Below are 115,343 nucleotides of genomic sequence, written 5' to 3'. Positions count from 1 at the left end.
ACCGCGAGCGGCTGGCCGCGTTCGAGGCCGCGCTGGACAAGGCCCGCGCGGTCAACGAGGTGGAACGCCGCGCCGCGTCCCCCGACCCCGCCGAGCTGCTGCTCACCGCGACCGGGCCGCGGCGGCGGCTGTGGGAGCGGCGCAGCCACGACCCGGACGCGCTGCGGCTGCGCATCGGGCTGGCCGACCTGCCCGCGGAGATCGAGTTCGTGCCCGAGCGGGGGGCCTCGCCCGACATGGCGCTCCCCGAGGCGCCGCTGTCCGGGGCCGTGCCGGTGTCGCTGGCGATGCGGCGGCTCGGCGTCGCGGGCATGACCGGGCCGCGGGACGTCGCGCTCGGCGTGGCCCGGTCGCTGCTCGGCGCCGCGGTCACGCTGCACAGCCCGCGCGACCTGGCCGTGGTGGTGCTGTCGGCGAACGCCGACGGGGCCGCCAGGTGGAACTGGACGCGCTGGCTGCCGCACTGCGCGCCGCGGGACGCCGACTGCGTGGCGCTGGTCGGCGCCGACCCCGAGGCGGCGGCGCAGCGGGTGGCCGAGCTGGCCGCGCTGATCTCCGCCCGGCTCGGGGACGACGAAGGGCACGGGCTCGGCGCGCTCGCCTCCATCAAGGGCTGGGGTCGGTCGTCGCGGCCCGAGGACGAGCCGCTGTTCGCCTCCTACGACGACCGGCCGTACGACGTGCTGGTGATCCTGGACGGCGCGCAGGTGCTGCGGGCGCTGCCCGGCATGCCGCAGGTGCTGCGGCAGGGACCCAGGGCCGGGGTTTACACCCTCGCCATCGACGAGGACCAGCGGCTGCTGCCCGAGGAGTGCGCCACCGTGGTCGACTGCGCGGCCGACGGGTTCCTGCGGCTGCGCGGCGGCGGGCTCGACACCCTCGGCGACATCCTGGCCGACCGGGTGACCACCGCGTGGTGCGAGCGGCTGGCCAGGTCCCTGGCCCCGTTGCGCGACGTGAGCAGGGACGACGCCGGGGCCGCGCTGCCCGGGTCCGTCCGGCTGCTCGACCTGCTGCAGCTCGCGCCCACCGGGCGGGCCGTCGCGGCGCGGTGGCGGGCCGGCGGGCGTACCACCGAGGTGCCGATCGGGATGGGCGCGGACGGGCCCTTCCAGGTGGACCTCAGCGCCGACGGGCCGCACGCGCTGGTCGCGGGCACGACCGGGGCGGGCAAGTCCGAGCTGCTGCAGACGCTCATCTGCTCGCTCGCCGTGGCCAACCGGCCGGACGAGATGACGTTCGTGCTGATCGACTACAAGGGCGGGGCGGCGTTCAAGGAGTGCGTGCGGCTGCCGCACACCGTCGGCATGGTGAGCGACCTGGACGAGCATCTGACGCAGCGGGCCCTGGCGTCGCTGGCCGCCGAGATCCGGCGCAGGGAGCGGCTGCTGCTGGCCGCGGGGGCCAAGGACATCGACGACTACCAGCAGCTGCGGGACCAGGGGCCGGGGTCCCGGGGCGGGCGGGCCCACGCCGGGACGGTTCCGGCGCCGCGAGGCACGGCCGTGCGGGAGCCGGGCGGGGCGACGGCCGCGTTGCCCCGGCTCGTGCTGATCATCGACGAGTTCGCGGCCATGGTGTCCGAACTGCCGGACTTCATGGACGGGCTGGTGGACATCGCGCGGCGGGGACGGTCGCTCGGCATCCACCTGATCCTCGCCACGCAGCGGCCCGGGGGCGTGGTGACGGCCGACATCCAGGCCAACACCTCGCTGCGCATCGCGCTGCGGGTCACCGAGCCGTCGGAGTCGGCGGACATCATCTCCGGGCCCGAGGCGGCGCACATCTCCAAGTCCACGCCCGGACGCTGCTACGTCCGCTCCGGGGTCGGGGCGGCCGAGGCGGTGCAGACGGCGCGGATCGGCGGACGGGTGCCCGACGCCGGGCGCGGTGCGCCCGGACCGCGGGTCGTGGAGGTGGGGTGGCGCGACCTCGGGCACCCGCTGCAGGCGGCCACGGCGGGCGGCGGGACCGGGGGGCTGACCTCGGGGCCCGCCAGCGACCTCGCGGTGCTGGTGGACGCGGTCGTGGAGGCCACCCGGATGCTGGGCGTGCAGGAACAGCCCAGCCCGTGGCTGCCGCCGCTGCCCACCGGCATCGTGCTGGAGCCCCCCGTCCGGCCCTCTGGCCGGCCCTCTCCGGCGCTCTCCGGGGACGGGTACGCGACGGGTGAGGAGGAGGTGCCGCCGCTGCCGTTCGGGATCACCGACCTGCCGTGGGCGCAGGGGCGGCGGTCGCTGGTGCTGGACCCGGCGCACGGTGGGCACCTGCTGATCGCGGGGACGGCCCGGACGGGGCGGTCCACGGCGCTGCGGACCATCGCGGGGTCGATCGCGGCGCACGCCTCGCCGCGCGACGTGCACGTGCACGCCATCGACTGCGGGTCCGGGGCGCTGCTGCCCCTGGTGGCGCTGCCGCACTGCGGGGCCGTGGTGACGCGCGACCAGCTCGACCGGGTGGAACGGCTGCTCACCCGGCTGCGGGCCGAGATCGGGCGCAGGCAGCAGGTGCTCGCCGAGGCCGGGTACGCGTCGCTGGCCGAGGCGCGGGCCGCCGGGCGGCGCGACCCCGGGGGGACGGCGCCGCGCATGCCGTGGCTGGTGCTGCTGCTGGACCGGTGGGAGGGGTTCGCCGCCGCGTTCGAGGGCTACGACTACGGACGGCTGCTGGAGGCGCTGATGCAGCTCCTGCGGGAAGGGCCGGCCGTGGGGCTGCGGGCCGTGGTGACCGCCGACCGGTCGGGGCTGCTCGGCCAGATCTCCACGCTTTTCGAGGACCGGCTGATCATGCGGCTGGCCGATCCCGCCGACTACGGGCTGGCCGGGCTGCCCGCGCGGGGGCTGCCGTCCGTGATGCCTCCCGGGCGGGCGGTGTCGGTCGGCGAGCAGGGGGTCGTGGAGAGCCAGATCGCGCTGCTGTCCGAGGACCCGTCCGGGCCCGCGCAGGTCGCGGAGCTTCAGGCGCTGGCCAGGGCCGCCGCCGAACGCCACGCCGCTCCCCGCGGGCTGCTCCGCGTGGACGCCCTGCCCATGCGGGTCACCGCCGCGCAGACCCTCGACCTCGCGCCCGGCTTCAGCCCGCCGTCGCCGCTGTGGGCCCTGCTCGGCGCCGGGGGCGACTCCCTCGCTCCCCTCGGGGTCGACCTGCTCGGCCAGGGGCCCGCCGCCGTGGTCGCCGGGCCCGCCCGGTCCGGCCGTTCCTCCGCCCTGCTGACCGCCGCCCGGTCCCTGCTCGACCGCGGCACCCCCGTCGTCGTCGTAGCACCCCGCCGGACGCCGCTGCGTGACCTCGCCGACGCTCCCGGCGTCCTCGCCGTCCTCGGCCCCGACGGAGACCTCTCCGCCGCCGTCGCCGCCCACGACCGCTACGTCGTCATCGTCGACGACGCCGAGCTCATCTCCCCCGACTCCCCCCTCGGCCAGTCCCTCGAGACCACCCTCCGCACCGCCCGCGACGCCGACCACGCCCTCCTGATCGCCGGCACCACCGGCGACCTCGCCACCGCCTACCGAGGCTTCACCGCCGAAGCCCGCAAAACCCGCACCGGCCTACTCCTCTCCATCCAAAGCCCCGCCGACGGCGACCTCTTCACCATCCGCCTCCCCCGAGGCACCGTAGGCGGCCCCCCCGGCCGCGGCCTATTGGTAATCTCCGGCACCCCCACCCCCATCCAAACCGCCCTAACCCCCTAACCCTCCACACCCCAGCACCCTCCACGCCCAAGCCCTCTCCACCCAAACCCTCTCCACCCAAACCCTCTCCACCCAAACCCTCTCCACCCCCAGGCGCCCTCCCCATCCACGCCCACGCCGGTGCCGGTACCCCCCCACCCCTTCCACGCCCCCAGACGCCATCCGTGCGGCTCCCTCTTAACGGCGCCGGAGCGGCGGGACGTGGTACGGCGAACCCGGCGCCGCTGTACGGCGAGAAACCCGCCACGGGTCACCGCTCCAGGAATAGCTGACGTCAAGGGACCAAAGGACATCAAACCCGCTCCGGCCAGGGTGGATGGACCCACCCGTTGTCGATTACCACCATGCCGACCACAGCCCACCCGATCCACGGCGTCCCCCATCACCGCACGTAGACGTGACCTGGACCCCACCCCCGAGGGCGGGCGCCCTCTGTCGATCACCACCATGCCAACCACAGCCCACCCGATCCACGGGTGTTCCATCACCGCAACGCGGACGTGACCTGGACGCCACCCCGCAGGGGCGGGCGCCCTCGCGATCTACTTCTCACCCGTCGCGTCATCCGGCCAAGGCCGACGGCCGGGATGCGGTGTGGCGCCTCCGGCGGCGCTGGAACTCTGTCGCCACCGCTTGACCGCCCGGCGAGGTTCGTCCTACCGGCGGCGGGACGGTGCGGCGAACCCGGTGCCGCCGTACGGCGAGAACCCGCCACGGGCCTCCAGACCAGGGATAGCCGACGTCAGGGAACGACGACGTTAAAACCATCTCCGGCTGGGGTGGACGGACCCACCCGTTGTCTATTACCACCATGCCGACCACGGCCCACCCGATCCACGGCGTGTCCATCACCGCACGTGGACGTGACCTGGACGCCACCCCCGCGAGGGCGGACGCCCTCTGTCGATCACCACCATGCCAACCACAGCCCACCCGATCCACGGCGTCCCCATCACCACACGTGGACGTGACCTGGACGCCACCCCGCAGCGGCGGGCGCCCTCTGTCGATCACCACCATGCCAACCACAGCCCACCCGATCCACGGGTAATCCATCACCGCACGTGGACACACCCCGCGACGGATGGGTGCTCGGGGGCCCGGTGACGCCCCGAAAGCCCTGTCGGTGACGTCCCGTCAGGTGGTGTGATTTCCCGTGGTTGTGATCATGAATGCGCCGCCCTCGGTGCCAAGCGGCGAGCCATCGACACGCTTCACGAAGATCCCCAGGAGGTACACCACTTCAGGGGACGTCACCGCCCTGTCTCCCATGGCTCGGCCACCCCACCGCCCGTGAGGTCCGTCTTAACGGCGCCGCTCGCGGGGTGGTGTCCACGTGCGGTGATGGATACGCCGTGAATCGGGTGGGCTGTGATCGGCATGGTGGGTGTCGACAACGGGTGGGTCCATCCACCCCAGCCGGAGATGGTTTGGACGTTTTTGATCCCTTGATGTCAGTTATCTCTGGTCTCGGTGACCCGTGGCGGGTTCTCGCCGTATCAGGGTGCCGCCGGGACCACCGGGACGCCTGCCGGGCGGCGGGACATAGTGCGGCGAACCCGGCGCCACCGGACGGCGGTTGACCTAATCCCTCTTCCGTTACCCGCACGGGGTGTCCTCCCCGAACGGACATCACCTCGGCGGTCGCCCTGGTCGGCGCCGCGACGGCGAAACGCGGTACGGCGAACCCGGCTCCGCCGTACGTCCCCGGCGGCGCCCTAGTGATCCCGGCGGGCGTCCCTGCGGTGAAAGCTTCACCTACGAGCGCGGGTGCCCCTGCGGTCGATCTCCGTCCCCGCCAGGGCCATCCAGCCATGACTCAGTGGCCAGGATGTCCCGAGATGCAGTCGGCGGAGTGAGAGGCGGAAGGTCGCTTGGTGGTCAGCCGCAGTCCTGGCCGCCGTCGTCGGGGCGGAAGCATTCGATGGGGCCGCCGAAGGTTGAGGTGATTTTGAAGGACATGCCGGGGAGGAGGGGGACGACGGCTACAGCGGCGCCTTCTACGGTGACGCCGCGCTGGTCGCCTTTCTCCCAGGCGCGGACGCCTACGCCTTGGAGCATCTTGGGGCCTACGGCGCGGACGATGGACCGGGCCTTGGCTTCGGCGGCGCTCTGCCAGCCGCTGCTGTCGGCTCCGGCGGCGCGGGCGATCCGGGCGCCTTCGCGGGCGGCGGCGTCCGCGACCTGCCTGCCGTGGAACACCAGGGCCAGCTGGACCACCAGCAGGATCACGATGAGCACGACGGGCATGATCATCGCCAGCTCGATGGCGGACGCCCCGCGATCAGAGGACGCGCCGGCCCGGCCGGAGGCGCGGGAGCGGGCGATCGGGAACACCCTGCGTTCGGCGGGAGCGCCGCGACCAGCAGGTACCCCACCTACCGCGGGCGGCCCACCCGTAATGGACACCCCACCCTCAACGGACACCCCCTTGTCCGCGGACATCCCACCCTCAGCGGACAATCCAAAGTCAGCGAGCACCCCACCGCCGGTCAGCGGGCCACCGTCAACGAACAACTCGCCCTTGGCGGACGTCCCGCCCCCAGCGGACACCCCACCGCCGGGTAGCGGGGCGCCGTCAACGGACGCCCCACCGTGAACGGACAACGCCCCCTTAGCGGACGTCCCACCCTCAGCGGACACCCCACCGCCGGGTAGCGGGGCGCCGTCAACGGACGCCCCACCGTGAACGGACAACGCCCCCCTAGCGGACGTCCCACCCTCAGCGGACACCCCGCCACCGGGTAGCGGGCCGCCGTCAACGGACGTCCCGCCGTCAACGGACGCACCGTCGGCGGTGGGTGTCCCACGCTGAGAGGGCGGCTCGTCGGCGGTTGGTGCGTCACGATTCGTAGGGCCGTGTTGGGAGCAGGGCCTCGGCGTGGGGAGGGTGGGGTGGGGGCGCCGGCCGGGTGGGGGGCCCGGCCGGGTGGGGGTGGGGGGCATGGGGAACGGGGCTAGCGGGTTGCGGACTCGATGTTGCCGCGGTAGGTGGTGATTATGCGGGAGGCTTCGGCGAGTTCTTCGGACATGCGCTGGAAAGCCTGCCGGTAGTTCTGCCAGGCGCCGCTGAAGCGGACGGCGCCGGGGCCGGTCCAGGCGGTGCCGACCTTGGCCGCTTCGCGGTCCAGGGCCGCCATGGTCTGGCGCACCTGCTCTGCCTGCTGGGTGAACTGGGCGGCCATGTTCTGCATCTCGGCGGGGTCGCCCCCGAGCAAACTCTGGCTCATGCCGGTCTCCTTCCGGATGGTCTGCATGACAGGGGGTAGCCAAACGCACTCACCTTAGACGTCAAGGCGGCCCCTCGCACGGGTTATGCCCACTGGTTATCGAGCGTGATCGCCCCACCCGGACCCCGTCCGAATGCAATCAGGGAACGAAACGTCCGGGTAAGTGCTCGCGGCCGATCAGAGGGCGCCTAAACTCCTGGGAGGCCCACCGGGCCTTTTCACAGGGAAAGGGACGACCTCGGTGCAGAAGGTCCTGATCGCCAATCGCGGCGAGATAGCGGTGCGGATCGCCCGCGCATGCAAGGACGCCGGCCTCGCCGGCGTCGCGGTGTACGCCGAGCAAGACCTCGACGCGCTGCATGTGCGCATGGCGGACGAGGCGTACGCCCTTGGCGGCCAGTCGCCCGCCGAGACATACCTGGACATCGGCAAGTTGCTCCGCATCGCCGCAGAGGCGGACGCGGACGCGGTCCACCCGGGGTACGGCTTCCTCGCGGAGAACGCCGACTTCGCCCAGGCGGTCATCGACGCCGGGCTCACCTGGATCGGGCCGCCACCGGCCGCGATCACGGCGCTCGGCGACAAGGTGGCGGCGCGCCACATCGCCCAGCGTGTCGGAGCGCCGCTGGTCGCGGGCACCGCCGACCCGGTGTCGGGTGTGGACGAGGTCGTCGCGTTCGCGGCGGAGCACGGCCTGCCCGTGGCGATCAAGGCCGCGTTCGGCGGCGGCGGGCGGGGGCTCAAGGTGGCCCGCACGATGGAGGAGATCCCCGACCTGTACGAGTCGGCGGTGCGCGAGGCCGTCACCGCGTTCGGCCGGGGCGAGTGCTTCGTCGAGCGCTACCTCGACCGGCCCCGGCACGTCGAGACGCAGTGCCTGGCCGACGCGCACGGCAACGTCGTGGTGGTCTCCACCCGCGACTGCTCGTTGCAGCGGCGGCACCAGAAGCTCGTCGAGGAGGCCCCCGCGCCGTTCCTCACCCCCGAGCAGCGCGACGTGCTGTACACCTCGTCCAAGGCCATCCTGCGCGAGGCCGGGTACGTCGGCGCGGGCACCTGCGAGTTCCTGATCGGCCAGGACGGCACCGTGTCGTTCCTGGAGGTCAACACCCGTCTGCAGGTCGAGCACCCGGTCAGCGAAGAGGTCACCGGCATCGACCTCGTGCGCGAGATGTTCCGCATCGCGGGCGGCGAGGCGATCGGCTACGACGACCCCGAGGTGCGCGGGCACTCCATCGAGTTCCGGATCAACGCCGAGGACGCGGGGCGCAACTTCCTGCCCGCGCCGGGCACCCTGTCCGCCATGCGCGTGCCCTCTGGGCCGGGCGTGCGGCTGGACGCGGGCTACGAGGCGGGCATGACCGTACCGCAGTCCTTCGACTCCCTGGTGGCCAAGCTCGTCGTGACCGGCCGCACCCGCACCGAGGCGCTGGAGCGGTCGCGCCGCGCCCTGGACGAGTTCGTCATCGAGGGCATGCCCACCGTCCTGCCGTTCCACCGGGCCGTGGTGACCGACTCGGCGTTCACGGCCGAGCCGTTCACCGTCCACACCCGGTGGATCGAGACCGAGTTCAAGGGCGGCATCGAGCCGTACGCCGGCGAGGCCGCGACGGGCGAGGAGCCGGCCGAGCGCGAGCGGGTGGTCGTGGAGGTCGGCGGCAAGCGGCTGGAGGTCGTGCTGCCAGCCGGGGCCGCGACCGCGCGCCGCGGCACCGAGGCCAAGAAGCCGGCCCGCCGGGCCGGGGGCCGGGGCACCGCCGCGGCGGCGAGCGGGGACGCGCTCGTCAGCCCGATGCAGGGCACGATCGTCAAGGTCGCGGTGGCGGACGGCGACGCCGTGGCCGCCGGGGACACGATCGTGGTGCTGGAGGCCATGAAGATGGAGCAGCCGCTCACGGCCCACAAGGGGGGCACCGTCACCGGGCTGGCCGCCACCGTGGGGCAGACCGTCACGGCGGGTGCGGCCATCTGCGAAATAAAGGACGCCTGATCCACTCCCGGCCGGGAATCGGTCCGGATGAAGATACGGTGGCTTTCGAGGAACCCTGAGGACCCGCCGTTCGTCCTGTAGGGCGAAGGAGGCATACAGCCGTGACCAAAATCATGACGCGCCGTGCCGCAGCCACCGTCGTGGCGATGCTGGCCGGCTTGTTGGCGTTGCTGGCGTCGCCGACGGCCGCGCTGGCGGCGGCGCCGCCCGATCCGGCCACCGTGGTGGCCGCCTGGAAGAGCAGCGACCCCCTCTACGTGGGCCCCGGGGTGACGCTCTCCTCGGACGACCTCGGCAAGATCAGGGACGCGCTGGAAGGCGCGAGCAGCAAGATCTACGTCGCGGCGCTCGCCGACGGCTCGATCCCGGACAACGCCGCGGCGGGGCCGTACCTCACCGCGCTCGGCCGGGAGCTCAGCGCGGCGGGCCGATCGCGGGCCACGGTGGCGCTGCTGGACGGCAACAGCCTGTTCGCCGGGTCGAGCGCCATCCGTAAGACCGGCCTGGCCGGGCAGCTGGCCGAGGCGTCGGTCGCCAACAACCAGGACCTGACCACCGGCATGCAGGACTTCGTGAACCGCGTCGACAAGGCCGTCAAGGGTGACACCCGGGGCGCGCTCGAGACCGGCAGCGCGGCAGGTGGCGGCGGCGGTGGCGGGGTGCTGATCGGCATCCTGGTGCTGGCGCTGGCCGGTGGGCTCGGCATCTTCTTCTACGCTCGCAAGAAGAAGCGCCAGCGGGAGGCGCGGGAGGCCGCCGAGCTGGCCGCCGTCCGGCAGACCGTGGAGGAGGACGTCACCAAGTTCGGTGAAGAGATCACCGCGCTGGACCTCGACGTCAAGTTCGCCGAGAACCCCGCCAAGGGGCAGGACGACTGGCGCAACGCCCTCGACGCCTACGAGCGGGCCAAGAACGAGCTGGCGGCCGTCAAGCGCGCCGACCAGCTGCGCGGCGTCACCTCCATCCTCGAAGAGGGTCGGTACGCCCTGGCGTGCGTCAAGGCCCGGGTGAGCAACGAGCCGGTGCCCGAGCGGCGCGCCCCCTGCTTCTTCAACCCGCAGCACGGCCCGTCCGTCCGCGACGTCGCCTGGGCGCCGCCCGGCGGGGCCCCGCGCAACGTCCCGGCGTGCGCCATGGACGCCCAGCGCGTCGACCAGGGCTTCGACCCGCAGATGCGCGAGGTCATGGTGGACGGCCAGCGCCGCCCGTACTGGGACGCCGGCCCCGCCTACGCCCCTTACGCGTCTGGCTACTACGGCGGCTTCGGCGGCGACCTGATGACCGGCATGCTCATCGGCACCCTCCTCGGCAGCTCCTTCGGTGGCTTCGGCTACGGCGGCTACGGCGCGGGCTACGCCGAGGGCGCGAGCGACTTCGGCGGTGGCGGCGGCGGCGACTGGGGTGGCGGAGGCGACTTCGGCGGTGGCGGCGACTTCGGTGGCGGCGACTTCGGCGGCGGAGGCGACTGGTAACCCTCCCAAGGTCACGGCTCACCTCAAAAGCCCCGGCTCCCCGCCGGGGCTTTTGCCTTCCCGGGTGGGGAAAGTGATCCGCAAGGTGGGTGCAACCTCTCGTATATCAGGGGGTGTCAGACTGGCCCGAGTTCTTAGGAGGCTGCTTTGCGGGTGATTTCCCTGGTATTGGCGGGGGTTGTCGGGTTAGGGGTGGCCGCGGTGCCTTTGGCGGCGGAGGCCGCCGGTGCCGGGGTGGAGCGGGTGGGGGCGCCCTGCCGGCCGGGGTCGGGGCTCAAGTTGCGGGGGAAGGACTTCACGGGCGGGGCGGCCATTCCCCAGGATCTGCGGTGCGCGGATCTCACGGGGGCCCGGTTCGACGAGGTCGATCTGATTCAGAAGGATCTGACGGGGGCGCTGCTCAGGGACGCTTCGTTCAAGGAGGCGGATCTCACGCAGGCCCGGCTGGAGTACGCCGATCTTCGGGGAGCCAATTTCTCGGACGCCGATCTCGGGCAGATGCATGCCAAGCATGCCGATCTGCGGGGGGCGGTGCTCGAAGGGGCGGAGGGGTCGCAGGCCGAGTTCCCGCACGCGGATCTGACGGGGGCGGTGCTGCGGCGGGCCGAGCTCACGCAGGCCGACTTCACGGACGCGACGCTGGTCAAGGCGGATCTCACCGAGGCCAAGCTCGGGCAGGCGGACGCGCGTAAGGCGGACTTCACGGGGGCGAAGCTGCCGGAGGCCGAGCTGGGACAGGCGCACCTGGAGTTCGCGGTGCTGAAGAACACCGACCTCACCGAGGCGGAGTTCACGCAGGCGGAGATGAAGGGCGCCGACCTGCACGGCGCCAAGGTGGAGCAGGCGTCCTTCACCCAGGCCGACGACCTGGACCTCACCGGGGCGCTCGGCACGCCGGAGGACGTGCCCGACGACGCGAAGGGCAGCACGTCCGACCTGCCCGAGGAGACGGACGAGTCGAGCGACCCCGCGCAGAGCACCGGCGACGGCTCCCATCGCGGCGGGCCGAACATCGGGATCATGCTGGCGGTGCTCAGCGGCGTGGGCCTGTTGCTGACGCTGGTCTTCTGGGGCACGACACACCGCCGAAGGCTGGAGAAGTCGGCGCGGTTCGCCGCCGCCCGCAGGTCCGCCGAGGAGGACGTGACCCGGCTCGGTGAGGCGATCGACGCCCTGGACTTCGACTATCAGATCCACCACGCGACCGACGGCGGCAGCGGCGACCAGGACTGGCGCGCCGCGCTGGACGCCTACGAGGCGGCCCGCCACGGCCTCTCGGTGGCCCGCTCGATGCCGGAGCTGGCCCCGGTGGCGCACGCCGTCCACCACGGCCACCAGGCCCTCGGCCGGATGCGCGCCCGCCTGCGGTGAGCGGCGGTCAGATCACCGTGGCGGTCGGCAGCATGAGACGGCGGGCCGCCTCGGTGATGGAGCCGGACAGGGACGGGTAGACCGCGAAGGTGTGGGCGAGCTGGTCCACGGTGAGCCGGTGCTGGACGGCGAGGGACAGCGCGAGGATCAGCTCGGACGCCCGCGGGGCGACGATCACGCCGCCGAGGATGATGCCGGTGTGCGGGCGGCAGAACAGCTTCACGAAGCCGTCGTGGAAGCCCTGCATCTTGGCCCGCGCGTTGGTGGCGAGCGGCAGCTTGACGACGTTCGCCTCCACCTCCCCGGCCTCGACCTGCCGCTGCGCGACACCCACGGCGGCGATCTCGGGGTCGGTGAAGATGGTGGACGCCACTGTGGCCAGCCGCAGCGGCTGGACGGCCTCCCCCAGCGCGTGCCACACGGCGATCCGGCCCTGCATGGCCGCCACCGACGCGAGCATCAGCACCCCCGTGCAGTCGCCGGCCGCGTAGACGCCGGTCGCCGAGGTGCGGGACACCTTGTCGACCTGGACGAACCCGCCCCGGTCCAGCGTCACCCCCGCCTCCTCCAGCCCGATGCCCGAGGTGTTGGGCACCATGCCGACGGTCATGAGGCAGTGGCTGCCCTCGGCCGTCCGCCCGTCCTCCAGCGTGACCACGACCCCGTCGGCGGTGCGCTTGACCGACGACGCCCGGGAGCGGCCCATGACGTTCATGCCGCGGCGGCGGTAGACGTTCTCCAGCACCTCGGCGGCGTCGGCGTCCTCGTTGGGCATCATGCGGTCCCGGGAGGACACCAGCGTGACCTCCGAGCCGAGCGAGCGGTACGCGCCGGCGAACTCGGCGCCGGTGACGCCGGACCCGACGACGATCAGGTGTTCGGGCAGCTCGTCCAGGTCGTACAGCTGGCGCCAGGTGAGCACGCGCTCGCCGTCCGGCTCGGCGCCGGGCAGCACGCGGGGGGTCGCGCCGGTGGCGACGATCACGACGTCGGCCTGGATGGCGCGGTCGCCGGCCTTGACGACGCGGGGGTCCACCAGGCGCCCCGGGGCGTTGACGATCTCGACGCCCTCGGCGACCAGGCGGGCCGCGATGTCGGCGGACTGCGCGCGGGCGAGTTCTTTCACGCGTTTGTTCACGAGCGGCATATCGGCCAGCGCGCCGCCCACGTCGCCGTCCGGCCCGCCGGTGAAATGCACGCCCAGCGAGGAGGCGTCCAGCAATGCCTGTTTGCGGACGGAAGTGGCGATCATGGTTTTGGACGGCACGCAGTCGGTGAGCACGCAGGCGCCCCCCGGGCCCTCGCGTTCGACCACGGTGACCTCGCCCCCGAGCTGAGCCGCGACCAGTGCCGCCTCGTATCCACCGGGTCCGCCGCCAATGATCACAATCTTCGTCACATACCCCATTGTCCCGCATGCCGTCAGGTGCCTGGCGAGGTATGGCCGATGAGAAGCAGAGCAGACCGGTAAAAGCTCGAATTTTGCCGAAAAAACCCCTACAAATCCCCGGGTTTGCGCCGCGATCGCGGGAAGATCGACACGCCTGGCGCGCATGTCGTGACCTCCTGATCAACCGTCAGGCGGATCTTGGATTACTCTAGTGTGCCGTGCCGGTTTACGCCGCCTATGGCAGCAACATGGACCCGAAGCAGATGGCCCAGCGGGCCCCTCACTCGCCCATGCGCGGGACGGGCTGGTTGCAGGGCTGGCGCCTGACCTTCGGCGGGGAGGACGTCGGCTGGGAGGGCGCGCTCGCCACCATCGCCGAGGACTCCGAGGAGCACGTCTTCGTCGTCCTCTACGACGTCCCCGAATGGGACGAGGCCACCCTCGACCAGTGGGAGGGCGCCGTCCTCGGCCTCTACCACAAGGTCAAACTCCGCGTGGCCACCCTGGACGGCGAGGTGGTCGCCTGGTTCTACGTCCTGGACGACTACGAGGGCGGCCTCCCTTCCGCCCGCTACCTCGGCATACTGGCCGACGCCGCCGAGAAGGCAGGCGCCCCGGACGACTACGTCCGCGACCTACGCGGCCGCCCGTGCACATCCATCGGCGAATGATCCGTTTCTGCTGAATAATGCGGGAATGATCCGGCGCAAGGCCCTCGCTGCCGTGGTGCTGCTTCTGGTCGTGTCGATCAGCGGGTGCGGCGACCCGTTCGGGGCCCTCACGGGGAAGACGTTCTACACGGTCAGAAGCGGGAGCATGGAGCCGACGCTGAAAGAGGGCGCCTCGGTGCGGGTCGCCCTCACGGACGTCTACCAGCCGAAGGTGGGGGACGTCGTCGTCGTGAGCACCCCTGAGTCGTGGGGCTGGGACGGGAGACCCATCTTCAGCAGGGTGCTCGGCGTCCCCGGCGGGACGGTCCGGTGCTGCGACGACCACGGCGTGCTGCTGGTGAACGGGAAGCCGCTCGACGAGCCGTACCTCCATCCGGATCCGGAGTTCCGGATGTTCGGCACGGTGGCCGTCCCGGTGGGCCGCATCTGGGTCATGGGCGACAATCGGAACCAGGCCGTCGACTCCCGTTACTACCACCGCGAGCTGGGGGACGGCACCGTCCCCGTGGCGAACGTGATCGGCGTCCTCGATCAAGAGTGAGTCGTCGTCCACAGGCGCGGGTGGTCGTGAGCCGATCGTTAAGTGCGGGTTGTAGCCTCGGTTGCCGTGAGTACAGACGCGTATGAGGTGGCGGCGGAGGCGGCCGGGAGGCTTCGGGAGCTGACCGGGGTCGAGGCGTTCGATGTGGCGCTGGTGCTGGGGTCGGGGTGGGTGCCGGCGGCGGATGCCATCGGGCGGACCATCAGCGAGCATTCGGTGACCGATTTGCCGGGGTTCGCCGCGCCGGCGGTGGCGGGGCACTCGGGGCGGGTGCGGGCGGTGGAGACCGCGGCGGGGCGGCACGCGCTCATCTTCATGGGGCGGACGCACCTGTACGAGGGCCGCGGGGTGGAGCCGGTCGTGCACGGGGTGCGGACGGCGGTGGCGGCCGGGGCGTCGACGGTGGTACTGACCAACGCGGCCGGGGGGCTGCGGCCGGAGACGCAGAAGGTCGGGGAGCCGGTGCTGATCGGTGACCACATCAACCTGACCGGGGCCAACCCGATCACCGGGGCCACGTTCATCGACCTCACCGAGGTGTACTCCCGGCGGCTGCGCGACCTCGCCCGCGAGGTGGACCCCTCGCTGGCCGAGGGGGTGTACGTCGCGTTCCGCGGGCCGACGTACGAGACGCCCGCCGAGATCCGCATGCTGCGCACGCTGGGCGGCGACCTGGTGGGCATGTCCACCGTGCTGGAGGCCATCGCGGCGCGCGAGGCCGGGGCCGAGGTGCTCGGCGTCTCGCTGGTGACCAACCCCGGCGCGGGGCTGGTGGGCGAGCCGCTGAACCACGAGGAGGTCCTGGCGGTGGGCCGGTCGACGGCGGCGCGCATGGGCGTCCTGCTCGGGAAGGTCGTCGGCAAGCTGTGACGACGGTGGAGACGCTGCGGGAGCGGGCCGAGGCGTGGCTGGGCCAGGACCCCGACCCGGTCACCCGGGAGGAACTCCGGGAGATCCTGGCCGGCCGGGACGAGGCGGCGCTGGCCGACCGGTTCGGCGCCAAGCTGGAGTTCGGGACGGCCGGGCTGCGCGGGGAGCTCGGCGCCGGGCCGAACCGGATGAACCGCGTGACGGTGATGCGGGCCGCGGCGGGGCTGGCGGCCCGGCTCGGGGCCGGGCGGCATGTGGTGATCGGGTATGACGCGCGGCACATGTCCGCGACGTTCGCCCGGGACTCGGCCGCGGTGCTGACCGGGGCGGGGCTGCGGGTGTCGCTGATGGCGGAGCACTGGCCGACACCGGTGCTGGCGTTCGCGGTGCGGCGGCTCGGGGCCGACGCGGGGGTCATGGTGACGGCGTCGCACAACCCGCCCAGGGACAACGGCTACAAGGTCTACTGGGGAGACGGGGCGCAGATCGTGCCACCGCTGGACCAGGAGATCTCGGCGGCCATCGACGCGGTGGGGCCGGTGGACCGGCTGCCCCTCGGCGAGGGCTGGGAGACGCTGACCGACGCGGCGATCGTGGAGCCGTATCTCGGCGCGGTGACGTCGCTGCCACTCGGGTCCGCCCGGGATCTGACAGTGGTCTACACGCCGATGCACGGCGTGGGCGGGGCCCTGCTGCTGCGGGCCTTCACGGCGGCGGGGTTCGCCGAGCCGTCCCCGGTGGCCGAGCAGTTCACGCCGGACCCGGACTTCCCCACGGTGGCGTTCCCCAACCCCGAGGAGCCGGGGGCGATGGATCTGGCGCTGGACCTCGCCGCGCGCGCCGGGGCCGACCTGATCATCGCCAACGACCCCGACGCCGACCGGTGCGCGGTGGGCGTGCCGCTGGGGGACGGCTTCCGCATGCTCACCGGGGACGAGGTGGGCGGGCTGCTCGGCGAGTACGTCATCACCCGGACCACGGCACCCGGCCGGCTGGTGGCCGCGTCCATCGTGTCGTCGTCCCTGCTCGGCAAGATCGCCGTCGACCACGGCGTCCGGCACGCCGAGACGCTCACCGGCTTCAAGTGGATCGTGAAGGCCGGGGAGGGCCTCGTCTTCGGCTACGAGGAGGCACTCGGCTACAGCGTTGGCTCCGACGAGGGGCTGCCCGTCCGCGACAAGGACGGCATCGGCGCGGCCCTCATGGTCGCGGCGCTGGCGGCGTCCGCCAAGCGGGAGGGCCGGACACTGTCCGACCTGCTCGACGACCAGGCCGTCCGCTACGGCCTGCACGCCACCGCGCAGCTGTCGGTGCGCGTCGCCGACCTCTCCCTCATCACCGGCGCCATGTCCCGCCTGCGCGCCACTCCCCCGATGGAACTGGCCGGCCGTGCCGTCCTGTCCGCCGACGACCTCAGCACAGGTCTGGACGGCCTCCCGCCCACCGACGGCCTCCGCTACCGGCTCTCCGGCGACGCCCGCGTCATCATCCGCCCGTCCGGCACCGAGCCGAAGCTGAAGTGCTACCTGGAGGTCGTCGTCCCGGTCCCCGCCCGCGAGGCAGTCCCGAGCGCCCGTGACCAGGCCGCCCACGACCTCGGCACCCTGAAGGACGCCCTGGCGACGCTCCTGGCCCTCTGACCGCCCCGGGAGGTCAGGCGGTGATGAGGGCCGCGATCACCAGGACCAGGGCGGCTGCCAGGGCACCCAGGGCCGACGGGGACCATGTGGCGGTCATCGGGGCGCGGTCGCCGGGGACGCGGGACTTCTTGGTGGCGGTCTCCGTCAGCTGCTGGGCGACCCAGTCGGCGTGGGTCCGGCCGGTGAAGGCGCGGGCGGCGGTCTGCTCGGCCTTGGGCAGGACGGGCTGGGTCTGGTAGCGGCCGGACGTGGCGGGGACGGCGGTGCCCCGGCGGGTGGCTTTGGCGCGTTCCCGGGCGGAGGCCTGGGGGGTCCAGCAGCGGATCGACTCGTCGCCGGAGTCGATGATGATGGCGTGGGAGACGTGGATGTTGTCCACGGCCTTCCAGGGGATGAAGACGTTGCGGAGCGGGTTGCGGACCAGGATGCCGTCCTCGCGCGGGAGGATGCCGGGGCGCAGGCAGCCGATGAAGACGGCGGCGGTGAGGACGGCGAGGACCGCGCCCGCGACCAGCGCGGACGGGATGCGGCCGTTGAGGACAAGGTCGACGGCGTTGAAGGCGGCGAAGGCCACCCACAACCAGCCGAGGACCCACGCCGTCGTGGATCTGAAGATCTGTGGCTTCACGGCTCGCTCACCGACACCTCTCCGTTACGCGGGGCGTTCACCACGCTAACGCCTTGCTCCCGATGCTCAAGCCTGCCACTTGAGCTGCGCGAAGCCGGGCTTGATGACGCCGTTGATCAGGGCGAGTCGCTCGTCGAACGGCAGGAACGCGGACTTCATGGCATTGACCGTGAACCACTGCAGATCGTCCCACCCGTACCCGAACGCGTCGACCAGCCCGGCGAACTCCCTGGACACACTGGTGTCACTCATCAGCCGGTTGTCGGTGTTGACGGTGACGCGGAAGTACAGCCGCCGCAGCAGCCCGATCGGGTGCTCCGCCAGCGAGGTCGCCGCGCCGGTCTGCAGGTTGGACGTCGGGCACATCTCCAGCGGGATCCGCATGTCCCGCACGTACGCGGCGAGCCGCCCGAGCTTGGCCGTGCCGTCCGAGGCGACCTGGATGTCGTCGATGATGCGCACCCCGTGCCCGAGGCGGTCGGCGCCGCACCACTGGATGGCCTGCCAGATGGACGGCAGCCCGAAGCCCTCGCCGGCGTGGATGGTGAAGTGGGAGTTCTCCCGCTGGAGGTACTCGAACGCGTCCAGGTGCCGGGTGGGAGGGTACCCGGCCTCGGCGCCCGCGATGTCGAACCCGGCCACCCCCACGTCGCGGTACCGCACGGCGAGCTCGGCGATCTCCATGGACCTGGCCTGGTGGCGCATCGCGGTGAGCAGGCTGCTCACCCGGATCCCGCGTCCCTCCGACCCCTGCCGAAAGCCGTCGAGCACGGCCTGCACCACCTGGTCGAGGCTGAGCCCCCCCGAGGTGTGCAGCTCGGGCGCGTACCGCACCTCGGCGTACACGACGCCGTCGTCCGCGAGGTCCTCGGCGCACTCGGCCGCGACCCGCACCAGCGCCTCGCGGGTCTGCATGACCCCGACGGTGTGCGCGAACGTTTCGAGGTACCGCTCCAGGGACCCGGAGTCGGACGCCTCACGGAACCACGCGCCGAGCGCGGCGACGTCCGTCGTGGGCAGTTTGTCGTATCCGGTCTCCCGGGCGAGGTCGACGATCGTTTCCGGACGCAGGCCACCGTCGAGATGGTCGTGCAGGAGTACTTTCGGGGCCTTGCGGATCTCGGCGAGGGTGGGCTGCTGTGTCATCGCAACATCGTACGGACTCCGGGAGCCCCCGCGCCGCACGGCGTCCCCGTCAGGCGCGCTGGTGCGCGATGTCGATGACCAGCCGCGTCGGATCCTTCTGCTCGAACACCCGGAACCCGGCCCGGTGCCGCAGCGCGATGGCGACGGTGACGACCGCCTCGAAGTCCCCCACGGGCACGACGCTGCGCACGTTGGCGAGCTCGGAGTTCAGCACCGGCGTCCGCCCGAGCGTGGGCTTCCCGCTCTCGGTGTGCGCGTTGGCGGGCGTGATGGTGACCTGCAGGAACGCACCGCCCTTGAGCGGCACGACCTCCCCGGACCCGTCCTGGACGACCTGCCGCACCCAGTCGACGGTGTATCCGGTCCGCGCCCCCTTCAGGTCGATGACCACGCGGTCGAAGCCCCCGCCGTCGTGCGCGGCCGACCGCAGGCCGGTGACCAGGGGAGGGTTCTCCGGAGTCCGGCTCACCTTGACCTGCTTGGTCCCCGTGGGCGCGGGCAGCCCGGTGACGGTGGAGGAGGGGGTCGTCGACCCGGACGGCGTCGCCGGGATCGTGCTGGCCGACACGGTGGGCTCCGAAGTGGGACTCGGCGCCTCCGGCGACGGCGCGACGGTCACCGTCGCGGTCGCCGTCGCCTCGGGCGACCCGGGACCACCACCACCGCAGCCGGCGAGGAACACAAGGGGGACAAGAGCGACGACAGCGAGCCTGTTCATGGGAACCTCGGCTTCCTCGGCGGGGTGCCACCTACTCGTTTGATGCGGAGCATGCCTCAGAGGTTCACCGGGAAACCCGACCGGACGGAAACCTATCGCCGAGGTCCGTCGGGGACGCTCAGGAACCCGGCCTGTCGCCCTCCATCGCCGAGCGTAGTACGCCGACCATCATGGCCAGCTCGGTCAGCAGGCCCGACACGGTGGTGCGGTCGCCGCCGTTGATCGACACCATGCGGAGTTCCTCGGGTTTGGGGAGCTTCGACATGATCTCGGGGAGTGAGTGGATCAGTTTGGCCTGGAGGCTGGCGGGGGTCTGCTGGTTGTCGATGTCGGCGCGCATGCGTGCGCGTTCCACGTCGAGGAGGGCGCGCTCGTGGTCCGCCAGGGAGCGGGAGCGGGCCTGCTCCAGCTGGCCGTCGAGTTCCAGGCGCTTGAGTTCCTGCTCGCGTTCGATGCGGAGCCGGCCGGTCTCGGCCTCCTCGGCGTGGCGCTCGCGTTCCATGCGGAGCGCGTGGCGGGTGGTCTCGGTCTCCAGCTCGGCCACCGCTCTGGAGTCGTCGTGCTCGCGCTGGGTGCGGCGCAGGCGCTCGGCGACCTCGGTGTCGAACTGCCAGGCGTCGTTGCGGGAGCGCAGCTCGGCGAGTTCGCGCTCGTACTCCAGGCGCTGGGTCTCCTTGAGACGCTCGGCCGCCATCTCGCGCTGGGCGACCGCCTCTTCGGCCCGCAACTCGGCCAGCCGGGCGATCTGGCCCTGCTCGGCGCGGTAGGGCTTCTGCAGGTTCTCCCAGAGGCGGGACGAGCTGACGACGGCCTCTTTGATCTGGACGGTGACGATGCGCAGGCCGAGGCCCTGGTCGCTGTCGTCCTCGCCCTCGGCCACCGCGCGCAGGCGGGCGGTGAGCTCCTCGATGATGGGCTGCTTGTCGCTCAGCACATCGCGGACGCTCATGGTGGAGACCTTGTCCTTGATGGCCGCCTCCGCCTGCTCCCGCAGCTGGAGGTTGACGAGCCGCATCGGGTCCTCAGCGTCGCCGAAGTCCAGTTTGCGGTAGGCGATGGGGAAGGAGTGGATGATCCACTGCACGTAGCCCTGCACCAGCACGCCCTGAAGCTCGGCGCAGACGCAGTACGCGTTGATCAGGATGGTCTGGGTGGCGCCCGGCACCACCAGGAACGAGTCGGTGGAGGGGGTGTAGCGGAACGACACGCCGAGGCCGATGTGCAGGGGCTTCTCCCGGCCGCGCCGGGTGTGCACCACGAAGGCGTTCGGCGGGACGAGTACGTTCTTCCAGCGCCAGAAGCCGGTGATCCGTACGTCCACCGGCCCCGGCGTGGACTTCTCGTGGGCCGCTCCGCCGGGGGCCCGCTCGCGCCTGGCCGGTGGGCCCGCCGCGGGCGCCGGCGCTCCGGGGGCGGCGCGGCGTGCCCGGAGGTCGTCCTCGAGCACCGCCTGCTGCGCGACGACCCGCTGCAGATAGGTGTTGCCTTGGTCAGTGGTGCTCATCGTCCCCTCCGGCCCCACCTCGCGACTGCGGACGAGTCTCGCGTACGCCGCCGAACCACCGCAACCGGATTGCCACGCATGGTGAAGCCCCCTGGCGTCCCACACGCCAGGGGGCTTCGAACGGGTCGGACGGTCAGCTGGTCAGATGGTCTCCAGCACCTCTCTGGCCTCCTGGGGCGCCGGTGCCGCCGCCGGGGCGGTGGAGCGGGCCCGGATGAGGCCGGTGACGGCGATGCCGAGGCCGACGAGGGCCACGGCGGCGCAGACGGCGAACGACGAGCGGATGGTGTCCATGGTGACCGCGCCCCCGTGGGCGGTCGCCACGGCGGCCACGACGGCGAGGACGAGTGCCCCGCCCACCTGGCCGGAGGTGTTGAGGAGGCCGGAGGCCAGTCCCTGCTCGTCGTCGGCGACCCCCGCGGTGGCCTGGATGTTGAGGGACGGGAAGGACAGGCCGAAGGCAATGCCCAGCAGGGCCATGCCGGGGATGACCAGGGTGAGGGACGGGTCGGGGCCGGCGCCGAGGAAGACGCCGTAGCCGGCGGCCAGGCTGAGGGAGCCGATGGCGATCAGGCGGGCGGTGCCGAAGCGGTCGGCGAGGTCGCCCATCTTGGTGGAGGTGAGGGCGACGATCAGGCCCGCGGGCAGGAAGGCCAGGGCGGTGTGGAGGGCGGACCAGCCGAGGAGGTTCTGGAAGTACTGCATGGCGACGAACTGGAAGCCGACGTAGGAGCCGAACAGCACGACAAGGCCCAGGTTGGCGCGGACCAGCGGGGCGGAGCGCAGGATGCCGAAGCGGACCAGCGGGTGCTTGACCCGCAGTTCGACGGCGACGAACACGGCGAGCAGCGCGGCGGCTCCGGCGAGCCCGGCGAGCGTGGGGACCGAGACCCAGCCCGCTTCGGGGGCGCGCACGACGGCGAACACCAGCAGCAGCATGCCGAACGTGATGGTGGCGGCGCCGACCAGGTCGTATCCGCCGGTGGCGCGCTCCTCACCCGAGTGGCGCGGCAGCAGCGAGAAGCCCGCGGCGAGGGCGAGGAGGGCGACCGGGACCGGCATCAGGAAGGTCCAGCGCCAGCCGATCTCGGTGAGGAGGCCGGACAGCACGAGGCCGAGGGAGAAGCCGCTGGCGCCGCAGGCGGTGAAGATGCTGAGGGCGCGGTTGCGCGCGGGGCCCTCGGCGAACGTCGTGGTGATGATGGACAGGGCGGCGGGCGCGGTGAAGGCGGCGCTGATGCCCTTGACGAACCTGGCCACGATGAGCAGGCCGCCGTCGTCGACCACTCCGCCGAGCAGGGAGGCGACCGCGAAGACGCCGAGCGCGACGAGGAAGACCCGGCGGCGGCCGAGCAGGTCGGCGGTGCGTCCGCCGAGCAGCAGCAGGCCGCCGTAGCCGAGCACGTAGCCGCTGACGACCCACTGGAGCGTCGAGGTGGTCAGGCCGAGGTCGGCCTGGATGGACGGCAGCGCCACTCCCACCATCGAGACATCGAGCGCGTCTAGGAAGATCACAGCGCAGAGCACGGTGAGCGCGCCCCACAGGCGCGCGTCCCAGCGTTCGGCGTGAGATGAGAGGTTCATGGGGTGGGACATTACATGCACATGCATTCAATGCACAAGCAATTAATGCTGGTGCATCCAATGCGCACGCATGGTATAGTCCGGCCATGGACGACGACGTCGATGTGGTGGAGTCCTGGCGCCATCTGCTGGCCAGGCATGCCACGACCTGGTGTGCCCTTGATCGGGAACTCGGCGAGAAGCACGGCCTCGGCGTGAGCGACTTCGAGGTCCTGGACCACATGTGCGAGTCCGAGCACGGCAAATACCGCGTCCAGGAGCTGGCCGACACGGTTCACCTCAGCCAGAGCGCGCTGTCCCGGCTGATCTCCCGCCTGGAGAAGGCGGGCCTCGTCTGCCGGGACCACTGCATGGAGGACCGCCGGGGCGTCTTCGTCCGCATCACCGACGAGGGCCGCGCGCGCCGCGCGGAAGCCCTCCCCACCCACCGCGCCGTGCTGCGCTCGGTGGCGCCCGTCCCCCGCTGACCGCGCCGGACCCGCCCCGACGTCAGGCCGTGATGCGGTCGACGATCAGGGGAAGCAGGGACGGGTCGGCGGCGTCGCCCACCTCGTACGCGCCCTCCAGCGTCTCCAGTGCGCGGGCGAACTTACCCGGGTCCTCGGTGTGCAGGGTCAGCAGCGGCTGCCCCTGCTCGACGCGGTCGCCGGGCTTGGCGTGCAGCGTGATGCCGGCCGAGGCGGAGACCGAGTCCTCCTTGCGGGCCCGGCCCGCGCCGAGGCGCCACGCGGCCACCCCCACCTTGTACGCGTCCAGGCGGGACAGCACACCCGAGGCTGGCGCCGTGACCTGAGCGGACTCCGGGGCCTGCGGCAGCGGGGCGTCCGGGTCGCCGCCCTGGGCGGAGATCATGCGGCGCCAGGCGTCCATCGCCGAGCCGTCCTTCAGGGCGTCGGCGGGGTCCTTGCCGGTGACGCCGGCGGCGGCCAGCATCTCCCTGGCCAGGCGCACGGTCAGCTCCACGATGTCGGACGGGCCGCCGCCGGACAGGACCTCCACGGACTCCTCGACCTCCAGGGCGTGGCCCACGGCGAGGCCGAGGGGGCGGTCCATGGCGGTGAGCAGGGCGACCGTGGTGACGCCGTGGTCGGTGCCGAGGTCCACCATCGTGCGGGCCAGCTCGCGGGCGTCGTCCACGTTCTTCATGAAGGCCCCGGAGCCGACCTTCACGTCCAGCACCAGCGCCCCGGTGCCCTCGGCGATCTTCTTGGACATGATGGACGAGGCGATCAGCGGGATCGACTCCACGGTGCCGGTCACGTCGCGCAGCGCGTACAGCTTCTTGTCCGCGGGCGCGAGGCCGTCCCCGGCCGCGCAGACCACCGCGCCGGCCGACCGCAGCACGTCCAGCATCTCGTCGTTGGACAGCGACGCCCGCCAGCCGGGGATGGACTCCAGCTTGTCCAGCGTGCCGCCGGTGTGCCCGAGCCCGCGCCCGGACAGCTGCGGCACGTACGCCCCGCACGCCGCCACCAGGGGCGCCAGCGGCAGGGTGATCTTGTCGCCGACGCCTCCGGTGGAGTGCTTGTCGGTGGTCGGCCGGTCCAGCCCGGACCAGTCCATCCGCGACCCGGACCTGATCATCGCCTCGGTCCACTGGCCGATCTCGCGGCGGCTCATCCCGTTGAGCAGGATCGCCATGGCGAGCGACGCCATCTGCTCGTCGGCGATCACTCCCCGGGTGTAGGCGTCCACCACCCACGAGATCTGCTCGGCGGACAGCTCGTGGCGATCCCGCTTGGTGGTGATGACGTCGATCGCGTCCATAAGGTGTTCAGGCTCCGGGTCTGGGATGAGAGGTGTTCAGGCGCCGCGGGACAGGTCGTCCGGGCCGAAGGCGAACGGCAGGAGGTCCGCCATCCGCCACGGCCCCTCGGGCGTCTCCACGAGCAGGTCGGGCCCGCCGTGCTCGTACAGCAGCTGACGGCAGCGCCCGCACGGCATCAGCAGGTCGCCGTGGCCGTCCACGCAGGTGAACGCCACCAGCCGCCCGCCGCCCGAGGCGTGCAGCGCCGACACGAGGCCGCACTCGGCGCACAGCGACAGGCCGTATGAGGCGTTCTCGACATTGCACCCGGTGACGACGCGCCCGTCCTCCACCAGGGCGGCGGCGCCGACCGGGAACTTGGAGTACGGGGCGTACGCGTGCCCCATCGCCTGGGCGGCGAGGTCGCGCAGCGCGTCCCAGTCGACGGTCACTTGGCCTGTCCCTTCCGGTACGGCAGACCGTCCGCGGCGGGCATGCGCAGGCTCTGCGAGGCCAGCGACAACACCAGCAGCGTGGTCAGGTGCGGGGTGAACGACGTGAACTGCTCGGCCACGGTGTCGGTCACCGAGAACACGGCGAACACCGCGACCGCGAACACGCCGCTGATCAGGGCCGCGCGGCCCCGCCGCTGCTTGACCAGCTGGTAGACGGCGAACGCGGCGAGCAGCATCGCGACCACCAGCAACAGCGCGTGCACCGAGGTGCCGCCCTGGCGCAGCTGGAGGGCGTCGGTGTAGCCGAACAGCAGCGCCCCGCCGGCCAGCCCGCCGGGCCGCCAGTTGCCGAAGATCATGGCGGCGAGACCGATGAAGCCGCGGCCGCCGGTCTGGCCCTCGCGGTAGATGCCGGAGGCCACGATGGACAGGAACGCCCCGCCGAGCCCGGCGAGCGCGCCGGACATCAGCACCGCGACGTACTTGTAGTAGTAGACGTTGACGCCCAGCGACTCGGCCGCCACCGGCCGCTCGCCGCACGAGCGCAGCCGCAGCCCGAAGGGCGTGCGCCACAGCACGTAGAAGCTGACCGGCACCAGCACGAGCGCGAGCAGGGTGAACAGGGACACGTTCTGGGTGATGCCCCGCAGCACGCCCGCCAGATCGGACACCAGGAACAAGTGGGCCCGTTCGACGCTCTGCAGGCCGTCCCCGATGCCCGGCACGCTGACGCTGCCGATCGGCGGGATGCGCGGCGACTGGGTCTCGCCGCCGCCCTGCATGCCGGTGAACACCAGCTTGGAGAGGTACTGCGTGGCGCCGAGGCCGAGGATGTTGATGGCGACGCCGGAGATGATGTGGTCGACGCCGAAGGTGACGGTGACCACGGCGTGCAGCAGGCCGCCGAGCGCCCCGCCGATCGCTCCCGCGATCACCCCGGCCCACGGGTTGCCGAAGACCAGGCCGCCCCAGGCGCCGCACCACGTGCCGAGGATCATCATGCCCTCGAGGCCGATGTTGACCACGCCGGCCCGCTCGGACCACAGGCCGCCGAGGGCGGCGAGGCCGATGGGCACGGCGAGGCCGAGCGCGGCGCCGACGGTGCCCGCGGAGGTGATGTCGTTGGCGCCGGTGACCACGCGGGCCACCGACATCATGATCAGCAGGCCGAGCACCCCGAGCAGGGCGACCTGCCAGCTCAGCCGGAACCGCCGGGCGGGCGGCGCCGCGGGGGGCGCGGCGGTGATCTCCGAGACGGCGGTCACGCGACGGCTCCTTCCGCGGGGGCGCCCGTGCCCGCCGACAGCTGGCGGCTCACCCGGCGCTGCTCGGCCGACATGCGGTACCTGTGGACCAGCTCGTAGGCGATGATGACCGAGAGCACGATGGTGCCCTGCATGATGATCACGGTCTCCTTGGGGATGCCTTCGAGGTCGAGGATGTCCGAGGAGTTGTCCAGGTAGCTCCACAGCAGCGCGCCGATCGCGATGCCGAAGGGGTTGTTGCGGCCGAGCAGGGCGATCGCGATGCCGGTGAAGCCGAGGCCGGTCGGGAAGTCCAGGCTGTAGGAGTAGGACGCGCCGAGCAGCTGCGGCATGCCGACCAGACCGGCCACGGCACCCGAGATGACCATCGTCAGCAGGACCATCCGCTTGACGTTGACGCCGCTCGCCACGGCCGCCGACTCCGAGGCGCCGGTGGCCCGCAGGTCGAAGCCGAACCTCGTCCAGTTGAACAGCACGTGGTAGGCGATGCCCAGCAGGGCGGCCACCACGATGAAGCCGAAGACCTTGGCCTGGGTGCCGGGGACCAGCGCGAACCCGGGGAACTGGCCGGACGCCGGGATCGGCTTGGTGCCGATGTTGTTGCTGCCGGAGACGGCGACGGCCAGGCGGTCGGTGGTGAGCAGCCAGGCGCCGAAGCCGGTCGCGATGGCGTTCAGCATGATCGTGGAGATGACCTCGCTGACGCCCCGGGTGACCTTGAGGATGCCCGCGATGGACGCCCACAGGCCGCCGACGGCCACCGCCACCAGGACGGTGACGAGGACGTGCAGCACCGGGGGCAGCACCAGCGCGCCGCCGACGGCCGCCGCGAGCAGCGCGGCCAGGCGGTACTGGCCGTCGACGCCGATGTTGAAGAGGTTCATCCGGAACCCGATCGCCACGGCCAGGGCGGAGATGTAGTACGTGGTCGCCAGGTTGACGATGTTCACGACGGTGCGGGGCTGGGAGCCGTAGTCGAGCAGGAGCGCCAGGGTGTGCAGCGGCGGGTTGCCGGTGACCACCAGGATGGCCGAGGTCACCAGGGCGGCGAACAAGATGGCCAGCACCGGCGCGGCCAGGGCCAGCAGCCCGCCGAGCCGTACCCGCCCGAGCAGCCGGTCGGTGAACGAGGAACTCATTTACCCTCCCCGGCCGGGGTGGGGCCGGCCCGTCCTGCCGATGGTGGATCGTCCGGGTCGTCCCCGCGTCCGCCCGCGGCGACGGCCTGGTCGTCCGGGGCCGCCTCGGAGTCCGAGGTCGCCTGCGCGGTCGCCGCGGCGTCCGGAGTCTCGCCGCCGTCCGCGGCGGGGTCCGGCGTGCCGGTGGCGGGAGCGGCGTCCGGGCCGCCCGCGCCGGTCATGGCCGAGCCGAGCAGCTCGGGTGTCACGCCCGCGGGGTCCACGTCCGCGACCACCTGGCCGCGCAGCAGGACCTTCAGCGAGTCCGACAGGCCGATGAGCTCGTCCAGGTCCGCCGAGATCAGCAGCACCGCGAGGCCCGCCGCGCGGGCGGCCCTCAGGTGGTCCCAGATGGCCGCCTGCGCGCCCACGTCGACGCCGCGGGTGGGGTGGGAGGCGATGAGCACCACCGGGTCGCCGCTCATCTCCCGGCCGACGATGAGCTTCTGCTGGTTGCCGCCGGACAGCGCCGCCGCGTCCACGTCGATGCCGGGGGTGCGCACGTCGTAGGCGTCGACGATGCGCTGGGTGTCGGCCCTGGCCCCGGCGCGGTCGATCCACGGGCCGCGTACGTTGGGCCTGCGGGTCTGGTGGCCGAGGATGCGGTTCTCCCACAGCGGGGAGTTCAGCAGCAGGCCGTGCCGCTGGCGGTCCTCGGGGATGTACCCGATGCCGCCCTCGCGCCTGCGCAGGGTGGGCCAGTGGGACATGTCGGTGCCGTCGAGCGTGATGACGCCCTCGGCGGGGCGCATGCCCATGATGGCCTCGACCAGCTCGGCCTGCCCGTTGCCCTCGACGCCCGCGATGCCGAGCACCTCGCCCTTGTGGATGTCGAACGACACGTCGCGCACGACCGGCCGCCCGTCGCCGCCGCGCACCGTCAGGCCGCGCACCGACAGCGCCACCACGTCGGTGACGGTGGACTCGCGGGTCTCCGGGCTCGGCAGCTCGCTGCCGACCATCAGCTCGGCGAGCCGCCGGGCGGTGACGTCCTTCGGCAGGACGCTCGCCACGGTGGTGCCGCGCCGGATGACCGTGATGGCGTCGGCGACCGACAGCACCTCGTCGAGCTTGTGGGAGATGAAGATGATGGTGAGGCCCTCGCGCACCAGGCCGCGCAGGTTGTCGAACAGCTCGTCGACCTCCTGGGGCACCAGCACGGCGGTGGGCTCGTCCAGGATGAGGATGCGCGCGCCGCGGTAGAGCACCTTGAGGATCTCTACGCGCTGCCGGGCGCCGACGCCGATGTCCTCCACCAGCGTGTCGGGGGACACGCCGAGGCCGTAGGCGTCCGAGATCTCCTTGATTTTTTTGCGGGCCGCGCCGAAGTCGATGCCGGCGCCCCTGCGCGGCTCGCTGCCAAGGATGATGTTCTCGAGAACGGTGAGGTTGTCGGCGAGCATGAAGTGCTGGTGGACCATGCCGATCCCGGCGGCGATGGCATCGGCCGGCGAGCGGAAGGTCACCGGCTTGCCGCCGACCCGGATCACCCCCTCGTCGGGGTGCTGCATGCCGTACAAGATCTTCATGAGCGTCGATTTGCCCGCGCCGTTCTCACCCACGATGGCGTGCACGTGGCCACGCCGCACGCTCAGGCGGATGTCACGGTTGGCGACGACGCCGGGGAACCGCTTGGTGATGCCCTCCAGCTCGACAGCGGGCGGGTCTTCGGCGGGATCCGGGGGTGTCGGAGTGCTGATGGCGGCCTCCTTGCGTGCGGACGGCCTCGGTGGCGGACTGAGCGGCTTGTGCTGGACGCGGCGACGCGCCCGGCTCCGGAGGCCGCGCGGCGGGCGGCCAGGGGCGGGCGCGGGGACGGGCCGCGTGGGGGTGTGGGCGGAAACCTGAGAGTAGTCCAAGGGGCCCGGTGGCACGCCTCCGGGCCCCTGAACATTACTTACGGCATCCGCCGGTCATCTGCCCGGCGAACGGAACTATTCGGCGGGAACGGTGATCTTGCCGGAGACGATGTCCTGCTTGTACTCGTCGAGCTTGTTCTTGATGTCGTCGACCTGGCCACCGGTGGTGGAGAAGTCGACGCCGCCCGCCTTGAGGTCGTAGATCGTCTGACCGGCCTTGACGGTGTTGTCGGTGTAGCTCTTGAGGAAGTCGAACACCGCGACGTCGACCTTCTTGAGCATGGAGGTCATGATGACGCCCCGGACGGCCTCGTCCGCGGTGAGGGCCTGGTCGGAGTCGACGCCGATGGCCATGGCGCCCGCCGCCTTGGCCGCCTCGAACACGCCGCCGCCGGAGCCGCCCGCCGCCTGGTAGACCACGTCGGCGCCGGAGTCGAACATGCCCTCGGCCGCCGTCTTGCCCTTGGCCGGGTCGTTGAAGCCGCCGAAGTCCGGGGGCTGGGTGAGGTACTTGACGTCGATCTTGATGTCGGGCTTCACGGCCTGGGCGCCCTTGGTGTAGCCGACCTCGAACTTCTTGATCAGCGGGACCTGCACGCCGCCGACGAAGCCGATGTGGTCCTTCTTGCTCTTCAGGGCCGCCGCGGCGCCCACCAGGAAGGAGCCCTCGTTCTCGGCGAACAGGAGGTTGGAGATGTTCGGGCCCTCGGCCGCGTCGTCGATGATCGCGAACTTGGTGTCGGGGAACTCGGTCGCGACCTTCTTGATCGCCTCGGAGTACGCGAAGCCGACCGCGATGACCGGGTTGAAGCCGCTCTGCGCCAGCAGGCGGAGGCGCTGCTCCTTCTGGGCACCGGTCTCGCCGGCGCCGGCCTCCAGTTCCTTGATCTCGCCGAGCTTCAGTTCGGTATTGGCCTTGTCCAGACCGGCCGCCGCGGCGTCGTTGAACGACTGGTCACCGCGCCCGCCGATGTCGTACGCGAGGCCGACCTTGGGACCCGCCGGAGCCGAGGAGGCCGCGGACGCCTCGGGTGACGCCGCGTCCTGACCGGTGCTACCGCCGCCTCCACACGCCGCCAGTGCCATGAGCATGGCACCGACCGCGGTCGTGGCGGCCAGCTTGCTTGCGTTGATGCGAAGCAAGGTGACTCCTTCCGTGCATTCGCCGTCCAACTTGTGTGCACGCGCGACGTAACGCACGGCAACCCTGCACGGAAGATAGTTGTTTGGCCAGGGTTGGCCAAACCGGCGCCCGGGTCCGAAATAGGTCCGTTATGCAGCTCAGGCCGCCCTGTGACCTGGGAAACCGCACCGGCGGACGGGCGGGGCCGCTCGTCGCGGCATGCCGCCGGAGCCCGTGGCGGGAGCGTGCCAACGCCCGTCCCGCCGGAATCGCCGGACCGGCCGTGGCCGGCCCGGCGTCCCTCAGGCGGTGATGGGCTCGACCGCGGCCGGGTCGGCGGAGGTGCGACGGCCCTCCCACAGCGCGGTCAGCGCCGTGGCGGACATCACACTCACACCGGCGCCGACGCAGCGTTCGTCCACGTCGAAGGTGCCCTGGTGGATGTCGAAGCGCCCGGTGTCCCCGGGGGTGCGCACGCCGAGCCGGGCGTACGCGCCGGGCACCGACTCGAGGTACCAGCCGAAGTCCTCGCCGCCGAGGGACTGCGGGGTCGGCACCACGGAGTTCGGGCCGAGCACCTCGCCCGCGGCGTCGCTGAGCATCTGGACGCTGGTCTCCTCGTTGATGGTGGGAGGCACGCCGCGGATGTAGTTCATCTCGGCCTCCACGCCGTAGGCGACGGCGACGGCGTCCAGCAGGGACTTGAACAGGTCGGGCGCCTCGTGCCACGCCTGCTCGTCCAGGGTGCGGATCGTGCCCTCGGCCAGGCCGTCGTCGGGGATCGCGTTGGCGACCGACCCGGCCTGGACCCGGCCCCACACCAGCGACAACGAGTGGCGCGGGTCGACCCGGCGGCTCAGCGCGGCCGGCAGCTCGGTGACGATCTTGGCGAGCGCGAAGACGAGGTCGGCGGTGAGGTGGGGGCGGGCGGTGTGCCCGCCGGGGCCGCCCAGCCGGACGCTGACCTTGTCGCAGGCCCCGGTGATGGGCCCGACCCGCAGCCCCACCTGGCCCACGTCGATGCGGGGGTCGCAGTGGAGGCCGAAGATGCGGTCCACCCCGCTGATGCCGCCCGCCTCAAGCACCTTGAGCGCGCCCCCCGGCACGACCTCCTCGGCGGGCTGGAAGATCAGCCGGACCCGGCCGGGCAGCAGCCCGGCCGCGGCCTGCTCGGCGAGGAACATGCCGGTGCCGAGGATGATCGCGGTGTGCACGTCGTGACCGCACGCGTGGCAGACGCCGGGGACCGTGGAGCGGTACGGCACGTCCTTCTCGTCCAGCAGCGGCAGCGCGTCGATGTCGGCGCGCAGCGCCACGGTCGGGCCGTCGCCGCTGCCGATGTCGCAGATCAGGCCGGTGCCGCGCGGCAGCGGGACCGGGGTGAGCCCGGCCTGCTGCAGGCGCGTGGCGATGCGCTCGGTGGTGCGGTGCTCCACGAAGCCGAGCTCGGGGTGGGCGTGCAGGTCGCGCCGGAACTCGATGAGATCCCGGTCGTTCGCGCTCAGGAACGCGCTCAGTTGTCCCCGTAGATCACGTGCCTGCATGTCCAATCGCCCCGTTCGATGTCCTCAGATCGGTGGTCACAAAGCGGTCCTCCACCAGCTCGGTGATCGTCGCGTCCACGACGTCGTCGAGAGTGCCGCCTCCGGTAATGATCGCGCGCTGCCGCTCGCAGGAGTTGCCGTGCTCGACGACCTCGCCCACCACGGCGAGCTCGTCGGAGCAGCCGAGTCGCTCGGCCATCGGGGCCAGCTCCCGGCACAGTTCGTACAGCATGTCGCGCATCGGCGCGGTCGAGCCGTGGTCGTCGGTGATGACGTCGGCGTCCAGGCCGTACCGCGTGGCGCGCCATTTGTTGTCCCGTACCACCCACGGCGCGGGGTGCGGGAGCCGGTAACCGCGGTCGAGCTGCTGGTCGAACTGCTGCACCAGGCACTGCGACAACGCCGTCACCATGCCGACCTCCCGAGGGGTCGGTATGCCGTCGAACATGCGAATCTCAATCGTGCCGAAGTCCGGATGTGGGCGGATATCCCACCACACTTCTTTTATGCTCTTGATGGTCCCCGCGCGCTTGAGGGTGTCCATGTACTCCTCGAACCCCGCCCAATCCGCCAGCATCTGTGGAGGCCCGGCCGTGGGCAGAGCGCCGAAAACGATGGCCCGGCTGGAGGCGAGCCCGGTGTCTTGGCCGCCCCAGTACGGGCTGGAGGCCGTCAGCGCGAGGAAATGCGGCAGGTAGGCCGCAAGTGCGTTGACGATGGGGATGACTTTATCCCTTTCCCGCACCCCCACGTGGACATGTACGCCAAATGTTTGGATCCGCCACGCCAGCCACTGCATCTCTTCGACCAGCTCGGTGTACCGCTGGACCGGCGCGTAGACCGCCTCCCGCCAGTCGCTGATGGCGTGGGTGCCGGTGCAGGCCAGCGCGATGCCGAGCGGCGTCACGGCCTCTTCCAGGCGGCCGATGGTGCGCTTGAGGTCCCCCACGGCCTCGGCGACGGTGTGGCTGACGTCGGTGATGACCTCGAGCTGGGACTGCATCAGCTCGTGCATCACCTTGGGCCGGGGTGTCTCGCTGAGGTCGGGAACGGCCTCCAGAACGGCTTTCGCGTCCTGGCGGAGGCGGCGGGTGTGCGTGTCGACTAGTTGGAGCTCCCATTCGACGCCCAATGTGGGGCCGCGTGAAGGGTTGAACTGGATCGCCACAGCACTCCTCCAACCGCGATGCTCTAAGGCCGAGTTTCCGCTCCACCACGAAATCGGCCAACCCGTACGGCCCCCTCAGTGATGCCGTCTCCGCCATCAACGCACATACCGTTAAAGGGGAGATTGGGCCTCACAACTTCACGGCGGACCGTAAAACGGTCGTTTACCGTCTCTGCCCACGACCGGGGGCTCGTATGCGGCCTGCCGCCCGGCGGACCGCCAGGCACGCCAGCCGAGGACGCCGAGCACGCCGGCGAGGATCAGGTTGACCGCGATGAGCACGCCGTGGACCACGTAGAAGGCCGTCGGGTGGCCGTCGGCGAGGTTGAAGCCGAGGTTGATCCACTCGAAGACCATGAAGGCGGCCAGCACCAGGAGGAACCCGGCGACGCGTCGTGTCATCCTCACCCGTTCCATGCTACCGCCGAGGTTACCGACCAGCACATTCACGATCTTTGTCGTGTCTTGCCCCAGATGAAAACCGACAAAGTTACGCTGAGTTCTCTATGGGGATGAAACACGTGTCACTCATCAGCGCGCTCGCGGTCGCGGGGAGCCTGACCTTCGTCACGCCCGCCACGGGCCCGGCCGCCGCGGCGGCCGACGACAACGCGCCGATCGGCGGGACGCTGCTCGCCGGGCGCGGCGTCGTGGTGGACCCGGCGGCCAAGCGCCTGCCCAAGACCGAGGCGTCGGCCTTCGTGGTGGCCGACGCCGACACCGGCGAGGTGCTGGCCGCCAAGAACCCGCACGGGCGCTTCCTGCCCGCCAGCACGCTGAAGGCGCTGACCGCCCTCACGCTGATCCCCAAGCTGGACAAGAAGAAGATGATCAAGCCGAGCCAGGACGCCTGCAACGTCGAGGGCAGCGCCGTCGGGCTCACCCCGCACAAGATCTACACGGTGGAGGACCTGTTCCGGGCGCTGATGATGGTGTCGGGCAACGACGCCGCCGTGGCGCTCGCCGAGGCCAACGGCGGCCTGGCCAAGACCCTCGCCGACATGAACACCGAGGCCAAGCGGCTACAGGCGCTGGACACCGTCGCCAAGACCCCCAACGGCCTGGACAAACCCGGGCAGAGCAGCTCGGCGTACGACCTGGCGCTGATCGGCCGTGCCGGGCTCGCCGACCCCGCCTTCCGCAAGTACGTCGGGACGAAGGTGGCGAACTTCCCGGCACCCAAGGGCGACCACTACCAGATCGCCAACCACAACCGGCTGCTCGGCCGCTATCCGGGCATGATCGGCGTGAAGAACGGCTGGACCAGTAAGGCGCTCGGCAGCTTCGTGGGCGCCGCGAAACGGGACGGGCACACGATCATCGTCACGGTGATGCGGCACGAGGGCTCGTTCTGGCCGGAGGTCCAGGACCTGCTCGACTGGGGCTTCGCAGCGCGCGGCAAGACCACCCCGGTCGGCACGCTGGTCGGCCCGGCGCCGACCCCCACGCCGACCCCTCCGGCCGCCCCGCCGAAGGCCGCCCCGGCCGTCTCCAAGCCCGCGGACGCCGCGGGCGGCTCCCCGGTCACCGGGCCCGCCGGCGTGACGGTGCTGGCCGTCGCCGCCCTCGGCGGCCTGGCCTGGCTGGGGTACGGCATGCGGCGGCGCCGCGCGCGGCGGGACTGAGCGGCGCGCCTTCCCGGCACGCGCCGGGCACCGGCGACGGCGGCGAGGCGCGGAGCCGTGCGTGCGTCACACGTGGGCGCTGACGGGGACCGGCGTGGGTTCGGGGGGCGGCGAGCCGCCCGCGGTGGCCGTCCACGCCGTCACGTAGAGCGTCCAGCGGGCCGACAGGTTGATCCACACCAGCAGGCCGACCACGACGGCGAACGTGCCGTAGATGGGGTTGTTGAGCGTGTGGGACAGCAGCAGCGCGGCGAGCTGCTTGAGCACCTCGAAACCGATCGCGCCGACCACCGCGCCCTTCAGCACGGTGCGCCACGGCCCCCAGAGCTTGCCCAGCCAGCCGAGGATCACCAGGAACACCAGCGTGTCCGCGCCGAGGCCGATCAGCAGGGCGGCGGCGCGGACCAGCCCGGTAGCCAGCAGCGAATCGTGCATGCCGAGCCACCCGAGCACCGTGCCGGTGGCCGAGACGGCGAACCCGCCCGCCATCGCCGAGAGGATAAGGGTCACCCCGACCAGCAGCAGGGCCACCAGATCCCGCAGCCTGCCGACGATCACGTTCACCGGCGGCTCGCCGGACATGGTCATGTCGTGCAGCGCCTCGCGCAGCGCGTCCAGGGCGCCGAGGCCGGCGTACAGCAGGCCGATCAGGCCGATCAGTCCCGCGCCGACCCGGGCGTCGGCGAGCTGGTCGACCCGCAACGAGTCGGCCAGGCCGGGCAGCTGCTGGTTGAGCGCCGCGATCAGCGTGGTCCTGGCGTCCTCCCACACCGTGATGACGTAGCCGAACAACGAGAACGCGAGCGCGAGCAGCGGGAAGAACGACAGGAAGGCGAAGTAGGTCACCGCACCCGCCAGCCGGTCACCCCGCTGACTCTGATAACGCTGGACGGTGCGCAGCAGGTGGTCGAACCAGCTCCACCGCACGCGGTACGACTCGGTCCTGCCCCGGCCCCACGCCTTGACGGCCTCGATCCGCCGCATCACCGAGGCCCACAGACTTCCCATCCCGACCCCCTACCCGCCAGGCGAAAGAAACGCCTGGTGCGGCGGTGCCTACCACCCGCGGGCCCCGGCAAACCTCCGCCCCGGCGGGAGGGTCGACGCGGGTGGTCAGCTCTTGGGGAGGAAGCCGACGCGCTCGCGGACCGCGCGCATGGTCTCGCCCGCGACCTCGCCGGCGCGCCGGGCGCCGACCGCGAGCAGGCGGTCCAGCTCGGTCTCGTTGGCCAGGAGCTTCTCGGTGCGCTCGCGGATGGGGGCGAAGGCGTCCACGACCACCTGGGCGACCTCCTTCTTGAACGAGCCGTAGCCCTGACCGGCGAACCGGGCCTCCAGGTCGGCCACCGGCGTGCCGGTGATCGCCGAGTGGATGCGCAGGAGGTTGGTCACGCCGGGTTTGTTCTCGGGGTCGGCGACGACCTCGGAGCCGGTGTCGGTGACCGCGCGCATGACCTTCTTGGTCAGGACGCGGGGGTCCTCGAGGAGCTCCAGCAGGCCCTGCGGGCTGGAGGAGGACTTGGACATCTTGGCCATGGGGTCCTGGAGGTCGGTGATCTTCTCGACCTCCTTGGGGGTGAACGCCGACGGCACGGTGAACGTCTCGCCGTACCTGCTGTTGAACCGCTGGGCCAGGTCGCGGGTGAGCTCGAGGTGCTGCTTCTGGTCGGCGCCCACCGGCACCTGGTGGGCCTGGTACATCAGGATGTCGGCCGCCTGGAGCACCGGGTAGGTGAACAGGCCCACCCCGGCCGAGCTCTCGCCGTACCGCGCCGACTTGTCCTTGAACTGCGTCATGCGGGCGGCCTCGCCCATGCCGGTGTTGCACATGAGGATCCACGCGAGCTCGCTGTGCTCGCGGATGTGGCTCTGCACGAAGAGCGTGCTGCGCTCGGGGTCGAGACCGGCCGCGAACAGCTGGGCGGCGGTCATGCGGGTGCGCAGGCGCAGCTCGGCGGGCGCGGGGTGCACGGTGATCGCGTGGAGGTCGGCGATGAAGTAGAACGCGTCGTGCGTCTCCTGCATGTCGACCCACTGGCGGACGGCGCCCAGGTAGTTGCCCAGGTGGAGCGAGTCGCCGGTGGGCTGGATGCCGGAGAGAACACGAGGTCTGGCCATAGCACACAATTGTGTCAGGACTCCGGACCCGATGGCGACTCGGTTACCTCGCTGAGGGGGGTCGTCCTGATCACCCGTACCCGCGCGACCCGCCGCCCGTCCAGCTCGGTCACCACCAGCGAGTACCCCGGCCCGCGCGCCTCCTCCCCCACCTCGGGCAGGTGGCCGAGCCGGGCCATCATGTAGCCGCCGAGCGTCTCGTACGGCCCGTCCTCCAGCCGGATGCCGGTCTCGTCGGCGAAGTCGTCGAGGTTGACCAGCCCCTCGATCTCCATCTCGCCCGACACCATGCGCACGGCCTGGCCCTCGGCGTCGTACTCGTCGCGGATGTCCCCGGTGAGCTGCTCCACCAGGTCCTCCATGGTGACGATCCCGGCGGTGCCGCCGAACTCGTCCACCACGATGGCCAGGTGCTGCCCGTCGTTGCGCATCTCGGTGAGGGTGGCGAGCACCCGCTTGGAGGCGGGCAGCAGCTTGAGCGGCCTGATGGCGACCAGCTCGCCGATCGGCTCCATGCGGCCGGTGAGCACCGGGTCCAGCAGGTCGCGCACGTGCACGAAGCCCACGATGTCGTCGTAGGACCCCCGGTACACCGGGAAGCGGGAGTGCGGCATGGTGGCGGCCAGGATCGCCGCCTCGGCCAGCGGGGTGTCCAGGGCCATGAACTCCACCTCGGTGCGCGGCAGCATGACCTCCCGCAGGTGCCGCTTGCCCGCCGCGAAGACCTCGTCGATGAGGTCGCGCTCGTCGGCGGTCAGCTCCTCGTGGCCGACCACCATGTCGCGCAGCTCCTCGGTGGTCACCGCGGCGCGGTCCTCCTCGGGGTTGCCGCCGAGCAGGCGCACCACGCCGTCGGTCGACTTGGACAGCACCCAGATGAGCGGCCGCGACAGGGTGGCCAGCCAGTCGAGGAACGGCGCGACCATCAGCGAGAGCCCCTCGGCGCGCTGCCGGGCCAGCCGCTTTGGCGCCAGCTCGCCGAGCACCAGGGTGACGTACGAGATGGCCAGGGTGACGATCAGCAGCGCCAGCGGCCCCGCGGCGCCGCGCGGCACCCATGTGCCGGCGAGGACGGGTTCGAGCTGCCCGGCGAGGGTGTCGGCGCCGACCGCCGCCGAGGCCGCGGTGGCGACGGTGACGCCGATCTGCACGGCGGACAGGAAGCGGTTGGGGTCACGGGCCAGGCGGGCGACGCGTTCGCCCCGCCTGCTCTCCTCGGCGAGCCGGCGGATCTGGCTCTCGCGCAGGGAGACCAGCGCCATCTCCGCGGCGGCGAAGAAGCCGCCGATCAGGACGAAGGCGAGGACGAGGGCGATGTTCGCCGCGAGGCTCTGCACGGATCCGAGGTCCGTTCATGATTCGGTTCACATGATGATTGCGACAGAGTACCCGTTGTCCCACGGCGCATCCCCGGACGGAGCCGCGTAAGCTGGGCGTCGGCAGCTCGAACAGGAACCAACACATTCCAATACTTTCGAACACGACTCAGGCGAGGAGCGGGCGCGTGAAACTGCTGGTCACCGGAGGAGCCGGATATGTCGGGAGCGCGGTGGCGGCCCGCCTGGCGGACACCGGGCACGAGGTCACCGTCCTGGACGACCTCTCCACCGGCCACGCCGACGCCGTGCCGCCCGGGGCCGAGTTCGTCCAGGCCCCGATCACCGAGGCCGGGCCGGTGCTCGAGCAGGGCTTCGACGGCGTGCTCCACTTCGCGGCCAAGTCCCTGGTCGGCGAGTCGGTGGCCGACCCGGGCCTGTACTGGTCGGCCAACCTCGGGGGGACACTGGCGCTGCTGGAGGCCATGCGCCGGGCCGGCGTGCCGCGCATCGTCTTCTCCTCCACCGCCGCCACCTACGGCGAGCCGGAGCGCACCCCCATCCAGGAGGACGCCCCCACCCGGCCCACCAACCCCTACGGCGCCTCCAAGCTCGCCGTGGACACCGCGCTCACCGCGTACGCGGGACTGCACGGCATCGGCGCGGTCAGCCTGCGCTACTTCAACGTCGCGGGCGCGCACACCGCCGCCGGCGGCCAGGTGTACGGCGAGCGCCACGCGGTCGAGACCCATCTGATCCCGAACATCCTCGCGGTCGCGCTCGGGCGGCGCCCCTCGGTGGACGTGTACGGCACCGACTACCCCACGCCCGACGGCACCTGCGTGCGGGACTACATCCACCTCACCGACCTCGCCGACGCCCACCTGCTCGCCCTGGACGCGTGCCGGCCGGGCTCCCACGAGATCTACAACCTGGGCAGCGGCACGGGGTTCTCGGTGCACGAGGTGGTCTCGGCGTGCCGGGAGGTCACCGGTCACCCGATCCCGGCGAACGTCCGCGAGCGCCGCCCCGGCGACCCGGCGGTGCTGGTGGCATCCTCGGACCGCATCCAGCGCGAGCTGGGCTGGAAGCCGGTGCGCACCGACCTGTACACCATCATCGGCGACGCCTGGGCGGCCGTCACCGCGTGACGGGTGTGACGCCTGGGTTAAGAAACAAAGTCACGTTCTGCGAAATCAGGATCTCTCTGCGTCATCTGTGGTGTGATCTCCCTCGTGCTCAAAGCAGGAGTCGTCCCGTCGTTCTTGGTGAAACTCGCATGCGCCGGGCTGATCGTGCTCGCCGCCATGCTCTCGGCGGCGGGCGCGGTCTTCGCCACCACCCGGTCCACCCACGTCACCCCCGGCAGTGACTGCACCTCACCGCCTCACCCTTCCGCCTGACCTCCGGCCCGGGGTGGTGGGCCAGCCGGGCCGGGGCGACCCTGGTGACCAGCTCAGCGCGGTTGTCGCCCTCGTCGCCGTCCGTCACCTCCGAGGTCAGGCGGGCGGCGGCGCGCAGCGGGCCCCGCGTGCCCGCGCGGACCTTGCCGAACACCGTCAGCGCGCCGGACCCGCCGGACGGGATGTCCGCGGACGACGGGCACACCACCTCGTTGCGCGCCGCCCCCGGGTGGCAGGCGGCCACGTCGACGTGCACGATGTCCACCTCCTCCGGCAGGTGCACCGTCAGCACGGGCAGCACGGCGTCGCCCGGCCCGGCGTTGCGCACCCGCACCCGGTAGGACAGCCACTGGCCGGGCTGGGCGACCTGCGGGGCGACGCTGAGGCGGACCGACAGGTCGGCGCCTCCCGTGCGCCACGGAGGCGGCGGCGCCGCGACGGCCGCCGCGGGCGTGGCCGCGGCGAAGGACAAGACGAGACCGGCGGTGATGCCCGCCGTGAAAACACCCATTGATGTACGACCCCCATGCGTTCACACCAATTGAACGCTGTACGGGTCCCCCGGCACCCGTCCCGACACGCGAAGCCGCTCCCGGCGAATCCCACGCGGGGGTAAAGATCGCGTGTGGCACCGGAGCGGCGGGTCAGCGGCAGGCGGCGCCGTTCGGCATCCGCAGCTCCGGGCGGAACTCCACCCGGTCGAAATGCCGCCTGAGCAGCGCCGCCACCGTGCCGTCCTCGTACATCTGGGCGATGGCGCCGCGGATGGCACGGCAGGTGCGCACGTCGCCCTTCTTCACCGCCACGCCGTACCGCTCGTCGCTCAGCTTGGCGCCGAGCACCTTGTACCGGATGCTGTCGCGCTGGGCGAACCCGGCGAGCAGCAGGTCGTCGCCGGGGATGGCGTCCACCACGCCCTGGTGGAGCAGCGCCATGCAGTCGGCGTAGGTGAAGGCGGGCACCAGCTGCACCTTCACCTTGCCCTGCACGATGCCGACCGAGGCGTTGGAGGCGGGCGAGCACATCTTGCGGCCCGACAGGTCGGCCAGCCGCGTGATGGGGTCGCCCGCGCGGACCAGCACGTCCACGTGCGCGGTGTAGTACGGCCCGGCGAAGGTCACCGGGTCGTCGTTGATGGAGTAGGTGGCGATCACGAGATCGGCCTTGCCGGAGTCCAGCAGGCCGATGCGCTCGTCCCTGCTGGACGCGCGGAAGGTGACGCCGTTCGCCGGGACGCCGAGCTGCTTGGCGATGTAGGTGCCGACGTCCACCTCGAAGCCCCGCCAGTTCCCCGAGCTGTTGAGCGCGATCCCGGGCACCAGGTCGCGCATCGCGATGGTCAGCTTGCGGGTGGCCGCCGCCTTGTCCGCCACCGAGTCGAACGAAGTAGGCGTCGGGCTGCTCGGCGGGGTGGTCGTCACGACGGGCGGGGTGGGGGTCGGCGTGCCCATGGCGCCGTACGGCCCCCACTGCCAGGCCGCCAGGGCGCCGCCGGTGGCCAGCACCAGAAGGGCCGCCGCCACGGCGGCCCACCGGCGCCGCCGCCGCGGCCGGTTCCCCGGCGCGACGGCCGTCCCCGGCGGCGGGGGTGCGGCCGTCACCCGCGCCGCGACCTCCAGGCCCTCGGTGAGCAACGCGGTCGGCGCGGCGGCGGCCCGGGAGCCGCGGCCGAGCAGGCGCAGCAGAATCTCGTCGGCGGTCGGCCGCTCGGCGGGCTGTTTGGTCAGGCTGGCCCGCACCACGCCGCGCAGCGGCTCGGGCAGGCCACTGAGGTCGGCGTCGTCGTTGAGCACGCGGTTGAGCACCGCCGCGATGGAGTTGCCGGCGAACGGCACGGTGCCGGTGGCGGCGAACGCCAGTGTGGATCCCCAGGCGAACACGTCGGCGGGCGGGCCGACCTCGGCGCCGGAGATCTGCTCGGGGGCCATGTAGGCGGGCGTGCCCACCGCCCTGCTGGTGATCGTGCCGGTGGAGTCGAGGATGCGCGCGATGCCGAAGTCGACCACGCGGGGCCCGTCCGCCGCCATCAGCACGTTGTCGGGCTTGAAGTCGCGGTGCACGATCCCGGCGTGGTGGATCGCGGTGAGGGCGGTCGCCATGCCGACCGCCAGCCGCTCCAGGGCGCTCCCGGTGAGCGGGCCGCCCGCCTCCACGGCCTCACGCAGGGAACGTCCCTCGATGTACTCGCTGGCGATGTAGGGGATGTCGCCGTCCAGGTCGGCGTGCACCACCTTGGCCGTGCAGAACGAGGAGACCCGCTCGGCCGCCTTCAGCTCACGCGCGAAGCGCGACCGGGCCGTGACGTCCCCGGTGAACTTGACATGCAGCAGCTTGACCGCGACCCGCTGCCCGGCGGCGTCGCGGCCGAGATAGACGACCCCCTGACCGCCCTCCCCGATGCGCCCGGTGAGTTTGTAAGGGCCAAGCTGCTGGGGATCGCCCCGCCCCAGCGGCTCCAGCTCCGGCATCCGCGTCCCTTGCGTCTTACGTCAAGCACTCGACAGCAGAACTTTACGGTGCCTTTGCGCTTTCCCAGCCGGACGAGACCACGCCGTGACCTCCGTTTCCCCGGCGGGCAAGGGCCTGCGGGCACCAAGTGGCCGGAGTCAGCCGCCGTCGCCGCCCCCGCCGCCGTCACCGGAGCCGCCGTCCCAGCCCCCGGCGGAGGCCGCGCCGTAGCCGATCCCGGAGTCGATCGAGTGGTCGAGAGGCCCGGACGGGGAACGCCATCTGCGGGACCGTCTCGTCCCGGTGTCGGCGCGCTCCTGGATGGCGAAGCTGTTGCGCAGCCGCACGTCACCGATGCCCGTCATGCCGACGACGGCGACATTCCGCAAGGAGCCGCCGTCGCGGATCTCGCCGTCCAGGGCACGCAACGCCTTGCGCCCGCGCAGGGACGGCGTGCCCTTGCGGCGCGTCACCAGCCCGCGCTCGCGCAGCGCGTCACCGACCGCGTCGACGGCCAACGAGCTCGCCACCGTCGCCACCGCGTACCCGAGATGCCGTCCCCCCTCGGGAACACAGCTGAGAACGGCGGCCTCCACCGCGTCGCGGGACTCGGGCCGCAGGATCATCACCCGGTGCATCCCCGGCTGAACCTCGGCCCGCCCGTCCTCGCAGAGCCCCACCAGCGCCACCATCGCGACGCGCCGCGCCCCTCCGCACAAGTACGCGGTCTCGTATAAGTCAAGATCACCACGAGCGTCCATGGCCGCCTCTCATCCAGAGTGATGGCCCGATTATGCGCTGTAGCCAACGGTGTGTCAGCCCGCCCCCGGCATGGTTCCGGCCTCTACCCGGCGGACGACACCGCAGGTAGAGGCCGGAATCAACTAGGCCGACATCTTCTTCTTCAGGGTGTGGTCTCCAGAGCACACTACCTACGACATTCCCCGATTGCTCGTGATGACTACGCCCCCGGCGCATCGGCTCTGGTCGCCACTTGTCATTGTTGGTCGCTTCCGCACGGCCCACAGACGGCCCCGCCCGGCCTTAGTTCCCGATGGACGCTTCGTCGCTCAGAAGGTCGCACAGTTGAAGTGCTCCGAAAGCAGTACGCCAAGATGCCTTAGCGCGGTCGACAACTCTTTCCAATGATCCCAAACTGCCAGCCGGGCAGTACTTATTGGAGCGAATCATGTCCTACTTCAGCGAGGAAGTTTCACATTTTTCAACTATCGCAAAAACCACATAACCACCAAATCCACACCAAACCCACAAATCCGGACAACGACATATTGATCATCCTGGTCCGCCTGTTGACGTCGACAAAAGATCGCCATAGCATTCTCTGAATAGAACGGGCCAACCAAATGTATCACCATCAATGATACTTCATTTGGCGCAAGGGCTGTGCAGAGATTTAGCGAGATGGGTAGTCGTCGATGAATCCAGCTAGAGACTACGATAATGCCGTATCAATCTCACTGTTCGCGGAATTTTCCGGAGTGATGACTGGATTCGCCTTCACGGCACTAGTACTTATCATTACCCTGTATAACAATAATGACAAAGAGCGTCGCGAGCGCGATGCTGTCGCATCACTCTTTTTAGTGGCATTTATAACATTTGTTCTATCGACACTAATGCATGCTGCTGTAGGTGGCGAACAGACAGCCAGCCACCGCGCCGGATCGGAAACCATCCTTGCAGATTTGGGATTATGTACCGCATTTATACATCTCTTTTTTGGACTACTCTATCTCACAAGCGTCATGAAGATGCAACATTCGGCCAGTCTTCTCAGAGTCGTTGTCGTGGTACTCATTCCCGTGCTGGGATATGGGTATGTTTTTGGTGACGTAGTTCGCACAGCCCCCGAATTCTCTCCTCTTTTTATAGTCAATTCAGTTGTGCTATTAATCATAATAACTTTACCATATGCACTAGTCCGCAACTACCGTAGGGACCGACGCTCGCCACTGTTGAAATTGCTTAACGCGAGTTCCTTTACGTTTGTATCCCTCTGCACCACCCTGCTGGTGACAGCACAAACGCAACCGGCAAGCTATTCGACACCGGTTATGTTGATGGTGTCGCTGATACTAGCCTTCGATGCGGTATTGCTCGTGTTTTGCGTCATGGCGTTTCACTTGATGTTCGCAGGTCGCCGCGAAAACGAGCAACCCTCACTACATGGATGACTAATCCCATCCCATCAACGTCTACACCTGGCATGTGCGACCGCATCTACATGAATTGTAGTATCGCGCACGTGCTGAACACCCCCGGTGCCGCCGGGATCGTCAACAGCTCGATTGAGTTCGCGCTGGGCCTGACCGCCGACCTGTTCGACGCGCAGCCATGGGAACGGCCGCGAGAACGGGCGGGTGGTGAGGGTTGCGGTCGGGTGCGTCGGTGGCCGGCCCTGCTCACCTTGACGCGGGTCTTTGAGGGAGGCTAACCGTGAGCCGCATCCTGGACGCGTTTTTCGACCCCACCGGCACCCGGTACGGCGTCCCGACCTGGCCGTGGTGGATGGCCCCGCCGCACCTGCTCACCCGCCTGAGGTGGGGGCCTTCTCGCGTGGGCGAGTGGCTGTGGAAGGCAGACGGAACGGGGTTGAACGGATGGCAGGGTGTGTGAGGCGCCGTACGCCCCGCTACGGTCGCTACGTTGCAGGTCAGCGAGGGCTACACCCCTCTACTGGGGGCGCTACGTGTGTAGTGGCCCCCGTCTACATCCGTCGGGGGGCAGGCCGCGTTCGGGCCGGTAGAGGGGCCCCCTCTACCGGTCAGACGGTGATGAGGACTTCGGGCGGGATGGCGCCCTCGATGTCGCGTAAGTAGTAGCCCGCGAGAGCAGTTCCCCCCTACTCACGCCTCTAGGTCTAGAGACACCTCCCTCTAGACCTAGAGGCCCCACTAGACCCCTATTTGCTGATCTACCAGCAACCTAGTAGCTAGAGCGTCACCTTGGGGGAAACCCGAAACTGGCCTGGCGGACCCAGCGTGGCAACGGCCATCGTCCTGCTAGTCCCCTGTCCGCCACCATCGCTCCTGGTTTAGATCAGCTATCCGCCGGATCTCTCTCGGGACACGGGCGCGCCGGGTGGCTAAGCCCGAGGTCCGCTGTGTCTGCACCGGCACTGACGCGCCCCCTCTGTGCTAACTACACTGGTGCGCACCACCAAGAAGCCTGAGGGAGCACCCGCAGCTATGGGAGAAGTAACAGAACGCGTAGAACGCTCAATTCGAGAGCTGATTGCATCCGGAGAACTCGAACCGTCGGGACGATTGCCTTCCGAGCGGATACTCGCGGAACAACTTAGCGCGGGCCGTACGACGATTCGGCTCATACTGACGAAACTAGTCGCCGAAGGATCCGTTCGCAGCGAACACGGTCGCGGATATTTCGTAAATATCGAGGATGATGAGACTCAATGACGCGTCTCCTCATTCTCGGAGGAACTTCTTTCCTCGGCTACACGCTAGCATCTGAAGCTCTCACGCAAGGGTGGGATGTAACGACCTTCAATCGTGGTCGTACGGGTCATGACGTGACGGGCGTAAAGGTAATTCGCGGCGACAGATATATATCAAACGATATAACGCGACTGGCAAAGTCCGGCTTGTGGGATGCCGTAGCTGACATGTCGGGCTACGTGCCGCGGAACGTTCTTGATGTCGCCCGCACGCTTCGTCCTGCCACAGGTCGATACCTATTCATGTCTACAGTGAGTGTTTATGCCGACTGGCCAATCAAGCCACTCACTGAAGCTTCCAAACTCCTGGAATGTCCTCCCGACGCCGATGACAGCTACGGCGAAGACATCGAAGATGGGCCGACAAAGTACGGTTATCAGAAGTCCGGCTGCGAGGCGGCTGTTCAACTGACCTTTGGCGCTGACTATTCGACTGTGCTTCGTCCTGGCGTTGTCCTGGGACCACGTGAGAATGTGGGGAGGCTTCCTTGGTGGCTTCGCCGAGTCTCACGAGGGGGCCACATACTGTCCCCTGGAACGCCTGAACGATCTATCCAACCTGTAGACGTTCGAGATGTTGCGCTGTTCGCTCTCGATTGTGTAACCGACAACACCTCTGGAGCATTTAATGTCACGGCTCCTATAGGCGCTGCAACGTTCGGGGGGTTGCTAGATGATTGCGCGAGTACTACGGGCAGCGATCCTCAGTTCGTGTGGGTGCCTGATGATGTACTTATCAGAGCCGGAGTGCGCCAGTGGTCCGAACTGCCGCTCTGGCGAAGTTACCCAGGCGTCTGGCAGGTGAATTCTGGACTCGCGTATGCACGAGGCCTCACTTGCCGACCCTTGAGTGAGACTGTCCGCGATACATGGGAATGGTTGCTAGCATCTCCCGCTCCGAAAGATAATGAGCGATCTGGGGAAATAGGTCTCAACCCGACACGCGAACAGGATCTTCTCCGATCCTTGACTATGTAGCATCGTCCGCGACCTCGGGTCTAGTCGCCGTATCCACAAGCCAATCTGCGATCCGGTCAGCCAGGTCCCTTGTACCGGCATCGCTTCGCCAATGAGAGGCTTTCAAGAGAGACTGCACTCTGCCGATACGCCCCGACAGAGATGCATTACGAAATGCCGACGGCAACGCGAAAACCGAAACCAGTTCCTCCTCCGCTGCGTCTCGGTCCCTCATCAGAAGATGTGCCGCTGCCAAGTCAATCCGAGCACCGGTTACTGGCGAGAAAGGGCGCCTCAACTCTGGCACTTCAGCATAGGCATCGAGAGCTAGCTGTGCGTGGTCTGCTGCCCGCTCACCATCTCCAAGGTGTAGCCACGCGGCCGCTGCACACGCCGCTGCACGGGCATCGTCAAAGGTGAACTCTCCGCGAATATCATCGTGGAGTTCGTCCGAGCGTCCTGCCGCTGTCTCACGATCCCGCCGGGCCGCTGTTAGCACCTTGCCGGCTGCCACGGAATCACCTTGTACCGCGTAGGCACGGCTAGCGATGTAGCGAAGTCGATGCCGTGACGCCCCTTCAGGAGCGACTAAAAGGCCGCGAGTGATGAAATCCAGGGAGCGTTCGGGTTCATCACGCCAAAACGCTAGCGTGCCCTGTAAACCAAGTGTCCATGCTTGCAGAGACCCGTGCTGAGCGAGATCGGCGTAAGTTGTGGCCGATCGCGCCAGCGTTGCCGCAGCTTGCCAATTTCCGAGATCGAAGGCGATGGACGCCATTAAGGCATTGGTCTTACCCAGCACAAAGTAAAGATCCATCAATTCGGAAGGCCGTCGCGTTCGCTCAACGAAAGATCGAGCGAGATCACGCGTAGCGCGTGCTTCCGCGAAGACGGCCATGGGTGCCCGAGACGAGTAAGCACGAGCGACACTGACAACCTGGTCGTGAAGGTCTTCAATGGAGTCGGCATCGCAATGCGCAGCCCTAAGTGCCGCATCCTGCGCCGACTCCTGGGCCGCTGCCAACATCACCTCTCGCGGTTGGGGGCGCGCGCCGAATGATCGGCTCTCGCCCGCTTCCATCAGCAGTGCGAATCGCGCCTTCGCCGTCTCTGCCGCCTGTTCAAGCGTGAGGTCCAAGACTTGCTGCATGGATGGCTGAGGAACGATGTCCGGCTCTGCATCCCACTTGGCCACCGTCCGAACTCCGATGCCCAGATGATGCGCGAATGCTTCGACGCTCAAGCGTAAGGCGGAGCGGAGAATGCCGGCCTTACGGCCTGTCCAAAGATCGATAACCAATTGCGTGCTCGCCCCCATGCCAGCCATCCGGGTACCGCCGCATAGGTAGTGCATCACGGATGCATGCTCGTTGCACTGCTTATGCATCGCTCTAAGCCGCTCGTGGACGTTCACTTGAGTACGCGAGCAGCACAACCATCGCGAAGCGCTTGACACTGGTGCGCACCAGTTGTGTACTACTGGTGCGCACCAGTTGAGCGAGCACACAAGGAAGGCCCCGGTGGGCGGCAACCCACCGAGGCCGGAACATCGATCAGTAGGAGCCTCTCGATGTACTACAACGTTACCCCCCGTGAGTTCGAATCCACCCCGGTCACTGGCGCACTCAGCGCGGACGCGCCAAGCGTGTCTGTGACGGTGCGTCTGGAGTTGACACAGGAGGAGGCCGCCGGGGTGCTGGTGGGTCTGTCGCTGCTGTCCCGCTACGAGGGCGACCCGCGAATCACCCCGGCCGACACGCGACGGATGCTCACTCAGGTCATCACCGATGTCACGCTGCACACCATCCGACAGGCGGCCCGCTATGCCGCTGAGGCGGAAGAGATTTGCCCAGAGGACGCCGGATGGCACCGCTGGTGCCGCCGCCTCATCGCGCCTTTGGCGTCGCGGCAAGCCACCAAGACCGCCCGCACTCTGACGGGGACGGCGGTGGCCTGATGAACACGCTCTCCGTCTCCGATCACGCCCCCACCTTTCAGGGCTTGACACCCGAACAGGCCGCCTTGACCCTGACGGCCTTCTCTGTCCGCTTCATCCGCTCCTGGAGGGAGAACACCCTCCCGACCCCCATTGAGGTCAGCAGCGAGCTGGCCGAGATCCTCGCGGATAACCCGATAAGCGACATCTACCAGGCCATGGCCATGCTCCTTGCCGAGGACGGCGGATGCCACCCCGACGACAAGGCCCACTTCCAGTGGTGCAGTCGGGCCGTAGCTGCCGCTTTGGCCGGTACGGCGCGATGAGCGTCCGTCCGAACTCCGACAAGCGGCAGCGGTACCGCCGTCAGCTGGCGGCCCGCGATGGCGCTGCGTGCTTCTACTGCGGCCACCGGTTCCGTGACCTCTCGACGGCCACGATTGATCACCTGGTGCCCGTCTACTACGGCGGGACCTGGGCGCGGGCCAATCTGGTGCTGGCATGCTTCGCCTGCAACCAGGCCAAGGGACACCGACTGCCGACCGAGTTCCTGTGCTCGCGCGGGTACCGGCCGGGGCTGCGGCCCCGTCGCGCGGCCGTGGTGAGCGCGTACGTCCGGCGCGTACTGACCCGCACCCGCCCGTACGGCGTCCGGGCAGATGTCCGTACGAACCGGTCGCGCCGGTACGGGCCGATCCGTGCGGCCCTGCGCGTCGTCCCCGTGCTGCTGGCGCTGGGGTGGATGGTGACCCATGGCTGAGCCCACCTACGACCCCTACGGCGTGGTGCTGGTGGTCATGAAGGACGCCCGTACCGGGGTGAAGTCCCGGTTCGAGGGTCACCAGATGGCCAGCGCCGTCCGCGTCGCCTGTGATCTGCTGATCGCGTTTGACGTCACCCCTGTCCTCACCGCCGACTACCCCAACGAGCCGGGGAGCGCCACACCCCTTACCGGTCCTACGTACGGCGGAAACACGGCGGTGGAGGGCGCCTCCGCGACCCATCGCGGCTCGGCGGACAGCCGGTGTACTCCGGGTGTACTGAATCACGCCGTTCGCGCTGTACGTAGGGGCAGTACCCCCCTACCGGCGGAGGGTGTCCGGTGACCGCCGCGCCGTCTGCTGTGGGCGTGCTGGTGCGGCTGCTGGCCGACCTGGATGGCCAGCGTCGCCGCGAGCGGCAGGCGTACGCCGAGGGCTATCGCGACGGGCACCGGTCGGGGTGGGACGTCGGCTACGCGCACGCCTGCCACGAGATGGCCACCGAGTGGGCCAAGCTGCGTCGGGTCGTGCGCGGTACCGCCGCGGGCCCGTCTCATGCCGAGTTGGAGCACCGGCGTTGGCAGGGCAGGCGTGCCGACTTCGGCAGGCCTCGTCCGGGCGACCACCCCGGCGGTCCGGTCCAGTGGGGGGTCCGTCCGCCCACCGTGCCTGTCCGCCCGCTCAGGGCCGACCACCCACCCCACACGCCGGACCGGCGGTCGGCCTGACCGGACGGTCCGCCCCCGGACCACCGGACGGACCGTCCGGCGTCCGGTCTCCTCCCACACCACCAAACCCGCCTGTACCGCCGCCATCCGCGCGTACCCCATGGGCGGGCGGACCGCAGATTCACGCAGGAAGGACGCGTCTTGTCCCACCCCGCAACCGTTCCCGTCAACGGGCACGGCCCCGAGGGTGCCGACCGCATCTTGAAGGTGATCGGCGCCGAAGACCAGATACGGGCCTTTCAGCAGGCTGAGGAGATGTCCGGTCGCCGGATCGTGCTCACGCCCGCCTCAGCGGTCCGCATGCGTGCGGTCCACTGGCTGTGGGATGAGCGTGTGCCCTCCGGCGCCATCACGGTCATCCCCGGCCGGGAAGGCATCGGTAAGTCGCTCATGCTGGCCTGGCTGACCGCCCGGCTCACCCGTGGCCAGCTGCCCGGTATCCACCTGGGCACGCCGCGCCCGGTCATCTACGCCGCCACCGAGGACTCCTGGGGACACACCATCGCCCCCCGGCTGCACGCCGCCGGCGCCGACCTGGACATGGTGTTCCGCGTTGAGGTCGAACGCGACGGCGCCCTAGACCAGCTCACCTTGCCCCGCGACTGTGAAGCCCTGGCCTACGAGATCGAACGCATGGGCGTGGCGATGCTCGCGGCCGATCCGTTGCTGTCGCTGATCGCCTCTGGCATCAACACCCACCAGGACCGTGAGCTGCGCACCGCCCTGGAACCGCTCGCCCGGCTGGCCGACCGGTCCGCCTGCGCGGTGGTCGGTCTCGCCCACTTCAACAAGTCCGCCAACACCGACGCCCTCAACCTCATCACCGGCTCACGAGCCTTCTCCGCGGTGGCACGCGCGGTGCTGGCCATCGCCCGCGACCCGCACGCCGATGACGGCTCGTGCGTCCTGAGCCAGGCCAAGAACAACCTCGGTCGCCTGGACGTGCCGTCCCTGCGGTACGTGGTGCGCACCGCCCAGGTACCCACCGACGAGGACGAACCGGCCATGGTCGGCAGGCTCGACTTCATCGGCGAGTCTGACCGCAGCGTGGACGACATCCTCTCCGAATCCGCCGGTGACCCGCACGAGAGCGCCGAACGCGCCGAAGCCGCCTCCTGGCTGACCAGCTACATCACCAGCCAGCCCAACCAGGAAGCCGCCGCCGAACAGGTGTTCCGCTCAGGCACCGCCGCCGGGTTCTCCCGCGATCAGCTCAAGCGCGCCAAGCCCAAAGCCCGCGTCACCTCCCGCAAGTCCGACTTCGGGGGCGGCTGGGTCTGGGCACTGCCCACCCCCCAAGGGAGCGAAGAGCGCGAAGGGAGCAAAGGGAGCAGCCCCTAGGACCGTGCTCCCTTAGCGCTCCCTTGGCGCCCGATCCGCTCCGCGTCGCATCCACCGCCCCGAAGGGAGCGCCAAGGGAGCGGCCCGCCTACCCCTGCGCGGTTCGCTCCCTTCGCTCCCTTCGCTCCCTTGGGCTCCCCCATCAACGACCTCAGCCTGTCTGGAGACCTCCCATGGCCACCCCCGCCGTCACCGCCCTAGCCGACCAGATCGGGGCCGCCGTCACCGACGCCGTGCGCCTGCACACCCAGATCGGCCACCACCAGGGCATCACGCCCCACCAGCTGTCCACCCCCCACCCCTGGCTCACCAGACAGGTTCACACCCTGGTGGACACCCTCCGCACCGGAAACGGCCGCCTGTGCCCGCACATCGGCCCCGCGCCCCTGGTGCTATACGGCGCCGCGTGGGCCCCCGGACACCTGGTCTGCCCCCGCTGCATCGCCGCCCTGCGCCCCGACGACACCGAGGACAGCACCTGCGACCGCTGCCGCCGCCCCGCCACTCCGATCTACGCAGGCATGGCACAAAGCGGCCTACTGCTCCTGGCCTACGGCCTCTGCCGTCGCTGCGCACGCCGCACCGGCCTTGGCCCCACCAACCTCACCCACACCCGCTCAACCGATAGCAGCACCCCCAACTACCGATAGCACCACCGATATCACCCACAGCCCAGGTCGCGCCCTACCCGCGACCGGTCGCGGCACCGCAACCCGCCCCGCGACCACCGCTAACCACACTGACCAGCCTCTACACCCAAAGGTCGCGGGTCGCGGCCCCCGCCTCGACACCCCCGCATACCGCCCGTAGAGACACAGGCACCCCTCGACGGCCGCAACCGCAACCTGCTCTTGGTGGCCTACCGGCCCGCCCGCCTAGGCCACCAAGAGGGGGAACCCCAACCCCCCGCTGCAACGAGCCACGAACGTAACACGCCGTAGTCAAACCGGCCCCGGCCACCCCACCGCTCAGGTGCTAGCGCTAGCACCCTCCCCCGCTAGCGCTAGCACCCCTGCTAGCACCCCATCCACTGATCTACCAGCCAGCTAGCAGCTAGCACCCCGCCAGCGAAAACCCGCGAAAACCGCCGTACACGCCCACCCACCCCTCCCACGCCGCCCGCTAGCACCTACCCGAACTCCCACCACACCCCGTAAACCAAGCGGCCCCGGACCCACCGACCAAAGCGAATGCCGGGGCCGCACCCCATGAAGGAGGCACACCCATCATGGCCACGCCACTGGCCACCGACCAGACCCCCGCCAAATGCCTGCATGTCGTCCAGGCGGACCGCTCGACCCTCGCCCCTGGGGCCACCAACCCTGACTACATCGCCGAAGGGGGCGCCTGATGTTCTCCGTACCCGATCGCGATCCATTCGAGTGGCTCACGATTCCGGAAATCCTCACTGACCTTCAGGTTCTGCTGTCCGATTGGCAGGAGTGGGAAGCCGCTGGCGAAACCCCTGCGGGGGTTATCTGGCCGGACGGCCAGGTTCGCATCAGCGTCCTTAGCTACGCCCGCTGGCTCGACTCGTTGGCCATCAGCGAGGACGACGCCCCGCCTAGTCCCGATCAGATCCGCATCACCATCCTCGATGCCCTGAAGATCGCAGCCGACCGAGGGCTCAGCCACACCGAACTGTGCGACATGTTCGCCCACTACGGCGTGAAGGTGTCCCCGGACACGGTCACGACTGCCCTCAACGACCTCACCCGCGTAGGCGCCTGCCATCCCCACACCATCGACCACGCCGGACGGCCGGTCGTCCGCTACCGCTTCGGAGGGGCCCGATGACCGAACGACGTATGCGCGCCGCCGGCGCCCTTCGCGCGGTGCCGACTGCAAGCGCCCCCACACCGCCCACCTTCCTCACGCCCGAGCAGCTTGCCGACATCTTTAGCGTTCCTTTAGAGACCGTCTACCAGTGGCGGCGTAAGCGCACCGGCCCGCCGGGCTTCAGGGTTGGTCGCCACCTACGCTACGACCTCGCGGTGGTTCTCGCATGGGTTGCTGAGCAGACCCAAGACAGCGGAGCCGCTTGAATGGCTGGCCACATTCAAGACCGTTGGTACAAGACCGAGACCGGAGCAGACGGCAAGCCCAAGCGTGTGCGCACCGACAGGTCCGGGAAGGGCATGCGCTACCGCGCCCGTTGGGTCGGGCCGGACGGCACCGAGAGAAGTCAGTCCTTCCCGGACCGGCAGAAGCGTCAAGCTGAGGAATGGCTTGCGGGGGTTGCCGCTGACATGTCCCGTGGGCATTACATCGACCCCCGAGCAGCCAGGGTGACCTTTCGTCAGTTCGCCGAGAAGTTCCTTGCGGAGCGGGGCGGAGACCCGAACACGCGGGCGTCGATGGGGTCGCAGCTACGCCTTCACGCCTTCCCATACATCGGCCTCCGGCCCCTCGGGTCGTTCCAGCCCGGACACATCCGGGCATGGGTGACGCATCTCGAAGAGAACGGCGTCCGTGGGTCATACGCCAAGACCATCTACGCGAACGTGCGCGCCGTACTGAACGCCGCCGTGGACGATGGCCATCTAGCCCGGAACCCGTGCTCGGCTCGATCGGTGAAAGCCCCAACCGTTGAGACGAAGCGCGTCGTGGCGTGGCCTGCCACGCGGGTTTTCGCGGTCCGTGCGGCGCTCCATGAGCGATTTCAGGCCATGGTGGACCTCGGGGCCGGGTGCGGTCTACGTCAGGGCGAAATCTTCGCCGTGGACGTCGATGAGCTCGATTTCGCGTCGGAGATGCTGCATGTCGTTCAGCAGCTCAAGTACAGCGAATACAGGCTGGTCTTCGCCCCTCCCAAGGGAGGCAAGCTCCGCGATGTTCCCCTCTCGGGACCTGTCGCAGACGCGATCCAGGCACACATGAAGCGCTTCCCTCCGGTGGAGATCACTCTTCCCTGGGGGACGCCGAAGGGGCCGCTGGTCACCAAACGCCTGATCTTCACGCAGGAGGGCGGCGACGTGGTTCGGCGTCCGAGCTTCAACAACGTCCACTGGAAAACCGCACTCGTATCAGCCGTGGTCATCCCAGAGCGCAGACGCGGGGAGCCACACGCCGCCGCGCGGGAACACGGGATGCACGCGCTTCGCCACTTCTTCGCGTCGGTCCTCCTGGACGCCGGCGAGAACATCAAGGCGGTGAGCGAGTATCTCGGGCACCATGACCCGGGGTTCACCCTGCGCACCTACACCCATCTCATGCCGAACAGTCAGGAGCGCACGCGGAAGGCCGTCGCGGCCGTGTTCGGGGCCGTACAGGAGACCTGACGGCCCGCAGACGGCCCAGAGAGACAATCTGGCCTCTACCTGACGGCGATGCCGCAGGTAGAGGCCAGGATCGTCTAGGCGGACATCTTCTTCTTCAGGTTCTCGTCCAGGGCGGCGAGGAAGTCCTGGGTGGTCAGCCACTCGGCGTCGCCGCCGACGATCAGGGCGAGGTCCTTGGTCATCTGGCCGGACTCGACCGTCTCGACGCAGACCTTCTCCAGGGTGTCGGCGAAGGCCGTCACCTCGGGCTGGCCGTCCAGCTTGCCGCGGTGGGCGAGGCCGCGGGTCCACGCGAAGATCGAGGCGATCGGGTTGGTGGAGGTGGGCTTGCCCTGCTGGTGCTGGCGGTAGTGGCGGGTGACCGTGCCGTGCGCGGCCTCGGCCTCGACCGTGCGGCCGTCGGGCGACATGAGCACCGAGGTCATCAGGCCGAGGGAGCCGAAGCCCTGGGCCACGGTGTCGGACTGGACGTCGCCGTCGTAGTTCTTGCAGGCCCAGACGTAGCCGCCCTCCCACTTCATCGCCTGGGCGACCATGTCGTCGATCAGGCGGTGCTCGTAGGTGATGCCGGCGGCCTCGAAGTCGGCCTTGAACTCGCTCTCGAACACCTCGGCGAAGATGTCCTTGAAGCGGCCGTCGTAGGCCTTGAGGATGGTGTTCTTCGTCGAGAGGTACACCGGGTACTTGCGGTCCAGGCCGTACCGCATGGAGGCCCGCGCGAAGTCGCGGATCGACTCGTCCAGGTTGTACATCGCCAGGGCGACGCCGCTGCCGGGGAAGTCGAAGACGTCCACCTCGATGGGGGCCGAGCCGTCCTTGGGGGTGAAGGTCAGGGTCAGCGTGCCCTCGCCCGGGATCTTGAGGTCCGTGGCGCGGTACTGGTCGCCGAACGCGTGACGGCCGATCACGATGGGCTTGGTCCAGCCGGGCACCAGCCGCGGCACGTTGGACATGATGATCGGCTCACGGAAGACCACGCCGCCGAGGATGTTGCGGATCGTGCCGTTGGGCGACCGCCACATCTTCTTGAGACCGAACTCCTCCACCCGCGCCTCGTCGGGGGTGATCGTGGCGCATTTCACCCCGACGCCGTACTGCTTGATGGCGTTGGCGGCGTCGACCGTCACCTGGTCGTCGGTGGCGTCACGGTGCTCGATCCCGAGGTCGTAGTACTTCAGGTCGACGTCGAGGTAGGGCAGGATCAACTGGTCCTTGATGAACTTCCAGATGATCCGGGTCATCTCGTCGCCGTCGAGTTCGACGACAGGACCCGCTACCTTGATCTTGGGCATGCTTGGGGTTCCCCTTCACAACAGAGCAAAACAGTCCTTCTTGCGGAAATCGGTGGCGATTGAGGCTATCGGATGGCTATATCCGACCTTTCGCTACCCAAAGATCCGCGGCACGGTCAAGCTGACGGCGACCAGCGCCATCACGACGCCCAGAAGCCCGTAAGTGACGAGATCCGTGCCCCTGCGCCGGACGGTGAGCAGGCTCTCCGGGCGATCCGGAAGGATCACCCGGAGCGCGGCACCCGCCAGCACCGCGAAGGCCACGATCATGGAGCCCGCCCATGCGGACAGGCCCAGCGCGATCAGCCCGAGGCCGGCGACCGCACCTCCGAGTACCAGGAAGTACGGTCCCCACGCCCTACCGCTCGTCAATCGGCGTCCACTTCTGATCGCGCTCCCCGATGTATTCGCTGTCGGGACGGATCAGCCGGTTGTCGGCGTGCTGCTCGATCACGTGCGCGGTCCAGCCGGCCATCCTGCTGACCGAGAAGACCGGAGTGAACAGATCCGTCGGAATGCCAAGGTAGTGGTAGACCGTCGCGGCGTAGAAGTCGACGTTCGGGTAGAGACCCTTCTCCGCCAGAACGACCTCCTCCATCTCCTTCGACATCCGATAGTAGGTGTCGTCTCCGGACGCTTCGGCCAGTTCCCTGGACATCTTGCGCAGGTGGGTCGCGCGCGGGTCCTCGGTCTTGTAGACCCGGTGGCCGAAGCCCATGATCTTTTCACCCGCGGCCAGCTTGTCGCGGACGGCCTGGGCCACCCCGTCGGACGGGATGCTCTCCAGGGTGCGCATGACCTGCTCGTTCGCGCCGCCGTGCAGGGGGCCCTTGAGGGTGCCGATCGCCGCGACGATGGCCGAGTGCATGTCCGACAGCGTCGCCGCGCACACCCGGGCCGCGAACGTGGAGGCGTTCATGGTGTGGTCGGCGTGCAGGGTCAGGCAGGCGTCGAAGATGTCGACCTCGCGCTGACCGGGGACGCGGCCGGTGATCTGGAGCAGGAAGTTCGCCGCGATGCTCAGCTCGGGGTCCGGCTCGCGCGGGGTGGCGCCGGTGCGGGCGGCGTGGAACCGCGCGACGAGCACGGGTTGCTGCGCGGTCAGCCTGGCCGCTTTTCGGCGGTTGGCGTCGATCTCGGTGGAATCCTTGTCCGGATCCTCCGCGCCTGCCAGCGAGACCATGCTGCGCAGGGCCTCCATCGGGGCCTGCTTCTCCGCGATCTCGTCGATGTTGGCCTCGACCAGCGCGCCCAGGGTGCGGCCTCGGACGAGTTCCGCCCCGTACTCGGCGAGCTGTCGTCGCGTGGGGAGGGTGCCGTGCTGGAGCAGGTGCGCGGTCTCTTCGAAGCCGGTGCGGCCGGCTAGGTCGTGGATGTCGTAGCCGCGGTAGAAGAGGCGACCTGCTCGGCCGTCGATGTCGCTGAGCGCTGTTGACGCGGCGACGACATCGGCGAGCCCTTTGGTGGGGTTGTCCGCCATGTGTTGTTTCCTCCGCTTATCTTCGGTGGAAGTCTACCTGTGAGCAGGCAAAACCGTCCGCAGAGGTCCAGACCAATTTCTGCAGTGATTCTCGTTATGGCAAAGGAGATTCCCGTACCCCTCGTTTGGGTAAGCCGGAGCTGTAGCGGAAGTAACGGCGGGCTACCTGGGGAGGAACTGCCGTGGAGGGGCCGTTCATACGCGTCGAGGAGACCGGCGAGGTCATCCCCTTGCGCCCGGAGATCACCACGATCGGCCGGGGCCGGGGAGTGGACGTCAGGCTGGCCGATCCCAGCGTGTCTCGTCTGCACGCCGAGTTCGTCCGTCGCGGACCATACCTATATGTCGTCGACCTAGGGCTGTCGCGCAACGGCACCCGGGTGAACGGCAGGCCGATCGCCCGGAGAGTCCTGGACGACGGCGACGTCGTGAGCTTCGGTGCCGCGCGGTGCCGGGTCGGCGGCGTCCCTCGGGAGGACTTCACACCCGAGGTGGAGCTGCGCCGCGCCGCCGCTCCCGAGCTGACCAGAAGAGAGGTCGACGTCCTGACCTCCCTGTGCCGCCCAGCCCTGTCCGACGAGGCGTTCGTCGCCCCCGCGACGGCCCGCGAGATCGCCGACGACCTGGTGGTGACGGAAGCAGCCGTGAAACAACACCTGCTCCGCCTCTACCAGAAGTTCCGCATCCCGGAGGGCATCAACCGCCGCACCCGTCTCGCCAACGAGGTCGTCGCCCTGGGCCTGGTCCGCCCCACCCCCGTGGTACCCCCGCAACGCACCTCGGGCCCCGGGGAGTCCCCTCCACAGACAGCAGGCCGCCGCGCCTCGTGACCCCCGCCCGCGACCACGCCCGCGCGCCCTGACGACGACACACCGCGTGTCCGATCGGCTCCGGAGCGGGACAATCGGCCGGTGAGCGCGGCAGGCGGTTGCTACTGTGAGCGCATGACGGTCTTGGTTCGGAGCGACGCCATGACAGACAGCGATTCCCAGCTTCCCGAGTGGCTGATCCCCCCGGCAGGGGGCTTCACCGCGGATGACCTCGATCACTTTCCGCAATTGCCTGCGCACACAGAGTTGCTGGATGGAAGCTTGGTGTTCGTGAGCCCCCAAGCCTCCTTCCACCCGCTGATGGTGTCCCTCCTCGAACACGGCTTGCGGAGCAGCGCCCCGGACGACGTGCGGGTACGGCGGGAGATGAGCGTGGTGCTCGGTCGCAGGCAACGCCCGGAGCCGGACATCATCGTCATCCGCGACACCGCCGATCTTGGACCCGACACCACGGCGTACCAGGCCGCCGACGTGCTGCTGGCCGTCGAGGTCGTCAGCCCCGACTCGGAGATCCGCGACCGCGAACGCAAGCCCCAGCTCTACGCCCAGGCCGGCATTCCGCACTTCTGGCGCATCGAGCGGGAAGCGGAGCCGACGGCGTACATCCACGCGCGCGACCCCAGGACCGGCGAGTACACGATCATCGACGTCCACCGCGGCGCCTTCAAGGTCGACGTCCCGTTCCCCGTCGAGATCGACCTCAACGAGATCCACAAACTCTGACGTTTCGTCACCCCTGCTCACCAGGCTTTGGATACGCCGGAATAGCGCGGAAAGCCCGGCGATGGCACCGGCGTCAATACTTCACCTCGGCAATTCGGACCGGCAGGTGACGCATTTCTGTCTCCTTGTCAAGGGAAACACCTTTACAGCATCGGTAACACAGCTGTCACAGCGAGGGGTTGACCGTGGGCAGGGGGAGGTGGATAACTGAGCGGGGGTCAGCTAGCCGTTCCTTTGGAGCTGTGGATGAGTGTGCCCTCGCCAGCATTGGTCGGACGGGCTGCTGAGTTACGGACATTGATCGAAGCGGTGACGCGACCGCCGGCGGTGGTGCTGGTGGAGGGGGAAGCGGGGATCGGGAAGACGCGACTGGTCCGGGCGGCGCTGGGGAGGCTTCCGTCCGGGGACCGGGGCGTGTTGCTCGGGTACTGCCATCCGATTCGTGAGCCGTTTCCTTATGGGCCGGTTTTCGAGGCGTTGCGGGATGTCGAGGGGCGGTTGCCGCCGACACGGGAGCTGAATCCGGTCACGGGGGCGTTGCGAGGGCATCTGCCGGAGATCGCGCACGCCTTGCCGCCGTCGCCGGAGCCGCTGGACGATCCGCGGGCCGAACGGCACCGGGTGTTCCGGGCGATCCGGGCGCTGCTGGCGTCGGTCGGGCCCGCGGTGCTCGTCATCGAGGACCTGCACTGGGCCGACGACGGGACGCGGGACCTGCTGCGGTTCCTGACGGGACGGCCGCCGGAGGGGCTGGCGGTGGTCGCCACGTACCGGCGGGAGACTCACGGGGCGGCGCGGTCGCCGCTCGGGCGTGCCTACCTGCACCAGCCGGACACCACCTACGTGGTGGTGCCGCTGGCGCCGCTGGACGCCGGGGACGTGGGGAGCCTCGCCGGGGCGCTCCTGGATCGCTCCGACCTGCCGTCCTCGTTCGTCAGCCGGCTGCACGAGCGCACGGCGGGCATCCCGTTCGTGGTCGAGGAGGTGCTGCGGTCCCTGCCGGACGCCGAGGGGCCGGACGCGCTGGACCGGGCCGGGGTGCCGCTGCTGCTGCGTGAGGCGATGGCCGAGCGCATGGCGGGCCTGTCCCCCGCGGCGGTGGGCGCGGTGCAGGCCATGGCGGTGTTGCGGGTCCCGGCGGGCGAGCAGCTCATCACCGCCGTCGGCGGCGACCCGGCGGGGCTCGGCGAGGCACTGCGCGCCGGGGTGCTGCACGAGCAGGCCGACGGGCGGTACGGCTTCCGGCACATCCTGGCCCAGAAGGCGGTGTACGACGCCATCCCCGGCCCCGACCGCCGTTCCGCGCACGACCGCGCGATGATCGCGCTGGAGGCGATGGACTCGCCGCCGCTGGTGCAACTCGCCTTCCACGCCCGGCGCGCCGGGGACACCGCCGCCTGGCTGCGGCACGGCACCGCCGCCGCGCAGCGGGCCGCGACGCTCGGCGACACGGCCCTCGCCATCGAGGTCGTCGAGGGCATGCTGGAGGACGCCGACCTGCCGGCCACCCACCGGGGGCCGCTCGCCCTGATGCTGAGCCGCTTCGCCGCCACCGGCCTGTCCCACCAGCGGGTGGTGCGATTGCTGCGGCACGTGCTGCGCGACGACTTCCTGTCCCCCGGCGCCCGCGGCGAGGTACGGCTCAACCTCGGCGTCGTGCTGTCCAACCAGGCGGGCGACACCGCCGCCGGACGGTCGGAGATCCTGGCCGCGCTCGCCGAGCTGAGCGACCGGCCGACGCTGGCCGCCCGCGGCTGGGCCAGCCTCGCCATGCCCGGCTGGGGCACCGACCCGCTGTCCATGCACCAGGAATGGATGGCCCGCGCCGAGTCGCTGGTCGCCACCGCCGACGACCCGGCGCTGGCCGCCGCGGTCCGGGCCAACCGGGCGTCCCTGGAGATGATGATCGGCTCGCCGGACGCGTTCGCGGTGGCCGCCACGCTGCCGGTGGCCGACCCGCGCACCGCCGTGCGCAGGGAGGTCGCCCGGGCGTACTCCAACCTGCACGACGCGGCCACCACCCTCGGGCTGCACGCCTCGGCGGAGAAGTTCGCCATGGAGGGGCGGCGCCTCGCCACCGAGACCGGGGCGCAGTACCCCGCGTTCCTGCTGGCCTCCTCGACGATCCGCCGGGACTGGCTGACCGGCCGGTGGGACGGGCTGCGCGACCGGGCGGCGTCCCTCGGCGAGCTGGCCACCGAGACACCGCTGATCGCGGTGGACATCTGGCTGGTGCTGGGATCGCTCGCACTGGCGACCGGCGAGTGGGACGAGGCGTACCGATGGTTCCAGGCCGCCGGGCTGGACGCGCCGGACGCCCGGTACGTCCCGATCGTCGCGGCGGCGGCCGGGGGGATGATCGACCTGCACCTGGCGCGCGGCGCCCTGGACCCCGCCGTCGCCGAGGCGCAGCGGGCGGTGGCGCGGGTGCGCCGCAAGGGTGTCTGGGTGTGGGGGTCCCATCTGATCCCGTCCGCGGTCACCGCGCTGGCGTGGGCCGGGCGGATGAAGCCCGCGGCCGCGCTGGTCGGCGAGTACGCCGAAGGGATCGCCGACCGGATGGCCCCCACCGCGCACGCCGCGCTGGACACCGCCCGGGGGGCGCTCGCCGCCGCCGAGCAGCGGCACGCCGACGCCGTCGGCCATTTCGCCAGGGCCAGGGAGACGTACGCGGGGCTGCCCGAGCCGTACGCGGCGGCGCGGGCCGGGGAGGGCGAGGCGCGGGCCCGGCTCGCGCTCGGGGACGGGAGCGCCGCGGCGGGCTTCACCGAGCTGGCCGAACGGTTCGCCCGGCTCGGCGCGACCCATGACGCGGCCCGGTGCCGGCGGGCGCTGCGGGACATCGGGGTGGGGTTCCAGCTACCGAAAGGCCGGCGGCGGAACGTCAGCGTGTTGTCGCAGCGGGAGCGGGAGGTGGCCCGGCTGGTCGCGCTCGGCCGTACCAACCGGGAGATCGCCGACGTGCTGTTCCTGTCCACCCGGACGGTGGAGAGCCACGTGGCGACCGTGCTGCGCAAGCTCGGGGTGCGGTCGCGGACCGAGGTGGCACCGCCCGCCTGACCGTTCCCTTCGTGATCGCCGTACGGTCCCGGACCCGCCCTCGCACGGTTCCGGGACCTGCCCAGGACAACGGTGAACCCCCGGGACCGGCGGATCCCGGGGGTCGTTTCTCACCGTCGGCGATCAGGTGGCGATCAGACGGTGATGGTCCACCAGTCGAGGAACCCGGTGTCGATGAAGTAGTCGTCCCGGATCTCCAGGGTCCACGTGCCCGCGGCCACCTGGCTCACGCTCGCCGTGTAGGTCCTGGTGCCGTAGGACGTGCAGCTCGAACCGCCGGAGGTGTCCAGCGTGTAGTACGTGCCGTTCGGGCCGCGCAGCCGGATCCGGAGGTCCTCGGCGCAGGTGTGCGAGGCCGTCACGACCACGGTCACCGGCGACACCGCGTTGCCGCTGGCGGTCGAGGTGATCGGGCTGTTGATGGTCGACAGGTCGTTGATGTTGTAGTTGGTGTCGTTGCGGAACGTCCGGCCACCCGAGGTGCCCGAGACGGTCAGCGTGTACGTCGCGGTGTGGACGACCGCCCCGGTGCCCGTGACCGTGATGGGGTACGTGCCCGGCGGCGTGGACGCCGTCGTGGCGATGGTCAGGGTGGAGGAGGAGCCCGAGGTCACCGAGGCCGGGCTGAAGCTCGCGGTCGCGGTGGCCGGCAGGCCGGAGGCGCTGAAGGTGACGGTCTGCGCGCTGCCCGCGGTGGTCGCGGTCGAGACCGTGGAGGTGGCCGAGGCACCCGCCGTCACCGTGCCGGCGGTCGGGCTCAGCGCGATGGAGAAGTCGTTGCTGGAGGAGCTACAGGTCGGCTCGCCCGACTGCACCGGAACGCTGATCGCGTTCCAGGCGGCCTTGGTGGTGGAGCACTCGACGCTGGCCGCGCCGTACAGCTCGACCGCCGCCTGCAGCGAGGCGAGACGGGCGTTGGCGTACCGCCAGGACGAGGTCTTGCGCTGGAGGGCGCCCATGAAGATCCGGCCGGCCTTCTGGATGCCGAGGCCGGTCACCGACGCCGGTCCGCCGGAGCAGATCGGGCTGTTGGGCTTGCCGCCACCCGGCGCCGAACCCTCGGCGAGCAGGTAGAACCAGTGGTTCAGCGGACCGGCCGCGGCGTGCACCTCGGTGCTCGGGATCGACGAGGACCAGCAGTTGGGGTCGCCGGCGAGGCTCGGCTGGTACATGTACCGGATCGGGCCGTCGCCGACCAGATCGACCTCTTCACCGACCTGGTAGTCCGGCGGGTCGTTCGGGTTGTTGGTGTACGCCTCGGTGAGCGCGCCGAAGATGTCGCCGGTGGACTCGTTCATGCCGCCGTTCTCGTTGCCGGAACCGGCGCCACCGGGGGTGGTCTGGAAGATGGCGTGACCGAACTCGTGCGCGACGACGTCGATCGGGGTGGCCTGGCGCGCGTTGTCCTGCGAGTGGCCGAAGTTGGTGTAGCTGCCGTTCCAGTAGGCGTTGACGTCGTTCAGGCCGACGCGGGCGGGGTAGCCGCCGCCGCTGCCGTTGATGCCGTTGCGGCCGAGCCATGCGCCGAGCATGTCCCATTCCTTCTGCACGGCGTACAGCGCGTCGACGCAGGCGGTCTCGAGGTTGGTGCCCCCGCCGTTGCCCCAGGCGTCGTCGGTGCCGGTGTAGGTCGAGCCGTTCTGGCCGCCACAGCGCAGGCCGCTGCGGGTGGAGTCGGCCATGGAGAAGGAGCTGCCCGAGCCGGACGTGCTGATGGTGACGGAGCCGTTGTAGTAGCCGCTGCCGGTGCCCGCGCGCACGTCGTCGTAGGAGTCGGCGACCTCGCCGGTCCTGGCGTCGACGAAGACGTGCTGGATGCTGGGCTTGCCGTCGGCGACGCCGGAGACCACGGCCTCCCAGGCCAGGCGCGGCTTCGCACCCCAGGCCAGCACCACCAGGCGGGGCGCGGAGCTGTCGTCGGCCCGCGCCAGCTTGGTCTTGGCGGTCGCGGTGGCCGCCTCGGCGGTGATCGCCGGGGTGGTCGACAGGCTCACGAGGGTGGCCGGGGCCGCCGCCGTGGTGTCGCGCACGCGTCCGCTGGCGTCCGCGACCACGACCGCGTCGCCGCCCACCATGGGCAGGCCCTTGTACGTGCGGTCATAGGTGACGTAGTAGAGGCCACCGGCGCCGGCGGTCACGCCGGTGCGCTTGTAGGTCTCGCTGAGGCCCACACGCAGGTTGTCCACACCACTCGCGACGGCCTGGTCGGCCGCGGAGGTGGCGCGCTGTGCGGGGTCGGCGAGGGCCTGGACCTTGTCCTGGCTGCCGGGCGGGGGCTTGGCCGCCGCCGGAGTGGCGGGGGCCACCACGGCGATCATCGCCACGGCGGCGGTCACCGTGAGCAGAGCTCTGCGCCTCATGGGCGTGTTTGTCCTTTCTCTGCCTCCCATTGCCGCGCCACGCCAGGGTGTGCGGGCAGCGGCGGCCGTACCGCCTGGTCAGGGCTCGGCGGCCGACCTGATTGGGAGTAGGGGGGTGATGAGAGAAATCGAGCGATGCACGCCGGTCTTTTACGACCGGCGGAGACGTCCTCCCATGGCGGGATCAACGGCCATGGCCTCAGCGACTGCTTACGGCGGGAAGTGGGGAAAGGTCACGTTCGCGGCACTCCTCACGAAGCGGGCGGGTCATCACCGCCCTGCCGCGACGCTAGGTCCGCGATCAGCCGTTGAACATCCGTAGTGACATCCGTATAAGTACGGAAAAATCCACATCCATAGCAGGTCAACGTATGTCCCAAACTATGGATAACCCTCCAACCCCACCCTCCACGACGTACGCCCCCCACCATCGGTTCACCACCACAAAACAGGCACTCCCCTTTTGAGAGACCACCCCGTTCCAGCCCCCGCACCTCCACCACGCAAAACGATCGCTCCCCCTTCCGAGAGAGCACCCGTTCCAGACCCGCCCCCCGCAAACCAGCGCTCTCCTCCTCAGGGAGCACCCGTTCCAGAGCGCCTGCGGTCTCCCCGTACCGGCGCTCACCCAGCCGGAGGAATCGTTCAAACCGGCGCCCGACACGGCGGAACTGATGCAGCGAACCAGCGCCGTCGTACGCCTCACCGATTGGTGCTCACCGACGGTCAGCCCGATACCCGCATCTCTCCCAGTAGGTCGGTTCCGCGTGGGTGGGTGGCCGGCGACGACCGTCGTCTCGGACACGAATGAAGGGAAACCCCTAGTTGCGCCGAGGCGAAGTGACCCACCCCTTGTCGCCCACAAACCTGGCCATCACCATCCACCCACCGCACGAAGCGGCACCCCCGCAGCGGCGAGCGCCGGAAATCTCCATGACAGTGCCTACGGACGTCTCCATGACGGCAGGGCACACCCACTTCCTATGACTGTGCAGGTGCTATTCGGTGAGAACCACTCAGTGAGGGCCGTTCAGTGTGCACCGTTCGGTGAGAACCGTTCGGTAAGAACCGTTCTGTGAGGGCGCGGCCCCTTGGAACGCCGTCCGTCAGGGCAGTCTCGCCGAACCGACACGCGCCCCGCCCCCAAGGGGAACGTTCAAACCGGCGCCGCGACGGCGAGACGGGGTACGGCGAATACGGCGCCATCCTACGGCGATCAACCGACGACCATTCGGTGAGAACCGTTCCGTGGGGGCCGTTCCGTGGGGGCCGTTCCGTGAGGGCCGTTCCGTGAGGGCGCATCCCGTGGGACGCCGTCCGTCAGGGCAGTCTCGCCGAACCGACACGCGCCCCGCCCCCAAGGGGAACGTTCAAACCGGCGCCGCGACGGCGAGACGGGGTACGGCGAATACGGCGCCATCCTACGGCGATCAACCGACGACCATTCGGTGAGAACCGTTCCGTGAGAACCGTTCCGTGGGGGCCGTTCCGTGGGGGCCGTTCCGTGGGGGCCGTTCCGTGGGGGCCGTTCCGTGAGGGCCGTTCCGTGAGGGCGCATCCCGTGGGACGCCGTCCGTCAGGGCAGTCTCGCCGAACCGACACGCGCCCCGCCCCCAAGGGGAACGTTCAAACCGGCGCCGCGACGGCGAGACGGGGTACGGCGAATACGGCGCCATCCTACGGCGATCAACCGACGACCATTCGGTGAGAACCGTTCGGTAAGAGCCGTTCCGTGAGGGGGCGATCCCTTGGGACGCCGTCCGTCAGGGCGGTCTTGCCGGGCCGAGGCGCGGCCTGCCCCGGCGCGCCCTGTCCCCAGCTCTCCAGAGAGAGCGTTTGAACCGGCGCCGTCGCGCGGGGGGGACCGAGGGTGTCATGGAGACCTCCGCACCCGCTGTCACGGGGTGCCGCTCATGGGCGGTCGGAGGACTCGCGGGGTTGGGTGGGTGGTGATGGCCAGGCTCGTGGACGACAACGGGTGGGCCACTACACCCCAACGCGACTAGGGGTTTGCGTTCATTCACACCCAGAACGACGATCGTCCCCGGCCAACCATCCAGGTGGGCCGAATCGACCATCCTGTTCCGCCGTTCCCGATTGGCCGGTTGGCCGCCGCAAAACGGCGCCGGATTCGCCGTACCACTTCCCGCCGTCGCGGCGCCGGGTAGGAGAGGCGTCGGCGGACGACGGTGGGGGCGGTTGGGGGCGGGGGTGAGGGGTGGTTAGTGGGATGTGGGGGCGAAATCCGGCACCATCGTGCGGTGGGGAATCGAGGGTGTCATGGAGACCTCCGCACCCGCTGTCACGGGGTGCCGCTCATGGGCGGTCGGAGGACTCGCGGGGTTGGGTGGGTGGTGACGGCCAGGCTCGTGGACGACAACGGGTGGGCCACTACATCCCAGCGCGAGGGGGTTTCCGTTCATTCACGCCCCAGACGACGATCGTCCCCGGCCAACCATCCGCGTGGGGCGAGCCGACTTGTGAGGTGGGCTTGTGAGGGGGTTAGCGGGAGAGGTGTTCGGCGGCTTCTACGACGTTGGTTAGGAGCATGGCGCGGGTCATGGGGCCTACGCCGCCGGGGTTGGGGGCTACGAAGCCTGCTACGGCGCGGACGTCGGGGGCTACGTCGCCTGCCAGTTTGCCGTCCACTCGGGAGACGCCTACGTCTAGGACGGCGGCGCCGGGCTTGACCATGGAGGCGGTGATCAGGCCGGGGACGCCGGCGGCGGCTACCACGATGTCGGCCTCGCGGACGCGGGAGGGGAGGTCGTGGGTGCCGGTGTGGCAGAGGGTGACCGTGGCGTTCTCGGTGCGGCGGGTCAGCAGCAGGCCCAGGGGGCGGCCTACGGTGATGCCGCGGCCGATCACGGTGACGTCGGCGCCCTTGATCGGGACGCCGTACTCCTGGAGGAGGACCACGATGCCGCGCGGCGTGCACGGCAGGGGGGCGTCGACCATGTGGACGAGGCGGCCGAGGTTGATCGGGTGCAGGCCGTCGGCGTCCTTGGCGGGGTCCATGCGCTCGATCAGCGCCTGGGTGTCGAGGTGGCGGGGCAGCGGCAGCTGCACGATGTAGCCGGTGCAGGCGGGGTCGGCGTTGAGCTCGTCAATCGCGGCCTCGACCTCGGCCTGGGTGGCGGCCTCCGGCAGGTCCCTGCGGATCGAGGCGATGCCCACCTCGGCGCAGTCGCGGTGCTTGCCCGCGACGTAGATCTGGCTTCCGGGGTCGTCGCCGACGAGGATCGTGCCGAGGCCCGGCGTGACCCCCTGGGTGCTCAGCCGCGCGACCCGCTGCGCCAGATCGGCCTTGATCTTGGCGGCGGTCGCCTTACCGTCGAGAATCTGCGCGCTCACAGCTCGCCATCATCCCATGCCACCGCGCCACAGGACGCGGCGGCCGTCAGACGGCGCCGATGACCGCCGACGATCACCCGCGACCGCCAGAGATCACCGGCGGTCGGCGGGGGGTCGCCAAAGATCACCGGCTTTCGTGGTGATCACCGGGCTTGCGGTAATCACCACGCTCGCGGTCGCCGGGTTCACCGCGCTCGCCGCGCTCGCCGCGCTCGCCGAGTTCACCGCGCTCGCCGGGTTCACCAGGCTCGCCAGGTTCGCCGGGATCGTCAGTGGAAGAAGTGGCGGGTGCCGGTGAAGTACAGGGTTATGCCTGCCTTGGTGGCGGCGGCGATTACCTCTTCGTCTCGGACGGAGCCGCCGGGTTCCACTACTGCCTTCACGCCGGCCTCGATGAGGACCTCCAGGCCGTCGGCGAAGGGGAAGAACGCGTCCGAGGCGGCCACGGAGCCGGCGGCTCGGTCGCCGGCTCTGGTCACGGCCAGGCGGGCGGAGTCGACGCGGTTGACCTGGCCCATGCCTACGCCGACGGTGGCGCCGTCGGCGGCCAGCAGGATGGCGTTGGACTTCACCGAGCGGCAGGCGCGCCAGGCGAACGCCAGGTCGGCCAGTACCTCGGGTGAGGCGGGGGTTCCGGTCTTGAGCTCCCAGGCGGACGGGTCGTCGCCGGGGGCGTTCACCCGGTCCACGCTCTGCACCAGCAGGCCGCCGTCGATGCGCCGGAACTCGGCCGGGTTGGACGGGGCGACGGGGCAGCGCAGCAGGCGCAGGTTCTTCTTGGCGGTCAGCACGTCCAGGGCCTCGGGGGTGAAGGACGGCGCCACCACCACCTCGGTGAAGATGGGGGCGATCTGCTCGGCCAGCTCGGCGGTCACCTCGCCGTTCACCGCGATCACCCCGCCGTACGCCGACACCGGGTCGCAGGCGTGGGCCTTGCGGTGCGCTTCGGCGACGTCGGCGCCCACGGCCAGGCCGCAGGGGTTGGCGTGCTTGATGATCGCGACGGCGGGCTCGGCGAAGTCCCACGCGGCGCGCCAGGCGGCGTCGGCGTCCACGTAGTTGTTGTAGGACATCTCCTTGCCGTGCAGCTGCTCGGCGCCGGCCAGGCCCTCGGTGCCGGCGGAGTACAGCGCGGCGCCCTGGTGGGGGTTCTCGCCGTACCGCAGCACGGCGCTGCGGCGCCAGGTGGCGCCCATGAAGCTCGGCCAGGCGCTGTCGGCCTCGGGAGCGTAGACGTTGGCGAACCACGAGGCCACCACGGTGTCGTACGCGGCGGTCTGGGCGTAGGCGACGGCGGCGAGACGACGGCGCTCGGGCTCGGTGAAGCCGCCGGCCTCGACCGCGGCCAGCACGTCGCCGTACCGGCGGGGGTCGGTCACCACGGCCACGCTGCCGTGGTTCTTGGCCGCCGCGCGGATCATCGCGGGGCCGCCGATGTCGATCTGCTCGACGCACTCCTCGGGCGAGGCGCCGGACGCCACGGTCTCCTGGAACGGATACAGGTTGACCACGACGAGCTGGAACGGCTCGATCTCCAGCTCCTCCAGCTGCTTGACGTGGGAGGGGTTGCCGAGGTCGGCCAGCAGGCCCGCGTGCACCCGGGGGTGCAGGGTCTTGACCCGGCCGCCCAGGCACTCGGGGAAGCCGGTCAGCGACTCGACCGGCGTCACCGGCACCCCGAAGGACGCGATCTTCGAGGCCGTGCCGCCCGTGGACACGATCTCGACGCCCGCGGAGTCGAGGGCCCGGACCAGCTCCTCCAGCCCGGACTTGTCGTAAACCGTGATCAGCGCGCGCCGGATGGCGATGCGGGTCACTTGGTGCTCCTCCCTGTTTCCGGACGGCCCGGACGTAGTGGCTCTGCCAAGGGGTCGCCGCCGAGACGGACCCGGCGGCCGGTCACGCTCCAGCCGTCCCGCGCCATGCGGCCGACGACCTCGACCAGCAGGCGGCGTTCCACGGTCTTGATCCGCTCGTGCAGCGTGCTCTCGTCGTCACCATCCTCCACGGTCACCGCCTCCTGGGCGATGACCGGGCCGGTGTCCACCCCCGCGTCCACCAGATGGACGGTGCAGCCGGTCACCCGGACGCCGTACGCGATGGCCTCGGCGACCGCGTGCGCGCCCGGGAAAGACGGCAGCAGGGCCGGGTGGGTGTTGACGACGGGGAACGCGGCGAGCACCTCGTGGCCGAGGATCTTCATGAATCCGGCCGAGACCACCAGATCGGGCCGGTGGACGGCGATGGCGTCCCGCAGGGCCGTGTCCCAGGCCGCCCGGGTGGGATGGCCGGACAGCTTGACCACGAAGGACGGGATGCCTTCGCGTTCCGCCCGGGCCAGCCCTTCGATGCCTTCTCGATCGGCCCCCACCGCGACGATGCTCGCACCGTATGCGCCATCGGCGGCGGCGTCGATGAGGGCCTGTAGGTTGGTCCCCGAACCGGAGACGAGGACCACGAGCCGAGCCGACAGGGCTGCACTCCTTCAGGGCGACGTTGACGTAAGGCTGTCAGCGTATCGGCCCTCCCGCTCCATGACGCAGAGGAGGCCAGGGTGCTACCACCCGCCGAGACTTCGGGAGTCGAGATCGGGCGCCGCGCGCTGCTGCTCTCGATCGGCGCTCTGGCGCTCACCTTGATCGTCCCGGTGCTCGGGCTGGCCCTCGGCGTCTTCGCCGTGATCGTCTGCTTCCGGGCGTGGCGCACGCTGTCCCGCAAGCGGTCGTCGGTCCTCATGCCGGTCCTCGGGGCCCTGGTGGCCGCCTTCTCGATCGTGCTCGCGGCCTCGGTGACCTGGTTCCAGACGTACTTCAGCGGCGAGCTGACCGCGTACAACGAGTGCATGAAGGGCGCGGGGACCACCACCGCGCAGCAGGCGTGCGTGTCCCATCTGGAGAGGGCCATGGAGAGCAAGCTCTCCTTCATCCCGCAGGGCACCCTCCGCCTGCCCTTCCCCCCGTGACGCCGCGCCGAGGGAACATCCCCGCCCCCTCCCGTACTTGAAATCTCTGTAGCCTCAGACTCCTCCCCCTACCGACGCCATCCGGCTCCCAGTGCCTTTAGGAGTAGTCGTGACCTCTTGTTCCCACCTGCCCCTCGTGAACGACGTGGATCCGAGCACGGAAGCCGGCTGCGAGGACTGCCTGGCCATGGGTTCCCGCTGGGTCCACCTGCGCACCTGCCTGACCTGCGGCCACGTGGGCTGCTGTGACTCCTCCCCCAACCGCCACGCCACCGCCCACTTCCACGCCACCACCCACCCCATCGCCGAGAGTTTCGAGCCCGGCGAGGACTGGGCCTGGTGCTTCCCCGACCAAATCCTCCTGGAGCCCTCCCCCAGCGGCCACGGCCTCCGCGCCCACCTCTGACCCCTGGGCAACGCCGACCCTGTGCAGCGGGCTGCGAACGTCGTACGTGGCCCGCCGGGCGGTCAGGAGTCGCGGTCCCAGGCGTACGGGTCGACGTAGATGACGTGACCGCCGCGGTCGTCCGTCTCGTCCACGATGTCGCGCCGGGCCTCGGGGTCGCCGGCCTCGTGGGGCGGCGCGGTGGCGAGCGGTCCGGCGGGGCGGGGCACCACGGGGGTGGGGTCGAACGGGGTGTGCTCGTCGCTCCAGTCGTCGCGGATGGCGGGGATGGGCTGGGTGTCGGCCTCGGTGGCGTTCATCCAGTGGCCGGGAAGGCCGGCGGAGGGCTTGATCTTGCCGGTGACCTTGGCGATCACCTCGTCGGCCATCCGGACGGGAGCGGGCGCCGACCGCGCGCCGTGGAACATCGACCACCAGTTGGCCAGACCGGCGGATATCCCGGCCGCCACCCCCACTTCGAGCGTGACCGACAGCGCCACCTCCCACGCGGACGGCCCGACCGCCGACAACCGCGCGCCCCCCAAAGGCCCTCCGGCCAGGGCGGCGAGCAGCCCGGACGCCAGCCCGGTGGCCAGCCCGCACCCGAACCCCCACAGCGGCGCCGACTCGAACTGCGGCGTGGGCGCGACCCGCGCCACCACGACCCCGGCGATCGCCCCCGCGACGAACGGCACCGCGAGCACCGACATCAGCAGCGGCGACGTGACCCCGGGATCGGGCAACGCCCCCAGCACCGGCAGCGCCGGCACCGAGCCGAGCTGCACCCCGGTGGGCGCCACCAGCGTCCCGGTGCCGATCGCGAACCCGGGCCCGCTGAGATAGGCCAGCCCCCAGATCACCAGGTTGGGGAGGTACAGCGCCTGCACGAGCAGCAGCAGCACCCCGCCGATCACGCCGGGCGCCAGGAAGTCCGACAGCTCGCGCACCTGCCCGAAGCTCGTGCCGAGGGCCACGACCACAAGCACCAGCCCGGCCCCCAGCATCGTGAGCAGCGCCACGGCCGTCCCGGCCACCAGCGCGCGAGGCCGTTCGGGCAGCAGCCGCAGCATGGAGCGCCACGGCCCGATGGTCCGCGCGGTGGCCAGCGACCCGGCTGCGAACGCCAGCACCAGGTGGCTGAGCAGCGCCTCCCCCATGAACGGCTGGGTCAGCTCGTTCCGCGCGACCAGGGCGATCACCCCGGCGAGCATGGCGTACGGCGCGGCCAGCGAGACCCCGGCCTGGGCGATGAGCACCAACTGGGCGCGCCTGCGCGCGTTGGCCAGGTCCTTGGTGCTGCCCTTGGGCAGCCGGGCGGGCATCCGCAGCCGCAGGTCCGCGTCCCTGGCCATCCACAGCGCGGCGCGGTACAGCAGGGCGGCGGGCAGCACCGACAGCCCGAGCGGGAGCAGCCCGACGCGTCCGCCGGGGATCGCGAACCCCGCGTGGTGGGCGGCCAGCCACACCTGGCACGCCGCCCGGAACACCTCGGCGACCCCTTGCCCGAAGGCCCCTCTCGGTGCCGCGATCCACCCGATCAGTGTGAGCGTGGTGAGGACGGCCAGCCCGACGCCGAGTGTCCAGGCGGCGGCGAGCATGCCCGACACCGGTAGCGGACGACGCGTCTCGTCGTCGTCCCCCGTTCCCCCCGAGAAGGGGATCCGGTTGAGAACGCTCCGCGGGCCCGCCCGCAGCTGATCGAAAAGGGCCGTCACAGTACCGGATTTTCTCAGCTTCCCCCCCTCTCCCACCGCACCCGCCCCGCGTGTCGTCATAACCATGTAGGCGCGACCACGCGTACCGGCGGGCCATCCTGGGCGCTTACCCAGCTGACCCGCACGAACGCGATGCCCCCTCGGCAGGACCTTCGGTCCGTCGTCTCGGCCGTAAACGACCTGAACCCCCTACTCGCGCTGGGCGGTAGGGGCCCACCCTTTGTCGCTCACAAGCTTGGCCACCACAGCCCACCCAACCCCGCGCAACCCCGACCGCCCGCAAGCGGCACCCCCCACGACGGATGCGTGCGAAGTCCTGCGCTCCCAACGGCGGCGACTGCGTCGAAATCGCAGCCCTGTCACACGGACGCGTCGGCATACGGGACAGCAAGAACCTCACAGGTCCCGCACTCATATTCGCCCCCGCCGCGTGGAGCACCTTCCATAAAAGCCTCGCGGCCGACGACTTCGGCCTTACCCGCCGCCCGCAGCGTGCCGGGACGGCGACGTCACTGCCAGTCCCGCATGCATGTGCAGACGGCCCACGCTGAGACCTGTTGCCCGGTCGCGTCGGTGACCACCACGTCGATGCGCACGAGGCGGCCGGGAGTGCAGCCGAGTCGCAGAACATGGCCGGTGAACTGCGGCTTGTAGACGCCGTCCTTGTACCACGCATAGGTGTACGGGGTGGTGCCGCCTTCCAGGGTGATCGCGCACCACATGAGGCTGCCGCCCGGGTCGCAGTCCCAAGCCGTGACCACGAGTGAGCCGGCCGCCTGGGCGTTCGATGCCGGAGCGCCGGTGAGAACCAGCAGCAGGGCGAGAGGGAGAGCCGCGACGGCTAATCGGAGCTTCGCACGCATGGAACGAGTCCCATCTCAAGACGATTCGACTCACATGTCGTATCACGCGGCGCCATACACCGAACACGGCCGGTAAGACTATCTCTTCGGACCTGCGGCATGATCCTCGGGGCGGCCGGGGGGTCACGCAGGATCGGCGGCGACCCCGGAGCGCTCAGTCTCCTCCGTAGAGCCGTTCCATGGAGACGAGTTCGACGTCGGGGCGCCGGGCGGCGAGGTGGGTGAGGTCGGGGGTGAAGCCGGTGCGGGAGAACAGGAGGAGCTTAGGGAGCAAGGTGATCTTGGTGCTAGGGAGGAGGGCGCGGAGGTGCTCCAGTCGTTCCAGTTGGGGGATGCCGATGGGGAGCTCCGTGCTCTTGGCTTCGCCGATGGCGGTTATGCGGTCGGGGGCGAAGGAGGTCGTCTCTGTGACGACGACGTCCAGCTCGTGACCTTGGCGGTGTTCGCGGCACGGGAGTTCGGTGGGGCGTACGGCGGTGGCGGTGCCGCCCAGGGTTTCGGGGGAGGCGTGCTCGAAGCACCACTGGCGGGCGAGGTCCTCGAAGTGGGCGCCGTAGATCTGGGAGGCGACGGTGTCGGCGTTGGTGCGCCAGACGCGGTCGGCGCGGCCCGCGATCAGCTCGGCCTCGTGGCGCCGGATGAGGAGCTGGTGCAGGCGTACGACGGGTTCGGCGATACGGAAGACGCTGCGCTTGCCGCGCAGGGCGTCGTCGGTCTGCTCGATCAGGCCGATGTCCTGCAGGCCCGACAGCAGGTGCGCCAGTGCGCTGCTCGGACGTCCGAGTGCCGCCGCTATCTCCGAACGCCGGTGGTTGCCGGCGCTGATCGCGCTCAGTGTGGCCGCGTACGAGGTCGGATCGGTGATGGAGGGCTCCTCCCGCAGGAGCAGGGCACCTTCGCGGAACATCGCGGAGGCCGGACTCAGCAGACGGCGCTGAACCCAGCGCTCGAACCCGGCCAGGTCGGCGGGTGCCGAGCCGCCACTCATCTCCCGATAGGCAGGGGTGCCGCCGAGCAGGGCGTGCAGCCGGAACGCCAGCTCCGGGTCGTGCTCCACGCCCCAGAACGCGGCGGCCTCGCGGAACCTGAACGGACGCACGACCAGTTCCATGGCCGCCCGCCCACGCAGGGGCGCGCCACCGGCGAGCAGTTGCGCCATCGTGGTGAGCGCGCTGCCGCAGAGGATCATCCGGGTCCTGGTGTGCTGTTTCGCGTACCCGAGCGGGCTGAGCGCCTGCTGGAGGTAGGACGGCAGCGCGGGGGTGACCGAGACGAGGTAGGGGAACTCGTCGATGATGAGCGGGACGGCCTGCTCGTCCCCGATCCGGAGCACTTCGTCGATGGCTTCACGCCATGTCTGGAAGACCACGGCCTGGCGCAGCCCTCGGTAGGCGGCGTAGGCCGCTCCGAGATCGGCGAGATTCTGCGCCTCGGTCTGCTGGGTCGCGCCGAACAGGAACCCGCCGGTCTGCTGAGCCAGCAGTTCGAGCATCAGGGTCTTGCCTTGCCGGCGCCGGCCGTAGACGAGCCCAAGACTTGCGCCCTCCACGGGGGAGGAAACGAAGTCCGCGAGGACGTCCCACTCGGTGTCCCGGCCGAACAAACGCTCCGGCTTCTCCAGCAAACGACTGCCCTTCCACGTCCACGTGGGTTCATCATGACGATGCCTATGATAGCCACAACTATCATAGGCACACCTATGACTAATCCCTCTGCGGCGTCCCGTGGCGCCATCGCCGTGATCCTCGTCCGCCACCGCCGCTTCGCCGTGAGAACTTGACGGCGGCAGGGGATAACCGTTAGACGTAGGGGCTAACGGTTAGAGGAGGGGCCAATGCAGCAGGAAGTCGTGCTGGCGATGCTGGCCAAGGAGCCGTCGCACGGGTACCAGCTTCGGGCTCGGCTGCGGGACGCGCTCGGTCCTCTTGGGGACGCGATGAACGCGGGGCAGGTCTACGTCACGTTGAACCGGCTGGAGAAGGCCGGGCTGCTGGCGGTCGAGAGGTCTGCCGAGGACGGTGAGCGGTCGGATCGCAAGGTGTACGCGCTCACCGCCGACGGGCAGCAGCGGGTGGCCGAGTGGATCGCCGAGGTGAGCTGGCCGAGGCCCGACCTCGCGGAGTTCCATCTCAAGCTGATCGCGGCCGCGTCGGCCGGGCTGGCCGATCCGCTCACCGTCGTCGACACCCAGCGCCGCGAGCTGCTGCGCCGCCTGCGGGACGCCCAGCGCGCTGCCATGGCCGAACCGGACCGTTCGTCCGCGGGGCTGTTGCTGGAGGGCATCGTGCTCCGGCTCCAGGCGGACCTGCGGTGGCTTGAGGCATGTGAGAAGAACTGGACCCACCGGAGGAGTGGATCGTGAGCAACGCCGCCGACACGGCCGTACTTCGCACCCGCGGGTTGCGGAAGGAGTACGGCAAGGGGGAAGGGCTGGTGCGCGCCGTCGACGGGGTCGATCTCGACATCGTCGCGGGAGAGACGGTGGCGGTGATGGGGCCCAGCGGCTGCGGGAAGTCCACGCTTTTGCACCTGCTCGGGGGGCTGGACCGGCCGTCGGGTGGCGAGGTGTCGCTGAACGGCCGCCGCATCGACGACGTCAGCGAGAGGGACCTGGCCCGGATGCGGCGGAACGCCATCGGCTTCGTCTTCCAGGCTTTCCACCTGATGGAGGAGCTCACCACCGTCGAGAACGTCGAGCTGTCGGCGCTGCTGGCCGGACGCTCGCCGCGGGCCGCCAGACGGCGCGCGGAGGAGCTGCTGGAGCAGGTCGGGCTCGCCGACCGGGCACGTTTCCTGCCGTCCGCGCTGTCCGGTGGCCAGCGGCAGCGGGTCGCGGTCGCCCGGGCGTTGAGCAACGAACCGTCGGTCGTCCTCGCCGACGAACCGACCGGAAACCTGGACAGCGCCGCCACCCTGGACGTCCTCCGGCTCTTCGAGAGCCTGCACGAGTCCGGCCAGACGCTGGTCATCGTCACCCATGACGTGCGGATCGCGGCCACCGCGAGCCGGATGATCTCGATGCGCGACGGCGTGCTCGTGGACGAGACCAGGTTGACCGGCGGCACCACCGGGCAGCTCGGCGCCCTCGCCGGGCTGGAGGACTGATGGGCCGCATCCTGCTCGTGGCCCGCCTCGCCGTGCGTGACCTCCGGCGGCGGCGCGTCGAGACCGCGCTTCTGCTGATCGCCATCATGGCGGCCACCACCACGCTGACCCTCGGGCTCGTCCTGCGCGACGCGGCCGCCGACCCGTACCAGAGCACCCGGGAGGCGACCCGCGGACCCGACGTGGTCGCCGCCAGCCAGTCCGCCAAGCTCTCCGGCCTTGAGGAACTGGCCGGCGTTCCCGGCGTCGTCGCTCACAGCGGACCGTACCCGGTCGCCGGGGCGGAACTTCAGGCGTCCGGCCGGACGTCGGATGTGCAGGCCGTCGGTCGCGACGCCGCGCCCGCGGCGGTCGACCAGCCCGAGGTGGTCCAGGGCCGCTGGATCGGCAGTGGCGGCGTGGTGGTCGAGGCCGCCTTCGCCAACGCGCTCAAGGTGCGCGTCGGGGATCCGGTCACCCTGAACGGCCGGTCGTTCGAGGTCGTCGGCGTCGCGGTCACCGCCGCCGTGTCGCCCTACCCGGGGACGTCCTGCATCGTCGCCGCCGGTTGCGCGAACGGTGCGACCCCCGAGCAGCTGTCCGAGCTTCCTCCGGGCCTGTTGCGGAATCCCGGTCTGGTCTGGCTCACTCAGGCCGATGTGCGGAGCCTCACCCCGGATCCGGCCTCCCTGTCCTACGTGATGAACCTGAAGCTGGCCGACCCGGACGAGGCCCAGGCGTTCGCCGACGCGAACCGCGCCCCGATCATGCAGTCCTGGGAGAACATCCTCGAAGACGCCACCGAGCTGGCCAGAGACTCCCAGATCCTTCTGCTGATCGGAGCCTGGCTGCTCGGCCTGCTCGCCGTGGCCAGCCTTTCCGTGCTGGTCGGCGGCCGGATGGCCGATCAGACCAGACGCGTCGGGCTGCTCAAAGCTGCCGGCGGCACACCGGGCCTGGTCGCCGCCGTGCTGCTCGCGGAGTACGTCCTCGTGGCCGTCGTCGCGGCGGCGGCCGGGCTGGTGGCCGGATCGCTGACCGCTCCGTTGCTCACCGAGTCCGGTGCCGGCCTCATCGGCAGCGCGGGCACACCGTCGATGACCATTTCCACGGCCGGTCTGGTGACCGGCGTGGCGCTCGGGGTCGCGGTCGTCGCGACCGTCGTCCCGTCCGTGCGCGCCGCCCGCGCCAGCACCGTCGACGCGCTGGCCGACTCGGCACGCCCGCCCCGCCGCACCGGCTGGCTGATCGCGATCTCGCGACGACTACCCGTCCCGCTGCTTCTCGCCCTGCGGGTCGCCGCCCGCCGCCCGCGACGCGTCGTGCTGGGTGTGGTCAGCATCGCGATCACCGTCAGCGGGATCTTCGTCGTCCTGGTGCTCAACGCCTTCCTCGCCACCCAGCCACTCACCGGCGGATACGACGACGCGCAGGTGGGGCTACTGCGCGAGGTGCTCCTCGTCTGGATCGTCATACTGCTCTGCCTGGCGGCGGTCAACGCCGTCTTCATCACCTGGGCGACGGTCCTCGACAACCGCCACTCGTCGGCCCTGGCCCGCGCCCTAGGCGCCACCCCCGGTGACGTGAGCGCCGCGATGGCGGCCGCACAGGTACTCCCCGCCCTCGCAGGCGCCGTCCTAGGCGTTTTCCCGGGAGGCTACGCACTGTTCGCCGCCATCAACGCCATCACCGGCGGCGACAGCGACAGAGCCACCCTTCCGCCACCCTGGCAACTACTCGCCTTAGTGCTGGCGACCGTACTGGTGGTGGCGGCCCTCACCGCCCTTCCCGCCCACCTCGGCGGCCGCCGTCCCGTGACCGAGACTCTTTGAAAAGACCGAGAACGCGCGCCGCTACTCCCACCCTCCTCCGTAGGCGACCGCCACGGTGACCAGCCTGCCGGGCCCCGGCGACCCGCTCCCGGTGATCCGCCCAACGGCCGGGGGTCGTCCGTCACTTGTAGTCGTTCTCGGCCAGCGGCACGACGTACGCCCGGCGCTCACAGATCAGACCGTCACGCATCACGAACACCTCCCCCATCGCGGCACGCATCACCGTGCCGTCCTTCCGCAGCGCCTCGAGCCTCATCTCCGCCATGACGACGTCGTCCTCCTCCACCATCCGCGTGATCGTCACCTTCGGCGGAACACCGACCGGGTCCGGCCCCTCGATGTTGGCGTCGTAAGCCTCCTTGCCGCTGATCCGGAAGTGACCGAACACGGTCCACCCGATGTCGTCGGTCAAACACGACAGGACCTGCTCATGGTCGGACTTGTTGAACCCATCGATATACCGCTCGACGGTCTCCTTGTTCGCGGACCGGCCAACAGTGGACATGGTCTCTCCCTCGTTTCCTCGTCGTTCACTGACCAGTCGGCGCCGACCAAGCGTTCTCGACATGCCGGTTGAAGAGATTCCGGAGCAATGAGCGCGATGATCCGCGGGCCACAGGAACCTAAAGACGGGGTGCCGACCTGCGCGAGAGCAAGCCCCGAGGACGACAGGTGTGCGGAACCGGATCTTCGGCCCGGCAATAAGTGCGACCCGGCCAGCAGCCGTAGGCTGTTGACTGAGCTCCAGTCACGCTTCATCATGGAGGAGTCACGGGCAGTAGCCTGTGGAAGTGGGCCCGGCAGCTCTCCGGACGGAGAGTAGGCCGGGTTTCGCGCTTCTATGGACGCCTCTGGTAACCCGCCGCACCAATTTGCTCACACGACGGCGCCCGTCGCTCTTCCCCAAACGCCCACACGAGTAGGTCCGGCGATGCCTCGGGCTACTGCGGCGCGTCCCACGTCGACGTACCGTAAACCACCTCGTACCGATCCACCGGGATCACGATGTCGGCGGTCTCCACGGGGCGTGCGTCGGCATAGAAAGGTTCTCTCGATGGTCAGCACGATGGCGCCCGGTGCCACGTCGAGAGCCGAGGACTCTGTGGCGAGCGCGAGGCGGGCCGAGACCACCTCCGCCGCGTGAGTGATCTTTACACCGATCAGCCGCATGCGTTCCACTACGCCGGCGCCCGCGTGCGGGCCGTCTTCGGGAAGGACGACGGGTGTTCCACGGGTAAGGGACAAGGGTTCCCAGCTCTCACTGAGCTGCACTGGGCGGCCGTCGCTGCGATAGACGTAGCTGGTGTGCATCGCGTCGGGCTCATCGCCGGGCTCGGTCAGCGCCAAGCGGCCGCGCACCGCCTCGGGGGCCCTCGCGGTCCGGCTCTCGTAGTCCCACGACCCGACCCGCGCGTAATCCTCCATCAGCCGCGCGAACGGCGACCCGCCCATGGCGTTGCGATGCCAGGTCCGTACGAGGCGCTGACGACGGGCCCGGGCCCGGACGTACGTACCCGAACCGGGACGTGCGACCGCCAGCCCTTCGGTAACCAGCAGGCCCAATGCGTCGGAAGCGGTGTTGCGCGCCACCTTGTACTCGCGAGCGATCTCAGGCGTGGACGGCAGCCGGTCCTCCTTGGCCAGCTCACCGGAAAGGATTCGGCGTCGCAGTTGGTCGGCGATCCGCATGTAGACCGGGCGAGACGCTCACCGGCTGGAGCCTGCCGAATCTCATCGAAGAGACCGAGTTGGTGATCAGCGAGTTGTGCACCAATGCCCTGCTGCATGGTGGGGACCCGATCACCGTAACCCTGCGGGTCGCAGGACGGTGCCTCGGCGGGGAGGTGGCCGACCGCGGTGACCTCTTCATCCCGCATCCCCGGGTGAGCGAGGACGAGGAACACGGCCGTGGCCTGCACATCGTCGGCGCTCTCGTCGACCTATGGGTATCGACCCTCAACGAGACGGCCGAGGCAAGACAGTGTGGTTCACCAAGCGCTGGTGACCGATGGAGTTCTTCCCGCCAAGGAGTCTCCTTTCTGGGAGTGCGGCATCTCAGCTGGTCGCGCAGAAAACTCGTAGTGACTTTTAGTTTTGTGTACTGGTGCGACGCGAAACTATAAGTAGCTCGTAGGCCCGTGCAGGCCAGCAGGAAGCCGGCCTCCCAGGTCCACGACGACGGGGCGGGACACCGCTGTCGCCCGTTGCGATCGCTTCGGCCGCGATCGCCCGGACTCCGGCGGCGTCGTAGTCCACGCCCAGGCGAGCGCGAACAACACAGCGATCAAGCCGCGGCCCGTTTCTGCCGTATTCCGGTGGCACCCCAACAACAGGTGGCGCTTGGGTGGTCGGGGGTGCGGGGGCGGAGCCCCTGCCTTGGGGTTTGGGGCGGGAGCCCCGATGAGGACAGTCCGAGCGGAGCGAGGGCCGTTTCCAGGGGCGCGGTGCGAGATGACAGCCCTGGAGACATGCGTACGGCGCCCTCCTTGGTGGAGGGCGCCGTGCGGGGTGAGGGTTTAGCGCATGAGGTCGCGCATCAGGCGGGCGGTTTCGCTGGGGGTTTTGCCTACCCTTACGCCTACCTTTTCTAGGGCTTCCTTTTTGGCTTGGGCGGTGCCGGCGGAGCCGCTGACGATGGCGCCGGCGTGGCCCATGGTCTTGCCTTCGGGGGCGGTGAAGCCTGCTACGTAGGCGACTACCGGCTTGGTGACGTGTTGTTCGATGTAGGCGGCGGCGCGCTCTTCGGCGTCGCCGCCGATTTCGCCGATCATGACGATGGCGTCGGTGCCGGGGTCGGCCTGGAAGGCTTCCAGGGCGTCGATGTGGGTGGTGCCGATGACCGGGTCGCCGCCGATGCCCACGGCGGTGGAGAAGCCGATGTCGCGGAGTTCGTACATCAGCTGGTAGGTCAGGGTGCCGGACTTGCTGACCAGGCCGACGCGGCCGGCCGTGGTGATGTCGGCGGGGATGATGCCGGCGTTGGAGGCGCCGGGGGAGGCGATGCCGGGGCAGTTGGGGCCGATGATGCGGGTCTTGGCGCCCTTGGAGATGGCGTAGGCCCAGAACTCGGTGGTGTCGTGGACCGGGACGCCTTCGGTGATGACGACGGCGAGGGGGATCTCGGCGTCGATCGCCTCGATGACGGCGCTCTTGGTGAACGCCGGCGGGACGAAGATCACCGTGACGTCGGCGCCGGTGGCGGCCATGGCCTCGGCGACGGTGGCGAAGACGGGGAGCTCGACGCCGTCGAAGTCGACGGTGGTGCCGGCCTTGCGGGGGTTGGTGCCCCCGACGACCTGCGCGCCGGCCTTGAGCATGCGGCGGGTGTGCTTGGAGCCCTCCGAGCCGGTCATGCCCTGGACAATGATCTTGCTGTTCTCGGTCAGCCAGATAGCCATTACTTCGCACCTACCGCGGCGAGCTCGGCGGCACGTTTGGCCGCGTCGTCCATCGTGTCGACGAGTTCTACGCGGGGCAGGCCCGCGTCGGACAGGATCTGCCGCCCGAGGGTGGCGTTGTTGCCGTCCAGCCGGACGACCAAGGGGTGGGTCACGGCCTCGCCGCGGTCCGAGAGGAGCTTGAACGCGGAGATGATGCCGTTGGCGACCGCGTCGCAGGCGGTGATGCCGCCGAAGACGTTGACGAAGACCGACTTGACGCTGGGGTCGGACAGCACGATCTCGAGGCCGTTGGCCATGATCTCGGCCGAGGCGCCGCCGCCGATGTCCAGGAAGTTGGCCGGCTTCTGCCCGCCGTAGGACTCACCGGCGTACGCGACCACGTCCAGTGTGGACATGACCAGGCCGGCGCCGTTGCCGATGATGCCGACCGAGCCGTCCAGCTTGACGTAGTTGAGGTCCTTCTCCTTGGCCCGCGCTTCCAGCGGGTCCTCGGCGGCCTTGTCGGCGTAGGACTCGTGCTCGGCCTGCCGGAAGGACGCGTTGTCGTCCAGGGTGACCTTGCCGTCCAGGGCCTTCACCTGGCCGTCCTTGGTGAGGATCATGGGGTTGACCTCGACCAGGGTGGCGTCCTCGTCCACGAAGACGGCCCAGAGCTTCTCGATGAGCTCGGCGGCGCCGTCCAGCGCGGCCTCGGGCAGGTGGCCGGCCTTGGCGATCTCGCGGGCCCGGACGCGGTCCACGCCGGTCAGCGGGGAGACCGGGATCTTGGCGACCTGGTCCGGGGCGGTGTGCGCGACCTCTTCGATGTCCATACCGCCCGAGGCGGAGCAGATCGCGAGGAAGGTGCGGTTCGCCCGGTCGAGCAGGAAGGAGAAGTAGTACTCCTCCGCGATGGCGCTGGCCTCCTCGACGAGGACCTTGTGGACCGTGTGGCCCTTGATGTCCATGCCGAGGATGTCGCCGGCCTTGCCCTGCGCGTCGGCGGCGTCGTCGGCGAGCTTCACGCCGCCCGCCTTGCCACGTCCCCCGGTCTTGACCTGTGCCTTCACCACGACACGCCCGGTCAGATCCTGGGCCGCCGCGCGCGCCTCCTCCGCGGTGTGCGCGACACGGCCGCGCGGCACCGGGATGCCATACTCCGCGAAGAGCTCCTTCGCCTGATGTTCGAACAGGTCCACGAGGGTCCGTCCTTGCTTGTCCGGCTGACTGCCATCTCTACGTTGAGGACCAGACCCCGGGGATCCGCGAATTGCCGGAGGCCTGGCCTCAGAAGCCTAGCCCCCGCGAGCACGTGGACAGCCCGCCGGGGGGCCTTTTGCCAGCGCGGGTGGGGTAATCACATACCCCTGAATTCCTACAAAATTCACAAAACCCACCGAATGCCACCGGGCATTCCGGCGCGCGGCTACAGCTTCTCCAGCGGCGCGTACGCCAGCAGCAGGGTCTTCTCGCCGCCGGACCCGAAGTCGACCTTGACCTTGGTCTTCTCGGCGGCGCCGTCGACCGTCACCACGGTACCGAGGCCGAAGGAGTCGTGGTTGACGCGGTCTCCGGGGCTGAGGCTGGGCATGACCCGGCCGCCTGACTTCTTCGGCGCGGCCGGGCGGCTCTCCCGGGTGGTGGCGGCGCTCCACGCGGACTTGGCGGGGTCGCCGCGCCACTCGACCAGGTCGGACGGCACCTCGGCGAGGAACCGCGACGCGGGGTTGAACGCGGGCGCGCCCCACGAGCTGCGCACGGCGGCGCGCGAGAGGTAGAGCCGCTGCTGGGCGCGGGTGATGCCGACGTACGCCAGGCGGCGCTCCTCCTCCAGCTCACGCGGCTCGCCGAGGGAGCGCATGTGCGGGAAGACGCCGTCCTCAAGGGCGGTGAGGAACACCACGGGGAACTCCAGGCCCTTGGCCGTGTGGAGGGTCATCAGCGTGACGACGCCCTGGTGGTCCTCCCCCTCGGGGATCTGGTCGGCGTCGGCCACCAGCGAGACCTGCTCGAGGAAGTCGACCAGCGTGCCGTCGGGGTTGGCCTCTTCGAACTCCTGGGCCACCGAGACCAGCTCGTTGAGGTTCTCCAGCCTGCTCTCGTCCTGGGGGTCGCCGGAGGTCTCCAGCTCGGTGCGGTACCCGGTGACCGCCAGGACCTCTTCGGCCAGCTCGGAGATGGGCAGCTCCTTGCCGCGCAGCTCTTCGAGCAGGGCCACGAAGTCTCGGATGGCGTTCACCGAACGGGTGGCGAGGCCGGGGGCCTCGTCCACGCGGCGCAGCGCCTCCCAGAACGGGACGCGCTCGCGGGAGGCGAACGCCTCGACCATCGCCTCGGCCCGCTCGCCGATGCCGCGCTTGGGGACGTTCAGCACGCGGCGCAGCGAGACGGTGTCGCCGGGGTTGGCCAGCACCCGGAGGTACGCCAGCAGGTCGCGGACCTCGCGGCGCTCGTAGAACCGCACGCCGCCGACCACCTTGTACGGCAGGCCGGTGCGGATGAAGATCTCTTCGAAGACGCGGGAGGCCGCGTTGGTGCGGTAGAACACCGCCACCTGGCCGGGCGTGACGCCGTCGTCGTCGGCGAGGCGGTCGACCTCCTGGGCGACGAACATGGCCTCGTCGTGCTCGTTGTCCGCGACGTACCCGACGATGCGGGGGCCGGCGCCCTGGTCGGACCAGAGGTTCTTGGGCTTGCGGCCCTCGTTGCGCGCGATCACGGCGTTGGCGGCGGACAGGATGGTCTGGGTGGAGCGGTAGTTCTGCTCCAGCAGGATGGTGCGGGCCGAGGGGTAGTCGCGCTCGAACTCGAGGATGTTGCGGATGGTCGCGCCGCGGAAGGCGTAGATCGACTGGTCGGCGTCGCCCACCACGCACAGCTCAGCGGGGGCCACCGCGCCCTCGCGCACCAGGTCGCCGTCGGCGGTGCGCAGCTCGGCGAGGCCGACCAGCTCTCTGATCAGCATGTACTGCGCGTGGTTGGTGTCCTGGTATTCGTCGACCAGCACGTGGCGGAAGCGGAGGCGGTAGTGCTCGGCGACGTCGGGGAAGAGCTGGAACAGCGTGACCGTCAGCATGATCAGGTCGTCGAAGTCCATCGCGCCGGCCTCGGTGAGCCGCTGCTGGTAGGTGCGGTACGCCTCGGCGAGGGTGCGCTCCAGGTGGGTCTTGGCCTGGGCGGCGGCGGTCTCGTAGTCGATCAGCTCGTTCTTCATGTTGCTGACCTGGGCGGAGAACGACCGGGGCGGGTAGCGCTTGGGGTCGAGGTCGAGCCCGCGGCAGACCATGGCCATCAGGCGCTGGGAGTCGGCCTGGTCGTAGATCGAGAAGCTCGTGGTGAAGCCCAGCCGCTTGGCCTCGCGGCGCAGGATGCGCACGCACGCGCTGTGGAAGGTCATCACCCACATGGCCTTGGACCGGGGGCCGATCAGCCGCTCGACGCGGTCTTTCATCTCGCGGGCGGCCTTGTTGGTGAAGGTGATCGCCAGGATCTCCTGCGGCTGCGCGCCGCGCTCGGACAGCAGGTAGGCGATGCGGTGGGTGAGCACCCGCGTCTTGCCGGACCCGGCGCCCGCGACGATCAGCAGGGGGCCGCCCTCGTGCAGGACGGCGGCCCGCTGCTCGGGGTTCAGCCCGTCGAGCAGTGGATGATCAACGGCGGGGTTCACGGCACGGGACGACACGCCCCCTAGCGTATGGCGCCCCACCGACAATGACCGCCTCTTCCGCCCCCTCCCCACCCCTGAAAACCACGGAACCGCCGGGGCCGCCGCTCCGCCGAGGGCGATGTACCGGCAGGCTGGAAATGCCGGGACAATGCCCATATGACGCGGCCTGCTCGAACGCCGCGACGGAGGAGGACGACCGTGACCGCGCTAGACGACGCCGACATCGCCAAGATTCTCGTGGTGGTCGCGCATCCGGACGATGTGGACTTCGGCGCGGCAGGTAGCGTCGCCACCTTCACCGACAAGGGCATCGAGGTCGTGTACTGCCTGGTCACCGACGGCGACGCCGGGGGCTTCGACCGGGAGACCGACCACGAGGGCATGGCCGTGCTGCGCCGGGCCGAGCAGGCCGAGGCCGCCAAGCGGGTCGGCGTCGAGGAGGTGGTGTACCTCGGGTACCGCGACGGGACCGTGGAGCCCACCCTCGGCCTGCGCAAGGACATCGCGCGGGTGATCCGCCAGGTCAGGCCGGACCGGGTGATCACCTCCACGCCGGAGCGCAACTACATCCGCATCAGCCCGAGCCACCCCGACCACCGGGCGGTGGGCAGCGCCACCCTGGACGCGGTCTATCCCGACGCCCGCAACCCGTACGCCTTCCCCGAGCTGCTCGCCGAGGAGGGGCTGGAGCCGTGGGTGGCGCGCGAGGTGTGGCTGTCGGGCGGCCAGACGCCCAACCACTTCGTGGACGTCACCGCCACCGTGGACCGCAAGCTGGCCGCGCTGAGGGCGCACGTGAGCCAGATCGGGCACATGGACGACTCGCTGGAGGAGTTCGTCAGGGGCTTCCTGGCCCGCAACGCCGAGGCCGGCGGGCTGCCGCCGGGCACCTACGCCGAGTCGTTCCTGGTGGTGCCCACGCCCTGATCCTCCGGCCGTACCGGCAGCCGGGCCGCCGCCCGCGCGGCGATGAAGCCCAGCGAGTTGGTGGCCAGGTGGGTGAGCGACGGCGCCAGCAGGCCGCCGCGCCGCCGCAGCTCGTGGAAGAACACCCCCGCCAGGCCGGTCGACACCACGGTCCCGGCGACGACGGCCGCCGCGCCGGGCCTCGGCCGCAGGCCCCGGGCCGCGCGCCGCCATCGTGACGTCCCGCGGTCCTCCGGCGGGGGGGCCTGGGCGGCGGCGAGCGCGCCGAGGGCCGGGTTGGCGGCGGCCATGTCGAGGGCCGGCAGGACGTGCCAGAGGCCGAAGAGCGCCGAGGAACCGGCGACGGAGGCGGCCGGGCCGTGCGAGCGGCGCAGGACGGCGGGCAGGACGCCGCGGAAGGCGATCTCCTCCAGGAGCACCGTGCCGACGGGGACCTGGACCAGGATCTCCTCGGCCAGGCGGGCCCGGGACAGCCCGAGCGCCCGCTCGTCGTGGAACAGCCGCCGGGTGGCCGGGAGCAGCACGCCCCCGGCGTACGCGGCGGTGACGGCCGCCGCGAGCGCGCCGCCGATGCGCGAGCCCTTCCCGCTCTGGCCGAATCCCATCTCCCGCCAGGTCACGCCGGAGCGCCGGGCCAGGTACAGAAGTGTGCCCGCCGCGACCGCCGAGGTGACCGGCGCCAACCGGGGGACGACGCGGTTGTTCAGCACGTTGGCCGCCACGAGGACGGCGAGCCCGGACGGCAGCAGGTGCCTCGGATCCTTCGATGCCCCGGTCCCGCGCGCCGTCCCGGCTTCGTGCGCCAAGCCGATCCCGCGCACCGTCCCCGCGCCATGCGCCGAGCCGGTCCCCCTCGCCGTCCCGTCCATGGCCGCCCGTCCGCTCGTGGTCGCCCCCGCCTACGACCAGCAGGCTACGTCAGCAGGAGTCGATCCCGTCGTTGTAGCCGCCGGCGAAGGACTGCTGGCGCTGGGCGGCGGTGCCGTGCGCGTCCTCGCGCCACCAGGCGTCGGTGGGGTCGCCCGCCGCGGCGAGGTTGGTCATCAGCTCGTCCTCGTCGCCGTCCTCGGCCTGCAACTGCTTGCTCTGCACCAGGCCGCCGAGCGCGCCCCCGGCGTAGCAGTCGGCCTGGAGCTCGCGCTCGACGCTGAAGCTGAAGTCCCGCATGAGCTGGGCCTGCACGGCGTGCCCGATCTCGTGCGGCACGATGACGTACACCGAGCCGTCGCCGAGCTGGTCGTACAGCGAGCGCATCCAGTCCTCGTCGTAGGCGACGAAGTGGCCCACCGGGCAGTAGAACGCGTTGTTCGGCACGGAGGCCTGGCCGCCGCAGTCGGGCCCGCCGTCACCGGAGTACGCCTCGAAGCGCGTCAGCGGCCGGTAGGACTGGCCGGCCGCCTCGAACCTCTGCTGCCAGAACTTCTCGGTGAGGGTCCGGGCGAGCTGGACGTCCTCTTCGAAGGTCTGGCCGGCGGGCTGCTCGTCCTTGGACGGCCCGGCGGACACGGACGGCTCGGGCTGCGAGGACCCGGACGAGTCGGGCGCGCCCGAGCCGTCCGGAACGTTCAAGCCCCCGCACCCGGTGACGAGTACGGCCAGCAGGACCAGAGAAAGCACTGTGCGAGGGGTCACGTTCCAATCCTGGCGGACCGAACCGTTCCCCGCACAACCGCTCCACCAAAGTGAGACCTACTGGAACGGTGCGCCGGGTCAGACCAGGCGGCGGGCCGTGGCCCACCGGGACAGCTCGTGGCGGTTGGACAGCTGGAGCTTGCGCAGGACCGAGGAGACGTGGGTCTCGACCGTCTTCACCGAGATGAACAGCTCCTTGGCGATCTCCTTGTAGGCGTAGCCCCGGGCGATCAGCCGCAGCACCTCGCGTTCGCGGGTGGTCAGGGAGTCCAGCTCGGGGTCGATGGACGGCGCCTCGGTGGAGGCGAAGGCGTCCAGCACGAAACCGGCCAGGCGCGGCGAGAAGACGGCGTCCCCCTCCGAGACGCGGACGATGGCGTCGGTGAGCTCGCGCCCGCTGATCGTCTTGGTGACGTACCCCCGGGCGCCGCCGCGGATGACCCCGATGACGTCCTCGGCGGCGTCGGAGACCGAGAGGGCGAGGAACCGGACCTGGGCGCCGGACCCGAGCACGCGGCGCAGGACCTCCTGGCCGCCGCCGCCGGGCATGTGGACGTCGAGCAACACCACGTCGGGGCGCAGCTCGTCGATGGCGGAGACCGCGGAGTCGACGTCCTCGGCCTCGCCGATCACCTCGATCCGGGAGTCCAGCTCGGCGCGCACGCCCGACCGGAAGAGCCGGTGGTCGTCCACGATCAGTACCTTGACCACGTTCACCGCAGTTTCCTTCTCACCGTGAGGGCGGGCCGCCGGTTCACACCCGTTCCCGCTTCATCGTCAGCATTACTTCCGTACCCTCGCCCGGTCCAGTCTTTACGCGGGCGCTCCCGCCGTGACGCTCCATCCTGCCGATGATCGACTGGCGGATGCCCATGCGGTCGTCGGGGACGTCGTCCATGCTGAAGCCCTTGCCCCGGTCACGGACGAACACGGTGACCTCCTCGCCCTCCACCTCGGCGTACACCGAGATGACCGGCGCCTCGGCGTACTTGGCCGCGTTCACCATGGCCTGCCGGGTCGCCTGAAGCATGGCACGCAGCTGGTCGTCCAGGTCGCAGTCCCCCACGCAGACGATCTCGATGGGCACCCCGTGCTCGTCCTCGATCTCGGCGCACACCCGGCGCACCGCGGCGGCCATGGACGCGTCGGCGTCCGCCTTGGGCTGGTACAACCAGTTGCGCAGCTCGCGCTCCTGGGACCTGGCCAGCCGGGTCACCTCGAACGGGTCGCTCGCGTTGCGCTGGATCAGGGTCAGGGTGTGCAGCACCGAGTCGTGCACGTGCGCCGCCATCTCGGCCCGCTCCTCCTGCCGGATGCGCTCGCGGCGCTCCTTCTGCAGTTCCTTCCACAGGCCGGTCAGCCACGGCGCGGCGATCAGGCCGATGCCGCCGACCACGACGGCGGTGAACAGCAGCCCGGGGCGGGCCTCGGCGAGCTTGCCCTGCGCGGCGAGGAAGCCGATCGCGCCGATCACCACGAGCATCAGCCCGAGGGCGGTGCGGACCCACGAACGGCGCACCTGGCGCACGGCGTCGGTCATCCAGCGCTGCCGCCGGCCCGGCTCGGCCTGCTGCCAGAGGATCAGCGTGCCGATGCCGCCGACGGCGATGGACCAGGTGCCGACCCCGCCGCTGGCGGCGCCGGTGAGCCAGCCGAAGGCGGTCAGCGCCAGGCCGAGCACCGCGTAGGCGACGAACTGGCCCCAGTCGCGGGGCGGAGCCTCCCCTTCGTACGGCTCGCGCGGGGTGAACATCCACAGGGCGGCGTAGGCGATGATGCCCACGCCGTCCAGCACGCTGAGCAGCACGAAGGCGAGGCGCAGCACGACGGGGTCCAGCCCCAGCTGGCCGGCTGCGCCCTCGGCGACGCCCGCGACCAGCCGGCCGCGCATCGGCCGGACAAGCCTCGGGGGGGCCTCGGGGATTGTGGGAGTCTCGCTCATCTCCCATGCATCGTCACACGTGAACGACCCCCCGCGCATCAGGGCGCTCCCTGACCCACCCCCTGAGGGCTCGGGGACGACTCAGGGGTCTCCCGGATGGTGGCGGGGGACCGGCCGCCGCCAGGATGGACCCATGACAGAAGCAGGCGAACCCGGCCCGCAGCCCGGAGACGTTACTTTCGCGGCTGTGGACGAGGAGCGCGTGCTCGCCCGCAGCAACGAAGGCCGCATGATCACCGGGGTGTGCGCGGGCCTCGGGAGGTACGCGGGGATGGACCCCGTGATCTTCCGGGTGGGTTTCGCGGCCCTGGTCATCGGCTCCGGCATCGGCATCATGCTGTACGTCGCGGCGTTCCTGCTGATGCGGGCGCCGGACGGCGGCCCGGGGTACGCCGAGCAGTGGAGCCGCCGGATCTTCGATCCCGAGACCGTGCTGGGGGTGCTCGGCGCGATCTTCACGCTGGGCCTGGTCATCAACCTCGCCGCCGACGGCATCGGCACGGCGACCGTCGTCGTCGGCACGCTGCTGGCGATCTCCCTGCTGGTGGCGCACTCGCGCGGCGTGGACCTTCTGGGCCTGGCCCGGTCGCTCCCCGAGCGCCTGCGCACCTCCGGCCGCCGGCCCGCCCCGGCGCCCTATCCGTACCCTCCGCAGGAGTTCTCGCCCGCCACTGGCACGCCCGTCACCGGGATGCCCGCGACGGACTACCCGCAGGACGCGCCGCCCGCGCACGCACCGGGCACGCAGGCACCGGGCGTCCAGACGGACGCACAGGAACCGGGCGCGCAGGCGCCGGGCTCGCCGCCGCCGTACCGGTCGCTGTCGGAGCTGGCGCGTGACGCGCGGCTGGCCGCCGCGTCCGCGACCGTCCCGCCGCCCGCCTTCCCGTCGCCCGCCACCAGGCCGGGCCGGACGAGCGGCTACGACTCCTCGGGCGAGGCCTTCGCCCCCCACGGCCCCTACGCCCAGCGGCCGTACCAAGATCCCTACCACTACTGGGGCCAGTCCGGCACCGGTCAGGCCCCCGCGAAGAAGTCCAAGAAGCGGCCGAGGGCCTACATCGGCGGGATCACCACGTTCATCGCGTTCCTGGTCGGAGGCATCATGGTCGCTGCGCAGGCGCCGCCAAGCCCGTCCCACCTGCCGTTGATCGGCGGAGTGGCACTCATCATCGTCGGCGCGGGACTGCTCGTCACCACGTGGTTCGACCGTGGCACCGGGCTGGTCGCGACCGGGACCATCCTGTCCCTCGTCCTGATCGGCGGGGCGAGCGTGAGCGACATCCCGAAGAAGATCGGCAGCTACACCTGGGAGCCGGTCGACACCAGCCATCTGGAGCGCACCTACTCGGTGGGCCTCGGGGACGGCACGCTCGACCTGAGCGACACCAAGCTGACCCCCGGGTCGCGCACGCGCTTCGACGCCGAGGTCGCCATCGGCGAGATCAAGGTCATCGTGCCGCGCGACGCCAGGGTCGAGGTGTTCGGCCAGACCCGCCTCGGCGACGTCAAGATCGAGCACAAGGTGGAGGGCGGCGCGGACATCACCCACAACGGGGTGCTGGAGCCGGACGTGCCGGTGACCGGCCCGGTGCCGGTGATCGAGCTGCACGTCAAGGCGGGCATCGGGGACGTGGAGGTGCGCCGTGCGGCCTGACGCGAGGGAGATCGGCCCGGACGGCGCGCCGGTGAAGAAGGAGCGCCGGTACTGGCACCGCACCGACTGGCTGTCGCTGTTCTCCGGCCTGCTGTTCGTCGGGATCGGAGTGAGATACCTCGTGGAGCCGGCGCCCGACGCCCTCACGATGCTCCTCAGCCTCGTGTTCGGCCTGGGTTTCGCCGGTTTCTTCGCGGTGATCGCGCGCGTGTCGCGCAAGCGCTGAGACGGGTGGGGCGCGGGTTTTACCACCACGGGGGTTGACCGGGGAGCCGATAGGCGTACTTTCGCATTTGTCGGTTCTCACTCCAATCACTTCGATCCCCGTTAGTGCGCTCGCCAGGTCCCGGCGCCTGCCGAAGCTCCACCTCCAGCGAGGTCCGCACTGGCCGCGCACGGGACCACGGCCCCATGGCCGTACGTCAGCGAGGACGGCCGGACAGCGCGCGCATGGAGGACGAATGACCCGTATAACCGTCACCGTCGACGGAATCGCGTACGAGGAGGAGGTGGAGCCCCGGCTGCTGCTCGTCCATCTGCTGCGCGATCGCATCGGCCGGACCGGCACACCCATCGGCTGCGACACCGGCAACTGCGGTGCCTGCACCGTCATGCTGGACGGCCGCAGCGCCAAGAGCTGCTCGATCCTGGCCGTCCAGGCCGACGGATCCGACGTCGTCACCGTCGAAGGCCTCTCCGGCGACGGAGGGGGCTGGCATCCCATGCAGCAGGCCTTCCACGAGGAGCACGCCCTGCAGTGCGGCTACTGCACCCCCGGCATGATCATGGCGGCCATCGACCTGCTCAAGGACGACCCCGACCCCTCCGACGACGCCATCCGCCAGGGCCTTGAGGGCAACCTGTGCCGGTGCACCGGCTACACCAACATCGTCCGGGCCGTACGGCGCGGCGCCCACGGCATGAGCGGCCAGGAGACCGCCGCGACCGGCGGGGAGGGCGCCCGATGACCGAGGAACTGGACGCCGGGATGGTGGCCCGCACCATCACCGAGAACGACATGCTCGGCGAGCCCGTCCCCGGCCGCACCGAGGTGGGCGCGGCGCGCCGCCGCAAGGAGGACGCGCGCCTGGTCACCGGCCGCACCCGATGGACCGACAACATCCAGCTGCCCGGCATGCTCTACGTGGCGTTCCTGCGCAGCCCCATGGCGCACGCGCGAGTGACCCGCGTGGACGTCTCGGCGGCGCTCGGCCTGCCCGGCGTGGTGGCGGCCTTCAGCGGGCGCGACCTCGCCGGCGAGCAGGGCAGCCTGCCGTGCGCCTGGCCGGTCACCGAGGACATCGTGATCCCCGACCACCCGCCGATGGCCGTGGACGAGGTCAGGTACGCGGGCGAGGCCGTCGCCTGCGTCGTCGCCACCGACCGGTACAAGGCGGCGGACGCCCTGGAGGCCGTCGAGGTCGACTACGACCCGCTGCCCGCCGTGGTGGACATGACCGAGGCGCTCAAGGAGGGCGCCCCGAAGGTGCACGAGCAGGGCAACCGGTCGTTCGTGTGGAAGTTCGCCGCCGGGGACGCCGACGCGGCGTTCCAGGACGCGCCCGTGGTCATCGAGCGCACCTACGTGCAGCAGCGGCTCATCCCTTCGGCGATGGAGCCGAGGGCGGTGGTCGCGCAGACCGACGGCGACACCTTCACCCTGCACTCGGCCACGCAGATCCCGCACATCCTGCGCATCATGCTGGCGCAGGTCACCGGCATCCCCGAGCACAAGCTGCGGGTCATCGCCCCCGACGTGGGCGGCGGCTTCGGCTCCAAGCTCCAGGTGACCGCCGAGGAGGTGCTGCTGCTGCTCCTGGCGCGGCGGCTCGGCAAGCCGGTCAAGTGGACCGAGTCGCGCTCGGAGGGCAACCTCACCGTCCACCACGGCCGTGACCAGCTGCAGCGGATCTCCCTGGCCGCCGAGGCCGACGGGCGCATCCGCGGCCTGCGGGTGGACCTGCTGGCCGACATGGGCGCCTACCTGATGCTGGTCACGCCGGGCATCCCGCTGCTCGGCGCGTTCATGTACAACGGCATCTACAAGATGGACGCCCTGGACTTCACCTGCACGGGCGTGTTCACCACCAAGATGCCGACCGACGCCTACCGCGGCGCGGGGCGGCCCGAGGCGACGTACGCCATCGAGCGCGTGATGGACGAGCTGGCCCACGAGCTCAAGCTGGACCCCATCGAGGTGCGGCGGCGCAACTGGATCAGGCACGAGGAGTTCCCCTACGCCACCATCGCGGGCCTCACCTACGACTCGGGCAACTACGAGGCGGCCACCGACAAGGCGCTCGGGCTGTTCGGCTACGACGCGCTGCGCGCCGAGCAGTCCGACCGGCGCGCGCGGGGCGACTCGGTCCAGCTCGGCATCGGGACCTCGACCTTCACCGAGATGTGCGGCCTCGCGCCGAGCCGGGTGCTCGGCTCGCTCAGCTACGGGGCCGGCGGCTGGGAGCACGCGGACGTGCGCATGCTGCCGACCGGCATGGTCGAGGTGGTCACCGGGTCCAGCCCGCATGGTCAGGGCCACGAGACGGCCTGGAGCCAGATCGTCGCCGACGCGCTCGGCGTGCCGTTCGAGGACGTCTCGGTGGTGCACGGCGACACCGCCGTGTCGCACAAGGGCATGGACACCTACGGCTCGCGGTCGCTGGTGGTGGGCGGCATCGCGGTGCTGCGCGCCTGCGACAAGGTGAAGGAGAAGGCCAAGCAGATCGCCGCGCACATGCTGGAGGCCTCCCCCGAGGACGTCGAGTTCCACGAGGGCACGTTCCGGGTGCGCGGCACCGACGCGGGCAAGACGATCCAGGAGGTGGCGCTGGCGACGTTCGCCGCGCACAACCTGCCGGACGGCGTGGAGCCGAGCCTGGACTCCTCGGCGACGTTCGACCCGGACAACTTCTCGTTCCCGCACGGCACCCACCTGTGCGCGGTCGAGGTGGACACCGAGACCGGCGCCGTGAAGATCCGCTCGTACGTCGCGGTGGACGACGTCGGCAAGGTGGTCAATCCGATGATCGTGGAAGGTCAGGTGCACGGCGGGCTCGCCCAGGGCATCGCGCAGGCCCTGTTCGAGGAGGCCGTGTACGACGCCGAGGGCAACCTGCTCACCACCACGATGGCCGACTACCTGCTGCCCTCGGCCGCCGACCTGCCCGACTTCGTCACCGACAGGACCGAGACGCCGTCCACCACCAACCCGCTCGGCGTCAAGGGCGTCGGCGAGGCGGGGACGATCGCGTCGACCCCCGCCGTGGTCAACGCGATCGTCGACGCGCTGCGGCCGTACGGCGTCAACGACGTGCCCATGCCCTGCGGCCCCGAGCGGGTGTGGCGAGCCATCAACGGAGGTGCCGCGTGATCCCGGCCGCGTTCGACTACGTCCGCCCGGCCACGCTGGAGGAGGCCCTGGACGTCCTCGGCGGCGCCGGGGACGAGGCCAAGGTGCTGTCCGGCGGCCAGTCCCTGCTGCCGCTGCTCCGGCTGCGGCTGTCCTATCCCTCGGTCCTGGTCGACGTGGGACGCCTCGGCGAGCTGCGCGGCGTCCGCGACGAGGACGACTATGTCCACATCGGTGCCGGCACCACGCACGACGAGGTGGTCCGCTCCCCCATTGTCAACGCCGAGTGCCCTCTGGTCGCCCTGGCCACCGCGACGGTCGCCGACCCCGCCGTGCGCCACCGCGGCACCTTCGGCGGCTCGCTGGCGCACGCCGACCCCGCGGGCGACCTGCCCGCCGTCGCCGTGGCGCTGGACATGCGACTGGTGGTGCGCTCGTCCTCCGGCGAGCGGGTGGTCGCGGCCCGCGACTTCTTCCTCGACTACCTGGAGACGGCGCTCGAACCCGGCGAGATCCTCACCGCCGTCCGTGTCCCCAAACTGGGCGAGGGCTGGGGCTTCCACTACGAGAAGTTCCACCGCACCGCCCAGTCCTGGGCCATCGTCGGCGTGGCCGCCGCCGTCCGCGTCTCCGACGGCTCCCGGAGCATCGAGGAGGCCCGCGTAGGCCTGACCAACATGGGCGCCGTCCCCGTCCGGGCCACCGCCGTCGAGTCCGCCGCCCCCGGCGCCGACCTCAACGGCACCTCCAACGGCTCGGGAGGCGCCCTCCGCACCGCGGCCGCCCAGGCCGCCGAAGGCACCTCACCCCCCGCCGACCTCCAGGGTTCCTCCGCCTACCGCGCCCACCTCGCCCGGGTCCTGACCTACCGGGCGCTGTCCGCCGCGGCGCTGGCGGCATAGCGCGGTCGCCTCGCGGATCCCGGGTCACCTTGCCCGGGATCCGCGTGACCGCGGCGGCGCGCGCCGTAGGGTGGGGACAGGACGCCCGTACGGCCATATGCCGCAATAGCGAAATTGGGTATTGAGGTACTGCGGTATTGGGGTATCGCGGCATACAACCGGTCGTGCGCACGAACTGGTGAGAGGAGGAAGGCAGGGAAGAGCCCGCCCTCCCCGGGGCGACCGTCCCTGCCGAGAATCTGATGGCGATGCGGTTCGAGCATGACTTCACGGTTCCCGTTCCGGTCGAGCAGGCGTGGGCCGTGCTCCTCGACGTGGAGCGGGTGGCGCCGTGTCTGCCGGGAGCGACGCTCGACACCGTGGACGGGGACGGGTTCACCGGGAGGCTCAAGGTCAAGGTGGGGCCGATCACCGTGACCTACAAGGGGCAGGCGTCGTTCTCCTCGGTCGACAAGGACGGGCACAAGATCGTCATCTCCGCCTCGGGCAAGGAGGCGCGCGGGACCGGCACGGCCAAGGCCGACGTCGAGGCGGAGCTGTCCGGCGAGGGCGGGTGGACGCGGGTCGCGGTGCGGACCTCGTTCAACGTCACCGGGCGGCCCGCGCAGTTCGGGCGGGGGGTGATGGCCGAGGTGGGGGCCAAGCTCATCGACCGGTTCGCCGCCAACCTGGCCGCGCTGCTGCGCGAGTCCCAGGAGCCGCCGTCGGAGAAGGCACTCGCGGAAGGTGCCGCGCCGCCGTCGGCCGAACCCGCCGCCACCCCCTTCAACGAGTCCACCGAGTCCCCCTCCCCGCCGGAGGCGACGCCGCTCGCCCCGGTCGCCGGCCTCCAGGAGCAACCTGTGCCCGAGCCCCACGTCCGCCACCTCAGCGCCGTCCCCGACCGGTACGACGCGGCGGAGCCCGACGAGGTCACCAGCCGCGACGCCCACCCGGCCGGGACCGCCCGCACGTCCCGCACCCCCGACGAGGAGGCCCTGGACCTCCTGGAGATCGCGGGGATGCCCCTGCTCAAGCGGCTGGCCCCGGTGGTCGGCGGGCTCGCGGCCATCGTCCTGGTCACCTGGCTCCTGCGCCGCCTCCTCTCCCGCCGCTGACCGGCCATAAGCGCAAAAGTCCGGCAAGTCGGGGTCAGCAGTCCGCTGTGGAGGGCGGCGCGGCCCACGGCAAGGGAATACCCGAGTCAGCCACGATGCCGACTCGGGGGGAAGCATGCGGCCGGACGTCAGCGTTGTGCTCGCCATCTGTGACGAACCGGCCGGGATCTCCCGCGCCGTCGCGTCGGTGCTCGGGCAGTCGCTGCGCAACCTCGAACTGATCGTCGTCGGCGAGCGGGACGGCCGCCCCGTGAGCGCGGACGCGCGGCTGCGGTACCTGCAGGGGCAGGCCACCGGGGGACGCGGGGCCGCGCGCAACGACGGGCTGGACGCCGCACGGGCGCCGTACGTCATGGTCCTGGACGGCGGGGCCGAGCTGACCAGGCACGCCTGCGGCAGCCTGCTCGCCGAGGTGGAGCGGACCGGGGCGGACTTCGCGACCGGGCCGATCGAGCGGGCCGCCCTCGCGCGGGGCCGCCGGGCGTCCGGTACGCCCCGGAGAGGGCTCTACACGCCGCGGCGGGTGGTCGACGGGATCCGGGCCGAGCCGCGCATGTTCCTGGACGGGGCGGCGACCAACAAGCTGTACCGCACCGCGTTCCTGCGCGAGCACGGCCTGCGCTTCCCCGAGGACGTGTACGACGAGGACGTCGTCCTCACCGCCGCGGTGTTCCGCGACGCGCGCCGGTTCGCGGTCGTCCCCTGGACCGTCCACCTCGCCGCCCCGGCGCCCGGCGGGGACGAGGCGGACGGCGGGGAGATGGAGTCGGTGCGGCGGCGCGTGCGGGCCGCCCGGCTGGCGGACGCGCGGCTGCGCGACGGCGGGGCCCCCGAGCTGGTGACCCACCGGCAGCGGCGGTTCCTCGGCCACGACCTGCGCGGCCACCTGGACGGGCTGCCGCGCCGGAGCACGGTGTGGGTCAAGGAGTTCGCGGCGGTGCTGCGGCCCTACCTGGACGAGCTGGAGCCCGGCGCCACGGCCCTGGTGGACCCGATGGTCGCCGTGTGCTGCCATCTCGTCCAGGCCGACCGCGCCGAGGACCTGGTCGTCGCCGCCCGGTCACTCACCCCGCCCCGGGCGGCGCCGAGGCACGCCCTGCGGGTGGACGGCCGCACCTACTGGGGGACGCGGGCCCACCCGGGGCTGGACATCACCGGGCTCGGCCTGGCCGAGCTGCCGTTCTCGGCCTCCCGGATCCGGCACGAGGTCACCGAGATCGCCGCGACGGGCACGGTCCTGTCGGTGACCGTCAGGACCTACGACCCGTTCGCCGTGCTGCGCCGGGGGCGGACCGTGGCGGACCTGGTGGTGCGAGGGCTGCGGGTACGGCTGTCGCCGCGCAGGCAGCCGGACGGCGGCTACCTGATCCGCGCCGAGATGGACCTGGCCGGGATGCGGCCGGTCCGCGACGGCCGCACCGACGCCCTGATCAGGTTCACCCGCCCCGACGGCCACCACACCAGCGACCGGCTGCTCGTCGACCCCGCCACCCCCCCGCTGGTGCTCACCGCGGCGGGCCGCCGCTTCACCGTGGCGCCCGTCGGCGAGAGCGCCTTCCTGCGGGTCTCCTGGCGCCGCGCCGGAGCCCCGCGCCGCGGGCCCCGGCCGCGCCCGCTGCGCGCCCTGACCGGCGCCGGGATCAAGGAATGGGTGTACCGGCGGCTGATCCGCGTGGTCCCGCCGCGCCGCGACCTCGCCCTGTTCGAGTCGGCGGGCGGGGCCGCCTGCACGGGCAACCCGAAGTACGTCCACGAGGAGATCCGGCGGCGCGGCCTGCCGCTGAGGGTGTGCTGGTCGGCGCGGGACGGCGCCGGGGGCTTCCCGGCGGACGTGCCGCTGGTCCGCCGGATGAGCTGGCGGTACGTCTGGCTGCTCGCCCGCTCCGGGTACTGGGTGGACGACCGCGGCCTTCCCCCGGGGTTCCCCAAGCCCGCCAGGACGCGGTACCTGCAGACCTGGGACGGGTTCCCGGGGCCGGGGCCGGGCGGCGACGCGGCCGTGCGGCGCGCGGCGGTCGCCCGGTGGGACGCGCTGGTGTCCCCCGGGCCGGAGTTCGAGCGGGTCTTCGTGCCGGCCAGTGAGTTCACCGGCACCGTGCTGGGGTTCGGGTCGCCCAAGTGCGACGTGCTGGTCACCGGCGACCCCGGCGCCGGACCCCGGGTGCGGGAGGCGCTGGAGATCCCGCAGGACCGCCGCATCCTGCTGTACGCCCCGGCCGGCGGCGCACGGGACGACGGCCTGGAGACCCTGGCCGAGTCGCTCGCGGGCCGGTGGGTCATCGTGCTGCGCGCCGGGCCGGGTCACCCGATCCCCCGCCGGGTGCGCCACCTCGTGCGCGCCGCCGCCGCGTATCCCGAGGTCAACGACCTCCTCCTCGCCTCGGACGCGCTGGCGGGCGACCACATGCCCCTCGTCAGGGACTACGCCTGCACCGGGCGGCCCATCCTGGTCTACTGCCCGGGCGGCCCCGCCCCGGAGGTCAGGGAGATCGCCCCCGGCCCGGTGCTGGAGACCCCCCGGGAGCTGGTCGCGGCCCTCGCCGACCTGGAGGGGGTGCGGGAGCGCCACGCCGCCCGGTACGCCGACTTCCGCGCCCTGTTCTGCGCCGAGGAGACCGGCGAGGCGGCGGCCCGGGTCGTGGACGCCTTCTTCCACCTGCGCGGGCGCCGCCGATGACGCCGCCCCCCGGGCACGGCCGCGGCGCGGTCGTGTTCGTCTGCGTGGACGCCGACGCTCTCGGCGGCGTGCAGCAGGCGACCCACACGCTCGCGCAGGGGCTCGCGCTGCGCGGCTACGCGGCGCACGTCGCCGGGCTGCGGCACGGGGGCGGCGCGCCGTTCCGGTACGTCGAGCGGCCGTTGTACGAGCGGCACGCGCCGGGGCGGGGGGCCGGGCGGCGCGGCGTGGCGCGGTGGTGGGGGGCGCGGACGCTCAGGGGGCTCGGTGAGGGGTTCGCGGTGATGACCTGTCCCGAGGTGGCGGACGTGCTGGCCGGGGTGGTGCCGGACGGACTGCGGGGCATCGGGCAGTACCACGGGTCGTTCGCGCAGGCGCGGGACGCCGGGCACCTGGCGGCGGTGCGGCGGCACTACGGCGCCCTGGACCGGGCGGCCTTCCTCAGCGCCGACGACGCGTGGCGGTTCGCCGAGGAGGCGCTGCTGCCGAACGCGGTGGACCTGCCGAACCCGCTGCGGACGTGGCCCGCCACCACGTCGTACCTGGACGTGCCCCGGGTGCTCGGGGTGGGGAGGCTGGTGGCGGTCAAGCGGTTCGACCGGCTCATCACCGCGTTCGCGCGGGCGGCCCGGGCCCGCGCCGGGTGGGAGCTCCACCTCATCGGCGACGGGCCCGAGCTGCCGCGGCTGCGGGCCTGCGCGGCGGGGGCGGGCGTCGCGGACCAGGTGGTGTTCCGCGGGCGGGTCACCGCGGCGCAGCTCGGCCGGGAGTACCTGAACGCCGCCGTGCTCGGCCTGACCAGCGAGCACGAGGGCCTGCCGCCCGTGGTCGCCGAGGCGGCGGCGTACGGCATGCCCGCCGTCGCCTTCGACGTGTCCGGCGGCGTGCGCTCCCTGGTGCTGGACGGCACGACGGGCGCCCTGGTGCCGCACCCGGACCTGGACGCCTTCACCGGCGCCCTGGCCGGCCTGATGGCCGACCCGGCCCGCCGCCGCCGTCTCGGCGCCGCCGCCCGCGCCCACGCGGCGTCCTTCCGCCTGGATCCGGTGCTCGACCGCTGGGAGGACCTGTTCACGGCCATCCGCCGCTGACCGCACGGTTCCAGGCGGCGACGGCGCCCGAGGTCCGTGCCGTCCCTCGGACCGGCGGTTCCGGCGGCGCTACCCCTTGATCAGCTCGCGGGCCGTGCGCTGGCGGGGGACGCGGGCCATGGAGAGCTGGCCCGAGGTGAGCATGGCGGCCAGGGGACCGGGTTCGCGGTGGCGGTTGACGTGGTCGCGGGCCTGGCGCTCCCAGCGGCCGAGGGCGCGGCGGGCCACCGTCCTGCGGTAGGTGAGCAGGTGGCGCGCCGACGCCCTCGCGTCGCCGCTCACCTCGTAGCCGTGGTCGCGCAGGCGGTGGCCGAGCACCTCCTCGCACAGCGCGATCTCCCACGGCTCCAGCCGGGTGGCCCAGCTGCCCACCCGGGCCGCCGAGACCTCGTTGCGGGTGTTGCTGTGCCACACCTTCCTGGCGGGCACCGCGACGTCCGCCACCCGCTGGGGCTCGCACATCGAGGGCTCGAACTCCTCACCGAGGAACGCGCACAGCCTGGCCAGCTCGGCGGCGGGGTCGGCGGTGAGGTCCTCGTACCGCAGCTCGTGGTAGCTCCCGGCCGGCAGGGTCCTGGCGAGCCGCCGGCCCTGGTCCACGGACTCGGCCCAGTTGGCGATGGCGTGGTGGACGTCCAGGGTGTACCAGGGCATCTCCTTCAGCGAGGCCACGCAGTCGCGGCCGTCCCGGATCAGATGCACGAACTGCGCGTCGGGGAACAGCCGCAGCAGCACGCCGGCGTACCTGATGTAGGCCGGCCGCTTGTCCCCCCACCGCGGCTTGCCGAACCGCTCGCCGTACTCCCGGAACGCCTCGCCGACCACCGAGCCGAGCGACCCCGGCCCCTCCGAGGCCCGCCGCACGTACGTCTCCCGGTCCAGCCCGAGCTCGTGGAACCTGGTGGCCTTGTCCCCCGCGATCCACTCGGCGAGCGCGCGGCGCCTGCCGGCGTCGCGCATGTCCCCGTGCAGGCGGCGGTGGTAGTAGGCGGACAGCAGGAACCGCGTCTCCGGCGGGACCGCGATGCGCTCATGCGAATGGAGCATGAGCTGCAACATCGTGGTGCCGGAACGCGGGCAGCCGACCACGAAGATCGGCCGGTCGGTACTCATCGGATCTCCACCCCCGTGCGGAACGGATCGGTACGCAGCCGCGGGCTCTCGGCGGGGCGCGGGACCGGCCGTACGGCCCGGGCCGCCACCGCGCGCGTGGCCTGCCACATGCGGTAGATCAGAAAGATTTCGTTGAGGACGAGCAGGGCGCCCGCCGTGACCGTGACCGGCAGCAGCGCCTCGGCCCCGGCCAGCGGGGCCACCACGAACACGGCCGCGTGGAACTCGATGCCGCTCATCAGGTGCGTCCGCACCCGGCACGCGGCCAGGAACCCGCCGACGCGCCGCCGCGCGCCCACCTTCGGCTCCGCCGCCATCGGCGCCGGCCCCGCGCCGCGCCACGCCTCGGGCGGCGCGTGGGACAGCACGGCCCCCACCGCCACGGGCCCGAACAGCGTCACGAACTCGGGCCGCGCCGTGGGCCTGACCGTCGCCACCGCCTCGGGCTCGGGCGCCACCGGCGGCCGGGACGGGCCCGGCGCGTGGTCGCCGCGGTCCTGGGTGAGCCAGTCGACGGCCATGGCGTCCCGGACGGCGGCGAGCTCGGCGCGCAGCGCGGCGCGGTGGCGGGCCCTGGCCGTGCGGCGGACCCGTTTCATCTGCGGCGCGTTGACGTAGCGGAACAGGTCCAGCACGGCGATGGCCGCGCCGAGCAGCACGTAGGCCAGGCGGCCGGTCTCCGCGTACTGGCCGTAGGCGAGGCCGCAGGCGCAGCACACCACCCGGATGCGGTCGCCCACGTAGTCCAGCCACAGGCCGAACGGCGTGCCGGTGCCCTTCAGCCGGGCGATCTTGCCGTCCATGCAGTCGACCACGAAGCTCAGGTAGAAGACCAGCGCCCCGAGCGCCAGGCGCCCGGTCGCGAAGCACGCCGCCGCCCCCATCCCGAGGACCAGGGACAGGCGCGTGAGGCCGTTCGGCGTGATGTCGGTGTGGTTGGCCACGAGCAGCGTCACCCTGCAGGCGATCGGGTCGACGAGGAACACCGTCCACCACGAATCCCTGCGTTTTCGCGTCGCCCTGATGTCATCCAGCGAGTAGGACCCCATGACCGTCCAGCATGGCGACCCGAAGTCACCGAATTCTTACCGTCTGTAACTCACATGAGATCTCTATGGGGATTCTTGACCGGCCCGGGCGCCTGCCGCCGGCCGCCTTGACCAGCGTCGAGGGTAGTGACCCCGCGCGGTGGAGGACTGGAACGGGATCCAGGGGGAAACAGGGGGACGCGTCTGAAGTATTTACCGGTATGGCATGGTTTCTCAGCTGGCGCACTCTTTGGGATAAGGTGGCGCGCGCTGATGGGAGGAGACAAATGATGCGGCGGTGGCTTCCGATCCTGATCGCGGCCGTGGCGACGCTCACGGTGGCGCCGGTCGCGGCGGCCGACACGAGCGGCCCGGCGGCCAAGGCAAAGGCCGTGAACTGCGCCAAGGTGAAGTGCATCGCGCTGACCTTCGACGACGGCCCCGGCCCGTACACCCGCAAGCTGCTGGAGACCCTGCGCCGCGACAAGACCAAGGTCACCTTCTTCCTGATGGGCCAGCACGCCGAGAAGTACCGCGCGACCGCCCGCGCCATCGCCCGCGCCGGGCACGAGATCGGCAACCACACCTACGACCACCCGCACCTGACGTCGCTGTACGACGGCCTGATCCGCGACGAGCTGGTGCGCGCCCAGGACTCCATCGAACGCGCCACCGGCAAGCGCCCCACGCTGATGCGGCCCCCGTACGGCGACACCGACGAGCGCGTCTCGGGCATCGCGGCCGAGCTCGGCCTGTCGCAGATCCTGTGGAACCGGACCTCCCGCGACTGGGAGCTGCGGAACACCAAGGCCATCACCCGCCGGGTCCTCGCCGACGCCGCGCGCGACCGGATCGTGCTCATGCACGACATCTGGCCGGAGACCGTGGCCGCGATGCCCGGCATCCTGCGCTCGCTGAAGAAGAAGGGCTACCACGTCGTCACCGTGAGCACGCTGCTGCACGGCCGCCGCGAGCTCGCCCCCGGCGAGATGTACCCCCTGAGCGGCTGGCGCTGATCCGGCGATTCCGGTCCGAAACCGATCCGTCACGGATCGGCACGGCGGACCTGGACGACGTGTATTCTCCCGAACTGGTGTGCCGACCCCCGGCGTCCCGGGCCGTACCAGAAGGAGAATTGGTCGACGATGAGCGACGCAGGCGAGAAGGCCGAGCTGTACGCGCTGGACATCTCCGATGTCACGTGGTTGAGCGCTCCCGGCAGCACGTCCGACGACCGCATCGAGATCGCCTACCTTCCCGGCGGGGCGGTCGCCCTGCGCAACCCGGCCGATCCCAACGGCACCGTGCTGAGATACACGGCGGGTGAGTGGCGCGCCTTCGTCCTCGGCGTGCGCGACGGCGAGTTCGACGACTGAGCAGTCCGCGCGCCACCACCCGCACCCCGCCCCGCGGCCAGGCCGCGGGGCGTTCCGCGGGTCAGCGGGGCTCGATGGCGACCACCGCGGCGTTGCCCTGCGCGTCGACGCGCACCACCGCCGCGGCGCGGTCGGCACCGAGCTCGTCCTGCGTGCGCCGCGCGGCGTCCTCGGGCAGGAACAGGCTGTCGATGCCGCAGCTCAGCGGCCCCTCGCCGCGCGTCTCGCAGGAGAGGTACGGCGGGGCCGCCGGGCGCCGGGTCACGATGCCGGTGCCCTTCCACAGCGTGCCGTCGGGCGCCAGAGGCACGTAGACCCGGCCGGGCCGCAGGTTGCTCGCCGCGGGCAGGCCGGGGTAGGCGAGCATGACGTACGCGCCGCGGAAGGGGTCGATGGGGTCCACCGGGCCCACGGCCAGGCGGTAGCGCGTGCCGGTCAGCCGGGCGGACAGCTGGGGCCACACCGCCACCGCGAGCAGCGCGAGCTGGAGCACCAGTGCCAGCGCCACCAGCACGGGACGGGACATCAGCCTGGTCATCGCACCACCCGCATGAGCCTGCGGCGGCCGTAGTCGACCAGCACACCGGTGACGAGGAACACGACGCCGAGGACGAGGAACAGCGCCGCCCCCGACAGCAGCGGCTGGAACACCGCGAAACTCTGCACGGTCACGAACAGCACGAGCGCGCCGGTGACGACGTACACCAGCGGGGACAGGTCGCGCCTGGCCGCCACGACGGCGAACCACACGGCGGACAGGACGTAGACGATCGTGCCCGCCAGCGCCCGCGCGGTCTGCGCCGCGCCCGGCCCGGCCGGGTACGCGGCCATCGCGGGCGCCCAGGCCACCAGCAGCAGCGCGGCACCCAGCATGACGACCACCGCCGCGACCTCCCTGCGTCCCTCGGCGTCGCCGAGGCCGAGCGCGGCGGCGGCGGCCAGCACCACGGCCACCAGCCCCGGCCAGATCGCCACCGAGCCGTACATGCCGCCGGCACCGGACGCGCCGGGGAACACCGCGATGAACAGGCCGGTGAGCACGAGCACCACCCCGGCGAGCCGCCACAGCGGGGCGAACCCGGGCAGCCACCCGGACTCGTGCAGCACGGCGACCGCCACGGACACCACCCCCGCGATCAGCAGGGCCACCGCGGCACCCGCCCCGATGGACAGCCGTTCCCCGGCGAACCAGCTGTACCAGCCCGCGCCGAGCGCCAGCGCCGCCAGCAGCGGCCCCCGGGACCCGGTGGCGTACGCGTAGGCCAGCGCGCCCGCGGCCCAGACCCCGAGCAGGCTCGAGTCGTAGGCGGGGACCTGGAGGCTCTGCGCGGCCTGGAAGACCACGCCGCCTCCGGCCAGCACGGTCACCAGCCGGGCCGCCGTCACGGCCCCGCCGTCGCCCGGTGGGCGCGACCGGCCGTCCTCGCGTGGCCGCCGGGCCAGCACCTCGGCGAGGGCAGCGGCGCCCAGCCAGATGATCAGGATCCCGGCGAAGCGGGTCAGCGGCGAGATGCGGTGAAGATTCGCCGAGACCAGCCAGATCAGGCCCACGCCGAGGAAGCCGCCGCCGAGCACGAGGATGAGCCGTTCCAGGCTGAGCCGGCGCCCCGGGGCGTAGCGGGCGCCGATCTGGGCGGCGGTGGCGGCGTCGATGAGGCCGTCGGCCTGCCATCGGGCCAGCTCGCCGCGTAACCACGCCAGGCGCCGGACCGGCACCCGGGTCGTCGCGTCCATCTGTGGTCTTCTCTCTCGACCACCGGCCCGAGCGGGCCGGTCAGCCAAGATTAGTGGCGGACACCGCCGTCCGCTGCGGGGTTTCCACAGCCGCCGGGGGCAGCGAGCGCGCCAGGCGGCGGCCGAGCGCCTGCATGGGCCGCTCCACCGTGCGGTAGGTGAGCCAGCTCAGCGCGAGCACCACGGCGAGGTACGCCACGCCGAGCGCCGCCTGGACGGGGACCGGGCTCAGGCGCGGGTCGCCGTACACCGCGAGGAACAGCTTCAGCAGCGGGTTGTGGACCAGGTAGATCGAGTAGCTGACCACCCCCAGCCAGGCCAGCGCGCGGGGCACCGCGCGGTGCCGCAGCGCCATGGCGAGGGCGAAGGAGCCCGCGGCGAACGCCATGGTGACCAGCCACACCGGCGGGTCGGCCCACCAGCCGGCCCGGGCGGCGAAGAACGGCACGACGGCCAGCAGGGCGGCCACCACGGCGATCGCCCAGGGGCGGGAGATCTGCCCGCGCTCCCAGCGGTACAGCACGGTCCCGGTGAACATGACGGCCAGGATCGCCGGGCCGAGCCACGGCACGCGCCCGCCGACCAGCACCAGCACCACCGCCAGGCCGCCGACCATCAGCGCCCCGGCGGCGCGCACCCGGCCGGACCCGGCGATCACGAGGGCCAGGCCGACGGCCATCACGCCGAAGGAGACCAGAGAGGCCGGGACGCGATCGGGCAACGGCGTCACCAGCAGCAGCCCCGCGCCGAGCGCGGCCACCGCGAACACGACCGCCCACAGCCCGCTGCGGCGGTGCAGCCCGCCCACGAACAGCGCGGTGACCAGCAGGTAGAAGGCCATCTCGTACGACAGCGTCCACATGGTGTCCGCCAGCCCGGCGGCCCCCACCATGTCGATCAGCATGGTGGCGTGCGCGGCGGCCGTTGCGAGGTCGAGCGTCAGCGCGTCGCGCGGCGGCACCAGCGGGATGCTGAGCAGCACCACCACGATGATCAGGAGATACAGCGGGTAGAGCCGGAACAGCCTGCCCACCCAGAACGCCCGCACGTCCCCTCTGTTCTCCAGGGACGCCGGGATGATGTACCCGCTGACCAGGAAGAACACCATCACGCCGTAGATGCCGAGGTTCATCCAGTACGGCCGCAGCACCGGCACGAAGCGGTACAGCATGTGCTCCAGCACCACCGCGAGGGCCGCCACCCCGCGCAGCGCGTCCAGCCACGCCAGCCGCTGCCCTGAGGGGGACGGAGGACCGGACCGGGCCGGTAGGGGAGTCGGCATCCGACAAGGCTTACCGAACCCGCGACCGCGGGCAACCGATATCTGACAACAGACGGCCCCGGCCGCGCGATCAGGCCACCCCGGGGCACCCGTGGGGTCGCCTCAATCGGTGGTGCCCAGGCGGGATCAGGCGGCCGGGATCACCGCGGGGGCGTCACTCCCACTCGATGGTGCCCGGGGGCTTGCTGGTGACGTCCAGGACGACGCGGTTGATCTCGCGGACCTCGTTGGTGATGCGGGTGGAGACGCGGGCCAGCACGTCGTAGGGGACGCGGGACCAGTCGGCCGTCATGGCGTCCTCGCTGCTGACGGGGCGCAGCACCACCGGGTGGCCGTAGGTGCGGCCGTCGCCCTGGACGCCGACCGAGCGGACGTCGGCGAGCAGGACCACCGGGCACTGCCAGATGTCGCGGTCGAGACCGGCCCTGGACAGCTCCTCGCGGGCGATGGCGTCGGCCTCGCGCAGGATCTCGAGCCGGTCGTGGGTGACCTCGCCGACGATGCGGATGCCGAGCCCGGGGCCGGGGAACGGCTGGCGCCACACCATGGCGGGCGGCAGCCCGAGCTCTTCGCCCGCCCGGCGCACCTCGTCCTTGAACAGCGTGCGCAGCGGCTCGACCAGTGCGAACTTCAGGTCGTCCGGCAGGCCGCCGACGTTGTGGTGGGACTTGATGTTGGCGGCGCCGGTGCCGCCGCCCGACTCGACCACGTCGGGGTAGAGCGTGCCCTGCACCAGGAAGTCGACCGGCCCGTCGGCCATGATCGCGCGCTGCTCGTCCTCGAAGACCCGGATGAACTCCCGGCCGATGATCTTGCGCTTCTCCTCGGGGTCGCTCACCCCGGTCAGCGCCTTGAGGAACCGCTCGGCGGCGTCCACCACCCGCAGCCGCACGCCGGTGACCGCGACGAAGTCCCGCTCCACCTGCTCGGCCTCGCCCTTGCGCAGCAGCCCATGATCGACGAAGACGCAGGTCAGCCGGTCGCCGATGGCCCGCTGCACGATCGCGGCGGCCACCGCGGAGTCGACGCCGCCCGACAGGCCGCAGATGGCCCGGCCATGCGGCCCCACCTGCTCGCGCACGGCGTCGACGGCGTCCTCGACGATGTTGAGCATGGTCCAGGACGGGCGGCAGCCGGCCGCGTCCAGGAAGTGCTTCAGCACGGCCTGGCCGTGCTCGGAGTGGAGCACCTCGGGGTGGAACTGCACGCCGTACAGACCCCGGCCGGCGTCCTCCATGACGGCCACCGGGGTGTCCGGCGTCCACGCCATCACCCGGAAGCCCGTGGGCGCGGCGACGACGCTGTCACCGTGCGACATCCACACCGACTGCTCCGCGGGCAGCCCGGCGAGCAGCACACCCTCGTGACCCACGGTGAGCCGCGTGCGGCCGTACTCGGAGATGCCGGTGTGCGCCACCTGGCCGCCGAGCACGCGCGCCATCTCCTGGAAGCCGTAACAGATGCCGAAGGTCGGCACGCCGGTCTCGAACAGGCCCTCCGGCGCGGCCGGGGCGCCCTCGGCGTACACCGACGCGGGGCCGCCGGACAGGATGATGGCCTTCGGCCGCTTGGCGAGCATCTCGTCCACCGGCATCGTGGACGGGACGATTTCGGAGTAGACGTGGCACTCACGGACCCGGCGCGCGATCAACTGCGCGTACTGCGCACCGAAGTCGACCACCAGGACCGTGTCGAAGTCAGACACCGAAAGACCCCCAAAGAGCTGCCGCGATGCCCACAGTCTATCGACGGCCCCCGGTGTCCGGACGAATTCCGTGATCCACTCATGTGACCCCCGCCACTTCCGCCGTGAACCGCGCCCGCGCCGGATTCGTCGTAGGGGCATGAGGACTTCGATCGGTACGGCCGCCGCCGCCGCGCTCGCCCTCGGGCTGCTCGCGACGGCATGCACCGGCGGCGGTACGGCGTCACCCCCCACGGGCACCCCGGAGGGCACCCCGGTGACCCTCGGCAACATCAAACTGGTGTCCTACAGCGGATGCGACGACATGCTGGACGGCCTGCGCGCGGCCGCGGTGAAGGAGGTCGGCCCGTGGGGCTTCGGCACGGACATGGTGTTCCGCGCCGGCCGTGAGGTGGACATCGCGGCGCAGGCGGACGGCAAGGCCGCGCCCGCGCACTCCACCACGAACGTCCACGAGGCGGGCACCGACGAGCCCGACGTCGTGAAGACGGACGGCGAGCGGATCGTCAGCGTCACCCGGGGCGTGCTGCGGGTGGTGGACGCGTCCACCAAGAAGGTCACCGGCTCACTGCGGCTGCTGCCCGCCGAGCAGTCGTGGGAGGAGGGGAACCTGCTGGTGGACGGCGACCGCGCGCTGGTGATGTTCGGCGAGGGCTCGCTCCTGCCGCTCGGCGCCGTCGCCAAGCGCCCGGCCGTCCTGCCCGGGCCCCGCTACGTGCTGGTCGACCTGGCCGCCATGAAGACGCTCGGCTCGCTCACCCCGGCCGGGCAACAGGTGGACGCCCGCATGGTCGGCGGCACCGCGCGCATCGTGATCCGCTCCCAGCCCGTCGTCACGTTCCCCGAGGGGCGCCCAGACGACTCCGAGCGGACCCGGGTCGAGCGCAACAAGAAGGCCGTCGAGGAGGCGCCGATCGAGGCGTGGCTGCCGTCCTACGAGGTCACCGGCGCCGACGGGACCACGCGCACCGAGCGGGTCGCGTGCGAGCAGGTCAGCCACCCGGAGGACTACACCGGCACCTCCCTTCTCACGGTGCACTCGATCCCCCTCGGGTCCGCGATCGACGGCGGTGAGCCGATCAGCGTGGCCGCCGACGGGGACACGGTGTACGCCACCCCGACCAGCCTGTACGTGACCAGCAACCCCCGCTGGTGGTCCGGCGGGCGGGCGATACGCACCGGCATCCGCTTGAAGGAACCGCCGACGGGCCCCGGACAGGCGGAGGCGACACCCGCGCCGATCGCCCCCAAGGTCGAGACCTCCGCCCCGGCCGAGAAGATCGAGCCGAGCAACGACCCCTCGATGCCGTCGCTGCTCCCCGAGCCCAGCGCCACCCCGACCTCGTCCGGCCCCACCGGCGACCCCACGCCCGACCCCACCGGCAAGCTCCCGCCGCCCGCCACCGAGCCGCCGACCGGGACGCCGGAGCCCAGGGTGACCGAGGAGAAGGCGCCGCCGGAGCGCACCGAGGTGCACCGCTTCGACATCGGCTCCCCCGGCACACCCCGGTACCTCACCTCGGGTGAGGTCCCCGGGCGGCTGCTCAACCAGTACTCGCTGTCCGAGCACGACGGGTACCTGCGGATCGCGACCACCTCGACCGGCGACTCGGGCATCGTGGCGCGGGAGGGCTCCAGCGGGGTGTACGTGCTGAAGGCCGACACGCTGGAGAAGGCCGGCGAGGTGACCGGGCTCGGCAAGGGCGAGCGGATCTACTCGGTCCGGTTCATCGGCGCCGCGGGCTACGTCGTCACCTTCCGGGAGACCGACCCGCTGTACACGCTGGACCTGCGGGACCCGGCCCAGCCGAAGGTCAGCGGCGAGCTGAAGATCACCGGGTTCTCGTCGTACCTGCACCCGGCGGGCGACGGGCGGCTGCTCGGCATCGGGCAGGAGGCGAGCTCGAAGGGGCAGATCCAGGGCACCCAGGTCTCGCTGTTCGACGTGAGCGACCCCGCCGCGCCGAAACGGCTCGCCCAGTACCACAAGAAGGCGTCCTCGTCCGAGGCGGAGCACGACCCGCACGCGTTCTTCTACTGGGAGCAGTCCGGGCTGGCCGTGGTGCCGCTGAACTCCTGGAGCGGCGAGGGCAACTCGGCGGTGGTGCTGAAGGTCGGCGCCGACTCCCTCACCGAGGAGGCCACGATCACCCATCCCCTGCCGAAGCAGGACGAGCGGTCGCCCCTGGATCCGCGGGTGCGGCGCAGCCTGATCATCGGTGACACGCTGTGGACCCTGTCCGACAACGGCCTCAAGGCGAGCGACGCCACCACCCTCACCGAACAGGAGTGGGTGCCCTTCACCTGACCTGAGGCTTCCGGGTCGTATCGCGCAGTACGGCCCGGAGGTGCCCGGCCGTACGGCCACGTCCGCGGCGAGCCGAGACGGGGACCGTACGGCCAGTGGCACCAGGGAACGGCGGCGCCGCCGGGTCACGCACCCACACTGCCGACCCGGCGGCGCCGCTGGACCCTCACCACGCGCGGAGGGCCGGTCCCGGCGCGGGGACCGGCCCTCCGTCGCGCTTCAGGTCTCGGACGCTCCTCGTCTCCGGCTCCCCGACGCTCTTGGTCTCCGGGTCTCAGACGGTCTTGGTCTCCGGGTCGGTGACCGGGACGATCTCCGGGGCGCCGAGGCGGATCGCGTCGGCCTCCTGGTCGGTGTCCTGCTCCTGGGAGAGCCGCTCGGCCTCGATGCGCTTGGTGTAGTACTCGACCTCGCGCTTGACCTGCTCGGCGTCCCAGCCGAGCGGCCCCGCCATCAGCTCGGCCGCCTCCTGGGCCACGGCGGTGCCCCGGTGGAAGGTCTCGATGGAGATGCGGGTGCGCCGGGTGAGCACGTCGTTGAGGTGGCGAGCCCCCTCGTGGGTGGCCGCGTAGACCACCTCGGCCCGCAGGTAGTCGTCCGCGCCGGGCAGCGGGCGGCCCAGCGACGGATCCTTCTCGATCAGCGCCAGCACCTCGTCGATCAGCGAGCCGTACCGCTGGAGCAGGTGCTCGATCCTGGCGACGTGCAGGCCCGAGCCGCGGGCCAGCCGCTGCCGGGAGTTCCACAGCGCCTGGTAGCCCTCGGCGCCCACCAGCGGGATGCGGTCCGTGCAGGACGGCGGCACCCGGCGGTCCAGGCCGTGCGCGACGGCGCTCACGGCGTCCTCGGCCATCACGCGGTACGTGGTGTACTTGCCGCCCGCGATCATGACGAGGCCCGGCACGGGGTGGGTGACCACGTGCTCCCTGGACAGCTTGGACGTCTCCTCGGACTCCCCGGCCAGCAGGGGCCGCAGTCCCGCGTACACGCCCTCGACGTCGTCGCGGGTGAGCGGGACCGAGAGCACCGCGTTGACGTGGTCGAGCACGTAGTCGATGTCCTGGCGGGAGGCCGCCGGGTGGGCCTTGTCCAGCGACCACTGGGTGTCGGTGGTGCCGACGATCCAGTGACGGCCCCACGGGATCACGAACAGCACCGACTTCTCGGTGCGCAGGATGATCCCGGTGAGCGAGTGGATGCGGTCCCTCGGGACCACCAGGTGCACGCCCTTGGACGCGCGCACGTGGATCTGTCCGCGCCCGCCGACCAGCTCCTGGATCTCGTCGGTCCACACACCCGTCGCGTTCACCACCTGGCGGGCCCGCACGTCGTACTCCGACCCCGTCTCCAGGTCGCGTACCCGCACCCCCGTGACCCGCTCGCCCTCGCGCAGGAACCCGATGACCTTGGTGCGGGAGGCCACCTGGGCGCCGTACGCGGCGGCGGTGCGCAGCATGGTGGTGACGTAGCGGGCGTCGTCCACCTGGGCGTCCCAGTACTGCACGGCGCCGGTCAGCGCCGTCTTGCGCAGCGCCGGGGCCAGGCGCAGGGCGCGGCGCCTGGACAGGTGCCGGTGGCCCGGGACGCCCCGGGTCAGCCCCTGCGAGAAGCCGAGCGAGTCGTACATCACCAGACCGGCACCCACGTAGGGCCGTTCCCAGACGTGATGGGTCAGCGGGAACAGGAACGGCACCGGCCGCACGAGGTGCGGGGCGATGCGCTGGAGCAGCAGCGCCCGCTCCTGCAGCGCCTCGCGCACCAGATCGAAGTTGAACTGCTCCAGGTAGCGCAACCCCCCGTGGATCAGCTTGGAGGACCGCGAGGACGTCCCCGACGCGAAGTCACGCGCCTCCACCAGCCCCACCGACAGCCCCCGCGTCACCGCGTCCAGCGCCACCCCCGACCCCACCACGCCGCCCCCCACCACGACGACGTCCAGCTCCTGCCCGGGATCCGACATCCGCGCCAGCGCCGCCGCCCGCTCGGCGGGCCCGAGCCGCGCCGCGTCCGTCCCCCCGATCCGCGTCCCCACGCCGTCCGCCGCCCATCCCCTAGCCGCGTCCATCCGGGCGCCACCTTCGTGCCCTGTCATCGCATCCCCCTGGGATATGGCATGTAGCGTCCCGTCATTTCTACCCGTGGGTAGATAACCACATGCCGTCCCCCCCTCGGGTGGGGTAGGTCAGGGGGTGGGAAGCCAGACACCCCGGCGCATCACCTGGTGAAGGGTCAGGTCCTCGTTGAGGACCACCAGATCGGCGTGGTTGCCCACGGCTATCGAGCCGGTATGGGACGAGATGCCCAGGACGCGGGCCGGGGTGTGGGAGGTCATCTCGGCGGCTTCGAGGAGGCTGAGGCCCACCTCCTGGACGGCCCGGCGGAAGGCCTCGTCCATGGTCAGGGTGCTGCCGGCTATGGCGCCGCCCTCGGTCAGGCGGGCGGCCCCGCCGGTGACCTCCACGTCCATGGAACCCAGGCGGTAGGTGCCGTCGCCCATCCCGGCGGCGGCCATGGCGTCGGTGACCAGGACGGTGCGATCCGCCCCGGCGGCGGCCACGGCCAGGCGGAGCATCGCCGGGTGGGCGTGCAGGCCGTCGTTGATCAGCTCGACGGTGACCCGAGGGTCCTCCAGGAGGGCCGCGATCGGCCCCGGAGTGCGGTGGTGCAGCGGCGGGAGCGCGTTGTACAGGTGGGTGGCGACGGTGCACCCGGCGTCGATCCCGGCTCGCGCCTGGTCGTAGGTGGCGTCGCTGTGGCCGAGCGCCGCGATCACGCCTTCACCCACCGCCGCGCGCACGGTGTCCAGCGCGCCGGGCAGCTCCGGCGCGATGGTGACCATCCGGACATGCCCCCGCCCGGCCTTCAGCAGCCCCGACAGCTCCCCCGGGGACGGCTCCCGCAACTGCCCCGGGTCATGCGCCCCGCGGCGCGCAGGGGCGATGTACGGCCCCTCCAGGTGCACACCGGCCAGCAGCCCGTCCTCGCACAGCTCGGCGAGGGCCGACGTGACCCGCGTCAGGTCCCCGATCGACGCCGTGACCAGACTGGCCATGATCGTCGTGGTGCCGTGACGAGCGTGGAACTCCGCCGCCCGCCGCGCCTGCTCCTGATCCCCGGACGGAAACGAGGCCCCCGCCCCGCCATGGGTGTGGATGTCGACGAAGCCCGGGACGACATACCGCCCCCCGAGGCCCACCCCGGCCCCCGGCGCCCGTCCCCGCCCGATATGGGTGAAGCGCCCGTCCTCGATGGTGAGCCAGCCCTCATGCACCCCATCCGGGGTCACGACACGGGCATCGGCGAGTGTGGTGCTCATGAGATCAGGATCACCGATCGGCTGATGCGGCCCGGCAGCCGGGGTACCGGCCAGGACCACGACGGCGGGACAGGGCCGCCCGGGCACCCGGGCCGGCGGGGTGGGTCATGGGGCGAGGATCACGGACCTGGTGAGGTGGAGGGGGTGGTCGGGGTCCAGGCCGAGGGCGACCGCGCGGGCCTCGGCGAGACGCTGGATCCGGATCAGCTCGGCCATGGGGTCGGTGTCCCGGCTCACGAAGGTGGCACCGGTGCGGTGGACGTCCGCGGAAAGACCGGGCGGGGCCGGCCCGAGCATCCAGGTGACCCGCCCCGGGCCCGCGATACTGATCGGCCCGTGACGGTACTCCATCGCCGGATACGCCTCGGTCCAGGCCCGGGCCGCCTCACGCATCTTCAGCGCCGCCTCCTGCGCCAGCCCGTAGGCCCAGCCACTCCCAAGGAAGGAGATCTGCTCGGCCCCCACCAGCTCACCTGGCACCTCCTCGGCCACGGCCCGCTCCCCGTCGGCCACCACCTCGCTGAGGTCCTCGCCCAGATGGACGCGCAACAACGCGAGCTGCGTGGTCGCGAACCGCGTCTGCACCACCGACCGCTCGTCGGCGAAGTCCAGCACGATCACGTCATCGGCCGCCCCCGTGACCGGCGCCGACGGATCCGCCGTGATCACCGTGGTCCGCGGACCGTCCTGCGTGCCGCGCAAGGCATGGAGCAAGGTGAGGATCTCGGTGGTGGTCCCCGACCGGGTGAGCGCCAGAACGCGGTCGTAGCGCCGCGCGAGCGGAAACTCGGAAGCGGTGAAGGCATCGGTCTCCCCATGACCGGCCCGCTCCCGAAGCACGGCGTAAGCCTGCCCCATGAACCATGACGTCCCACACCCGACAACCGCCACCCGCTCCCCCCGCCGAGGCAGCGCCACCCCACCAGCCAGCCCAACAGCCCGCCGCCAACACCCCGGCTGCGACGCGATCTCGCCCGCAAGTTCCGTAATCACAAGCCACTCCGGGGATACTCAAGCCTGGTCGGCCCCCCTTTATAGCAGCCCC

Annotated in this window: 102 protein-coding genes (1 of these 102 running past the window's edge); 50 read left to right on the top strand and 52 right to left on the bottom strand. The window is 70.9% G+C overall.

The genetic code is table 11. The features are described 5' to 3' along the window. On the top strand, positions 1-3,692 hold the 3' portion of the coding sequence (locus ACFP1K_RS06375; RefSeq protein WP_380747906.1) for an FtsK/SpoIIIE domain-containing protein. It extends 1,072 nt beyond the left edge of the window; 3,692 of the gene's 4,764 nt are visible here — the last part of the coding sequence; the start codon falls outside the window, past its left edge; it ends in the stop codon at positions 3,690-3,692. Between the two features lie 1,881 nt (positions 3,693-5,573). On the opposite strand, the gene ACFP1K_RS06370 is transcribed toward ACFP1K_RS06375, so the two are convergent. Then, the gene (locus ACFP1K_RS06370) at positions 5,574-6,029 is read right to left on the bottom strand and encodes a TadE/TadG family type IV pilus assembly protein (RefSeq protein WP_380747904.1); all 456 of its coding nucleotides are present in this window, start codon (positions 6,027-6,029) and stop codon (positions 5,574-5,576) included. A gap of 620 nt (positions 6,030-6,649) precedes the next feature. After that, positions 6,650-6,922: a WXG100 family type VII secretion target gene (locus tag ACFP1K_RS06365; protein WP_380747902.1), complete on the bottom strand. Its 273-nt coding sequence runs from the start codon at positions 6,920-6,922 to the stop codon at positions 6,650-6,652. Positions 6,923-7,163: 241 nt separating this feature from the next. On the opposite strand from ACFP1K_RS06365, the gene ACFP1K_RS06360 reads away from it, so the two are divergent. The 3 genes from ACFP1K_RS06360 to ACFP1K_RS06350 all read left to right on the top strand — a co-directional run bounded on the left by ACFP1K_RS06360 (position 7,164) and on the right by ACFP1K_RS06350 (position 11,755). Further along, entirely contained in the window at positions 7,164-8,912 is a 1,749-nt protein-coding gene (locus tag ACFP1K_RS06360; protein ID WP_380747900.1) for an ATP-binding protein, read from the top strand. A 101-nt stretch (positions 8,913-9,013) separates the two neighbouring features. Then, entirely contained in the window at positions 9,014-10,384 is a 1,371-nt protein-coding gene (locus ACFP1K_RS06355; protein WP_380747898.1) for a hypothetical protein, read from the top strand. Positions 10,385-10,585: 201 nt separating this feature from the next. After that, on the top strand, positions 10,586-11,755 hold the full coding sequence (locus ACFP1K_RS06350; protein ID WP_380747896.1) for a pentapeptide repeat-containing protein: 1,170 nt from the start codon (positions 10,586-10,588) through the stop codon (positions 11,753-11,755). A 7-nt stretch (positions 11,756-11,762) separates the two neighbouring features. On the opposite strand, the gene ACFP1K_RS06345 is transcribed toward ACFP1K_RS06350, so the two are convergent. After that, entirely contained in the window at positions 11,763-13,154 is a 1,392-nt protein-coding gene (locus tag ACFP1K_RS06345; protein WP_380747894.1) for an NAD(P)H-quinone dehydrogenase, read from the bottom strand. 209 nt (positions 13,155-13,363) lie between these two features. Between ACFP1K_RS06345 and ACFP1K_RS06340 the strand changes: the two genes are divergently transcribed. The 4 genes from ACFP1K_RS06340 (at position 13,364) to ACFP1K_RS06325 (ending at position 16,867) form a co-directional block, all read left to right on the top strand. After that, on the top strand, positions 13,364-13,816 hold the full coding sequence (locus ACFP1K_RS06340; RefSeq protein WP_380747892.1) for a gamma-glutamylcyclotransferase: 453 nt from the start codon (positions 13,364-13,366) through the stop codon (positions 13,814-13,816). A gap of 25 nt (positions 13,817-13,841) precedes the next feature. Next, positions 13,842-14,357, top strand: coding sequence for a signal peptidase I (gene lepB / locus ACFP1K_RS06335; RefSeq protein WP_380747890.1), 516 nt, complete (start codon positions 13,842-13,844; stop codon positions 14,355-14,357). Positions 14,358-14,423: 66 nt separating this feature from the next. After that, positions 14,424-15,227: a purine-nucleoside phosphorylase gene (locus ACFP1K_RS06330; protein ID WP_380747888.1), complete on the top strand. Its 804-nt coding sequence runs from the start codon at positions 14,424-14,426 to the stop codon at positions 15,225-15,227. After that, on the top strand, positions 15,224-16,867 hold the full coding sequence (locus tag ACFP1K_RS06325) for a phospho-sugar mutase (RefSeq protein ID WP_380747886.1): 1,644 nt from the start codon (positions 15,224-15,226) through the stop codon (positions 16,865-16,867). Before ACFP1K_RS06330 ends, ACFP1K_RS06325 begins: the two co-directional genes overlap by 4 nt. A 13-nt stretch (positions 16,868-16,880) precedes the next feature. On the opposite strand, the gene ACFP1K_RS06320 is transcribed toward ACFP1K_RS06325, so the two are convergent. From ACFP1K_RS06320 to ACFP1K_RS06300, 5 genes are all read right to left on the bottom strand, one after another. Then, on the bottom strand, positions 16,881-17,495 hold the full coding sequence (locus ACFP1K_RS06320) for a hypothetical protein (RefSeq protein WP_380747884.1): 615 nt from the start codon (positions 17,493-17,495) through the stop codon (positions 16,881-16,883). 66 nt (positions 17,496-17,561) lie between these two features. Then, on the bottom strand, positions 17,562-18,641 hold the full coding sequence (locus ACFP1K_RS06315; protein ID WP_380747882.1) for an adenosine deaminase: 1,080 nt from the start codon (positions 18,639-18,641) through the stop codon (positions 17,562-17,564). 49 nt (positions 18,642-18,690) lie between these two features. Beyond that, positions 18,691-19,359 carry an AMIN-like domain-containing (lipo)protein gene (locus ACFP1K_RS06310; protein ID WP_380747880.1) on the bottom strand — a complete coding sequence of 223 codons (669 nt, stop codon included), beginning with the start codon at positions 19,357-19,359 and terminating at the stop codon, positions 18,691-18,693. A gap of 118 nt (positions 19,360-19,477) precedes the next feature. Continuing rightward, complete coding sequence (locus ACFP1K_RS06305; RefSeq protein ID WP_380747878.1) at positions 19,478-20,863, bottom strand: SPFH domain-containing protein; 1,386 nt, start codon at positions 20,861-20,863, stop codon at positions 19,478-19,480. Positions 20,864-21,004: 141 nt separating this feature from the next. Then, positions 21,005-22,447, bottom strand: coding sequence for an MFS transporter (locus tag ACFP1K_RS06300; RefSeq protein ID WP_380747876.1), 1,443 nt, complete (start codon positions 22,445-22,447; stop codon positions 21,005-21,007). A gap of 86 nt (positions 22,448-22,533) precedes the next feature. On the opposite strand from ACFP1K_RS06300, the gene ACFP1K_RS06295 reads away from it, so the two are divergent. Further along, complete coding sequence (locus ACFP1K_RS06295) at positions 22,534-22,914, top strand: MarR family winged helix-turn-helix transcriptional regulator (RefSeq protein WP_380747874.1); 381 nt, start codon at positions 22,534-22,536, stop codon at positions 22,912-22,914. A gap of 22 nt (positions 22,915-22,936) precedes the next feature. On the opposite strand, the gene ACFP1K_RS06290 is transcribed toward ACFP1K_RS06295, so the two are convergent. The 9 genes from ACFP1K_RS06290 to ACFP1K_RS06250 all read right to left on the bottom strand — a co-directional run bounded on the left by ACFP1K_RS06290 (position 22,937) and on the right by ACFP1K_RS06250 (position 33,188). After that, positions 22,937-24,214: a thymidine phosphorylase gene (locus ACFP1K_RS06290; protein ID WP_380747872.1), complete on the bottom strand. Its 1,278-nt coding sequence runs from the start codon at positions 24,212-24,214 to the stop codon at positions 22,937-22,939. A 36-nt stretch (positions 24,215-24,250) separates the two neighbouring features. Further along, positions 24,251-24,646, bottom strand: coding sequence for a cytidine deaminase (locus tag ACFP1K_RS06285; RefSeq protein ID WP_380747870.1), 396 nt, complete (start codon positions 24,644-24,646; stop codon positions 24,251-24,253). After that, positions 24,643-25,914, bottom strand: coding sequence for an ABC transporter permease (locus ACFP1K_RS06280; RefSeq protein ID WP_380747868.1), 1,272 nt, complete (start codon positions 25,912-25,914; stop codon positions 24,643-24,645). The genes ACFP1K_RS06285 and ACFP1K_RS06280 overlap by 4 nt, the downstream gene beginning before the upstream one ends. Then, positions 25,911-27,053, bottom strand: coding sequence for an ABC transporter permease (locus ACFP1K_RS06275; RefSeq protein ID WP_380747866.1), 1,143 nt, complete (start codon positions 27,051-27,053; stop codon positions 25,911-25,913). Before ACFP1K_RS06275 ends, ACFP1K_RS06280 begins: the two co-directional genes overlap by 4 nt. After that, entirely contained in the window at positions 27,050-28,792 is a 1,743-nt protein-coding gene (locus ACFP1K_RS06270; protein WP_380748105.1) for an ABC transporter ATP-binding protein, read from the bottom strand. Before ACFP1K_RS06270 ends, ACFP1K_RS06275 begins: the two co-directional genes overlap by 4 nt. A 234-nt stretch (positions 28,793-29,026) precedes the next feature. Continuing rightward, positions 29,027-30,094: a BMP family lipoprotein gene (locus ACFP1K_RS06265; protein WP_380747864.1), complete on the bottom strand. Its 1,068-nt coding sequence runs from the start codon at positions 30,092-30,094 to the stop codon at positions 29,027-29,029. A gap of 282 nt (positions 30,095-30,376) precedes the next feature. After that, positions 30,377-31,618, bottom strand: coding sequence for an amidohydrolase (locus tag ACFP1K_RS06260; protein WP_380747862.1), 1,242 nt, complete (start codon positions 31,616-31,618; stop codon positions 30,377-30,379). Then, positions 31,605-32,786 (bottom strand): glutamate--cysteine ligase, encoded by a 1,182-nt coding sequence (locus ACFP1K_RS06255; RefSeq protein WP_380747860.1) that lies wholly within the window; start codon positions 32,784-32,786, stop codon positions 31,605-31,607. The genes ACFP1K_RS06260 and ACFP1K_RS06255 overlap by 14 nt, the downstream gene beginning before the upstream one ends. Before the next feature lie 138 nt (positions 32,787-32,924). Then, positions 32,925-33,188 (bottom strand): SCO4848 family membrane protein, encoded by a 264-nt coding sequence (locus tag ACFP1K_RS06250; protein WP_380747858.1) that lies wholly within the window; start codon positions 33,186-33,188, stop codon positions 32,925-32,927. A 110-nt stretch (positions 33,189-33,298) separates the two neighbouring features. On the opposite strand from ACFP1K_RS06250, the gene ACFP1K_RS06245 reads away from it, so the two are divergent. Further along, complete coding sequence (locus ACFP1K_RS06245) at positions 33,299-34,411, top strand: D-alanyl-D-alanine carboxypeptidase family protein (RefSeq protein ID WP_380747856.1); 1,113 nt, start codon at positions 33,299-33,301, stop codon at positions 34,409-34,411. 66 nt (positions 34,412-34,477) lie between these two features. On the opposite strand, the gene ACFP1K_RS06240 is transcribed toward ACFP1K_RS06245, so the two are convergent. From ACFP1K_RS06240 to ACFP1K_RS06230, 3 genes are all read right to left on the bottom strand, one after another. Then, positions 34,478-35,419, bottom strand: a complete 942-nt coding sequence (locus ACFP1K_RS06240; protein WP_380747854.1) for a YihY/virulence factor BrkB family protein — start codon at positions 35,417-35,419, stop codon at positions 34,478-34,480. Between the two features lie 105 nt (positions 35,420-35,524). Further along, positions 35,525-36,529 carry a tryptophan--tRNA ligase gene (gene trpS, locus ACFP1K_RS06235; protein ID WP_380747852.1) on the bottom strand — a complete coding sequence of 335 codons (1,005 nt, stop codon included), beginning with the start codon at positions 36,527-36,529 and terminating at the stop codon, positions 35,525-35,527. A gap of 14 nt (positions 36,530-36,543) precedes the next feature. After that, entirely contained in the window at positions 36,544-37,866 is a 1,323-nt protein-coding gene (locus ACFP1K_RS06230; protein WP_380747850.1) for a hemolysin family protein, read from the bottom strand. Positions 37,867-38,033: 167 nt separating this feature from the next. On the opposite strand from ACFP1K_RS06230, the gene galE reads away from it, so the two are divergent. Continuing rightward, on the top strand, positions 38,034-38,996 hold the full coding sequence (galE, locus tag ACFP1K_RS06225; RefSeq protein ID WP_380747848.1) for a UDP-glucose 4-epimerase GalE: 963 nt from the start codon (positions 38,034-38,036) through the stop codon (positions 38,994-38,996). A gap of 205 nt (positions 38,997-39,201) precedes the next feature. Here galE and ACFP1K_RS06220 read toward each other — a convergent pair whose 3' ends face one another. The 3 genes from ACFP1K_RS06220 to ACFP1K_RS06210 form a co-directional block, all read right to left on the bottom strand. Continuing rightward, positions 39,202-39,759 (bottom strand): hypothetical protein, encoded by a 558-nt coding sequence (locus tag ACFP1K_RS06220; protein ID WP_380747846.1) that lies wholly within the window; start codon positions 39,757-39,759, stop codon positions 39,202-39,204. A 133-nt stretch (positions 39,760-39,892) separates the two neighbouring features. Next, the gene (locus ACFP1K_RS06215) at positions 39,893-41,716 is read right to left on the bottom strand and encodes a bifunctional serine/threonine-protein kinase/glutamate ABC transporter substrate-binding protein (protein WP_380747844.1); all 1,824 of its coding nucleotides are present in this window, start codon (positions 41,714-41,716) and stop codon (positions 39,893-39,895) included. Between the two features lie 138 nt (positions 41,717-41,854). Continuing rightward, on the bottom strand, positions 41,855-42,457 hold the full coding sequence (locus ACFP1K_RS06210; RefSeq protein ID WP_380747842.1) for a TIGR04222 domain-containing membrane protein: 603 nt from the start codon (positions 42,455-42,457) through the stop codon (positions 41,855-41,857). Positions 42,458-43,132: 675 nt separating this feature from the next. Here ACFP1K_RS06210 and ACFP1K_RS06205 point away from each other — a divergent pair. The 5 genes from ACFP1K_RS06205 (at position 43,133) to ACFP1K_RS06185 (ending at position 46,149) form a co-directional block, all read left to right on the top strand. Further along, on the top strand, positions 43,133-43,891 hold the full coding sequence (locus ACFP1K_RS06205; protein WP_380747840.1) for a hypothetical protein: 759 nt from the start codon (positions 43,133-43,135) through the stop codon (positions 43,889-43,891). A 71-nt stretch (positions 43,892-43,962) separates the two neighbouring features. Next, positions 43,963-44,151, top strand: a complete 189-nt coding sequence (locus ACFP1K_RS06200; protein ID WP_380747838.1) for a hypothetical protein — start codon at positions 43,963-43,965, stop codon at positions 44,149-44,151. Positions 44,152-44,153: 2 nt separating this feature from the next. Then, positions 44,154-44,333, top strand: coding sequence for a hypothetical protein (locus ACFP1K_RS06195; RefSeq protein ID WP_380747837.1), 180 nt, complete (start codon positions 44,154-44,156; stop codon positions 44,331-44,333). 572 nt (positions 44,334-44,905) lie between these two features. Further along, positions 44,906-45,133, top strand: a complete 228-nt coding sequence (locus ACFP1K_RS06190) for a winged helix-turn-helix domain-containing protein (RefSeq protein ID WP_380748103.1) — start codon at positions 44,906-44,908, stop codon at positions 45,131-45,133. Beyond that, a complete protein-coding gene (locus ACFP1K_RS06185; protein WP_380747835.1) occupies positions 45,130-46,149 on the top strand; it encodes an NAD-dependent epimerase/dehydratase family protein in 1,020 nt (339 codons plus the stop codon). The genes ACFP1K_RS06190 and ACFP1K_RS06185 overlap by 4 nt, the downstream gene beginning before the upstream one ends. Here the strand turns inward: ACFP1K_RS06185 and ACFP1K_RS06180 are convergent. Continuing rightward, the gene (locus ACFP1K_RS06180) at positions 46,142-47,485 is read right to left on the bottom strand and encodes a hypothetical protein (RefSeq protein WP_380747833.1); all 1,344 of its coding nucleotides are present in this window, start codon (positions 47,483-47,485) and stop codon (positions 46,142-46,144) included. The two genes, ACFP1K_RS06185 and ACFP1K_RS06180, sit on opposite strands and share 8 nt — an antisense overlap. A gap of 213 nt (positions 47,486-47,698) precedes the next feature. Here ACFP1K_RS06180 and ACFP1K_RS06175 point away from each other — a divergent pair, with 213 nt between their 5' ends. From ACFP1K_RS06175 to ACFP1K_RS06125, 11 genes are all read left to right on the top strand, one after another. Further along, positions 47,699-48,085, top strand: a complete 387-nt coding sequence (locus ACFP1K_RS06175) for a hypothetical protein (protein WP_380747831.1) — start codon at positions 47,699-47,701, stop codon at positions 48,083-48,085. Further along, positions 48,085-48,390, top strand: a complete 306-nt coding sequence (locus tag ACFP1K_RS06170; protein WP_380747829.1) for a hypothetical protein — start codon at positions 48,085-48,087, stop codon at positions 48,388-48,390. The genes ACFP1K_RS06175 and ACFP1K_RS06170 overlap by 1 nt, the downstream gene beginning before the upstream one ends. After that, a complete protein-coding gene (locus ACFP1K_RS06165) occupies positions 48,387-48,824 on the top strand; it encodes an HNH endonuclease (RefSeq protein WP_380747827.1) in 438 nt (145 codons plus the stop codon). Before ACFP1K_RS06170 ends, ACFP1K_RS06165 begins: the two co-directional genes overlap by 4 nt. After that, on the top strand, positions 48,817-49,170 hold the full coding sequence (locus tag ACFP1K_RS06160; RefSeq protein ID WP_380747825.1) for a hypothetical protein: 354 nt from the start codon (positions 48,817-48,819) through the stop codon (positions 49,168-49,170). The genes ACFP1K_RS06165 and ACFP1K_RS06160 overlap by 8 nt, the downstream gene beginning before the upstream one ends. Beyond that, positions 49,167-49,553 (top strand): hypothetical protein, encoded by a 387-nt coding sequence (locus tag ACFP1K_RS06155; RefSeq protein WP_380747823.1) that lies wholly within the window; start codon positions 49,167-49,169, stop codon positions 49,551-49,553. The genes ACFP1K_RS06160 and ACFP1K_RS06155 overlap by 4 nt, the downstream gene beginning before the upstream one ends. 141 nt (positions 49,554-49,694) lie before the next feature. Then, the gene (locus tag ACFP1K_RS06150) at positions 49,695-50,894 is read left to right on the top strand and encodes an AAA family ATPase (RefSeq protein WP_380747821.1); all 1,200 of its coding nucleotides are present in this window, start codon (positions 49,695-49,697) and stop codon (positions 50,892-50,894) included. A gap of 173 nt (positions 50,895-51,067) precedes the next feature. Beyond that, complete coding sequence (locus ACFP1K_RS06145; RefSeq protein ID WP_380747819.1) at positions 51,068-51,544, top strand: hypothetical protein; 477 nt, start codon at positions 51,068-51,070, stop codon at positions 51,542-51,544. Between the two features lie 578 nt (positions 51,545-52,122). Continuing rightward, positions 52,123-52,245 carry a hypothetical protein gene (locus tag ACFP1K_RS06140; RefSeq protein WP_380747817.1) on the top strand — a complete coding sequence of 41 codons (123 nt, stop codon included), beginning with the start codon at positions 52,123-52,125 and terminating at the stop codon, positions 52,243-52,245. Then, the gene (locus ACFP1K_RS06135) at positions 52,245-52,691 is read left to right on the top strand and encodes a hypothetical protein (protein WP_380747815.1); all 447 of its coding nucleotides are present in this window, start codon (positions 52,245-52,247) and stop codon (positions 52,689-52,691) included. Before ACFP1K_RS06140 ends, ACFP1K_RS06135 begins: the two co-directional genes overlap by 1 nt. Beyond that, positions 52,688-52,939, top strand: coding sequence for a helix-turn-helix domain-containing protein (locus tag ACFP1K_RS06130; RefSeq protein WP_380747813.1), 252 nt, complete (start codon positions 52,688-52,690; stop codon positions 52,937-52,939). Before ACFP1K_RS06135 ends, ACFP1K_RS06130 begins: the two co-directional genes overlap by 4 nt. Beyond that, positions 52,940-54,175 (top strand): tyrosine-type recombinase/integrase, encoded by a 1,236-nt coding sequence (locus tag ACFP1K_RS06125; RefSeq protein WP_380747811.1) that lies wholly within the window; start codon positions 52,940-52,942, stop codon positions 54,173-54,175. A 74-nt stretch (positions 54,176-54,249) separates the two neighbouring features. Here the strand turns inward: ACFP1K_RS06125 and ACFP1K_RS06120 are convergent, their stop codons facing one another. The 3 genes from ACFP1K_RS06120 to ACFP1K_RS06110 all read right to left on the bottom strand — a co-directional run bounded on the left by ACFP1K_RS06120 (position 54,250) and on the right by ACFP1K_RS06110 (position 56,947). Next, positions 54,250-55,467 carry an NADP-dependent isocitrate dehydrogenase gene (locus ACFP1K_RS06120; protein WP_380747809.1) on the bottom strand — a complete coding sequence of 406 codons (1,218 nt, stop codon included), beginning with the start codon at positions 55,465-55,467 and terminating at the stop codon, positions 54,250-54,252. Between the two features lie 93 nt (positions 55,468-55,560). After that, positions 55,561-55,839, bottom strand: coding sequence for a DUF3017 domain-containing protein (locus ACFP1K_RS06115; protein WP_380747808.1), 279 nt, complete (start codon positions 55,837-55,839; stop codon positions 55,561-55,563). Next, positions 55,826-56,947, bottom strand: a complete 1,122-nt coding sequence (locus tag ACFP1K_RS06110; protein WP_380747806.1) for a citrate/2-methylcitrate synthase — start codon at positions 56,945-56,947, stop codon at positions 55,826-55,828. The genes ACFP1K_RS06115 and ACFP1K_RS06110 overlap by 14 nt, the downstream gene beginning before the upstream one ends. A gap of 182 nt (positions 56,948-57,129) precedes the next feature. Between ACFP1K_RS06110 and ACFP1K_RS06105 the strand changes: the two genes are divergently transcribed. The 3 genes from ACFP1K_RS06105 (at position 57,130) to ACFP1K_RS06095 (ending at position 61,560) form a co-directional block, all read left to right on the top strand. Next, positions 57,130-57,777 carry an FHA domain-containing protein gene (locus ACFP1K_RS06105; RefSeq protein ID WP_347627075.1) on the top strand — a complete coding sequence of 216 codons (648 nt, stop codon included), beginning with the start codon at positions 57,130-57,132 and terminating at the stop codon, positions 57,775-57,777. A 114-nt stretch (positions 57,778-57,891) separates the two neighbouring features. Further along, complete coding sequence (locus tag ACFP1K_RS06100; RefSeq protein ID WP_380747804.1) at positions 57,892-58,500, top strand: Uma2 family endonuclease; 609 nt, start codon at positions 57,892-57,894, stop codon at positions 58,498-58,500. A gap of 246 nt (positions 58,501-58,746) precedes the next feature. After that, positions 58,747-61,560, top strand: a complete 2,814-nt coding sequence (locus ACFP1K_RS06095; RefSeq protein ID WP_380747802.1) for a helix-turn-helix transcriptional regulator — start codon at positions 58,747-58,749, stop codon at positions 61,558-61,560. Between the two features lie 134 nt (positions 61,561-61,694). On the opposite strand, the gene ACFP1K_RS06090 is transcribed toward ACFP1K_RS06095, so the two are convergent. Then, on the bottom strand, positions 61,695-63,920 hold the full coding sequence (locus ACFP1K_RS06090; RefSeq protein WP_380747800.1) for a M4 family metallopeptidase: 2,226 nt from the start codon (positions 63,918-63,920) through the stop codon (positions 61,695-61,697). Between the two features lie 2,502 nt (positions 63,921-66,422). Then, entirely contained in the window at positions 66,423-67,274 is an 852-nt protein-coding gene (locus tag ACFP1K_RS06085; protein ID WP_380747798.1) for a bifunctional methylenetetrahydrofolate dehydrogenase/methenyltetrahydrofolate cyclohydrolase, read from the bottom strand. Between the two features lie 136 nt (positions 67,275-67,410). Here ACFP1K_RS06085 and ACFP1K_RS06080 point away from each other — a divergent pair, with 136 nt between their 5' ends. Continuing rightward, positions 67,411-67,572 (top strand): hypothetical protein, encoded by a 162-nt coding sequence (locus ACFP1K_RS06080; protein WP_380747796.1) that lies wholly within the window; start codon positions 67,411-67,413, stop codon positions 67,570-67,572. Here ACFP1K_RS06080 and purH read toward each other — a convergent pair. Together purH and purN are read right to left on the bottom strand one after the other, a co-directional pair. Continuing rightward, positions 67,544-69,091: a bifunctional phosphoribosylaminoimidazolecarboxamide formyltransferase/IMP cyclohydrolase gene (purH, locus tag ACFP1K_RS06075; protein ID WP_380747794.1), complete on the bottom strand. Its 1,548-nt coding sequence runs from the start codon at positions 69,089-69,091 to the stop codon at positions 67,544-67,546. The two genes, ACFP1K_RS06080 and purH, sit on opposite strands and share 29 nt — an antisense overlap. Beyond that, the gene (gene purN, locus ACFP1K_RS06070) at positions 69,088-69,747 is read right to left on the bottom strand and encodes a phosphoribosylglycinamide formyltransferase (RefSeq protein WP_380748101.1); all 660 of its coding nucleotides are present in this window, start codon (positions 69,745-69,747) and stop codon (positions 69,088-69,090) included. Before purN ends, purH begins: the two co-directional genes overlap by 4 nt. Positions 69,748-69,828: 81 nt before the next feature. Here purN and ACFP1K_RS06065 point away from each other — a divergent pair, with 81 nt between their 5' ends. After that, positions 69,829-70,236, top strand: coding sequence for a hypothetical protein (locus ACFP1K_RS06065; RefSeq protein WP_380747792.1), 408 nt, complete (start codon positions 69,829-69,831; stop codon positions 70,234-70,236). A 109-nt stretch (positions 70,237-70,345) separates the two neighbouring features. Next, a complete protein-coding gene (locus ACFP1K_RS06060; protein WP_380747790.1) occupies positions 70,346-70,642 on the top strand; it encodes a UBP-type zinc finger domain-containing protein in 297 nt (98 codons plus the stop codon). Positions 70,643-70,704: 62 nt separating this feature from the next. Here the strand turns inward: ACFP1K_RS06060 and ACFP1K_RS06055 are convergent, their stop codons facing one another. Further along, positions 70,705-72,336 (bottom strand): cell division protein PerM, encoded by a 1,632-nt coding sequence (locus ACFP1K_RS06055; RefSeq protein ID WP_380747788.1) that lies wholly within the window; start codon positions 72,334-72,336, stop codon positions 70,705-70,707. 302 nt (positions 72,337-72,638) lie between these two features. On the opposite strand from ACFP1K_RS06055, the gene ACFP1K_RS06050 reads away from it, so the two are divergent. Further along, the gene (locus ACFP1K_RS06050) at positions 72,639-72,887 is read left to right on the top strand and encodes a DUF397 domain-containing protein (RefSeq protein WP_380747786.1); all 249 of its coding nucleotides are present in this window, start codon (positions 72,639-72,641) and stop codon (positions 72,885-72,887) included. On the opposite strand, the gene ACFP1K_RS06045 is transcribed toward ACFP1K_RS06050, so the two are convergent. Together ACFP1K_RS06045 and ACFP1K_RS06040 are read right to left on the bottom strand one after the other, a co-directional pair. Beyond that, the gene (locus tag ACFP1K_RS06045) at positions 72,846-73,199 is read right to left on the bottom strand and encodes a hypothetical protein (RefSeq protein WP_380747784.1); all 354 of its coding nucleotides are present in this window, start codon (positions 73,197-73,199) and stop codon (positions 72,846-72,848) included. The genes ACFP1K_RS06050 and ACFP1K_RS06045 overlap by 42 nt on opposite strands. A gap of 154 nt (positions 73,200-73,353) precedes the next feature. Continuing rightward, positions 73,354-74,823, bottom strand: coding sequence for an AAA family ATPase (locus ACFP1K_RS06040; RefSeq protein WP_380747782.1), 1,470 nt, complete (start codon positions 74,821-74,823; stop codon positions 73,354-73,356). Positions 74,824-75,033: 210 nt separating this feature from the next. Between ACFP1K_RS06040 and ACFP1K_RS06035 the strand changes: the two genes are divergently transcribed. Genes ACFP1K_RS06035 through ACFP1K_RS06025 form a run of 3 tightly spaced genes read left to right on the top strand, consistent with a single transcriptional unit; the run spans position 75,034 to position 78,115 of the window. Then, entirely contained in the window at positions 75,034-75,561 is a 528-nt protein-coding gene (locus ACFP1K_RS06035; protein WP_380747780.1) for a PadR family transcriptional regulator, read from the top strand. Next, positions 75,558-76,304: an ABC transporter ATP-binding protein gene (locus ACFP1K_RS06030; RefSeq protein WP_380747778.1), complete on the top strand. Its 747-nt coding sequence runs from the start codon at positions 75,558-75,560 to the stop codon at positions 76,302-76,304. Before ACFP1K_RS06035 ends, ACFP1K_RS06030 begins: the two co-directional genes overlap by 4 nt. Further along, on the top strand, positions 76,304-78,115 hold the full coding sequence (locus ACFP1K_RS06025) for an FtsX-like permease family protein (protein WP_380747776.1): 1,812 nt from the start codon (positions 76,304-76,306) through the stop codon (positions 78,113-78,115). Before ACFP1K_RS06030 ends, ACFP1K_RS06025 begins: the two co-directional genes overlap by 1 nt. Positions 78,116-78,236: 121 nt before the next feature. Here the strand turns inward: ACFP1K_RS06025 and ACFP1K_RS06020 are convergent, their stop codons facing one another. After that, positions 78,237-78,620: a nuclear transport factor 2 family protein gene (locus tag ACFP1K_RS06020; protein ID WP_380747774.1), complete on the bottom strand. Its 384-nt coding sequence runs from the start codon at positions 78,618-78,620 to the stop codon at positions 78,237-78,239. A 371-nt stretch (positions 78,621-78,991) separates the two neighbouring features. Beyond that, complete coding sequence (locus ACFP1K_RS06015; RefSeq protein ID WP_380747772.1) at positions 78,992-79,804, bottom strand: GntR family transcriptional regulator; 813 nt, start codon at positions 79,802-79,804, stop codon at positions 78,992-78,994. 32 nt (positions 79,805-79,836) lie between these two features. Here ACFP1K_RS06015 and ACFP1K_RS06010 point away from each other — a divergent pair, with 32 nt between their 5' ends. Continuing rightward, positions 79,837-80,238, top strand: a complete 402-nt coding sequence (locus ACFP1K_RS06010; protein WP_380748099.1) for an ATP-binding protein — start codon at positions 79,837-79,839, stop codon at positions 80,236-80,238. A gap of 393 nt (positions 80,239-80,631) precedes the next feature. Here ACFP1K_RS06010 and sucD read toward each other — a convergent pair whose 3' ends face one another. The 3 genes from sucD to pcrA form a co-directional block, all read right to left on the bottom strand. Beyond that, positions 80,632-81,513, bottom strand: a complete 882-nt coding sequence (gene sucD, locus ACFP1K_RS06005) for a succinate--CoA ligase subunit alpha (protein WP_380747770.1) — start codon at positions 81,511-81,513, stop codon at positions 80,632-80,634. After that, a complete protein-coding gene (gene sucC / locus ACFP1K_RS06000) occupies positions 81,513-82,694 on the bottom strand; it encodes an ADP-forming succinate--CoA ligase subunit beta (RefSeq protein ID WP_380747768.1) in 1,182 nt (393 codons plus the stop codon). Before sucC ends, sucD begins: the two co-directional genes overlap by 1 nt. Positions 82,695-82,921: 227 nt before the next feature. Beyond that, a complete protein-coding gene (gene pcrA / locus ACFP1K_RS05995) occupies positions 82,922-85,177 on the bottom strand; it encodes a DNA helicase PcrA (protein ID WP_380747766.1) in 2,256 nt (751 codons plus the stop codon). 183 nt (positions 85,178-85,360) lie between these two features. On the opposite strand from pcrA, the gene ACFP1K_RS05990 reads away from it, so the two are divergent. Next, positions 85,361-86,089 (top strand): PIG-L deacetylase family protein, encoded by a 729-nt coding sequence (locus ACFP1K_RS05990; RefSeq protein WP_380747764.1) that lies wholly within the window; start codon positions 85,361-85,363, stop codon positions 86,087-86,089. Here the strand turns inward: ACFP1K_RS05990 and ACFP1K_RS05985 are convergent. The 4 genes from ACFP1K_RS05985 to ACFP1K_RS05970 form a co-directional block, all read right to left on the bottom strand. Beyond that, positions 86,053-86,895 (bottom strand): CPBP family intramembrane glutamic endopeptidase, encoded by an 843-nt coding sequence (locus ACFP1K_RS05985; protein WP_380747762.1) that lies wholly within the window; start codon positions 86,893-86,895, stop codon positions 86,053-86,055. The genes ACFP1K_RS05990 and ACFP1K_RS05985 overlap by 37 nt on opposite strands. Positions 86,896-87,007: 112 nt before the next feature. Further along, positions 87,008-87,721 (bottom strand): neutral zinc metallopeptidase, encoded by a 714-nt coding sequence (locus tag ACFP1K_RS05980; RefSeq protein WP_380747760.1) that lies wholly within the window; start codon positions 87,719-87,721, stop codon positions 87,008-87,010. Positions 87,722-87,799: 78 nt separating this feature from the next. Beyond that, positions 87,800-88,438 carry a response regulator gene (locus ACFP1K_RS05975; RefSeq protein ID WP_380747758.1) on the bottom strand — a complete coding sequence of 213 codons (639 nt, stop codon included), beginning with the start codon at positions 88,436-88,438 and terminating at the stop codon, positions 87,800-87,802. A gap of 37 nt (positions 88,439-88,475) precedes the next feature. Then, positions 88,476-89,663 (bottom strand): ATP-binding protein, encoded by a 1,188-nt coding sequence (locus tag ACFP1K_RS05970; protein ID WP_380747756.1) that lies wholly within the window; start codon positions 89,661-89,663, stop codon positions 88,476-88,478. Positions 89,664-89,850: 187 nt separating this feature from the next. On the opposite strand from ACFP1K_RS05970, the gene ACFP1K_RS05965 reads away from it, so the two are divergent. The 8 genes from ACFP1K_RS05965 to ACFP1K_RS05930 all read left to right on the top strand — a co-directional run bounded on the left by ACFP1K_RS05965 (position 89,851) and on the right by ACFP1K_RS05930 (position 100,436). Continuing rightward, positions 89,851-91,320, top strand: a complete 1,470-nt coding sequence (locus tag ACFP1K_RS05965; RefSeq protein ID WP_380747754.1) for a PspC domain-containing protein — start codon at positions 89,851-89,853, stop codon at positions 91,318-91,320. Continuing rightward, positions 91,310-91,546: a hypothetical protein gene (locus tag ACFP1K_RS05960; protein WP_380747752.1), complete on the top strand. Its 237-nt coding sequence runs from the start codon at positions 91,310-91,312 to the stop codon at positions 91,544-91,546. The genes ACFP1K_RS05965 and ACFP1K_RS05960 overlap by 11 nt, the downstream gene beginning before the upstream one ends. A gap of 235 nt (positions 91,547-91,781) precedes the next feature. Next, a complete protein-coding gene (locus ACFP1K_RS05955; protein WP_380747750.1) occupies positions 91,782-92,288 on the top strand; it encodes a (2Fe-2S)-binding protein in 507 nt (168 codons plus the stop codon). Positions 92,289-92,338: 50 nt separating this feature from the next. Next, positions 92,339-94,690 carry a xanthine dehydrogenase family protein molybdopterin-binding subunit gene (locus ACFP1K_RS05950; protein ID WP_380748097.1) on the top strand — a complete coding sequence of 784 codons (2,352 nt, stop codon included), beginning with the start codon at positions 92,339-92,341 and terminating at the stop codon, positions 94,688-94,690. Then, positions 94,687-95,571 (top strand): FAD binding domain-containing protein, encoded by an 885-nt coding sequence (locus ACFP1K_RS05945; RefSeq protein WP_380747748.1) that lies wholly within the window; start codon positions 94,687-94,689, stop codon positions 95,569-95,571. The genes ACFP1K_RS05950 and ACFP1K_RS05945 overlap by 4 nt, the downstream gene beginning before the upstream one ends. A gap of 248 nt (positions 95,572-95,819) precedes the next feature. Beyond that, positions 95,820-96,668: an SRPBCC family protein gene (locus ACFP1K_RS05940; RefSeq protein WP_380747746.1), complete on the top strand. Its 849-nt coding sequence runs from the start codon at positions 95,820-95,822 to the stop codon at positions 96,666-96,668. Between the two features lie 115 nt (positions 96,669-96,783). Continuing rightward, positions 96,784-99,345 (top strand): bifunctional glycosyltransferase/CDP-glycerol:glycerophosphate glycerophosphotransferase, encoded by a 2,562-nt coding sequence (locus ACFP1K_RS05935; protein WP_380747744.1) that lies wholly within the window; start codon positions 96,784-96,786, stop codon positions 99,343-99,345. Then, positions 99,342-100,436, top strand: coding sequence for a glycosyltransferase (locus tag ACFP1K_RS05930; RefSeq protein ID WP_380747742.1), 1,095 nt, complete (start codon positions 99,342-99,344; stop codon positions 100,434-100,436). Before ACFP1K_RS05935 ends, ACFP1K_RS05930 begins: the two co-directional genes overlap by 4 nt. Before the next feature lie 69 nt (positions 100,437-100,505). Here the strand turns inward: ACFP1K_RS05930 and ACFP1K_RS05925 are convergent, their stop codons facing one another. Then, a complete protein-coding gene (locus ACFP1K_RS05925) occupies positions 100,506-101,549 on the bottom strand; it encodes a sulfotransferase family protein (RefSeq protein WP_380747740.1) in 1,044 nt (347 codons plus the stop codon). Further along, positions 101,546-102,598, bottom strand: coding sequence for a CDP-alcohol phosphatidyltransferase family protein (locus ACFP1K_RS05920; RefSeq protein WP_380747738.1), 1,053 nt, complete (start codon positions 102,596-102,598; stop codon positions 101,546-101,548). The genes ACFP1K_RS05925 and ACFP1K_RS05920 overlap by 4 nt, the downstream gene beginning before the upstream one ends. 266 nt (positions 102,599-102,864) lie before the next feature. Here ACFP1K_RS05920 and ACFP1K_RS05915 point away from each other — a divergent pair, with 266 nt between their 5' ends. Beyond that, positions 102,865-103,593, top strand: a complete 729-nt coding sequence (locus tag ACFP1K_RS05915; protein WP_380747736.1) for a polysaccharide deacetylase family protein — start codon at positions 102,865-102,867, stop codon at positions 103,591-103,593. A 129-nt stretch (positions 103,594-103,722) separates the two neighbouring features. Further along, the gene (locus tag ACFP1K_RS05910; protein ID WP_380747734.1) at positions 103,723-103,953 is read left to right on the top strand and encodes a DUF397 domain-containing protein; all 231 of its coding nucleotides are present in this window, start codon (positions 103,723-103,725) and stop codon (positions 103,951-103,953) included. A gap of 61 nt (positions 103,954-104,014) precedes the next feature. Here the strand turns inward: ACFP1K_RS05910 and ACFP1K_RS05905 are convergent, their stop codons facing one another. From ACFP1K_RS05905 to guaA, 4 genes are all read right to left on the bottom strand, one after another. Next, entirely contained in the window at positions 104,015-104,491 is a 477-nt protein-coding gene (locus tag ACFP1K_RS05905) for a GDYXXLXY domain-containing protein (RefSeq protein WP_380747732.1), read from the bottom strand. Then, on the bottom strand, positions 104,488-105,687 hold the full coding sequence (locus ACFP1K_RS05900; protein ID WP_380747730.1) for a DUF2157 domain-containing protein: 1,200 nt from the start codon (positions 105,685-105,687) through the stop codon (positions 104,488-104,490). Before ACFP1K_RS05900 ends, ACFP1K_RS05905 begins: the two co-directional genes overlap by 4 nt. A 40-nt stretch (positions 105,688-105,727) precedes the next feature. Then, positions 105,728-106,969 carry an acyltransferase family protein gene (locus tag ACFP1K_RS05895; protein ID WP_380747728.1) on the bottom strand — a complete coding sequence of 414 codons (1,242 nt, stop codon included), beginning with the start codon at positions 106,967-106,969 and terminating at the stop codon, positions 105,728-105,730. Between the two features lie 154 nt (positions 106,970-107,123). After that, positions 107,124-108,710 (bottom strand): glutamine-hydrolyzing GMP synthase, encoded by a 1,587-nt coding sequence (gene guaA, locus ACFP1K_RS05890; protein ID WP_380748095.1) that lies wholly within the window; start codon positions 108,708-108,710, stop codon positions 107,124-107,126. A gap of 103 nt (positions 108,711-108,813) precedes the next feature. Between guaA and ACFP1K_RS05885 the strand changes: the two genes are divergently transcribed. Then, entirely contained in the window at positions 108,814-110,982 is a 2,169-nt protein-coding gene (locus tag ACFP1K_RS05885) for a beta-propeller domain-containing protein (RefSeq protein ID WP_380747726.1), read from the top strand. Positions 110,983-111,256: 274 nt separating this feature from the next. Here ACFP1K_RS05885 and glpD read toward each other — a convergent pair whose 3' ends face one another. From glpD to ACFP1K_RS05870, 3 genes are all read right to left on the bottom strand, one after another. Beyond that, positions 111,257-112,942 carry a glycerol-3-phosphate dehydrogenase gene (gene glpD / locus ACFP1K_RS05880; protein ID WP_380748093.1) on the bottom strand — a complete coding sequence of 562 codons (1,686 nt, stop codon included), beginning with the start codon at positions 112,940-112,942 and terminating at the stop codon, positions 111,257-111,259. A 222-nt stretch (positions 112,943-113,164) separates the two neighbouring features. Next, positions 113,165-114,298 (bottom strand): N-acetylglucosamine-6-phosphate deacetylase, encoded by a 1,134-nt coding sequence (gene nagA / locus ACFP1K_RS05875; protein WP_380747724.1) that lies wholly within the window; start codon positions 114,296-114,298, stop codon positions 113,165-113,167. A 105-nt stretch (positions 114,299-114,403) separates the two neighbouring features. Further along, on the bottom strand, positions 114,404-115,291 hold the full coding sequence (locus tag ACFP1K_RS05870) for an SIS domain-containing protein (RefSeq protein WP_380747722.1): 888 nt from the start codon (positions 115,289-115,291) through the stop codon (positions 114,404-114,406). Positions 115,292-115,343 lie beyond the last annotated feature (52 nt).

Origin of the sequence: Sphaerisporangium aureirubrum (assembly GCF_042658925.1) — a bacterium.
Classification (GTDB): Bacteria; Actinomycetota; Actinomycetes; order Streptosporangiales; family Streptosporangiaceae; genus Sphaerisporangium; species Sphaerisporangium aureirubrum.
Note: the sequence above shows the minus strand (reverse complement) of the source record. Positions and strands in the feature narration are given on the sequence as shown.

Excerpts from the sequence above, each read along its gene's own strand:
- ACFP1K_RS06140 (WP_380747817.1), top strand. The coding sequence starts at position 52,123 with ATGGCCACGCCACTGGCCACCGACCAGACCCCCGCCAAATGCCTGCAT.
- ACFP1K_RS05885 (WP_380747726.1), top strand. The coding sequence starts at position 108,814 with ATGAGGACTTCGATCGGTACGGCCGCCGCCGCCGCGCTCGCCCTCGGG.
- ACFP1K_RS06090 (WP_380747800.1), bottom strand. The coding sequence starts at position 63,920 with ATGAGGCGCAGAGCTCTGCTCACGGTGACCGCCGCCGTGGCGATGATC.
- ACFP1K_RS06100 (WP_380747804.1), top strand. The coding sequence starts at position 57,892 with ATGACGGTCTTGGTTCGGAGCGACGCCATGACAGACAGCGATTCCCAG.
- ACFP1K_RS06250 (WP_380747858.1), bottom strand. The coding sequence starts at position 33,188 with ATGACACGACGCGTCGCCGGGTTCCTCCTGGTGCTGGCCGCCTTCATG.
- ACFP1K_RS05970 (WP_380747756.1), bottom strand. The coding sequence starts at position 89,663 with ATGAGCGAGACTCCCACAATCCCCGAGGCCCCCCCGAGGCTTGTCCGG.
- sucD (WP_380747770.1), bottom strand. The coding sequence starts at position 81,513 with ATGGCTATCTGGCTGACCGAGAACAGCAAGATCATTGTCCAGGGCATG.
- ACFP1K_RS06240 (WP_380747854.1), bottom strand. The coding sequence starts at position 35,419 with ATGGGAAGTCTGTGGGCCTCGGTGATGCGGCGGATCGAGGCCGTCAAG.
- ACFP1K_RS05900 (WP_380747730.1), bottom strand. The coding sequence starts at position 105,687 with ATGGACGCGACGACCCGGGTGCCGGTCCGGCGCCTGGCGTGGTTACGC.
- ACFP1K_RS06160 (WP_380747825.1), top strand. The coding sequence starts at position 48,817 with ATGGCTGAGCCCACCTACGACCCCTACGGCGTGGTGCTGGTGGTCATG.
- ACFP1K_RS06310 (WP_380747880.1), bottom strand. The coding sequence starts at position 19,359 with ATGAACAGGCTCGCTGTCGTCGCTCTTGTCCCCCTTGTGTTCCTCGCC.
- ACFP1K_RS06015 (WP_380747772.1), bottom strand. The coding sequence starts at position 79,804 with ATGCGGATCGCCGACCAACTGCGACGCCGAATCCTTTCCGGTGAGCTG.
- ACFP1K_RS06095 (WP_380747802.1), top strand. The coding sequence starts at position 58,747 with ATGAGTGTGCCCTCGCCAGCATTGGTCGGACGGGCTGCTGAGTTACGG.
- ACFP1K_RS06215 (WP_380747844.1), bottom strand. The coding sequence starts at position 41,716 with ATGCCGGAGCTGGAGCCGCTGGGGCGGGGCGATCCCCAGCAGCTTGGC.
- ACFP1K_RS06300 (WP_380747876.1), bottom strand. The coding sequence starts at position 22,447 with ATGAACCTCTCATCTCACGCCGAACGCTGGGACGCGCGCCTGTGGGGC.
- ACFP1K_RS06365 (WP_380747902.1), bottom strand. The coding sequence starts at position 6,922 with ATGAGCCAGAGTTTGCTCGGGGGCGACCCCGCCGAGATGCAGAACATG.
- ACFP1K_RS06290 (WP_380747872.1), bottom strand. The coding sequence starts at position 24,214 with ATGGACGCGATCGACGTCATCACCACCAAGCGGGATCGCCACGAGCTG.
- ACFP1K_RS06260 (WP_380747862.1), bottom strand. The coding sequence starts at position 31,618 with ATGCAGGCACGTGATCTACGGGGACAACTGAGCGCGTTCCTGAGCGCG.
- ACFP1K_RS06305 (WP_380747878.1), bottom strand. The coding sequence starts at position 20,863 with ATGAGCACCACTGACCAAGGCAACACCTATCTGCAGCGGGTCGTCGCG.
- glpD (WP_380748093.1), bottom strand. The coding sequence starts at position 112,942 with ATGTCGGATCCCGGGCAGGAGCTGGACGTCGTCGTGGTGGGGGGCGGC.
- ACFP1K_RS05930 (WP_380747742.1), top strand. The coding sequence starts at position 99,342 with ATGACGCCGCCCCCCGGGCACGGCCGCGGCGCGGTCGTGTTCGTCTGC.
- ACFP1K_RS06025 (WP_380747776.1), top strand. The coding sequence starts at position 76,304 with ATGGGCCGCATCCTGCTCGTGGCCCGCCTCGCCGTGCGTGACCTCCGG.
- nagA (WP_380747724.1), bottom strand. The coding sequence starts at position 114,298 with ATGAGCACCACACTCGCCGATGCCCGTGTCGTGACCCCGGATGGGGTG.
- ACFP1K_RS05915 (WP_380747736.1), top strand. The coding sequence starts at position 102,865 with ATGATGCGGCGGTGGCTTCCGATCCTGATCGCGGCCGTGGCGACGCTC.
- ACFP1K_RS06130 (WP_380747813.1), top strand. The coding sequence starts at position 52,688 with ATGACCGAACGACGTATGCGCGCCGCCGGCGCCCTTCGCGCGGTGCCG.
- ACFP1K_RS06170 (WP_380747829.1), top strand. The coding sequence starts at position 48,085 with ATGAACACGCTCTCCGTCTCCGATCACGCCCCCACCTTTCAGGGCTTG.
- ACFP1K_RS05910 (WP_380747734.1), top strand. The coding sequence starts at position 103,723 with ATGAGCGACGCAGGCGAGAAGGCCGAGCTGTACGCGCTGGACATCTCC.
- ACFP1K_RS06050 (WP_380747786.1), top strand. The coding sequence starts at position 72,639 with ATGCGTGCGAAGTCCTGCGCTCCCAACGGCGGCGACTGCGTCGAAATC.
- ACFP1K_RS06175 (WP_380747831.1), top strand. The coding sequence starts at position 47,699 with ATGTACTACAACGTTACCCCCCGTGAGTTCGAATCCACCCCGGTCACT.
- ACFP1K_RS06120 (WP_380747809.1), bottom strand. The coding sequence starts at position 55,467 with ATGCCCAAGATCAAGGTAGCGGGTCCTGTCGTCGAACTCGACGGCGAC.
- ACFP1K_RS05935 (WP_380747744.1), top strand. The coding sequence starts at position 96,784 with ATGCGGCCGGACGTCAGCGTTGTGCTCGCCATCTGTGACGAACCGGCC.
- ACFP1K_RS06315 (WP_380747882.1), bottom strand. The coding sequence starts at position 18,641 with ATGACACAGCAGCCCACCCTCGCCGAGATCCGCAAGGCCCCGAAAGTA.
- ACFP1K_RS06295 (WP_380747874.1), top strand. The coding sequence starts at position 22,534 with ATGGACGACGACGTCGATGTGGTGGAGTCCTGGCGCCATCTGCTGGCC.
- ACFP1K_RS06110 (WP_380747806.1), bottom strand. The coding sequence starts at position 56,947 with ATGGCGGACAACCCCACCAAAGGGCTCGCCGATGTCGTCGCCGCGTCA.
- ACFP1K_RS06035 (WP_380747780.1), top strand. The coding sequence starts at position 75,034 with ATGCAGCAGGAAGTCGTGCTGGCGATGCTGGCCAAGGAGCCGTCGCAC.
- ACFP1K_RS05920 (WP_380747738.1), bottom strand. The coding sequence starts at position 102,598 with ATGGGGTCCTACTCGCTGGATGACATCAGGGCGACGCGAAAACGCAGG.
- ACFP1K_RS06020 (WP_380747774.1), bottom strand. The coding sequence starts at position 78,620 with ATGTCCACTGTTGGCCGGTCCGCGAACAAGGAGACCGTCGAGCGGTAT.
- lepB (WP_380747890.1), top strand. The coding sequence starts at position 13,842 with ATGATCCGGCGCAAGGCCCTCGCTGCCGTGGTGCTGCTTCTGGTCGTG.
- ACFP1K_RS06190 (WP_380748103.1), top strand. The coding sequence starts at position 44,906 with ATGGGAGAAGTAACAGAACGCGTAGAACGCTCAATTCGAGAGCTGATT.
- ACFP1K_RS06135 (WP_380747815.1), top strand. The coding sequence starts at position 52,245 with ATGTTCTCCGTACCCGATCGCGATCCATTCGAGTGGCTCACGATTCCG.
- ACFP1K_RS06145 (WP_380747819.1), top strand. The coding sequence starts at position 51,068 with ATGGCCACCCCCGCCGTCACCGCCCTAGCCGACCAGATCGGGGCCGCC.
- ACFP1K_RS05925 (WP_380747740.1), bottom strand. The coding sequence starts at position 101,549 with ATGAGTACCGACCGGCCGATCTTCGTGGTCGGCTGCCCGCGTTCCGGC.
- ACFP1K_RS06275 (WP_380747866.1), bottom strand. The coding sequence starts at position 27,053 with ATGAGTTCCTCGTTCACCGACCGGCTGCTCGGGCGGGTACGGCTCGGC.
- ACFP1K_RS06220 (WP_380747846.1), bottom strand. The coding sequence starts at position 39,759 with ATGGGTGTTTTCACGGCGGGCATCACCGCCGGTCTCGTCTTGTCCTTC.
- ACFP1K_RS05950 (WP_380748097.1), top strand. The coding sequence starts at position 92,339 with ATGCTCGGCGAGCCCGTCCCCGGCCGCACCGAGGTGGGCGCGGCGCGC.
- ACFP1K_RS06165 (WP_380747827.1), top strand. The coding sequence starts at position 48,387 with ATGAGCGTCCGTCCGAACTCCGACAAGCGGCAGCGGTACCGCCGTCAG.
- trpS (WP_380747852.1), bottom strand. The coding sequence starts at position 36,529 with ATGGCCAGACCTCGTGTTCTCTCCGGCATCCAGCCCACCGGCGACTCG.
- ACFP1K_RS05905 (WP_380747732.1), bottom strand. The coding sequence starts at position 104,491 with ATGACCAGGCTGATGTCCCGTCCCGTGCTGGTGGCGCTGGCACTGGTG.
- ACFP1K_RS05940 (WP_380747746.1), top strand. The coding sequence starts at position 95,820 with ATGCGGTTCGAGCATGACTTCACGGTTCCCGTTCCGGTCGAGCAGGCG.
- ACFP1K_RS05955 (WP_380747750.1), top strand. The coding sequence starts at position 91,782 with ATGACCCGTATAACCGTCACCGTCGACGGAATCGCGTACGAGGAGGAG.
- ACFP1K_RS06045 (WP_380747784.1), bottom strand. The coding sequence starts at position 73,199 with ATGCGTGCGAAGCTCCGATTAGCCGTCGCGGCTCTCCCTCTCGCCCTG.
- ACFP1K_RS06210 (WP_380747842.1), bottom strand. The coding sequence starts at position 42,457 with ATGGACGCTCGTGGTGATCTTGACTTATACGAGACCGCGTACTTGTGC.
- ACFP1K_RS06185 (WP_380747835.1), top strand. The coding sequence starts at position 45,130 with ATGACGCGTCTCCTCATTCTCGGAGGAACTTCTTTCCTCGGCTACACG.
- ACFP1K_RS06245 (WP_380747856.1), top strand. The coding sequence starts at position 33,299 with ATGAAACACGTGTCACTCATCAGCGCGCTCGCGGTCGCGGGGAGCCTG.
- ACFP1K_RS06205 (WP_380747840.1), top strand. The coding sequence starts at position 43,133 with ATGAATCCAGCTAGAGACTACGATAATGCCGTATCAATCTCACTGTTC.
- ACFP1K_RS05895 (WP_380747728.1), bottom strand. The coding sequence starts at position 106,969 with ATGCCGACTCCCCTACCGGCCCGGTCCGGTCCTCCGTCCCCCTCAGGG.
- ACFP1K_RS06125 (WP_380747811.1), top strand. The coding sequence starts at position 52,940 with ATGGCTGGCCACATTCAAGACCGTTGGTACAAGACCGAGACCGGAGCA.